This is a genomic window from Amycolatopsis sp. cmx-4-83 (genome assembly GCF_046548815.1).
GTDB lineage: Bacteria > Actinomycetota > Actinomycetes > Mycobacteriales > Pseudonocardiaceae > Amycolatopsis > Amycolatopsis pretoriensis_A.
This window is the reverse complement of sequence record NZ_JAEBEF010000019.1, coordinates 1-111,529: the sequence shown is the minus strand read 5'-3', so window position 1 is coordinate 111,529 and position 111,529 is coordinate 1. Positions and strand designations below refer to the sequence as shown.

General features: G+C 72.0%; 113 protein-coding genes (1 of these 113 cut by a window edge). 49 read left to right on the top strand and 64 right to left on the bottom strand.

Annotation, left to right across the window (positions count from 1 at the left end; translation table 11 throughout):
* Positions 1–166, top strand: partial view of an NIPSNAP family protein gene (locus ACLJQM_RS43420; protein ID WP_410636106.1) — the 3' end only. The gene continues 383 nt to the left of window position 1, outside the view; only the last 166 of its 549 coding nucleotides appear in the window; its start codon lies off the left edge, out of view; it ends in the stop codon at positions 164–166.
* Here the strand turns inward: ACLJQM_RS43420 and ACLJQM_RS43415 are convergent.
* The 3 genes from ACLJQM_RS43415 to ACLJQM_RS43405 are packed head-to-tail and all read right to left on the bottom strand — an operon-like array spanning position 152 to position 2,191.
* Positions 152–580: an NUDIX hydrolase gene (locus tag ACLJQM_RS43415; RefSeq protein WP_247012441.1), complete on the bottom strand. Its 429-nt coding sequence runs from the start codon at positions 578–580 to the stop codon at positions 152–154. The two genes, ACLJQM_RS43420 and ACLJQM_RS43415, sit on opposite strands and share 15 nt — an antisense overlap.
* 21 nt (positions 581–601) lie before the next feature.
* Entirely contained in the window at positions 602–1,495 is an 894-nt protein-coding gene (locus ACLJQM_RS43410; protein ID WP_410636105.1) for a transketolase family protein, read from the bottom strand.
* A gap of 3 nt (positions 1,496–1,498) precedes the next feature.
* Positions 1,499–2,191 (bottom strand): thiamine pyrophosphate-dependent enzyme, encoded by a 693-nt coding sequence (locus ACLJQM_RS43405; RefSeq protein ID WP_360766369.1) that lies wholly within the window; start codon positions 2,189–2,191, stop codon positions 1,499–1,501.
* 52 nt (positions 2,192–2,243) lie between these two features.
* On the opposite strand from ACLJQM_RS43405, the gene soxR reads away from it, so the two are divergent.
* A complete protein-coding gene (soxR, locus tag ACLJQM_RS43400) occupies positions 2,244–2,705 on the top strand; it encodes a redox-sensitive transcriptional activator SoxR (protein ID WP_247012447.1) in 462 nt (153 codons plus the stop codon).
* Positions 2,706–2,737: 32 nt separating this feature from the next.
* On the top strand, positions 2,738–3,286 hold the full coding sequence (locus ACLJQM_RS43395) for an RNA 2'-phosphotransferase (RefSeq protein WP_360766366.1): 549 nt from the start codon (positions 2,738–2,740) through the stop codon (positions 3,284–3,286).
* 394 nt (positions 3,287–3,680) lie between these two features.
* Here ACLJQM_RS43395 and ACLJQM_RS43390 read toward each other — a convergent pair whose 3' ends face one another.
* Positions 3,681–4,274, bottom strand: a complete 594-nt coding sequence (locus tag ACLJQM_RS43390; protein WP_360766363.1) for a TetR/AcrR family transcriptional regulator — start codon at positions 4,272–4,274, stop codon at positions 3,681–3,683.
* Between the two features lie 206 nt (positions 4,275–4,480).
* Here ACLJQM_RS43390 and ACLJQM_RS43385 point away from each other — a divergent pair, with 206 nt between their 5' ends.
* Entirely contained in the window at positions 4,481–6,667 is a 2,187-nt protein-coding gene (locus ACLJQM_RS43385) for an MMPL family transporter (RefSeq protein ID WP_360766360.1), read from the top strand.
* 139 nt (positions 6,668–6,806) lie between these two features.
* On the opposite strand, the gene ACLJQM_RS43380 is transcribed toward ACLJQM_RS43385, so the two are convergent.
* The 4 genes from ACLJQM_RS43380 to hisD are packed head-to-tail and all read right to left on the bottom strand — an operon-like array spanning position 6,807 to position 9,983.
* Positions 6,807–6,965 carry a hypothetical protein gene (locus ACLJQM_RS43380; protein ID WP_247012455.1) on the bottom strand — a complete coding sequence of 53 codons (159 nt, stop codon included), beginning with the start codon at positions 6,963–6,965 and terminating at the stop codon, positions 6,807–6,809.
* Entirely contained in the window at positions 6,962–7,561 is a 600-nt protein-coding gene (gene hisB, locus ACLJQM_RS43375; RefSeq protein WP_360766358.1) for an imidazoleglycerol-phosphate dehydratase HisB, read from the bottom strand. The genes ACLJQM_RS43380 and hisB overlap by 4 nt, the downstream gene beginning before the upstream one ends.
* Complete coding sequence (locus tag ACLJQM_RS43370; RefSeq protein ID WP_410636104.1) at positions 7,558–8,658, bottom strand: histidinol-phosphate transaminase; 1,101 nt, start codon at positions 8,656–8,658, stop codon at positions 7,558–7,560. The genes hisB and ACLJQM_RS43370 overlap by 4 nt, the downstream gene beginning before the upstream one ends.
* Positions 8,655–9,983, bottom strand: a complete 1,329-nt coding sequence (gene hisD, locus ACLJQM_RS43365; RefSeq protein ID WP_247012461.1) for a histidinol dehydrogenase — start codon at positions 9,981–9,983, stop codon at positions 8,655–8,657. Before hisD ends, ACLJQM_RS43370 begins: the two co-directional genes overlap by 4 nt.
* A gap of 84 nt (positions 9,984–10,067) precedes the next feature.
* On the opposite strand from hisD, the gene ACLJQM_RS43360 reads away from it, so the two are divergent.
* Positions 10,068–10,862: a carbon-nitrogen hydrolase family protein gene (locus ACLJQM_RS43360; RefSeq protein WP_247025235.1), complete on the top strand. Its 795-nt coding sequence runs from the start codon at positions 10,068–10,070 to the stop codon at positions 10,860–10,862.
* 80 nt (positions 10,863–10,942) lie between these two features.
* Here ACLJQM_RS43360 and ACLJQM_RS43355 read toward each other — a convergent pair whose 3' ends face one another.
* The 3 genes from ACLJQM_RS43355 to eccB are packed head-to-tail and all read right to left on the bottom strand — an operon-like array spanning position 10,943 to position 13,724.
* The gene (locus ACLJQM_RS43355) at positions 10,943–11,602 is read right to left on the bottom strand and encodes a response regulator transcription factor (protein ID WP_247012463.1); all 660 of its coding nucleotides are present in this window, start codon (positions 11,600–11,602) and stop codon (positions 10,943–10,945) included.
* Positions 11,599–12,291, bottom strand: a complete 693-nt coding sequence (locus tag ACLJQM_RS43350; protein ID WP_247012465.1) for a response regulator transcription factor — start codon at positions 12,289–12,291, stop codon at positions 11,599–11,601. Before ACLJQM_RS43350 ends, ACLJQM_RS43355 begins: the two co-directional genes overlap by 4 nt.
* An 11-nt stretch (positions 12,292–12,302) precedes the next feature.
* The gene (gene eccB / locus ACLJQM_RS43345) at positions 12,303–13,724 is read right to left on the bottom strand and encodes a type VII secretion protein EccB (protein ID WP_410636103.1); all 1,422 of its coding nucleotides are present in this window, start codon (positions 13,722–13,724) and stop codon (positions 12,303–12,305) included.
* A 138-nt stretch (positions 13,725–13,862) separates the two neighbouring features.
* Here eccB and ACLJQM_RS43340 point away from each other — a divergent pair, with 138 nt between their 5' ends.
* Positions 13,863–14,912 (top strand): type VII secretion protein EccE, encoded by a 1,050-nt coding sequence (locus ACLJQM_RS43340; protein ID WP_410636102.1) that lies wholly within the window; start codon positions 13,863–13,865, stop codon positions 14,910–14,912.
* A 4-nt stretch (positions 14,913–14,916) separates the two neighbouring features.
* Here ACLJQM_RS43340 and ACLJQM_RS43335 read toward each other — a convergent pair whose 3' ends face one another.
* Genes ACLJQM_RS43335 through ACLJQM_RS43305 form a run of 7 tightly spaced genes read right to left on the bottom strand, consistent with a single transcriptional unit; the run spans position 14,917 to position 21,847 of the window.
* A complete protein-coding gene (locus tag ACLJQM_RS43335; protein WP_410636101.1) occupies positions 14,917–16,413 on the bottom strand; it encodes a hypothetical protein in 1,497 nt (498 codons plus the stop codon).
* 48 nt (positions 16,414–16,461) lie between these two features.
* A complete protein-coding gene (gene eccD / locus ACLJQM_RS43330) occupies positions 16,462–17,832 on the bottom strand; it encodes a type VII secretion integral membrane protein EccD (RefSeq protein WP_410636100.1) in 1,371 nt (456 codons plus the stop codon).
* Positions 17,832–18,152, bottom strand: a complete 321-nt coding sequence (locus ACLJQM_RS43325; protein WP_360766339.1) for a YbaB/EbfC family nucleoid-associated protein — start codon at positions 18,150–18,152, stop codon at positions 17,832–17,834. Before ACLJQM_RS43325 ends, eccD begins: the two co-directional genes overlap by 1 nt.
* Positions 18,149–18,619: a hypothetical protein gene (locus tag ACLJQM_RS43320; RefSeq protein WP_360766336.1), complete on the bottom strand. Its 471-nt coding sequence runs from the start codon at positions 18,617–18,619 to the stop codon at positions 18,149–18,151. Before ACLJQM_RS43320 ends, ACLJQM_RS43325 begins: the two co-directional genes overlap by 4 nt.
* The gene (locus tag ACLJQM_RS43315; RefSeq protein WP_410636099.1) at positions 18,619–19,980 is read right to left on the bottom strand and encodes a WXG100 family type VII secretion target; all 1,362 of its coding nucleotides are present in this window, start codon (positions 19,978–19,980) and stop codon (positions 18,619–18,621) included. The genes ACLJQM_RS43320 and ACLJQM_RS43315 overlap by 1 nt, the downstream gene beginning before the upstream one ends.
* Positions 19,981–19,983: 3 nt before the next feature.
* Positions 19,984–21,042, bottom strand: coding sequence for a hypothetical protein (locus ACLJQM_RS43310; RefSeq protein ID WP_410636098.1), 1,059 nt, complete (start codon positions 21,040–21,042; stop codon positions 19,984–19,986).
* A 31-nt stretch (positions 21,043–21,073) separates the two neighbouring features.
* Positions 21,074–21,847 (bottom strand): WXG100 family type VII secretion target, encoded by a 774-nt coding sequence (locus ACLJQM_RS43305; RefSeq protein WP_360766328.1) that lies wholly within the window; start codon positions 21,845–21,847, stop codon positions 21,074–21,076.
* Positions 21,848–21,989: 142 nt separating this feature from the next.
* Between ACLJQM_RS43305 and eccCa the strand changes: the two genes are divergently transcribed.
* A complete protein-coding gene (eccCa, locus tag ACLJQM_RS43300; RefSeq protein ID WP_410636097.1) occupies positions 21,990–25,916 on the top strand; it encodes a type VII secretion protein EccCa in 3,927 nt (1,308 codons plus the stop codon).
* 1 nt (position 25,917) lies between these two features.
* Here the strand turns inward: eccCa and ACLJQM_RS43295 are convergent, their stop codons facing one another.
* The 3 genes from ACLJQM_RS43295 to ACLJQM_RS43285 all read right to left on the bottom strand — a co-directional run bounded on the left by ACLJQM_RS43295 (position 25,918) and on the right by ACLJQM_RS43285 (position 31,172).
* The gene (locus tag ACLJQM_RS43295; protein WP_360766322.1) at positions 25,918–26,541 is read right to left on the bottom strand and encodes a DUF4190 domain-containing protein; all 624 of its coding nucleotides are present in this window, start codon (positions 26,539–26,541) and stop codon (positions 25,918–25,920) included.
* 143 nt (positions 26,542–26,684) lie between these two features.
* A complete protein-coding gene (locus ACLJQM_RS43290) occupies positions 26,685–26,954 on the bottom strand; it encodes a hypothetical protein (protein WP_360766320.1) in 270 nt (89 codons plus the stop codon).
* 9 nt (positions 26,955–26,963) lie between these two features.
* Positions 26,964–31,172 (bottom strand): polymorphic toxin-type HINT domain-containing protein, encoded by a 4,209-nt coding sequence (locus tag ACLJQM_RS43285; protein WP_410636096.1) that lies wholly within the window; start codon positions 31,170–31,172, stop codon positions 26,964–26,966.
* A 277-nt stretch (positions 31,173–31,449) separates the two neighbouring features.
* Here ACLJQM_RS43285 and ACLJQM_RS43280 point away from each other — a divergent pair, with 277 nt between their 5' ends.
* The 4 genes from ACLJQM_RS43280 to ACLJQM_RS43265 all read left to right on the top strand — a co-directional run bounded on the left by ACLJQM_RS43280 (position 31,450) and on the right by ACLJQM_RS43265 (position 33,785).
* Positions 31,450–31,980, top strand: coding sequence for a hypothetical protein (locus ACLJQM_RS43280; RefSeq protein WP_247012488.1), 531 nt, complete (start codon positions 31,450–31,452; stop codon positions 31,978–31,980).
* A 119-nt stretch (positions 31,981–32,099) separates the two neighbouring features.
* Entirely contained in the window at positions 32,100–32,804 is a 705-nt protein-coding gene (locus tag ACLJQM_RS43275; RefSeq protein WP_410636095.1) for a S1 family peptidase, read from the top strand.
* A gap of 55 nt (positions 32,805–32,859) precedes the next feature.
* Positions 32,860–33,303 (top strand): YdeI/OmpD-associated family protein, encoded by a 444-nt coding sequence (locus tag ACLJQM_RS43270; protein WP_410636094.1) that lies wholly within the window; start codon positions 32,860–32,862, stop codon positions 33,301–33,303.
* A complete protein-coding gene (locus ACLJQM_RS43265) occupies positions 33,303–33,785 on the top strand; it encodes a nucleotidyltransferase domain-containing protein (protein WP_360766308.1) in 483 nt (160 codons plus the stop codon). The genes ACLJQM_RS43270 and ACLJQM_RS43265 overlap by 1 nt, the downstream gene beginning before the upstream one ends.
* Here the strand turns inward: ACLJQM_RS43265 and ACLJQM_RS43260 are convergent.
* Positions 33,782–35,194 carry a class I adenylate-forming enzyme family protein gene (locus ACLJQM_RS43260; RefSeq protein ID WP_410636093.1) on the bottom strand — a complete coding sequence of 471 codons (1,413 nt, stop codon included), beginning with the start codon at positions 35,192–35,194 and terminating at the stop codon, positions 33,782–33,784. The two genes, ACLJQM_RS43265 and ACLJQM_RS43260, sit on opposite strands and share 4 nt — an antisense overlap.
* Before the next feature lie 325 nt (positions 35,195–35,519).
* Here ACLJQM_RS43260 and ACLJQM_RS43255 point away from each other — a divergent pair, with 325 nt between their 5' ends.
* From ACLJQM_RS43255 to ACLJQM_RS43230, 6 genes are all read left to right on the top strand, one after another.
* Positions 35,520–35,864, top strand: coding sequence for a WXG100 family type VII secretion target (locus ACLJQM_RS43255; RefSeq protein ID WP_086856673.1), 345 nt, complete (start codon positions 35,520–35,522; stop codon positions 35,862–35,864).
* Between the two features lie 18 nt (positions 35,865–35,882).
* Positions 35,883–36,185, top strand: a complete 303-nt coding sequence (locus ACLJQM_RS43250; RefSeq protein WP_020644701.1) for a hypothetical protein — start codon at positions 35,883–35,885, stop codon at positions 36,183–36,185.
* Between the two features lie 102 nt (positions 36,186–36,287).
* Positions 36,288–36,674: a hypothetical protein gene (locus ACLJQM_RS43245; protein ID WP_247012496.1), complete on the top strand. Its 387-nt coding sequence runs from the start codon at positions 36,288–36,290 to the stop codon at positions 36,672–36,674.
* Positions 36,671–37,975 (top strand): WXG100 family type VII secretion target, encoded by a 1,305-nt coding sequence (locus ACLJQM_RS43240; RefSeq protein WP_360766302.1) that lies wholly within the window; start codon positions 36,671–36,673, stop codon positions 37,973–37,975. The genes ACLJQM_RS43245 and ACLJQM_RS43240 overlap by 4 nt, the downstream gene beginning before the upstream one ends.
* Before the next feature lie 75 nt (positions 37,976–38,050).
* Positions 38,051–39,391: an alpha/beta hydrolase gene (locus ACLJQM_RS43235; protein ID WP_410636092.1), complete on the top strand. Its 1,341-nt coding sequence runs from the start codon at positions 38,051–38,053 to the stop codon at positions 39,389–39,391.
* Positions 39,388–39,753, top strand: a complete 366-nt coding sequence (locus ACLJQM_RS43230) for a hypothetical protein (RefSeq protein ID WP_360766297.1) — start codon at positions 39,388–39,390, stop codon at positions 39,751–39,753. The genes ACLJQM_RS43235 and ACLJQM_RS43230 overlap by 4 nt, the downstream gene beginning before the upstream one ends.
* Positions 39,754–39,833: 80 nt before the next feature.
* On the opposite strand, the gene ACLJQM_RS43225 is transcribed toward ACLJQM_RS43230, so the two are convergent.
* From ACLJQM_RS43225 to nadA, 4 genes are all read right to left on the bottom strand, one after another.
* Positions 39,834–40,994, bottom strand: coding sequence for a S8 family serine peptidase (locus ACLJQM_RS43225; RefSeq protein ID WP_410636091.1), 1,161 nt, complete (start codon positions 40,992–40,994; stop codon positions 39,834–39,836).
* A 72-nt stretch (positions 40,995–41,066) separates the two neighbouring features.
* Positions 41,067–41,960 (bottom strand): carboxylating nicotinate-nucleotide diphosphorylase, encoded by an 894-nt coding sequence (gene nadC, locus ACLJQM_RS43220; RefSeq protein ID WP_410636090.1) that lies wholly within the window; start codon positions 41,958–41,960, stop codon positions 41,067–41,069.
* Complete coding sequence (locus tag ACLJQM_RS43215; protein WP_410636089.1) at positions 41,957–43,600, bottom strand: L-aspartate oxidase; 1,644 nt, start codon at positions 43,598–43,600, stop codon at positions 41,957–41,959. The genes nadC and ACLJQM_RS43215 overlap by 4 nt, the downstream gene beginning before the upstream one ends.
* Positions 43,597–44,610, bottom strand: a complete 1,014-nt coding sequence (gene nadA, locus ACLJQM_RS43210; RefSeq protein ID WP_247012510.1) for a quinolinate synthase NadA — start codon at positions 44,608–44,610, stop codon at positions 43,597–43,599. Before nadA ends, ACLJQM_RS43215 begins: the two co-directional genes overlap by 4 nt.
* A 111-nt stretch (positions 44,611–44,721) precedes the next feature.
* Between nadA and ACLJQM_RS43205 the strand changes: the two genes are divergently transcribed.
* Together ACLJQM_RS43205 and ACLJQM_RS43200 are read left to right on the top strand one after the other, a co-directional pair.
* Positions 44,722–45,354 carry an NUDIX hydrolase gene (locus ACLJQM_RS43205; protein ID WP_410636088.1) on the top strand — a complete coding sequence of 211 codons (633 nt, stop codon included), beginning with the start codon at positions 44,722–44,724 and terminating at the stop codon, positions 45,352–45,354.
* Positions 45,355–45,394: 40 nt separating this feature from the next.
* The gene (locus tag ACLJQM_RS43200) at positions 45,395–46,111 is read left to right on the top strand and encodes an LON peptidase substrate-binding domain-containing protein (RefSeq protein ID WP_410636087.1); all 717 of its coding nucleotides are present in this window, start codon (positions 45,395–45,397) and stop codon (positions 46,109–46,111) included.
* 6 nt (positions 46,112–46,117) lie between these two features.
* On the opposite strand, the gene ACLJQM_RS43195 is transcribed toward ACLJQM_RS43200, so the two are convergent.
* The 10 genes from ACLJQM_RS43195 to ACLJQM_RS43150 all read right to left on the bottom strand — a co-directional run bounded on the left by ACLJQM_RS43195 (position 46,118) and on the right by ACLJQM_RS43150 (position 57,873).
* A complete protein-coding gene (locus ACLJQM_RS43195) occupies positions 46,118–47,146 on the bottom strand; it encodes a M48 family metallopeptidase (protein ID WP_247012516.1) in 1,029 nt (342 codons plus the stop codon).
* 46 nt (positions 47,147–47,192) lie between these two features.
* Entirely contained in the window at positions 47,193–47,789 is a 597-nt protein-coding gene (locus ACLJQM_RS43190) for a DUF2567 domain-containing protein (RefSeq protein WP_247012519.1), read from the bottom strand.
* A gap of 123 nt (positions 47,790–47,912) precedes the next feature.
* Positions 47,913–48,119 (bottom strand): hypothetical protein, encoded by a 207-nt coding sequence (locus ACLJQM_RS43185; RefSeq protein WP_360766274.1) that lies wholly within the window; start codon positions 48,117–48,119, stop codon positions 47,913–47,915.
* The gene (gene bioB, locus ACLJQM_RS43180) at positions 48,106–49,119 is read right to left on the bottom strand and encodes a biotin synthase BioB (RefSeq protein ID WP_410636086.1); all 1,014 of its coding nucleotides are present in this window, start codon (positions 49,117–49,119) and stop codon (positions 48,106–48,108) included. Before bioB ends, ACLJQM_RS43185 begins: the two co-directional genes overlap by 14 nt.
* Positions 49,120–49,191: 72 nt before the next feature.
* Positions 49,192–49,914: a dethiobiotin synthase gene (bioD, locus tag ACLJQM_RS43175; RefSeq protein ID WP_360766272.1), complete on the bottom strand. Its 723-nt coding sequence runs from the start codon at positions 49,912–49,914 to the stop codon at positions 49,192–49,194.
* 179 nt (positions 49,915–50,093) lie between these two features.
* Entirely contained in the window at positions 50,094–52,271 is a 2,178-nt protein-coding gene (locus tag ACLJQM_RS43170) for a bifunctional SulP family inorganic anion transporter/carbonic anhydrase (RefSeq protein WP_360766269.1), read from the bottom strand.
* 217 nt (positions 52,272–52,488) lie between these two features.
* Entirely contained in the window at positions 52,489–54,720 is a 2,232-nt protein-coding gene (locus ACLJQM_RS43165) for a bifunctional SulP family inorganic anion transporter/carbonic anhydrase (RefSeq protein WP_247012527.1), read from the bottom strand.
* A 218-nt stretch (positions 54,721–54,938) separates the two neighbouring features.
* Positions 54,939–56,216, bottom strand: a complete 1,278-nt coding sequence (locus ACLJQM_RS43160) for an adenosylmethionine--8-amino-7-oxononanoate transaminase (protein ID WP_360766263.1) — start codon at positions 56,214–56,216, stop codon at positions 54,939–54,941.
* Positions 56,217–56,233: 17 nt separating this feature from the next.
* Positions 56,234–57,436: a cytochrome P450 family protein gene (locus ACLJQM_RS43155; RefSeq protein ID WP_247012531.1), complete on the bottom strand. Its 1,203-nt coding sequence runs from the start codon at positions 57,434–57,436 to the stop codon at positions 56,234–56,236.
* A 23-nt stretch (positions 57,437–57,459) separates the two neighbouring features.
* The gene (locus ACLJQM_RS43150) at positions 57,460–57,873 is read right to left on the bottom strand and encodes an SRPBCC family protein (RefSeq protein WP_247012533.1); all 414 of its coding nucleotides are present in this window, start codon (positions 57,871–57,873) and stop codon (positions 57,460–57,462) included.
* Positions 57,874–57,937: 64 nt separating this feature from the next.
* Here ACLJQM_RS43150 and ACLJQM_RS43145 point away from each other — a divergent pair, with 64 nt between their 5' ends.
* The gene (locus tag ACLJQM_RS43145; RefSeq protein ID WP_410636085.1) at positions 57,938–58,561 is read left to right on the top strand and encodes a uridine kinase; all 624 of its coding nucleotides are present in this window, start codon (positions 57,938–57,940) and stop codon (positions 58,559–58,561) included.
* Between the two features lie 3 nt (positions 58,562–58,564).
* On the opposite strand, the gene ACLJQM_RS43140 is transcribed toward ACLJQM_RS43145, so the two are convergent.
* The 4 genes from ACLJQM_RS43140 to ACLJQM_RS43125 all read right to left on the bottom strand — a co-directional run bounded on the left by ACLJQM_RS43140 (position 58,565) and on the right by ACLJQM_RS43125 (position 63,288).
* On the bottom strand, positions 58,565–59,722 hold the full coding sequence (locus ACLJQM_RS43140) for a glycosyltransferase family 4 protein (protein WP_410636084.1): 1,158 nt from the start codon (positions 59,720–59,722) through the stop codon (positions 58,565–58,567).
* A gap of 90 nt (positions 59,723–59,812) precedes the next feature.
* Positions 59,813–60,865: an NlpC/P60 family protein gene (locus tag ACLJQM_RS43135; RefSeq protein WP_410636083.1), complete on the bottom strand. Its 1,053-nt coding sequence runs from the start codon at positions 60,863–60,865 to the stop codon at positions 59,813–59,815.
* A 424-nt stretch (positions 60,866–61,289) separates the two neighbouring features.
* Positions 61,290–61,547 carry a hypothetical protein gene (locus tag ACLJQM_RS43130; RefSeq protein ID WP_247012537.1) on the bottom strand — a complete coding sequence of 86 codons (258 nt, stop codon included), beginning with the start codon at positions 61,545–61,547 and terminating at the stop codon, positions 61,290–61,292.
* A gap of 352 nt (positions 61,548–61,899) precedes the next feature.
* Positions 61,900–63,288 carry an NYN domain-containing protein gene (locus tag ACLJQM_RS43125; protein ID WP_410636082.1) on the bottom strand — a complete coding sequence of 463 codons (1,389 nt, stop codon included), beginning with the start codon at positions 63,286–63,288 and terminating at the stop codon, positions 61,900–61,902.
* A gap of 96 nt (positions 63,289–63,384) precedes the next feature.
* Here ACLJQM_RS43125 and ACLJQM_RS43120 point away from each other — a divergent pair, with 96 nt between their 5' ends.
* Positions 63,385–65,088 carry a DEDD exonuclease domain-containing protein gene (locus ACLJQM_RS43120; protein WP_410636081.1) on the top strand — a complete coding sequence of 568 codons (1,704 nt, stop codon included), beginning with the start codon at positions 63,385–63,387 and terminating at the stop codon, positions 65,086–65,088.
* A 151-nt stretch (positions 65,089–65,239) separates the two neighbouring features.
* On the opposite strand, the gene ACLJQM_RS43115 is transcribed toward ACLJQM_RS43120, so the two are convergent.
* Entirely contained in the window at positions 65,240–66,130 is an 891-nt protein-coding gene (locus ACLJQM_RS43115; RefSeq protein WP_410636080.1) for a MerR family transcriptional regulator, read from the bottom strand.
* A gap of 44 nt (positions 66,131–66,174) precedes the next feature.
* Here ACLJQM_RS43115 and ACLJQM_RS43110 point away from each other — a divergent pair, with 44 nt between their 5' ends.
* Both ACLJQM_RS43110 and ACLJQM_RS43105 read left to right on the top strand, forming a co-directional pair.
* Positions 66,175–66,912, top strand: coding sequence for a maleylpyruvate isomerase family mycothiol-dependent enzyme (locus ACLJQM_RS43110; protein ID WP_410636079.1), 738 nt, complete (start codon positions 66,175–66,177; stop codon positions 66,910–66,912).
* 58 nt (positions 66,913–66,970) lie between these two features.
* The gene (locus tag ACLJQM_RS43105; RefSeq protein ID WP_247012548.1) at positions 66,971–67,252 is read left to right on the top strand and encodes an Lrp/AsnC family transcriptional regulator; all 282 of its coding nucleotides are present in this window, start codon (positions 66,971–66,973) and stop codon (positions 67,250–67,252) included.
* Positions 67,253–67,261: 9 nt separating this feature from the next.
* Here the strand turns inward: ACLJQM_RS43105 and ACLJQM_RS43100 are convergent, their stop codons facing one another.
* The 5 genes from ACLJQM_RS43100 to ACLJQM_RS43080 form a co-directional block, all read right to left on the bottom strand.
* Positions 67,262–67,615 (bottom strand): VOC family protein, encoded by a 354-nt coding sequence (locus ACLJQM_RS43100; protein ID WP_247012550.1) that lies wholly within the window; start codon positions 67,613–67,615, stop codon positions 67,262–67,264.
* Between the two features lie 79 nt (positions 67,616–67,694).
* Entirely contained in the window at positions 67,695–69,380 is a 1,686-nt protein-coding gene (locus ACLJQM_RS43095; protein WP_247012552.1) for a cytochrome b, read from the bottom strand.
* Entirely contained in the window at positions 69,377–70,531 is a 1,155-nt protein-coding gene (locus ACLJQM_RS43090) for a ubiquinol-cytochrome c reductase iron-sulfur subunit (RefSeq protein WP_247012554.1), read from the bottom strand. Before ACLJQM_RS43090 ends, ACLJQM_RS43095 begins: the two co-directional genes overlap by 4 nt.
* Positions 70,528–71,346: a c-type cytochrome gene (locus tag ACLJQM_RS43085; RefSeq protein ID WP_125306905.1), complete on the bottom strand. Its 819-nt coding sequence runs from the start codon at positions 71,344–71,346 to the stop codon at positions 70,528–70,530. Before ACLJQM_RS43085 ends, ACLJQM_RS43090 begins: the two co-directional genes overlap by 4 nt.
* A gap of 61 nt (positions 71,347–71,407) precedes the next feature.
* Positions 71,408–72,034, bottom strand: coding sequence for a heme-copper oxidase subunit III (locus ACLJQM_RS43080; RefSeq protein ID WP_247025237.1), 627 nt, complete (start codon positions 72,032–72,034; stop codon positions 71,408–71,410).
* 95 nt (positions 72,035–72,129) lie between these two features.
* On the opposite strand from ACLJQM_RS43080, the gene ACLJQM_RS43075 reads away from it, so the two are divergent.
* The 3 genes from ACLJQM_RS43075 to trpD are packed head-to-tail and all read left to right on the top strand — an operon-like array spanning position 72,130 to position 74,043.
* Positions 72,130–72,543: a ribonuclease E inhibitor RraB gene (locus tag ACLJQM_RS43075; protein WP_247012556.1), complete on the top strand. Its 414-nt coding sequence runs from the start codon at positions 72,130–72,132 to the stop codon at positions 72,541–72,543.
* A 58-nt stretch (positions 72,544–72,601) separates the two neighbouring features.
* Positions 72,602–73,003 (top strand): hypothetical protein, encoded by a 402-nt coding sequence (locus tag ACLJQM_RS43070; protein WP_160695548.1) that lies wholly within the window; start codon positions 72,602–72,604, stop codon positions 73,001–73,003.
* 5 nt (positions 73,004–73,008) lie between these two features.
* Positions 73,009–74,043: an anthranilate phosphoribosyltransferase gene (trpD, locus tag ACLJQM_RS43065; RefSeq protein WP_410636078.1), complete on the top strand. Its 1,035-nt coding sequence runs from the start codon at positions 73,009–73,011 to the stop codon at positions 74,041–74,043.
* A gap of 478 nt (positions 74,044–74,521) precedes the next feature.
* Here trpD and ACLJQM_RS43060 read toward each other — a convergent pair whose 3' ends face one another.
* Positions 74,522–75,451, bottom strand: a complete 930-nt coding sequence (locus ACLJQM_RS43060) for a DMT family transporter (protein ID WP_410636077.1) — start codon at positions 75,449–75,451, stop codon at positions 74,522–74,524.
* 83 nt (positions 75,452–75,534) lie between these two features.
* Between ACLJQM_RS43060 and ACLJQM_RS43055 the strand changes: the two genes are divergently transcribed.
* Complete coding sequence (locus tag ACLJQM_RS43055) at positions 75,535–76,494, top strand: GlxA family transcriptional regulator (protein ID WP_410636076.1); 960 nt, start codon at positions 75,535–75,537, stop codon at positions 76,492–76,494.
* Positions 76,495–76,545: 51 nt separating this feature from the next.
* Here ACLJQM_RS43055 and ACLJQM_RS43050 read toward each other — a convergent pair whose 3' ends face one another.
* Both ACLJQM_RS43050 and coxB read right to left on the bottom strand, forming a co-directional pair.
* On the bottom strand, positions 76,546–76,965 hold the full coding sequence (locus ACLJQM_RS43050) for a cytochrome c oxidase subunit 4 (protein ID WP_247012564.1): 420 nt from the start codon (positions 76,963–76,965) through the stop codon (positions 76,546–76,548).
* Positions 76,966–76,996: 31 nt separating this feature from the next.
* A complete protein-coding gene (gene coxB / locus ACLJQM_RS43045) occupies positions 76,997–77,938 on the bottom strand; it encodes a cytochrome c oxidase subunit II (RefSeq protein ID WP_247012566.1) in 942 nt (313 codons plus the stop codon).
* 185 nt (positions 77,939–78,123) lie between these two features.
* Between coxB and asnB the strand changes: the two genes are divergently transcribed.
* The gene (asnB, locus tag ACLJQM_RS43040; protein ID WP_360784389.1) at positions 78,124–80,058 is read left to right on the top strand and encodes an asparagine synthase (glutamine-hydrolyzing); all 1,935 of its coding nucleotides are present in this window, start codon (positions 78,124–78,126) and stop codon (positions 80,056–80,058) included.
* A gap of 58 nt (positions 80,059–80,116) precedes the next feature.
* On the opposite strand, the gene ACLJQM_RS43035 is transcribed toward asnB, so the two are convergent.
* Positions 80,117–81,109, bottom strand: a complete 993-nt coding sequence (locus ACLJQM_RS43035) for a carbohydrate kinase family protein (RefSeq protein ID WP_360784386.1) — start codon at positions 81,107–81,109, stop codon at positions 80,117–80,119.
* A gap of 148 nt (positions 81,110–81,257) precedes the next feature.
* Here ACLJQM_RS43035 and ACLJQM_RS43030 point away from each other — a divergent pair, with 148 nt between their 5' ends.
* Positions 81,258–81,428: a hypothetical protein gene (locus ACLJQM_RS43030; protein ID WP_410636075.1), complete on the top strand. Its 171-nt coding sequence runs from the start codon at positions 81,258–81,260 to the stop codon at positions 81,426–81,428.
* 63 nt (positions 81,429–81,491) lie between these two features.
* On the opposite strand, the gene ACLJQM_RS43025 is transcribed toward ACLJQM_RS43030, so the two are convergent.
* Positions 81,492–81,869 carry a HesB/IscA family protein gene (locus tag ACLJQM_RS43025; RefSeq protein WP_360784380.1) on the bottom strand — a complete coding sequence of 126 codons (378 nt, stop codon included), beginning with the start codon at positions 81,867–81,869 and terminating at the stop codon, positions 81,492–81,494.
* 146 nt (positions 81,870–82,015) lie between these two features.
* Between ACLJQM_RS43025 and ACLJQM_RS43020 the strand changes: the two genes are divergently transcribed.
* Positions 82,016–82,663, top strand: coding sequence for a DUF3043 domain-containing protein (locus ACLJQM_RS43020; protein WP_247012576.1), 648 nt, complete (start codon positions 82,016–82,018; stop codon positions 82,661–82,663).
* Positions 82,664–83,043: 380 nt separating this feature from the next.
* Entirely contained in the window at positions 83,044–84,033 is a 990-nt protein-coding gene (locus ACLJQM_RS43015; RefSeq protein WP_247012578.1) for an aldo/keto reductase family protein, read from the top strand.
* On the opposite strand, the gene ACLJQM_RS43010 is transcribed toward ACLJQM_RS43015, so the two are convergent.
* The 3 genes from ACLJQM_RS43010 to ACLJQM_RS43000 are packed head-to-tail and all read right to left on the bottom strand — an operon-like array spanning position 84,030 to position 85,823.
* Complete coding sequence (locus tag ACLJQM_RS43010) at positions 84,030–84,242, bottom strand: hypothetical protein (protein ID WP_247012580.1); 213 nt, start codon at positions 84,240–84,242, stop codon at positions 84,030–84,032. The genes ACLJQM_RS43015 and ACLJQM_RS43010 overlap by 4 nt on opposite strands.
* Complete coding sequence (locus tag ACLJQM_RS43005; RefSeq protein ID WP_410636074.1) at positions 84,235–85,077, bottom strand: phosphoribosylaminoimidazolesuccinocarboxamide synthase; 843 nt, start codon at positions 85,075–85,077, stop codon at positions 84,235–84,237. The genes ACLJQM_RS43010 and ACLJQM_RS43005 overlap by 8 nt, the downstream gene beginning before the upstream one ends.
* Positions 85,074–85,823 carry a GntR family transcriptional regulator gene (locus ACLJQM_RS43000; RefSeq protein ID WP_247012584.1) on the bottom strand — a complete coding sequence of 250 codons (750 nt, stop codon included), beginning with the start codon at positions 85,821–85,823 and terminating at the stop codon, positions 85,074–85,076. The genes ACLJQM_RS43005 and ACLJQM_RS43000 overlap by 4 nt, the downstream gene beginning before the upstream one ends.
* Before the next feature lie 137 nt (positions 85,824–85,960).
* Between ACLJQM_RS43000 and ACLJQM_RS42995 the strand changes: the two genes are divergently transcribed.
* Positions 85,961–86,404 carry a hypothetical protein gene (locus tag ACLJQM_RS42995; protein ID WP_247012586.1) on the top strand — a complete coding sequence of 148 codons (444 nt, stop codon included), beginning with the start codon at positions 85,961–85,963 and terminating at the stop codon, positions 86,402–86,404.
* Here the strand turns inward: ACLJQM_RS42995 and ACLJQM_RS42990 are convergent.
* Positions 86,401–87,087: a 2-C-methyl-D-erythritol 4-phosphate cytidylyltransferase gene (locus tag ACLJQM_RS42990; RefSeq protein WP_410636073.1), complete on the bottom strand. Its 687-nt coding sequence runs from the start codon at positions 87,085–87,087 to the stop codon at positions 86,401–86,403. The genes ACLJQM_RS42995 and ACLJQM_RS42990 overlap by 4 nt on opposite strands.
* Before the next feature lie 86 nt (positions 87,088–87,173).
* Here ACLJQM_RS42990 and cobT point away from each other — a divergent pair, with 86 nt between their 5' ends.
* Positions 87,174–88,250, top strand: a complete 1,077-nt coding sequence (gene cobT / locus ACLJQM_RS42985) for a nicotinate-nucleotide--dimethylbenzimidazole phosphoribosyltransferase (protein ID WP_360784412.1) — start codon at positions 87,174–87,176, stop codon at positions 88,248–88,250.
* 54 nt (positions 88,251–88,304) lie between these two features.
* On the opposite strand, the gene ACLJQM_RS42980 is transcribed toward cobT, so the two are convergent.
* Positions 88,305–89,408 carry a branched-chain amino acid aminotransferase gene (locus tag ACLJQM_RS42980; RefSeq protein ID WP_247012590.1) on the bottom strand — a complete coding sequence of 368 codons (1,104 nt, stop codon included), beginning with the start codon at positions 89,406–89,408 and terminating at the stop codon, positions 88,305–88,307.
* A gap of 96 nt (positions 89,409–89,504) precedes the next feature.
* On the opposite strand from ACLJQM_RS42980, the gene ACLJQM_RS42975 reads away from it, so the two are divergent.
* Positions 89,505–89,807 (top strand): hypothetical protein, encoded by a 303-nt coding sequence (locus ACLJQM_RS42975; protein WP_247012592.1) that lies wholly within the window; start codon positions 89,505–89,507, stop codon positions 89,805–89,807.
* On the opposite strand, the gene ACLJQM_RS42970 is transcribed toward ACLJQM_RS42975, so the two are convergent.
* A complete protein-coding gene (locus ACLJQM_RS42970; protein WP_410636072.1) occupies positions 89,764–90,426 on the bottom strand; it encodes a DUF402 domain-containing protein in 663 nt (220 codons plus the stop codon). The genes ACLJQM_RS42975 and ACLJQM_RS42970 overlap by 44 nt on opposite strands.
* On the bottom strand, positions 90,419–91,264 hold the full coding sequence (locus tag ACLJQM_RS42965; protein WP_360784362.1) for a hypothetical protein: 846 nt from the start codon (positions 91,262–91,264) through the stop codon (positions 90,419–90,421). The genes ACLJQM_RS42970 and ACLJQM_RS42965 overlap by 8 nt, the downstream gene beginning before the upstream one ends.
* Before the next feature lie 110 nt (positions 91,265–91,374).
* On the opposite strand from ACLJQM_RS42965, the gene ACLJQM_RS42960 reads away from it, so the two are divergent.
* The 4 genes from ACLJQM_RS42960 to ACLJQM_RS42945 are packed head-to-tail and all read left to right on the top strand — an operon-like array spanning position 91,375 to position 94,746.
* Positions 91,375–92,874: a leucyl aminopeptidase gene (locus tag ACLJQM_RS42960; protein ID WP_410636070.1), complete on the top strand. Its 1,500-nt coding sequence runs from the start codon at positions 91,375–91,377 to the stop codon at positions 92,872–92,874.
* 22 nt (positions 92,875–92,896) lie between these two features.
* A complete protein-coding gene (locus ACLJQM_RS42955) occupies positions 92,897–93,238 on the top strand; it encodes a TAXI family TRAP transporter solute-binding subunit (RefSeq protein WP_410636068.1) in 342 nt (113 codons plus the stop codon).
* Positions 93,239–93,248: 10 nt separating this feature from the next.
* The gene (locus ACLJQM_RS42950) at positions 93,249–94,283 is read left to right on the top strand and encodes an SMI1/KNR4 family protein (RefSeq protein WP_410636066.1); all 1,035 of its coding nucleotides are present in this window, start codon (positions 93,249–93,251) and stop codon (positions 94,281–94,283) included.
* A gap of 10 nt (positions 94,284–94,293) precedes the next feature.
* The gene (locus tag ACLJQM_RS42945; RefSeq protein ID WP_410636064.1) at positions 94,294–94,746 is read left to right on the top strand and encodes a GNAT family N-acetyltransferase; all 453 of its coding nucleotides are present in this window, start codon (positions 94,294–94,296) and stop codon (positions 94,744–94,746) included.
* A 48-nt stretch (positions 94,747–94,794) separates the two neighbouring features.
* Here ACLJQM_RS42945 and ACLJQM_RS42940 read toward each other — a convergent pair whose 3' ends face one another.
* Positions 94,795–95,139: an oxidoreductase gene (locus ACLJQM_RS42940; protein ID WP_247012604.1), complete on the bottom strand. Its 345-nt coding sequence runs from the start codon at positions 95,137–95,139 to the stop codon at positions 94,795–94,797.
* 182 nt (positions 95,140–95,321) lie between these two features.
* On the opposite strand from ACLJQM_RS42940, the gene lpdA reads away from it, so the two are divergent.
* The 5 genes from lpdA (at position 95,322) to lipB (ending at position 100,843) form a co-directional block, all read left to right on the top strand.
* Positions 95,322–96,695 (top strand): dihydrolipoyl dehydrogenase, encoded by a 1,374-nt coding sequence (gene lpdA, locus ACLJQM_RS42935; protein ID WP_247012606.1) that lies wholly within the window; start codon positions 95,322–95,324, stop codon positions 96,693–96,695.
* A 55-nt stretch (positions 96,696–96,750) separates the two neighbouring features.
* A complete protein-coding gene (gene sucB / locus ACLJQM_RS42930) occupies positions 96,751–98,517 on the top strand; it encodes a 2-oxoglutarate dehydrogenase, E2 component, dihydrolipoamide succinyltransferase (protein WP_410636062.1) in 1,767 nt (588 codons plus the stop codon).
* A gap of 93 nt (positions 98,518–98,610) precedes the next feature.
* On the top strand, positions 98,611–99,483 hold the full coding sequence (locus tag ACLJQM_RS42925) for a TIGR01777 family oxidoreductase (protein ID WP_247012611.1): 873 nt from the start codon (positions 98,611–98,613) through the stop codon (positions 99,481–99,483).
* A complete protein-coding gene (locus ACLJQM_RS42920; RefSeq protein WP_247012613.1) occupies positions 99,480–100,103 on the top strand; it encodes a phosphatase PAP2 family protein in 624 nt (207 codons plus the stop codon). The genes ACLJQM_RS42925 and ACLJQM_RS42920 overlap by 4 nt, the downstream gene beginning before the upstream one ends.
* Positions 100,100–100,843, top strand: a complete 744-nt coding sequence (lipB, locus tag ACLJQM_RS42915) for a lipoyl(octanoyl) transferase LipB (protein WP_360784576.1) — start codon at positions 100,100–100,102, stop codon at positions 100,841–100,843. The genes ACLJQM_RS42920 and lipB overlap by 4 nt, the downstream gene beginning before the upstream one ends.
* Before the next feature lie 48 nt (positions 100,844–100,891).
* Here the strand turns inward: lipB and ACLJQM_RS42910 are convergent, their stop codons facing one another.
* Positions 100,892–101,827: an LLM class F420-dependent oxidoreductase gene (locus tag ACLJQM_RS42910; RefSeq protein ID WP_247012616.1), complete on the bottom strand. Its 936-nt coding sequence runs from the start codon at positions 101,825–101,827 to the stop codon at positions 100,892–100,894.
* Between the two features lie 4 nt (positions 101,828–101,831).
* Positions 101,832–102,458: a TetR/AcrR family transcriptional regulator gene (locus ACLJQM_RS42905; protein WP_247012618.1), complete on the bottom strand. Its 627-nt coding sequence runs from the start codon at positions 102,456–102,458 to the stop codon at positions 101,832–101,834.
* Between the two features lie 131 nt (positions 102,459–102,589).
* On the opposite strand from ACLJQM_RS42905, the gene ACLJQM_RS42900 reads away from it, so the two are divergent.
* From ACLJQM_RS42900 to ACLJQM_RS42885, 4 genes are all read left to right on the top strand, one after another.
* Entirely contained in the window at positions 102,590–103,111 is a 522-nt protein-coding gene (locus ACLJQM_RS42900; RefSeq protein ID WP_410636059.1) for a hypothetical protein, read from the top strand.
* Positions 103,112–103,183: 72 nt separating this feature from the next.
* Complete coding sequence (locus tag ACLJQM_RS42895; RefSeq protein WP_360784583.1) at positions 103,184–104,134, top strand: oxidoreductase; 951 nt, start codon at positions 103,184–103,186, stop codon at positions 104,132–104,134.
* A gap of 25 nt (positions 104,135–104,159) precedes the next feature.
* Entirely contained in the window at positions 104,160–105,161 is a 1,002-nt protein-coding gene (gene lipA, locus ACLJQM_RS42890) for a lipoyl synthase (protein WP_410636058.1), read from the top strand.
* Positions 105,162–105,206: 45 nt separating this feature from the next.
* A complete protein-coding gene (locus ACLJQM_RS42885) occupies positions 105,207–105,860 on the top strand; it encodes a DedA family protein (protein WP_410636057.1) in 654 nt (217 codons plus the stop codon).
* Positions 105,861–105,920: 60 nt separating this feature from the next.
* Here ACLJQM_RS42885 and ACLJQM_RS42880 read toward each other — a convergent pair whose 3' ends face one another.
* The 3 genes from ACLJQM_RS42880 to ACLJQM_RS42870 all read right to left on the bottom strand — a co-directional run bounded on the left by ACLJQM_RS42880 (position 105,921) and on the right by ACLJQM_RS42870 (position 108,296).
* The gene (locus tag ACLJQM_RS42880) at positions 105,921–106,670 is read right to left on the bottom strand and encodes a hypothetical protein (RefSeq protein ID WP_247012628.1); all 750 of its coding nucleotides are present in this window, start codon (positions 106,668–106,670) and stop codon (positions 105,921–105,923) included.
* Positions 106,671–106,673: 3 nt separating this feature from the next.
* Complete coding sequence (locus tag ACLJQM_RS42875; protein WP_247012630.1) at positions 106,674–107,237, bottom strand: papain-like cysteine protease family protein; 564 nt, start codon at positions 107,235–107,237, stop codon at positions 106,674–106,676.
* A gap of 99 nt (positions 107,238–107,336) precedes the next feature.
* Complete coding sequence (locus ACLJQM_RS42870) at positions 107,337–108,296, bottom strand: LysR family transcriptional regulator (RefSeq protein WP_247012632.1); 960 nt, start codon at positions 108,294–108,296, stop codon at positions 107,337–107,339.
* A 69-nt stretch (positions 108,297–108,365) separates the two neighbouring features.
* On the opposite strand from ACLJQM_RS42870, the gene ACLJQM_RS42865 reads away from it, so the two are divergent.
* Positions 108,366–109,235 carry a patatin-like phospholipase family protein gene (locus ACLJQM_RS42865; RefSeq protein WP_360784639.1) on the top strand — a complete coding sequence of 290 codons (870 nt, stop codon included), beginning with the start codon at positions 108,366–108,368 and terminating at the stop codon, positions 109,233–109,235.
* 103 nt (positions 109,236–109,338) lie between these two features.
* Positions 109,339–110,550, top strand: a complete 1,212-nt coding sequence (locus tag ACLJQM_RS42860; RefSeq protein WP_247012636.1) for an Ig-like domain-containing protein — start codon at positions 109,339–109,341, stop codon at positions 110,548–110,550.
* Positions 110,551–111,529 lie beyond the last annotated feature (979 nt).

Sequence of the window (111,529 nt, the reverse complement as noted above, 5' to 3'; positions counted from 1 at the left end):
ACCGGATTCCGCGTTCGCGGCGTTCGAGACCGAGCCGTCGGAGAACACCTTTCCGCAGTTGCCGGTCCGCGCGGACGGCCCGTTCTCGGTGTGGTTCAGCCGGACGCCGCTCGGTGCCGGCGTGGAGCTGGCGTTGGAGGCGACTTCGCGGTCACTGATCCGCTGAGAGGAGTTCGAGGAGCCCCATCGGGTAGAGGATCTTGCGGCCGTCACGGAAGTCCGCGAGGTCGACCCAGCGCGCGGTGGCGGGGTCGTCGAGGATCTTCATCTCTTCGCGTTCGTAGAAGGCGGGGTCGGTGAACTCGGCGGCGTAGAGGAAGGCGATCTCGTGGCCGGGCCTGCCCTGCCAGGTGAAGATGTTCTCGAGCACGCCGACCCGCTTGCCGACGAGGAGCTCGGCGCCGAGCTCCTCGACGAACTCCCGGCGAAGGGCGTCCTTGCCGCTTTCGCCGAACTCGATCCCGCCCCCGAGCGGCCGGCAGTACGTCTCGCCTTTGACGTCGTCGCGTCCTTCGAACACGAGCAGCGCGTCGCCGCGCCACACCAGCCCGAGCGCGAGCGGCCTGATCCGGAACCCCATGGGGCCACGCTAGCGGCCCCGCTACCCCTGGAGGAAATCTTTGATCGACAACGCCAGTGAGCCCACGTCGAGACCGTGGGCCAGGTCGTGGTCCGCGATGCCGCCGTAGGTCCGGACTTCGGTGTCCCGGCGGACACCGAGCGACCGCAACCGGTGCGGCACGTCGGAAAGAGCTTCCGCGACCCAGTGCGCGGACGTCCCGGCCAGGTACGGCTCGACCAGGACCACGTCCGGTGCGGCGGCCAGCGCGGCGGCGCGCAGGCCCGCGGCGTCGAACGGGCGGATCGTCGAGGCGTAGAGCACCGTGACGTCGAGGCCCGCCGTCGCGCGCAGGACGCGGTCCAGCACCGGGCCGACGGCCACCACGACGCCGCGTGCCCCCTCGCGCAGGCGCGTGAAGCCGACTCCGAGGTGTGGCGACGCGTTCTCCTGGGCCGAAAGGCGCAGGTAGATCCGGCCGTCACCGGGGATCGACTCGAGCAGCAGCCGGCGTGCCTCGTCCGGGTGGCCCGGTACGTGCACGGTCCAGCCCGGGAGCGAGTCGATGAGCGCGACGTCGCCCGGGGACTGGTGCGTGCGCCCTTCCGCGGCCATGTCGTAGGAGGCGCCGTAGGACACGAGGACGCCACCGGCCTCCTGGTGGGAGAAGTCGAGCTTGATCTGCTCGAACGCGCGCTCCACCAGGAACGACGGGAACGTGTGCACGATCGGCCGCAGCCCGGCGAGCGCCAGCCCGGCGCCCGCGCTGACCAGCAGCTGCTCGCGGATCCCGACGTTGATCACCCGGTCCGGGTGGCGCCGCGCGGCGCCCGCGAGCTGGGCGGCCGAGATGTCGGCGAGCACGACGGCGACGTCCGGGTCCGCGTCGAGGATCTCTTCGGTGGTGCTCAAAAACGCTTCGCGCATCGACGGCATGCGTCAGCCCTTCGGTTCGACGACGGCGACCACCGCGAGCGGGCGGCCGGGGTGGGCGGTGGTGAAGGCGTCGTACAGCGCGTCGTGGTCGCGGCCGGACACCTCACGGGTCTCCCAGCCTTCGACGGCGAAGCGCCGGGCGATCCCGCCCGGCCAGCCGCGCGAGGAGGACTGGTTGTCGATCACCACCGTGGTCAGGTTTTCCAGGCCGGCGCGCGCCGCGACGACGATCGCCTCGTGGTTCGAGCCTTCGTCGAGCTCGGCGTCGCCGACGAGCGTCACGACCTTCGACGCCGTCAGGCCGCGGGCCCGCAGGCCGAGCGCGGTGCCGAACGCGATCGGCAGGCCGTGGCCGAGGGATCCGCTGGAGATCTCGACACCGGGCACCCGCCGCCGGTCGGGGTGGTGGCCGAGCCGGGAGACGGGGTCGGACCAGGTCGGGAGCTCCGCCTCGGCGATGAAGCCCTTCGCGGTGAGCACGGCGTAGTACGCCATCGGGCCGTGTCCTTTGGACAGCAGGAAGCGGTCGCGGCCGGGCTCGCGGAAGTTTTCGGGCGTGACGTCGAGGACGCGATCGTAGAGCACCCACAGGACGTCCACAGTGGACTCCGCGGCGGCGCTGTGCTTGTCGTCGCCGGTCATCAGCGAGATCAGCCGTGGCAGATCGGCGTAACCCGGTTCGGTCGCAGTGGTCATGACCCGACGATGCAACCTCGACTAAACTCGAAGTCAAGGATAGCCTGAGCAGGTGACGAGGCTCGCTGAACATCTCAGCATCGGACAGGTGGCGGAACGCAGCGGGGTGCCGCACACGGCACTGCGGTTCTACGAGGAGAAGGGACTGATCAGCTCGGAGCGGTCGGCGGGCAACCAGCGCCGCTACCCGCGTTCGGTGCTGCGCCGGATCGCGTTCATCCGCGCCGCGCAACGGGTCGGGCTGTCCCTGGAGGACATCAGTGCGGCACTGGCGTCCCTGCCCGAAGACCACGCCCCGACGAAGGCCGACTGGGCGCGCCTGTCGCGCGACTGGCAGCACGAGCTCGACGCACGCATCGACGCCCTGCAACGCCTCCGCGACCGCCTGACGGGCTGCGTCGGCTGCGGCTGCCTGTCCCTGCGCAGCTGCGCGCTCTACAACAACGACGACGAGCTGTCCCGCCACGGCCCAGGCGCAAGCAAACTCCGCCCAGCGATCGAGGGCGGCATTTAACCGCTTACCCCCGGCGGGATCCTGGAAAGGAAATGAACGAAAAGCACCGAACCCGCATCTCGAAGCGACTCGCCCGCCACCTCCGCCACGACCCGGCAGCCCTCGGCCTCACCCTCTCCCCGGACGGCTGGGTGAGCGTCGAGACCCTTCTCGACGCCTTGCGCGCAAACGGTTTCGCGGTCACCCGTGCCCAACTCGACGAGGTCGTCGAGACGAACAACAAGCGCCGCTTCGCCTTCGACGAAACAGGCACCCGCATCCGCGCGAGCCAGGGCCACAGCATCACGGTGGACCTGGGCCTGCCCAACGCAACCCCGCCACCGGTCCTGTACCACGGAACGGTGTCGAAGTTCCTCGACGCAATCTTCCACGAGGGCCTCCGCCCGATGAACCGCCACGCGGTCCACCTGTCCGCAACGACGGACACGGCCCGCACAGTGGCGGCCCGCCACGGAAAGCCGGTAATCCTGCGGGTGGACGCGGCCACCATGGCGAACGCGGGCCACAAGTTCCAGGTAAGCGCCAACGGAGTCTGGCTCACGGCAGCGGTCCCACCGCAACACCTCACCCGCCTCGACTGAGCACGAGCCGACCGACCGCAAGTCGCCCACCCGCGCGCCGGCCGCACGCAAGTCGGCCGCCCGCGGGCAAGCCGCCCGGCCAGACGCAAGCCGCTGCCCCGTGCACCGGCCACATACAAGTCAGCCGCCGCCGCGCAGACCGCCGCCCCACAGATCGGCTGCCGCCGCACGAGCCGCCGCCCCCACCCAAGTGGACCGTCACCGCGCGAGCAGCCGGCCGCACACAAGTCGCGGCCCCGCGTACCGGTCACCGCCCAGACGCAAGTGCCCACCGCACCAGTCACCGGCCACAGGCAAGTCCCCCACCTCGCGTCCGGCCAGCCAGACACAAGTCGCCGCGCCGGCCGCCGCCCCACGCGAGTCGGCCGCCCAGGCGCACGAACCTTCGCTCAGCTCAAAGAGACGGCACCGCACCCGCTGTCCGGCGGCGCGGGCGCCCGAGCAACCTCCGGCCCACGTCCAGCAGCTCCGTGCGCAGCTCGTCGTCGCCCATGCGGGCCAGATCCGGGGACCCGCCCGCCATCGCGATGCCCGTCAACGTCACCATCGCGTTCACCCGCGCCGTCGCGTCCGGGTCCGGGCCCGCCAAAATGCCCAGCAGGGCCTGGCCGAAGCCCTCCATCCCGCCGTGGGCCGACTTCTCGATCGCGCGGATCAGGCCCGGGTCGCTCGAAAACAGCGCCACCAGCGCCCGGTGGCGGATCACCAGGTCGATGAACCCCTCCAGCAGCAAGTCCACCTGCGCGCCCCGGCGTTTCTGGGCCGCCGCTCGCAGCACCAGCTCGTCCAGGTCTCGCACGCCCGGCTCGGCGACCGCCTCGGTGATCTCCGCCTTCGTCTTGAAGTGGTAGTAGACCGCGGCCTTCGTGATCCCCAGTGCGTCGGCGATCATCTGCAGCGACGTGCCCTCGACCCCGTGTTCGCTGAACAAGCGCAGCGCGGTCTGCAGCAGTCGGGTCCGGGTGTCCTCGGCCGGGCCGGCGGTCATTCTTCCTCCTCAGCGAGCCGTCGGAGCGTACGTCACTCCCTGTCGATCGGCAAACTCGCTTACTAGCCGATCGGCTGGGATAAACCTTGCTGTTCGGCAAGTCACATACTTGCCGATCGGCTTGGACGCATCCTTGCCGATCGGCTAGCTTGGAGAGAGACCTGATGGAGTGAACCGAGCCCGTTCGGGCGAAACGGAGCTGACTCGTGGCGACCTTCCTGTACCGGCTCGGCCGGTTGTCCTTCCGACGGCGAGCGCTGGTCGCCGCCGTCTGGGCGGCCGTCCTCGTGGCGCTCGGGCTGGGTGCCCTGACGCTTTCGGGCCAGCTTTCGAACTCGGTGACGATCCCCGGCACCGAGTCGCAGCGGGCGATCGACCAGCTGACCGAGAAGTTTCCGCAGGCCAACGCCGGTGGCGCCACCGCGCGCGTCGTGATCGAGGCTCCGGCCGGGGCCACGGTGACCGACGCGAAGGGCAAGGCCGCCGTCGAGTCGCTCGTCACGCAGCTGAAGACGGCCCCGAAGGTCGCCGCCGTCGTGGACCCGTTCCAGGTGCAGTCGATCTCACCCGATCAGCGCGTCGCCTTGGCCCAGGTCAGTTACGGAGCGAAAGCGTACGAGCTGACCGAAGAGGACCGCCAGGCGCTGCAAGCCCCCGCGGACGCCGCCCGTGCCGCCGGGTTCACCGTCGAGTTCGGCGGGGACGCCGTGCAGGGCATCCCCGAGACCGGCGCCACGGAAGGCCTCGGTGTCGCGGTCGCCGCCGTCGTGCTGATCATCACCTTCGGCTCGCTCGTCGCGGCCGGCATCCCGCTGCTCACCGCGCTGATCGGCGTAGGCACCGGGATGGGCGGCATCTTCCTCGCGTCCGGTTTCCTCGAGCTGAACTCGAACACGCCGATCCTCGCGCTGATGATCGGGCTGGCCGTCGGCATCGACTACGCGCTGTTCATCGTCTCGCGCTACCGGCACGAACTGGGTCTCGGCCGAGAACCGGAGGAAGCCGCCGGGCGCGCGGTCGGCACCGCCGGCTCGGCCGTCGTGTTCGCCGGGCTCACCGTCATCATCGCGCTGGCCGGCCTGACCGTCGTCGGGATCCCGTTCCTCGGCCAGATGGGCGTCGCCGCCGCGGTGACCGTCGCGGTCTCCGTGCTCATCGCGCTGACGCTGCTGCCCGCGGTGCTCGGGTTCGCCGGCGCCCGCGTCGCCGGCAACCGCATCCGGCTGCGCCGCAAGGCGGTCGAACCGACGCACGGTGAGCGCTGGGCGCGGTTCGTGGCCCGCCACCGGATCCCGGTGCTGCTCGTCGCGCTGGCCGGGATGGCCGTCGTCGCGCTGCCCGCGCTGAGCATGCAGCTCGGCCTGCCCAACGACAGCACCGCCGCGCCCGAGTCGACGCAGAAGAAGGCGTACGACATCGCGAGCCGCAGCTTCGGCGAGGGCTCCAACGGCCCGCTGCTGGTCGTCGTCGACACCCGCGCGAGCACCAACCGCCAGGCCGCACTCGGCCAGGCCGCCGCCGACATCCAGAAGCTGCCCGACGTCGCCGCCGTGACGCCGCCGCGCGTCAACCAGACCGGCGACACCGCGCTGCTGACGGTGATCCCGAAGAGCGGCCCGAGCAGTACGCAGACCGAGGACCTGGTCGCCGCCATCCGCGCCGGATCGGGCGTCCTGGAGAACGCGACCGGCGCGAAGCTCGCCGTCACCGGCCAGACCGCGGCGAACATCGACGTCTCGGAGAAGCTGTCGGACGCGATGCTGCCGTACCTCGCGCTGATCGTCGGGCTGGCGTTCGTGCTGCTGATGCTGGTGTTCCGCTCGGTCGTGGTGCCGCTGAAGGCGACGATCGGCTTCCTCGGCTCGGTCGCGGCGACGTTCGGCGCGGTGGTCGCGGTGTTCCAGTGGGGCTGGCTGACCGACCTGCTCGGCGTCGCGTCGACCGGCCCGATCATGAGCATGCTGCCGATCCTGCTGATCGGCGTCCTGTTCGGGCTCGCGATGGACTACCAGGTGTTCCTGGTGACGCGGATGCGCGAGGAGCACGTCCACGGCGCGGAACCGCAGGAGGCCATGGTGACCGGCTTCCGCCACGGTGCGCGGGTGGTCGTCGCGGCCGCGCTGATCATGATCAGCGTGTTCGCCGGCTTCATCCTGGCCGAATCGTCACTGATCCAGTCGATCGGCTTCGCGCTGGCGTTCGGCGTGCTGGTGGACGCGTTCGTGGTCCGCATGACCCTGGTCCCGGCGGTGATGTCCCTGCTCGGCCGCGGCGCGTGGTGGCTGCCGAAGTGGCTCGACCGCATCCTGCCGGACGTCGACGTCGAGGGCGAGAAGCTCACGAAGCACTTGGACGAGCCGGAAGAGCGCGAACTGGTCGGCGCGAGCCGCTGAGCGGAGCCTCCCCCAGCCCGGCCGTGATGTGGCGCCCACATCACGGCCGGGCTCTTTTCCGGTTGCCGACCGATGGCTCCTGTTCGGCGGATGTGTCTCAGGCCCTCGCCCGCGTCACCAACGTCATGACCCGCAACAGCTAGCTGGACAACCAGAAGATCGCGCCGCCGACAGCCAGCAGGGCTGCGATGCCCAGCACCACCGCGATGAACTTCGCCGTCTTCCACGTCGAATACACGCCGCCCACCAGAAATCCGCCGAGGGCCAGCAAAAGGACGCCGACGACGCTGCTGTTCACAGAACGCCCTTCGTGGAGGGGATGCCGCCCGCGCGGGGGTCCGGCTCGGTGGCCGTGCGCAGGGCTCGGGCCACCGCCTTGTACTCCGCCTCCGCGATGTGGTGCGGGTCGCGGCCGTGGATCACCCGCACGTGCAACGCGATCTGCGCGTGGAACGCCAGCGAGTCGAACACATGCCGCGTCAGCACGAACGGGTAGTTGCCGCCGATCGTGAACGTGTTGAACTGCTCAGGCTCGCCGACGTGCACGCAGTACGGGCGGCCCGAGACGTCGATCGCCGCGTGGGCCAGGGTTTCGTCCATCGGGATCCACGCGTCGCCGAAGCGGCGGATGCCGCTCTTGTCGCCCAGGGCCTGGCGGATCGCCTGGCCGAGGACGATCGCCGTGTCCTCCACCGTGTGGTGGGCGTCGATGTGGACGTCGCCGGTCGCCTCGACCTTGAGGTCCAGGGAGCCGTGGACGCCGAACGCCGTCAGCATGTGGTCGTAGAACGGCACGCCGGTCGAGATGTCGACCTCGCCCGTGCCGTCGAGGTCCAGCTGCACGAAGATCGAGGACTCCTTGGTGGTCCGCTCGACCTTGCCGATGCGCGTCATCGGGAAACTTCCTTACTCGCCTCGAGGAAGGCGTCGTTCTCTTCCGGGGTGCCGATGCTCACGCGCAGGTGCCCCTCGATGCCGGGGTCGCGGATCAGCACGCCCGCGTCCAGGTAGGCCCGCCACGCGGCGCCCGGGTCGGGGAAGTGTCCGAAGAGGACGAAGTTCGCGTCGCTCGGGACCGGCTCGAAACCGAGGCCCGCCAGCGCTTCCACGACGCGGTCGCGTTCCGCGGACAGCTTGTGCACGCTGCCCAGCGTGGCGTCGGCGTGGCGCAGTGCCGCGCGCGCCGCCGCCTGCGTCAGCCGCGAGAGGTGGTAGGGCAGGCGCACCAGCTGCAGCGCGTCGACGACGGCGGGCGCGGCGGCCAGGTAACCCAGGCGGCCGCCGGCGAAGGCGAACGCCTTGCTCATCGTGCGCGACACGATGAGCTGGGCCGGGTAGTCGCCCAGCAGCTCCACCGCGCTCGCCCGCGAGGAGAACTCCGCGTACGCCTCGTCGACGACCACGATGCCGGTCGCCGCCTCGATCACCACGCGCAGCTCGCCCTTCGGGATCGAGCCGCCGGTCGGGTTGTTCGGGCTGGTGACGAACACGATGTCCGGCCGCCGCTCGCGGATGAGCCGCGCGGCCGCCGCCGTGTCCAGCGTGAAGTCGGGGCGGCGCGGGGCCGGGACCCACTCGGTGCGGGTGCCCGAGGCGATGATCGGGTGCATCGAGTACGACGGTTCGAAGCCGAGCGCGGTGCGCCCGGGACCGCCGAAGGCCTGCAGGATCTGCTGTAGCACCTCGTTGGACCCGTTGGCGGCCCAGACGTTCGCCTCCGACAGCACGACCCGCGTCGACACGCTCAGGTAGTCGGCCAGGTCCTGGCGCAGCGCCAGCGCGTCGCGGTCCGGGTAGCGGTGCAGCTCGGCCGCTTCCGCACGGACCGCCTCGACGACGTCCGCGACCAGCTCGGGCGGCGGCGGGTACGGGTTTTCGTTGGTGTTGAGCCGGACCGGGACGTCCAGCTGCGGCGCGCCGTACGGGGACTTGCCGCGCAGGTCCTCGCGCAGCGGCAGTGCGGCCAGGGTGATCTCGTCGCCGAGCGTCATCGGGCCTCCTCCCCCGCGAACCGGGCGGTGACGGCTTCGCCGTGCGCGGGCAGGTCCTCGGCGTTCGCCAGCGCGACGACGCGGCCGGCGACCTCGCGCAGCGCGTCCTCGGAGTAGTCCACGACGTGGATGCCCTTGAGGAAGCTCTGCACCGACAGGCCCGAGGAGTGACGGGCGAACCCGCCGGTGGGCAGCACGTGGTTGGACCCGGCGCAGTAGTCGCCGAGCGAAACCGGGGCGTACGCGCCGACGAAGATCGCGCCCGCGTTGCGGACCCGGGCCGCGACCGCGCGCGCGTCCGCCGTCTGGATCTCCAGGTGCTCCGCGGCGTAGGCGTCGACGACCCGCAGGCCGTCGTCCACAGTGGACACCAGGATGACGCCGGACTGCTTGCCGCCCAGCGCTTCGGCGACCCGCTCGCTGTGCTTGGTCGCGGCGACGCGGCTGGCCAGGTCCTTGTCGACGGCGTCGGCCAGCTCGGCCGACGTCGTCACCAGGACGCTCGCCGCGAGGGGGTCGTGCTCGGCCTGGCTGACCAGGTCGGCGGCGACGTGCACCGGGTCGGCCGTCTCGTCGGCGAGGATGGCGATCTCGGTCGGCCCGGCCTCGGCGTCGATGCCGATCAGGCCGCGCAGCAGCCGCTTCGCCGCGGTCAGGTAGATGTTGCCCGGCCCGGTGACGGTGTCGACCGGGGCGAGCTCGGCGCCGTCGGTGTCCGTGCCGCCGTACGCCATCAGCGCCACGGCCTGCGCGCCGCCCGCCGCCCACACCTCGTCGACGCCGAGCAGCTCGGCCGCGGCGAGGATGGTCGGGTGCGGGAGGCCGTCGAACGCGGCCTGCGGCGGCGAGCACACGACCAGGGAGCCGACGCCTGCGATCTGCGCCGGGACGACGTTCATCACCACGGTGGACGGGTACACGGCCAGGCCACCCGGGGCGTACAGCCCGACGCGCTCGACCGGCACCCACTTCTCGGTGACCGTGCCGCCCTCGACGACGGTGGTCGTGACGTCGGTGCGGCGCTGCTCGGCGTGCACCTTGCGGGCGCGGGTGATCGACTCCTCCAGCGCCGCGCGCACGGCCGGGTCCAGCTCGGCCAGCGCCCGCGTCAAGCGCTCGCGCGGCACCCGCACGGACGCGGGGCGCACGCCGTCGAACCTCTCGGTGTATTCGAGGACGGCTTCGACACCGCGGTCGCGGACCGCCTCGACCACCGGGCGCACGTGGTGCAGCGCCGCGTCCACGTCGTATTCGGCGCGTGGGAGCGTCGCGCGCAGTTCGGCGGCGGTCGGGACCTGCCCGCGCAGGTCGGTGCGGTTCAACATGCCCTCCAGGGTACGAGGTCACACTGGAGCACTCGTCGGCGATACTCCCCGGTGACGGCGGATCCCAGCATGCAGGAGGCAGCGGTGGCGCGAATCGCGTTGTGCCAGGTCAACTCGGGTGACGATCCGGAGGCGAACCTGAAACTCGTTCGCTCCGGGGTGGAAGCCGCGGTGGCGGGCGGCGCGCGGATCGTCGTGTTCCCCGAGGCGACGATGGCGCGCTTCGGCCGTCCGCTGGAGCCGGTCGCCGAGCCGCTCGACGGGCCGTGGGCCTCGGCGGTGGCCGCCGTCGCCGCCGAGTACGACGTGGTCGTCGTGGCCGGGATGTTCACGCCGGCGGACGAGGGCCGGGTCCGCAACACGCTGCTGATCACCGGCGGCGGCCACCACCGCGGCTACGACAAAATCCACCTCTACGACGCGTTCGGGTTCGCCGAGTCCGACACGGTCGCCCCCGGTGCCTCGGCGACCACGTTCGAGCTGGACGGCGTGGTCTACGGCGTCGCGACCTGCTACGACGTGCGCTTCCCGGAGCTGTTCCGCGCCCTGGCCGACGACGGCGCCGACGTCGTCCTGCTGCCGGCGTCGTGGGGCGCGGGCGAGGGCAAGCGCGACCAGTGGGAGGTGCTGGTGCGGGCGCGGGCCCTGGATTCGGGCTGCTGGGTGCTGGGCTGCGGCCAGGCCGACCCGGCGGCGACCGGGACCGCGGTGAACCCGAAGGCACCGACCGGGATCGGCTTCTCGACGGTCTCCGACGGCTTCGGCCGCGTGGTCGCCCAGGCGGGCGCGGCGCCGGAGACGCTGCTGGTGGACGTCGACCCGGCCGTGTCGGCCAAGGCCCGCACCGCGACGGGAGCCCTGGCCAACCGCCGCCTCTGAACCGCAAAGCCGCACTTTCACGTGAAAGTGATCCGGAGCGCGCACTCCGGGTCACTTTCACGTGAAAGTGCGGGGTTCTGTCAGCGGAGCAGGCCTTCGCGGATGGCGACCCGCACGAAGCCCGCGCGGCGTCGTTCGCCGGTCTTGTCGCGGATGCGGTCCAGGTAGGACCGGACCGTCCGGACGCTGATGTTGAGGATCTCCGCGACGTCGACGTCCCGCTCCCCGGCCGCCACCAGCCGGAGCACCTGCTTTTCGCGTTCCGACAGCACGATCTTCGGGCCCGCGTGCCGGTCTTCGCTGTCCTGGATGATCATCCCGGCCAGCGTCGGCGACACGTACGCGTTGTCGTCGGCGATGGTGCGGATCGCGCGCAGCAGCTCGTCGCCGTCGACGTCCTTGGACAGGAAGCCCTTCGCGCCCGCCTGCATCGCGCCGAGCACCTCCGGCTGTTCCGCGTGCGCGGACACCACCAGCACCTTGTGCCCCATCTGTCCCACTTCCAGGACCGCGGCCGCGTCCTGGACGCCCCTCAGCTTCAGGTCCAGGACGACGACGCTGCCCGCCGGCTGGTCCTGGACCGCGAACCGGGCCACCGAGTCGGCGACCGCGCCGAGCTCGATGTCCGCGGCCTCGGTGAGCACGCGGGTCAGCGCGTACCGGTAGAGCGGGTGGTCCTCGATCACGCCCACGTGGATCCGCCGCGGGGGCGGGGCCGGGGTCTCTTCCTCGTCGCTCATTTGCGGCCGCCGCGCCGGGGGCCCGCGCCGCCGATCAGGCCGCGCCGGATGGCTTCCTTCACCAGGCCCGGCCGCCGCCGCTCCCCCGTCTTGTCGCGGATGCGGTCGAGGTAGCCCCGCACGGTCCGGACGCCGATGCCGAGGATCAGCGCGATGTCGACGTCCCGCTCCCCCGCCGCCACCAGCCGCAGCACCTGTTCCTCGCGCGGCGACAGCTCGACGTCCGCCGAGACGGCCGGGCGGTCCGCGTTGTCCTTCATGATCATCCCCGCGACCACCGCCGAGACGTACGCGCCGCCGCCGGCGACCGTCTTGATCGCGATCAGCAGCTCGTCGGCGTCGACGTCCTTGGACAGGAAGCCGCGCGCCCCCGCCGCGATCGCGCCCAGCACGACTTCCGGCTCCGCCTGGGCGGAAACCACGAGCACGTGGTGCCCGAGCTCGCACACCTCCAGCACCGCCGCGGCGCCCGCCACGCCGGGCAGCCCGAGGTCGAGCAGGACGACGCTGCCCGGTGGCTGCCGGTGCACGTGGAACCGCGCCACCGAGTCGACCACCGCGCCGAGCTCGACGAAGTCGGCCTCGGCCAGCACGCGCTCGACGGAGACGCGGTACAGCGGATGGTCCTCGATGACCGCGACGCGGACCCGCCCATGGTCCACGTCGCCGGTCGAACGCTCTTCTGTCATTTGCACGACTTTCACCCCGTTCCACCCGACGGAGCCGGCCGCCCGGCCGTGGCCGGGTCCAGCGCGGGGCCCGTCGGCACCAATGCCAGCAAACTACCTGCGACCGGTGACTTCGCCACTCCTCCGTAACCGAGCGAGGACAGCGCCTGCGCGCTCACCACCGGGTACTTCCGGCCCGTGTCGGTCACCAGGTAGGTGGTGGCCGAGCCGGCTTCGACGACGACGGCTCCCCCCGACGGAGGTACGAACACCTCGTCCGCCACCCTTGCTTCGGTCCGGGTGGCGACCTGGATTGCCTTGGCACCAGGGGAAAGCGGGAATTCGGCCGAAACGAGCAACCGGCTGCCCTGAACGCACAGGGAAACCGAGCCGCCGGTGATCGGCGCCTTGCCGGGGATGCGGTCGGGGTAGGCCGCCGGGTCGGCGCCGCCGGCGCGGGGCGCGGCGACCTTGGCCACCGCGGCGACGTCGGCCGCGCGGACCTCCACCGGCGCCGGCGGTCCGGTGTAGGCGGCGGCGTTGGCCTCCGTCGTCACCAGGAGGCTCGCTTCGGTCTGCCCGACCGGCTCGAGACCGTCGCGGCGGACGAGGTAGTACGAAGTCGCGGCGCCGGGCGCGGCCATCGCGTCGACGACGGCGAGCACCTCGCCGACGCGGGTCTCGCGGCCGCCCAGCGCGGGGCCCCGGTCACCGGCCCCGTCGACCGGCAGCGCGGCGAGGTCGCGCCCGGCCGGGACGGTGTCGATCCACCGCGAGGACACCGCGATCGTCGGGTAACTGTCGAACTGCAGCGCGGTCGCGGCTTCGTCGCTGAGCTTGTAGCGCCGCCCGCCGGCGAGGAGGAAGCGGTCGCCTTGCGGCAGCCGGACGATCACGCCCTGGTCGCGCGGCAGTTCGACGCCGGACGCGGGCGGGGCCAGCAGGACGGCGGTGCGCGGTTCTTCCGACGCGGGCGCGTCCTGGCTGGTGCGGCTGCAGCTCGTCCAGGCGGCGTTCACGAGGGCGCCGGCCGCGGGCAGCGAGTCGGGCGCGCCCGGGATGCCGATCTGGGTGCCGCGGCCCGCCTTGCCGAGGTTCTCCGGCGACACGCTCACGGTCGCCTCACCGGTGCCGCCGGCCAGCAGCCGCGCGGACGCGTAGTTGAGCACCGGGTGCAGCACGCCGTCGGCGCCGAGGACGAACCGCGCACCGGTGCCCTCTTCGACGATCACCTTGCCGCCGGCGAGCCAGTCCTTGCCGCCCGAGGGGTTCAGCAGGCCGATGATCCCGAAGACGGCGGTGACGAGCAGCGCGGCCACGAGCCCCAGCACGGTGGCGAGCACGAGCCGGCGGCTGGGCGAGACGGGGTGGTTGGCGTCGGCGGCGACGAGCGCGGAAACGAGCCTGCGGCGGAGGAACTGGTACGCCTGGATCTGGTCCCGCTGCGTCCACACGCTGTTGTGCCCCCGCTGTGCGTCGTCCCTCCGAGAGGCCGATGCTAAGCACCCTCCCGCGCGGCGGCGAGGGTAATTTTTACGCCCACGCGACATCTGGGGAGGCAGTAGCGTCGGGTTCCGGGGAAAGGGGAGCCCGTGTCCGTCGAAACCGCCGGCGCCGTCCGCCCGGCACCGTCCCGGCCCGCCTCCGCCGCGCTGCCCTGGCTGCTGCCGATCCGGCCGCTGCAGGCCGCGGTGTGGGAGCTCGCGGCCATCGCCGTCCTGCTCGCCTGGCTGGTCGACGGCGTCACGCAGCCGGTGCGGATCGTCGTCAGCGTGGTCGCCGGGCTCGTCGTGCTGCTGACGTCGGTGCGGTTCGCCGGCCGGCACCCGGCGGGCTGGGCCCTGACGTGGACGGCGTTCCGGCTCCGGCGCCACGACACCCGCCGCGACAGCCCGGACCCGCTGCTGTCGGTGGCCGGGCCGGTGAAGGTCCGCCAGCACGTCGACCGCGCGGGCAACCGCTTCGGCGTCGCGGAGATCGACGGCAGCTGGAGCGCGCTGGTGCGGCTGACGCCGGGCACGGGAGCGCCGGGCGCGCTGGCCGACGTCCTGCGCGAGGCGTACCGGCGCACGGACGTCCCGCTGGCTTCGGCGCAGCTGCTGACGTGGGCCATCCCGCGTGGCGAGCAGGTGCTGCGCGTCCGCTGGCTGGCGGTCCGCTACCGCCCGGACCAGGCCCCGATCGCGGCACTGGCCCGCGGCGGCGGCGACCTCGGCGCGCTGCGGAGCACGGCGTCGGCGGCGCTGAGCCTGATGGGCGCGCTGGCCGAGGCGGGGTACCAGAGCACGGTGCTGGAGGCCGGGGAGCTGGCGAAGGAGCTGCGGGTGGCGCTGGGCGTCCAGGGCCCCGCGTCCGGCGCACCCGAGAGCTGGAAGGCGTGGACGTGGGGTGGCGGCGCACCGCAGATGTGCTTCGCGCCCCGGTCCGCCCGGATGCAGGACTTCGCGGTCCCGGGCGCGGCGTTCACGGCGACGTCGTACACGCTGACCCGGACCGCTGGTGGGCGTGAGAAGGCGGAAGTGACGATCCGGGTGGGGGCGCGGCCGGGTGCGCCGGTCCCGGTCCCGCCCGCGGCAGTCCCGTTGCACGGCCGGCACGGTGCCGGGGTTCGCCGGACACTGCCGCTCGCACTGGACAGCTGAAAGTTCAGCGCTCGCCCAGTAGCGCGGTCTGGAGGCGGACCACGAAGTCGTCTGCCTCTGCCCGCTTCACGGGATCCGCCAGCCAGCTGCACAGCATCGCTCGACGGAGAACGTGTTGCGGCACTGCCAGGCTGTCCGCCGCAAACGGAATCCACTTGTTGTGCGGCAAGAAGCGGATCTGATCGAATACCATCTCCACTTCCGCCTGGCTTTTTCCCAACAAAGTACTCAATTCATCGACTCGATCGACACAAGCGGACAGCAGCTCCGACTCGGGCCCCGCCAAGCCTGGCAGACACAGGGTCCGGCCATCCGACGAGGTCGTTTTTCCCTGCTGGTCGGCGTCCAGCACTGCGGCAATACCCACTCGCCTGATCTTGGACAAGTCCTTGACGATCCGCGCTGCGGCGGTCGCACCGCCAACGGCGACGATCTCGCTCGTGGCGATGAGACCAGGAGCGAGAATTGCCAGCAATGCGTCGATAAAACCTGCGGCTTCGTCGTCCTCCACGAACACGATGCCGCGCAACTCAGGGCGTTCGTTGCGGTAGAGCGCGACCTGGTCGTCACGCTCGGGCTTCACCACCCGGATACCGGAAGCCGTCAGCGTCAGGACGCGAATCAGCTCAGGTGGGACCCTGGCGAGAATATCGCGTGAATTGGTAGCCAGCACGGCCTGCACGTCATTGGCAAGCGCCAACCGAGCCAGTTCGGCGACCAACGGCCCCTGTCCACGCGCAGCCAGGCCACGTTCCGGCTCGTCGATGAGCAAGACGTCGTCGGAACACGGAGAACGGAAGGCCCCCAGACAATGATGCACCCACAACTCGGCATAGCTCATCGTCTTATTTTGCACAGCGCGGCCTCCACGCGAAGCTTCGACCACAAACATATGCTCCGCACAGGCGGGACTCGACCGCAACTTCTCCAATGGTATAGGCGACCGATCACACCAAGTCGTATCCCACATTCGATGATCGGTGTAATCCAGACCAAGGATGCGAACGATCCCCTCACGATCCCTTGCCGTCGTCTTCATTTCGACCGAATCGAAGTTATAAAGATCCTCTCGGTGGCGAATTGCATCGCCAGACCGGATCCAAATGTTGTGCATTCGCAGCATGGACTCCGGCCGCAGAATGTGCGCGAACGGAGCGATCTCGACCTGAGGATCCCATCTCGTGCCGACTTCCTCCGTGAACGAAGCTGCTCTCACGATCGGCACGCCGTCCGACGTGGCACGCAGAACGAACCTACCGGGTTGCTCGGTAACGACGGGTGGGGAATCATCACTCGACCAGTAGTTGCAGGTCAGCTCTTCCAGCAACCTGAGCAGGAAGGATTTGCCCGTTCCGTGCAGTCCGCAGAGGACCGTGAACGCACCGAATTCGATCTCCTGATCAGCGAATACCGACGATCCTGTCACCGTCAAGGAGTCGACGCGGCGACTGACCTTCGCGTCGGCAAGCCGCCGCCACACTTTCTGCTCATCGGAAACCACCGGTGCAACTCTGCACCGCGGCAAACCGGAGAGCAAACCGTTTCGTACTCAGCCTCGGACGGCCTCGTAAACCCCCGCGATCATGCCCACGAACGGGACCAGCGACAGCAGCACCAGGAACTCGGACACGTCCAGCAGCCGCGACCAGTACGGCGAACGCAGCCCCCGCGCCACCCGCGTCGCGTAGACCAGGCACACCACCGCGGCCAGCACGACCGCGCAGCCCGCCGCGAAAACCACCGTGCGGTTGCCCGACGCCACCAGCCACACACCGGCACACACCAGGCTCAGGATCCCGAAACCGACGAGCACCAGCCGCTGCGAACGACCGGCGTACGACCGGGACCGCAGGATCCACGCCACGCCCAGCACCGCCGCCAGGCCGGCTTCCCACGGGCCGTGCGAAGACAGCACGATGGAAGAAGCCAGCACCACCAAGCCGAGTGCGATGAGCAGGCCCGTCAGCACCGCTTGGGCGCGGGACGTCCGGCCGATCATCTCCGTGCCGAGCGACGGCTGTTCGTCCGCGCGGAACGCCTCCATGTCGTCCGGGACGCGGGGCAGCGGCAGCCGCGCCAGGCGCAGGGACAGCATCGGGGCCACCGCTGCCAGCGCCGTGCACAGCACCGCTGCCACCGAAGCCGCCGAAGCGGGTGAGACGCCGGCCAGCAGGACCACGCCCGTCGTCACCGCGCCGACGCCCGCCGCGCCGGTGATCGCCACGAACCACGGGAGGCGGTCGGCCACCGAGACCGCCGCCAGGACGCCGTATACCGTCACCGCCGCCAAGCCCGCTGCCAGCGGGCCCGCCGACAGCGAGAACAGCGGGTGCGGCGGCAGCACCGACATCCCCGCCAGCAACGCGACCCCGACGCCCGCGACCGCGCCCGCGGCACCGGCCTCGGCGTCGCCGTAAGCGCGGCTGAGCGCGCCGCCGCCGAGCAGCAGGACCAACGCCAGCAGCCCGGTGCCGACGGGCGCCAGGACGCTGCCGGACGCCGCCGACTGCACCAGGAGACCGCCCGCCAGCAGCAGCACCACCGCGGCCACCAGACCGGACCGGCGGGCCACCGACGGGCTCCAGCCGCCGGAGGTGTCGGCGACGCTCGCGATCGAATCGACGACGTCGTCGAACAGCAGCGGACCCCGCGGGCGTTCCCGCGGGGTCAGGTGGAGCACTTCGCCGTCCCGGATCTGGGCGGCCGCGACGCTCAAGCCGAGGGCCAGTGGTGCCCCGCCGAGCCGGGAGAGCACCCAGCCGGGGTGCTCCGCCGACGCCTGCCCGGCCGCCCCGGCCAGGCGGACCAGCTGGGGCACCAGCTCGGCGAACGTCGACTGCTGCGGCAGCGCGACGTCCACGCGGGCCCTCGGCGTGACCACCGTGACCCGGCGGGTCGTGCCCGTGAGCGACGCCGTCATCAGATGTCTTTCGCGGCCGAGATCACCGGGGCGAACTTGGCGTTCGACGCCTCGGCGAGCTTCTGCAGCCCGGCGTTCACCGCCTCGAGGACGATCTCCGAGAGGTTGCGGGCGTCGTACTCGCGGATCGCGCGGGGGTCGATGTCGATCGAGGTGAACCGGCCGTCGCCGCGGAGGGTGACGGTGACCTCGTTCTGGCGCGAGTGCGCCTTGACCTCCATCGCCTCGACCGTGCGCTGGATCCGCTGGACCTCTTCGGTCTGCTTGCGCACCTGCGCGAGCAGCTCGTCCATGTCCGGCACCGCGTACGGATCGGTCACTGTGCTTTCCCTTCGTGCTGGCGGACGCGGACGCTGCCCACGAACCGCTGGAAACCGGGTGAGAGCCGCCGCGCGGTAGCGGGCGCGGCCGTGCAGGCGAGCTCGAGCACCAGCCGGTCCGCCGGCACCGCGCCGGGAACCGTCAGGTGCACCTGGGTCTGGATCAGCTCGTCGCCTTCGCCGGTGCGCAGGCGCAGCAGCTGCATGACGCCGGGCGCGGCCGGGTCGCCGACGTCGCGCCGGCTCAGCACTTCGAGCCCGGCCAGCGTGCGGGAAAGCCGTTCGACGGCTTCGGCGGCGATGGCGTCGATCGACGCGTCGTCCGGCCGCTGCTGCACGCTGACCGTGATGTTCGGCGTGAACTCCTCGCCCGGCACCGGGTGCACGGCGACGAAGACCGCGCCCGAGCCGCCCGGGTCGACGGCGGTCCAGCCGTCCGGGATGACGAAGTCGAGGGGAAGCGTCATCACAGCCCCACGTACGAAACGGCGTCGTCCCAAGCGGAGCCGACCGCGTTGGCGGCGTCGTTGGCGGCGGTCCCGACGTAGTCAGCGGCCGCGCCGCCGTACTCGGTGATCGTGTGGCCGAGCTTCGGCAGGTCGATGTCGATCTTCGCGCCGACACCGAGCCCGAGGCCGAGCGCCGCGCCCGCCTTGAAGTTCACCTTGATGTGCCCGGCGTCGTAAACGGCCTGGGCGTCGAGCTGCGCGCCGAGGCCGTACTGCAGCGTGCCGTTCGCGCCGACGCCGACACCGGCGACGTCCGCGGCGACCTCGCCCTCGACCTTCCCGCCCACGAAGGCGTTCGCGTGCGCGCCGACGCCGTGCGCGCCGATCGTGCCGGACGCGCTGACCTCGCCGCCGGCGAACACCGTGCCCTTGGCGTGGGCTTCGGCGACGCCCCACTCCTTCTTGGCCTCGGCCTCGCCGTGCACCGCCGCGAGTTCCGCGTGCCCGGACGCGCCGACGTCCCAGCCCTTCGACGTGACCTTCCCGTCGTACTCCGGGGAAAACCCGTCCTGCTCGTGCTGGAACTTGTAGTAGGTGATCTCGGTGTTGCGGCCGATCTTGTTCTTGAGGCCCTCGGCTTCCGGCTGCCCGAACGGCGTGTCCGCCTTCTTCGGCGCGCGGCTGCCTTCGAGGCCGTCCCAGGTGAGCTTCTTCCAGCCCGAGTTGCCGAACCACGACGGCACGGTCCGCGGCCGCTTCCGGCCGTCGAGCGGTTCGCCGTTGAGCCAGTGCAGCGGGCCGCGCGCCCACTTGCCCAGCTCGTGCTCCAGCCGTCCGACGCCTTCGGGCGGGAACAGCCCGGCGAGCGCGTCGGAGAACTCGTCGACGACCTGGCGGGCGGCCTGCACGCTCTGTTCGCCGAGCTGCCGGGCGGCCTGGATGAACGCGCCGACCGAGCCGGAGTTCACCGCGCGCGCCTGGGCGGTCAGCTGCTGGGCGTACTGGTCGAACTGCGCGAGCACCGAGTCCACGGCGGCTTTCGCCGACTGGACGAGCTGCGACGCGGTGGCAAGCCGTTTCGCCTGGTCGTCCAGTTTCGTGGCGGCGTCGGTGAGTTCTTCGCCGAGTTTTCCCGCCGCCGTCGCGAACGCGGTGTAGGCGTCGCCGTCCCAGTCCGCGTGCAGCGTCTTCGCGGACTCGTCGACTTCGCGGGCCTTGCCCGAGACCGTCGAAGCCTGGGTGGCGACCCGCTGCGACGCGGCGCTCAGCGCCCCAGGATCACCGGTGACGCGCCTCTGGCACTCGACGAGCACGCGCCGGTACCCGGACAGCACGGAGCTGACCACCCCCGACGCGTCGACGACCCCCGAGGACCACATGGGCTAGTTCCCGGCCGCGTCGTAGCCGACGTGCTGGCTGAAGTGCTTGCCGTTGTAGTCCAGGTCGATGTCGAGGTCGAAGTCCTGGCCGCCCGGAGCCTCCACAGTGGACTCCCCGGTGGTGAGGTTGGTGTGGATGACGACCTCGTCGGCGCTGTGCACCGGCGCCGCCGGCTGCGTCACCGGCGCGGGCTGCGTGACCGGCGACGGCTGGACCGGCACGGTCGCGCCGTGCTGCGCCGGGTCGACGGCGATCCAGCTGTTCGCCGGGTTCAGCGGGGTGCCGTTGCCGGTCACCGCCGCGCCGCCACTGGAACCGCCGCCGGTGGCGAGTGCGGGCGGGGTGTAGTCAGTGAACGAGGGCTGCTGCGGGATCCCCCCGCCGCTCCCGCCCGCCACCGCCTGCTGCCCGGCCGAGCTTGCCACCGGCGGCGGGGACTGGGGCGCCGTCACGGGGGTGTTCCCGATCGACGGCGTCGTCGCGCCCGCACTGCCGGAGTCGTGGTGGAAGAGCTTCTCGATCTCGCCGATGACCTGCGCGAGCGTGGTGATCTGCTGCGCGAGGTCGACCGCGCCGAGGGCCTTGAGCAGCGCGCCGATCGCGGTGATGAACGCCCGCAGCGACGCGCTCGTCGCGGTCGACAAAGCGACCGCCGCGCCGTAGGTCCACGGGTTCGACATCAGCGAGGCGACCGTCGGGTTCACCGCGGCCACGACCGAGCGGTACGCCTGCTGCGCCGTCTTGACCAGCGTGCCGGACACGCCGAGCAGCTCGGCGCCCTTCTGCACGACGTTGATGATCGTCTCGAGCTGCTTCAAGGAGTCGGAGATCTTCTTCAGCGCCGACTCGCTCGCCGCGCCGGACCAGATCTTGCCGAGCTGGTCGGCGGCCTTGGTGAGCTCGGAGTACATGCTCAGGAACTGCTCGGCCTTCTTGACCAGGTCGACCACGTGCTTGGCGATCTGCTCCGGCTGGCCGGTGACGATCTGCGGCAGGATGGTGATCGGCCCGCCCGAAGACGCGGTCGCGTCCATCGCGCTGGAGTTCGGGAAAGTCAGCATCGGACCTCACAGAGTCTCGGGGTGCGGAGGGTCAGACGACGGAGGCGGGCCGGTACACGCTGACCCTCGCCAGCCCGCTGATCCGGGCGTCGAGGAGCCCGTGGTTGTACAGGCGGCCGCCGTCGCCGGCGACGCCGATGACCGGCTGGCGGTCGGAGAACAGCAGTGGTTCGACCACCACGACGTCCCCGCTGTGCACGCCGCCGGGAACGTCGGAGAAGGTGCGGGCCGTGCCCGCGTAGACCTCGATCAGCCCGACCCGCGCCTGGTTGTCGGCGTCGCCGGCGAGCCAGTCGTTGAAGTCGGCGACCCCGTGGAACCGGGCGTCGGTGATCGGGTGGTCACCGAGCCCGCCGAGCCGCGCGTCCCCCAGGTAGCGCAGCACGTTCCCGACCGACGACGGCTCGCCGTGGGCACCCGCGCTGTCGTTGATGGCGAGGGTGGCGAGCTCCGACGCGTGCGAGTTGCCCCAGATCGACGAGGACGGCGCCGTGCTCCCGTCGTGCCCGCCGCCGTAGCCGGCCGCGGCGTCCTGGTCGGCCGCCTGGTAGGCGTCCGCGCTGGCCTTGACCAGCCCGTTGATCTGCTGCAGCAGCTGCAGGAGCGTCCGGACGGCGGTGATCTGGCTGGAGTGCAGGGCGGCGTTCGCGGCGGCGACGGCGCTGCCGAAGGTCGCGAACGACATCGGCTGCACGACCAGGCGTTCCAGATCGGCCACGGCGTTGATGCCGTGGGCCAGGATGCCCCCGACGTTGCCCACGGCGGAGCGCATCGCCTCGGGCTCAGCCCGGTACTCGCCGGCCATGGGTCTCCTTCCGGATGGCTTGTCCGGCTGAGCGTAAGTTCGTCCCCGGAAGCGGGCGGACGGCAAAAGTACCCACCGCGGCGTGGCGGTAAGTGGCCAAAATACCGGTCAGAGCCACCCCGATCCGCTGGAGCATTGCTACATGAGCCTCACGCCCGAGCGTCCTTCCGAGATCGTGCTGCAGTCGCCGCCGATGCTCCCGAAGAGCTCGTCCGGCGGGATGGTGCAGCTCATGATGTTCCTGCCGATGATGCTCGGCATGGGCGCGATGTCGTTCGTCTACATCGGACGTGACGGCGGGGTGATGACCTACATCTTCGGCGCGCTGTTCATCTGCGCCATGGGCGGCATGGTCGTGATGTCGCTCGGGCGCGGCGGGATGGCGAAGAAAGCGCAGATCAACGACGAGCGCCGCGACTACCAGCGCTACCTCTCCGGGCTGCGCGCCCAGGTCCGCGACATCGCCGACGGGCAGCGCGCGGCCATGGTCGCCGTCCAGCCCGACCCGGCCGACCTGTGGGCCTACGTCGAGTCCGGGAAGCTGTGGGACCGGCGGCCCACCGACTCGCAGTTCGCGCAGGTGCGCGCGGGCACCGGGCCGCAGCGGCTGGCGACGCCGTTGAAGGCCCCGCAGACCGTGCCGCTGGAAGACCTGGACCCGGTGTGCTCCACCAGCCTCAAGCACTTCATCCGCACCTACTCGACGGTGGACGGCCTTCCGGTGGCGTTGTCGCTGCGGTCCTTCGCCGCGGTGACCCTCGCCGGACGGCGCCCGGACGTGCTCGGCCTGACCCGGGCGCTGCTGTGCCAGCTCGTCGCGTTCCACTCCCCCGGTGACCTGCGCGTCGCGATCTGCGTGTCCCCGGACCGGCAGCACGACTGGGAATGGGCGAAGTGGCTGCCGCACGCGACGGCGGCCGGCGCGACCGACGCCGTCGGCTCCCGGCGCCTGGCCGCGGACTCGGCGGCGGGACTGGCGGAGCTGCTCGGCGCGGACCTCGGCGAGCGCCCCGCGTTCAGCCGCCGCGCGGCGAGCCAGCTCGACCTGCCGCACCTCGTCGTGGTGGTCGACGGCGGCAACGCGCACGGCGAACCGCGGCTGATCGGCGAAGACGGCCGGCTCGGCGTCACCGTGCTCGAAGTCGGGCAGGAGCACCCGCGGACGTACTCGACCGAGCGGCTGCTGAGCCTGCACACCACGCCCGACTCGCTCGGCATGGTCGTCGGCGACGCCACCGAGCAGCGGCTCGGCTTCCTCGGCCGCCCTGACATCCTCGACCGCGGCGCCGCCGAAGCGCTGGCCCGGATGCTGACGCCGTTGCACACCCCGGCCGCGGTCGTCGGCGAGAAGCCGATGTCGTCGACCTTCGGGCTGTCGGGCCTGCTCGGCATCGGCGACCCGCGCGACACCGACACGGCGGTGACGTGGGCACCGCGCGCGGCCCGCGACCGGCTGCGGATCCCGCTGGGCGTCAACCCGGACGGCCGCCCGGTGGAGCTGGACCTCAAGGAGTCGGCCGAGGGCGGGATGGGCCCGCACGGCCTGGTCATCGGCGCGACCGGGTCGGGCAAGAGCGAGCTGCTGCGGACGCTGGTGACGGCGCTGGCGGTGATGCACTCGTCGGAGACGCTGAACCTGGCGCTGATCGACTTCAAGGGCGGTGCGACCTTCGCCGGGATGACCGGCCTGCCGCACACCTGCGCGGTCATCACCAACCTGTCCGACGACCTCGCGCTGGTCGACCGCATGGCCGACGCGCTGAACGGCGAGCTGCTGCGGCGTCAGGAACTGCTGCACGCGGCCGGGAACTACGCGTCCGTGCGGGACTACGAGAAGGCGCGCGCGGACGGCGTCCCGCTGGACCCGCTGCCGTCGCTGCTGGTCATCATCGACGAGTTCAGCGAATTGCTCTCCGCCCGGCCGGAGTTCATCGACCTGTTCGTCGCGATCGGCCGGCTCGGGCGCTCGCTCGGCATTCACCTGCTGCTGGCTTCGCAGCGGCTGGAGGAGGGCCGGCTGCGCGGGCTCGATTCCCACCTGTCGTACCGGGTCGGGCTGCGGACGTTCTCCGCCGCGGAAAGCCGCGCGGTGCTGGGCGTCGCCGACGCCTACCACCTGCCGCCGGTGCCGGGGTCGGCGTACCTGAAGGCCGACACCGACACGCTGATCCGGCTCAAGGCCGCGTACGTCTCCGGGGAGCTGCCGCCGCGCAGCACGGTCGTGCGCGAAGACGGCCAGGAGCTCGGCGTGCTGCCGTTTTCGCTGGCCCCGGTGGAGATCCCGGTGACGACCGAGATCGAGGACGCGCCGAAGGCCGACGGCACCGGCGAGACGATCATCCACGCGATGCTGTCCCGGCTGGAGGGCCGCGGGCCGTCCGCGCACCAGATCTGGCTGCCGCCGCTGAACGAGCCGCCGACGCTGGACCAGCTGCTGCCGCCGCTGGGCGAGGACGCCGCGCGCGGCCTGTGCCCGCTGGGCTGGGGCGGCAACGGGAAGCTCACGATCCCGGTCGCGCTGGTGGACAAGCCGTTCGAGCAGCGCCGCGACATGATGTGGGCCGACTTCTCCGGTGCGGGCGGGCACGCGCTGATCGTCGGTGCCCCGCAGACCGGCAAGTCGACGCTGATGAAGGACATCGCGGGCGTGCTCGCGCTGACCCACACCCCCGCCGAGGTCCAGTTCTTCGTCCTCGACATGGGTGGCGGCGCGCTCGCCCCGATCGCCGGGCTGCCGCACACCTCCGGCTACGCCACCCGCCGCGACGCGCAGCGCTGCCGCCGGGTCGTCGCCGAGCTGACGACGTTGCTCGAACAACGCGAGGAGTTCTTCGCCGCCAACGGGATCGAGTCGATCACGACGTTCCGGCAGCGCCGCGCGGAGTTCACCGAGAGCACCGACGGCCGCGAGTTCGGCGACGTGTTCCTGTTCGTGGACAACTGGACCACGATCCGCCAGGAGTACGAGCAGCTGGAGGAGCAGATCACCGGGCTGGCCGCGCGCGGCCTCGGGTTCGGCATCCACGTGATCGTCTCGCTCAACCAGTGGATCGGCGTCCGCGCCCAGCTGCGCGACGCGATCGGCACGCGCTTCGAGCTGCGCCTCGGCGACCCGATGGACTCCTCCATCGACCGCAAGGTGGCGGTCAACGTCCCGGCCGACCGCCCGGGCCGCGGCATCACGGCGGAGAAGCTGCACTTCCTGGCGGCGCTCCCCCGCATCGACTCGGACCAGCGCCCGGAGACGATCGGCTCGGGCGGCGTCGACCTCACGCGCCGGATTTCCGAGGCGTGGAAGGGCCCGCGCGCCCCGCAGGTCCGGCTGTTGCCGCCGGAGGTCCCGCTGGACACGCTGCCGGCGGCCCCGTCCCGCCAGGTCACGCTGGGCATCGCGGAATCGACGTTGCGCCCGGTGTACCTGGACTTCGCGGCGGACCCGCACTTCGTGGCCTTCGGCGACGTGGAGTCGGGCAAGAGTTCGCTGCTGCGGGCGATCGCCCACGGCATCACGTCGGCCTACACCCCGGAGGAAGCGGCGATCATCGTCGCGGACTACCGGCGCGGGTTGCTCGGCGCGGTCCCGGAGCCGCACCTGCTGGGGTACGCGGGCGCGGAGGGCAAGCTGACGGACCTGATCGGCGAATGCGCGACGGCGATGCGCAACCGCCTGCCGGGCCCGTCGGTGACGCCGGAGCAGCTGCGCAACCGCTCGTGGTGGCGCGGACCGGAGCTGTTCGTGCTGGTGGACGACTACGAGCTGGTCGCCACGGTCGGGCGCAACCCGCTGCAGCCGCTGCTGGAGTTCCTGCCGCAGGCCCGCGACATCGGCCTGCACGTGATCATCGTCCGCGGCTCCGGCGGCGCCGGCCGGGCGCTGTTCGAGCCGGTGCTGCAGCGCCTGCGGGAACTGGGTTCGCCGGGCCTGATCATGTCGGGCACCAAGGACGAAGGCGCGCTGCTGGCCGACGTCAAGCCGTCACCGCAACCGCCCGGCCGCGGAACGCTGGTGTCACGCCGGCACGGGACGGGGCTGGTCCAGGTGGCGTGGACCAAGCCGGCGGAGAGCTGATTCACCGCGCGGGCGCGGTCATCTCCGTGGCGAAGCGGTAGTAGCAGACCGCGAGGTGCTTGCCCTTGTTCCAGCTGTCGGCGGTCGGCGTGACGACCTGGACGCGCACGTCCGGCAGCTGCCGGGCGTCGGCCTCGCAGCGGGCCAGGGAGCGCTGGTAGACGTCGAGGATGTCGGGCATCGGGCCTTCGCCGAGCGGAAGCACCTCGAACGCCTCACCGGTGTGCCCCTCGGTGCACGACCGCCGCAGGACGTCGGAGGCCCCGGACGCGGGCGGCGCCCAGAAGCAGTCCCCGGCGGCGAGGTCGAACCCGTGCACGGCCCCTTCGGGCAGCCCGCCCTGTGCGGCTCGCTGCTGCCACCAGGCGGTCCCGGTGCTGATCTTGTACCCGAGGAACCCCATCCACCCGGCGAAGGCGACCATCCCGCAGATCACGAGGACGAGGCCGCGCTGCCGCTGCTTCCGGATCCGCACCAGCGCGACGACGGCGAAGACCGGGGCGAGCAGGCCACCCATGAGCCCGGAGACGAGCGTGGCAACCGCGTACCGGCTGACGGGCTGACGGCGGAGTTCGCTCCGCATGAGCTCGTCGAAGAGCTCAGGATCGTGCTGTGGCGCTGCCATGGTTCCCCCTCGTGCCGGAGCACGAAGACTCTAACCACCCGGCCGGCGCCGGCCTCACCGCCCGGTCAGGCGGCGAGCACCTCCCGCGCAAGGGAGTCTTCGCCGCCATGAGCGTCGAGCCCTCCTCGGAGACTCGGAGTGGCTCACGCCGGACCGAGCTCCCAGCCGGCCAGCAGCAGCCGCCACCGTTCGTTGATCACCCCGTGCTCCGCGATCGGGTTCATCTCGGGGTCGAAGTACTCGAGGATGTCCCTGCTCTTGGTGAAGGGGATCCCGGCTTCCTCCTGCAGGGCCAGCAGGAACCGGCCGGGTGGGAGCTTTCCCCCCGCGCGCCTCTTCAGGTGTTCGAGGAGGTCGAGGAACGGAGTCCCCGCGACGACCATGGCACGTAGTTCGGACTCTTCACCCGGCACGGCGTTCTCCTACGGGCGCGAAAACTCAGGCTCGACATTGGTGTAATGACCGTATTCACCCCTGAGCTTGCTCTGATCCACCTTGGCGACGGTCAGACCGTACTTGGCGCACTGCCGGCCGGTGAAGGTGTTGGCCGCCGCCTGTTCGTACGTCATGCCGTTCCTGAGGTTCAGGTTGAACTCGTCGAGGTTGCTCGGCATCGCGGGCACCCACTTCCCGCTGAACACCCGGACGTTCTCCGGGCCGAAGGACCTCATCACCTGGGCGAACATGGCTGAGCCGCTCGGCGACAACGCCCCCTTTTCGATGGACATCGTCAGGACGCCGTCGGTCAGGTCGGCCATGATGTGGCCGCCGTCGTCCCCGTAGAAGCGCACGAGCGAGTTGCACGCCGGGTTGTTGGTGTTGTGCACCAGTACGGGCGTGTTCCCGGCCAGCACGTAGTAGGTGTGGACCGCGTTGACGGTCAGGTTGTACGTCCGTTCGGCACCGGGGTGACGACGCTCGGCCAGAACCGTCGCCCGGCCGGCCTCCGGGGTGTCGAGCAGGTCTCCTGGTCGCAGGTCCGCCGCCGCGGACCAGACGCCCGCCGACGCGTTCCGGTAAAGGTGCTTCGCGGTGGATTCGATCGTCCGGGGACCGTCGGGTGTGCCGACTGCCAGGTCGACGAAGTCGTGATCGTCGTCGGTGACGTGCACGGCCTCGACCAGGTGCTGCTGGCGCCGCGGATCGCCTGGTTCCTCGTTGGCGACGTGGTCGCCGACCGCGATGTGCTCGATCGGTTCGGTGTGCCCGTCGGCCATCAGCACCCGGGTGCCCGCCGCGAAGCTGTTGCCGGTGCACAACGGGAACCGGTTCTCGTACTCCCGTGCGATCCGGGCCAGCTCGGCGCCCTGGAGATCCGCCTGGATCGCCATTTCCGACACCTTGCCGAGCTCCGCCGCGGCTTCCGCGGCCGCGGCGTTGAACAGCCCGTCACCGCGGGCCAGCGCCTCCGCCATCATCGCCGAAAGCTCCCGGGCCCCGGTCAGCCCGAGTTCCGTTTCGGCGTTGCCGAGGAACGAAGCCAGATCGCACTCGGGGCACATCAGCGCGAGCAGCCCCGCGAGCACGAGGCCGGTCACCGACTGCCCGAGCGCCGAATCGCCGTACGGCGCGGGGCCGGGCATGAACTCGGCGTTGAGCAGGTTGCGGGGGTCGAGGCAGTTGCCCAGCTCGACGGTGCCGGGGTCGTTCAGCTGACGGCACAGCTGCTGCAGGTGGCCGAGGATGCGCTGCTGTTCGGCCGGGGTGCCGCTGAACAGCTTGATGCAGTCGTCGGTGTTCAGCGACTGCGCCACCCAGGCGGCCCGGTTGTTGCAGTCCCACGTCCGCTGGTTGATCGCGTTCTGCTTCTCCAGCTTGGCTTTGTCGGCGACGCCCTGCCAAGCCTCCTTCGCCAGTGCGGCGGCCTGTTGCGCGCTTTTGCCCGCGTCGATCGCGGCGCCGTAGGCGATGTTGGCCGAGACTGCCGCGTCCGATGCGTAACCGGCGGCGTCGTACGCCGACTGCTGCGCCCAAGCCGCCGAAGCGCTCGCCTTGTCCGCGGAGACCGCCGCGGCCTTCGCGGCCGCCGCCGCCGTGTTCGCCGACGCCTGGGCCTGCTGCGCCGACTCCGCGGCCCGGTTGGCCGCGTCCCGCGCCTGGTTCGCGTAGGTCGCGGCTTGGGCGGCCGCGGCCGACGCCTGATCGGCGTAGTTCTGCGCGTCCTGCGCCGCGTTGCGCGCGCGGGCGGCCGCGGCCTGGGCGTCGTTCGCGTCGTGCGTCGCGGTCGCGGCGGCCGTCGCGGCCTGGGCGAGCAGGCCGTCGATCGCCGCGTTGTGCGTCGCGGTGTTCTGGTCCCGCCGGGCGGCGGTGAACTGGCCGACCGTCAGGAACTCGTGCCGCAGCGTCGGCGGCCCGTCGATCGCCGCCTGCGCCGCCGCCACGACCTCGCGGGCACCCGCCGCCTTCGCCGCCGACATGACCTGGTTGACCTTGAGGTCCTCGTCGGTGCTCAGCGCGGTGTACTGCCCGGCCTCGAGGAACGCGCGCAGGGCCTGATCGGTGTTCTGGTCCAGCGCCCGCTGCGCCTGCTGCACCACGACCGTCCGGCCCGCCGTGCGCGCGGCGGCCATCAGCTGGTTGACCAGCAGCGAATCATCGGTGAAGCGGCCCGGGTAGTCGCGGCTGCGCAGGAAGTCCCGGACGGCGGTGTCCGAACCGGCCAGTGCGGTCGCCGCCGCGGCCTTGAACCCGTCGGTGGCCGCCTCGCTCAGGTCGGCGAGGACGACGCGGTCGTCCTGCCCCGCGGCGGCCGCGAGACCGGTGGTGACGAAGTCGACGACCTGATCGTCCGAACCGGCCAGCGCGGCGGTCGACGCGGCCTGCGTCCACGGGCCGCCGGTGACGGCGAGATCGAGCGCGACCTTGCGCGCGTCGGTCAGCACCGTGGCCCGGCCGGTACCGGCCGCCTGTGCCTCGGCGATCAGCCGGCTCGTCTCCGCGCTCCAGGTGCTCGCCTGGTCAACGTCCCGCCGCGGCGGGAGCGCGCGGTTCGCGTACTCGTCCAGCGCCGCCTTCGCCGCGTCGTCGGCCTGCTGGCCGGCCAGTGCGATGCGGTCGTCGTCCGCCTTGCGCGCGTCCTGGGCGATCCGGGTGGCCTGGTTGGACGCGTTGACGGCCGCGGTCGCCGCGGCCGTCGCGGCGTTCGCGTGCTGGGTCGCCTGCTCCGCCGCGTTCGCCGCGTTGCCCGCGTGCGCGGCGGCGTCCAGCGCCGCCACTTCCGCGTTGTGCGCGTCCGTGGCGGCGGCGTCGGCGGCCGTGGCGGCCTCGCCCGCGGCCTGGGACGCCTGATGCGCCCACGCCTGGGACGCGTTCGCGGCCGCGGCCGCGCGGTCGGCCTGCACGCGGGCTCGCGCCGCGGCGGCCTTGGCTTGCCGCGCGTCCGCGCCGGCGGCGGCGGAGCTGGTGGCCGCGTCCGTCGCGGCGTCGGCCGCGATCCGGGACTGCGCGGCGGCGTCCTTGGCCAGACCGCCCGCGGTTTCCGCTTGCTGGGAAACGGTTCTCGCGCTCTGCGCCGCATCCCGGGCCGCCGCCGCGCTCAAGGACGCGTCGTGGGCGATTTGGGCGGCCTCGCGGGCGGCCGCGGCCTTGTCCCGGTCACCGATCGCCAACGCCGCCGCGTCGTACGCCCGGGAAGCCGCCCGGCCCGCTTGGGAGGCCGCCGTAGCGGCCCGCGACGCGGCGACCGCGGCGGTGTGCGCCGCGTTGGACGCCGCGTTCGCCGCGCCCACCGCCTGCCGCGCGGTCGCCGCGGCCTGGTCGGCGGCATAGGCCGCGCGGGAAGCCGCGGCCGCGGCCTGCTCGACGTGCCCCTGCGCCGCCGCGGCGGCGTCCTTCGCGGCCTGAGCCGCCTTCTGCGCCGCGGCCGCCTCGGTCACCGCGAGATCGGACTGCCGCTTCGCCACGTCGGTTTCGCTCGCGGCCTGCACCGACGCGGCCTTCGCCGTCGCGGTCAGCTGCGCGATCGAGTCCGTCTCCGCGTCGCGCGCCTGGGCGACGGGCAGATCGATGGCCAGGAACTGGTTGAGCGCGTCGACGGAGTTGGCGTCCAGCGCCTGCTGCGCGACCTTCTTCACCTCGGGACCGCCGGCCGCCATGATCTGGTTGACCTTGAGGTCCTGGTCGACCCGGAACGGCGCCTGCCAGCCGCTGTCCAGGAACGCCCGGAGCGCGTCTTCCGCGTTGGCGTCGAGCGCCTTCTGCGCGGCCTTCCTGACCTGCGGTCCTCCCGCGGCCATCACCTGGTTGACGTGCAGGTCGAGATCCGTGCCGTGCGGGGTGATCCAGCCGGTGTCCAGGAAGGTGTCGAGCGCGGCGTCGCTGTTGGCGTCCAATGCCTGCTGGGCCGCGTTCCGCGTCGCCGGGCCGCCGTTCGCCATCACCTGGTTGACCTTGACGTCCAGGTCGATGGACGTGTCGACGTCCTTCTGCGTGGTGAGGAACCGCGTGATGTCGGCGTCCGTGCCGGCCAGCGCGGCGGCCGCGTCCCGTTTCGTCGCCGGGCCACCGAACTGCCACAGCCGCAGGACTTTCGCGCGATCGCCGCTCGAGGACGCGGCCGCCGTCGCGGCGGCCCGGGGTGCGGCCTGCGCTTGCGGAACAAGCGATGCACCGCCCGCCAGCGAAACCGTCAAAACCGTTATCAGGGCAGCACGAAATCGCCGTCTCGCCGCACGCATTTCAGGTTTCCCCCCTGTTTAACCCGCCCTCACGAACAGAGCCGCCGGCCCCATTCGCCCGCTGGGGACATTAACGGGCCGGGCAGGTGCCATCAACGGCCAAATGGTCGTGATCGACATCACAACGACCGCTCTGACCTTGATGCCTTAGCCTCACCACGCCCCACCTTCCGACGAAATAATGTCGGATTTGGGGCGAAAGTCTGCTTGTTTAATCGAAGAGGGGGAAATCATGCGCGCGCTCAACCGGACAATTCTGGTTATCGCCGCCGCCGGTATCGCCGGAACGGCCGGGGTGCTCACCGCACAGGGGTCCGAGATCGCGGCGAGCGACCAGCCGCCGTCGGTGGTCGAGGACTACAGCTACCCCGGTGCGGCGGCGCTCCTCGCCACCGACCACGTCCAGCTGATCAGCGGTGACGGGCACATCGTGTACACGCCCTGCCCCACCGGGCAGGACACCGTCGGCGTCATCCAGGTGAAGACGACCGAAGCCGTCGGCCAGTCGCTCAACGGCCGGGTCTGCTTCAAGGTCCTGGGCACGGGCGGCGAGCTGACCATGAAGATCCCGGCCGTGTACGCCATCCGCTCCGACGGCCTGTCCGCGGGACAGGGGCACAAGCTCAAGGCGTCGCTGACCACCGACGCCGGGGTCCACTCGAGCGTCGACGTCCCGTCCGACGGCATCACCCAGGTCGGCGTGGGCGCGGACCCGAACGGCGACCCGACGACGCTGCTGGAACTGGTCGCCACGGCCCCCTGAGCACCGTCGGCGACTTACCGACTTCGGTAGGTACCCGGGAACCTCCCACGAACTTACGTTTGTGCTCGTCGCCCGGTTTCGGGGCCGACATCCGGATCACCTGGCCGAAGGGCATTTTCATGCGAATGTCGAGGGCTGTTGCCGCGGTGGGTGCTGCCGCCGCGGCGCTGAGCGTGGTCTCAGCGGGGGTTGCGGACGCCCAGCAGGACATCATCGGCGGGAGCACCGTCTCCTCCGCGCCGTGGGGCGCCCAGATCTACTGGAACAACGTCACCACCTACGGCGGCTTCGAGTGCTCGGGGACGATCATCGCCCCGCAGTGGGTGCTCACCGCGCGGCACTGCCTGAACTCGCCGGGCATGCACGTCAAGGTCGGCAACGTGACGCTCCAGCAGGGCACGAACGCCAATGTCGACCAGCAGAAGGCGTCCCCGAACGGGGACATCGCGCTGCTGCACCTGACCACGGCGGTCAACACCACGTTCATGAAGCTCGGCACGGGCAACCCGCCGACCGGCGCCACCAACCAGATCTACGGCTGGGGCCGCACGCAGGGCACCAGCCCGCCCTCGAGCACGCTCAAGACCGCCAACGTCCGCGTCACCGGCACGAGTTCCGACGCGTTCGGCGGCACGGCCATCGCCAGCCAGGGCGTCAACGGCTCGGCGTGGCACGGCGACTCGGGCGGCCCGCAGCTCTACAACGGCGCCCAGGTCGGGGTGTGCTCCACGGGCAACAACTCCGGTTCGAACCCGCAGGGCACGCAGAACTACGCGAGCATCGCGTCGAGCCGCAGCTGGATCCGCACCACGGCCGGCGTCTGACCCGCCCGGACCGGCCTCTCCGCCCGGGAGGCCGGTCCGAGGCATACTCGCCGTCATGGAGTTCCGCACCGAAGTGCTGCTCGGCGGCAAGACCGCGACCGGCCTGCCGATACCCGACGACGTCGTCGAGGCGCTCGGCGCCGGCAAGAAGCCCGCGGTCACGGTGACGCTCGGCGGCCACACCTACCGCACGACGGTCGCCAGCCGCGGCGGGCGGTTCCTGGTCCCGCTCAGCGCGGAGAACCGCGAGAAGGCCGGCGTCGCGGCGGCCGACGAGGTGACGGTCGGGATCGCCCTCGACACCGCCCCGCGCGAACTGGAGATCCCGCCGGACCTGGCGGCCGCGCTGGCGGCGGACGACACCGCGCGGGCACGGTTCGAGAGCCTTTCCTACAGCGCGAAGCAGCGGTTCGTGCTGCCGATCGGCCAGGCGAAGACCGAAGAGACCCGGCAGCGGCGCGTGGCCAAGGTGATCACGGACCTGCGCGCCGGGAAGTGATGGACTCGCGCACGGTGCTGCGCGTGCTCGGCGCCGCCGCCCCGAACGCGGTGTGGCTCGCGGGCGGCTGGGGCATCGACGCGCTCCTCGGCCGGCAGACCCGCGAACACCGCGACCTCGACCTGCTGCACCGGCTGGACGAGGAAGAAGCCGTCGTGGCAGCGCTCGCGGCCTCGGGCTACCGCGAGACCCTCGACCTGCGCCCGGTCCGGTTCGTGCTGTCCGGCGGCGGCACCGAGCTGGACCTGCACCCGCTCGTCTTCGCCGGGGACGGCTCGGCCACGCAGGAGGCCGACGACGAGGGCGCCGTCTTCCGCTACCCCGCGGACTGCTTCGTCACCGGGCACGTCGACGGCGTCGAAGTGCCGTGCGTCTCGGTCGCCCAGCAGATCTTCTTCCACCAGGGGTACGAGCCGCGCCCGCACGACCTCGCGGACATGCGCCACCTCCGCGAGACCTTCGGCGTCGACACCCACTTCTAGTCCACAACGGACCGCCGTAGCGCGGACTTGTCCGGTTTCCCCGACGGTGCGACAGGAACCGCGCCGACGAAACTGAACCGCGCCGGCACCGCCGCCTCACCCAGCTCCGCCGCCACGCCCTTGCGCACCTCCGCCAGGTCCGGCTCGCGGCCCGGCACCGGGACCACGAACGCGTGTGCCGCCTCGCCCGTCCGCGGGTCCGGGACCGCCACCACGTACGCCTGGTCGACGTCCGGGTGCGCCGCGATCGCCCGCTCGATCGGGCCGGTGTAGTGGATGATCGCGTTCACGATCACCACGTCCCGCGCCCGGCCGGACAGGTGGAGGTAGCCCGACGAATCCAGGTGCCCGAGGTCCTGCGTGCGCACCCAGCCGTCGCGCAGCACCGACGCCGTCGTATCGGGATCGCGCCAATAGCCCGAAAACGCCGACGGTGTGCGCACCCAGATCTCGTCGCGGACGTCGATTTGCACCGTGTCGCAAGCCTTCCCGACCGAGCCGATCCCCTCGTCGGCGCGGCAGATCGTCAGCATCCCGGTCTCGGTCTGCCCGTACGCGTGGTGCATCGCCGGCCCGATCCGCTCGGCCGCCTCGGCCAGTTTGTGCGGTGGTACCGGGGATCCCGCGACGATCAGCGCCCGCAAATCGCCGAGGTCGACCGGCTCCTCGCGCAGGACGTCGAGGATCTGGTGCAGCCGCGGCACGGTCGTCAGCGCCGCGGTGATCCGCAGGCGCGGGAGCACCGCGGGGAAGTCCGGCAGTCCTTCGGGGATCACCGCCGTGCCGCCCGACATCAGCGACACCCCCAGCTGCTCGACCATCACCGCGCTGGCCAGGGAGCCGAACAGCAGGTACCGGCCGAAGCACGCGCCCAGCCGTTCGTGGGCCGTGCCGGGCAGCGGTTTCCGCCAGACGCGGCCCTCGGTCAGGGCGCGGTAGCTGTAGGCCACGCCCTTCGGGACGCCCGTGCTGCCGCTGGTGAACACCACCGTCGCGATGTCCTCGAGCCGCGCGCCCGGCAGCGGCTCCTCGTACGCGCCCAGCAACGCGGACCCGATCCGCAGCACCGGTACCCCGGCGTCGACCGGGTCCGCCGAGTCGTCCACGACCAGCGCCGAGACGTCGGCGAGGACGTGCCGCAGCTGCGCCTCCGGCAGCCCCGGCCGGACCGCGACCGCGCGGCCGCCGAGCACGTGCACCGCGATCAGCGCGGCGAACCCCTCCGCGGTGACGGCGGTGGCGATGCCGACCCCGTCGCCGGCGCCGAGCCCGGCCGCCCGCAGGCCCGCGGTGAACCGGCCGATCAGCTCCCGCAGCTCTCCGCGTGACGTGACGCGGGAGCCGTGTTCGAACGCGGGAACCTCCGGAGCGCGCTCCAGCTCGTCCAGCAGAGCCTGCGGGTGGACCATCTCGACCGCCTTTCGCCCGGGGGTCCCGGTCTACCGGGCGGATCTCAGAATTTCGGCAGAAGATCCGCCGGTCACCGTTGACGAGCGTGCGATCATCGGACGGCGGGCCGAGCGGCGGCACCGCACCCGGCGTCGCGCCGGGCACTGGGTCGCGCCCCCGAATCCCCGCGGAACGCCCCCCGCCGGTCCCCTGTGGGTAGAAGTGCCGTCACCGCGACCGGCAGTTGTGCCGTTTGACCACACTGGCCTCTTTTCTAGCGTGACTTTCACACCGCGCGGACCACCGCGCCAGGGGAATTCGCTTCAGGAAGGAGGTGGCCCGTCGATGTCCAGTCCGGGATTCCAGGCAGATTCCGCTGCCATGACGCGCGCCGTCCAGGGTTTCGAGGAAACCGCGACGAACGCCAAGTCCACGATGGCCAGCTTGGAGTCCGAGCTGACCGAGGCCCTGCGCAACTACAAGGGTGACCAGGCTGTCGCGTTCTGGGACCTGCAGCGCCGGCTCCAGGAGAAGATGACCGTGGCCGTGAAGGAGCTCGACACCATGTCGCAGCTCGTCCACACCAGCCACCAGAACTACGGCCGCGGCGACGCCGACGTCCACCAGAGCTTCCAGGGGGTCGGCAACTCCCTCGAGGGCTCGGGCGTGATCCCCCGCCTCAACCCCTGACCCGAGAGGACGCCCACCATGGCCGACGTCGTCGAAATCAACTTCGCCGCGCTGCAGCACAGCTCGGCATCCCTGGCCGCCAAGGCCAAGGCGCTCACCTCGCAGCTGGAGCAGCTGCACCAGAACCTCCAGCCGATCACCGCGACCTGGTACGCCTCCGGCAGCTCCGCCGGTGACGCGGCCCGCCAGTCGGAGACCCGGCTGCGTCAGGCCACCGCGGACATCGTCGCGATCATCGCGCAGTTCGGCGGCAAGGTCGGCGAGGCCCACGACCTCCAGCAGTCGCTGGAGAACCGCAACCAGGGGCTGTTCGCGGGCTGATCCGCGCCCAGACGTCGGTCGGCCGGTGCGGGAAACCCCCCGCTCGCACCGGCCGACCGGCTTTCCCCATGTCCGCAAGTCGCGCCCAGAGAGCCGGGACCGATGCCAGACCAGTCGTACTACGTCCACCTGGAATCGCTGAAGGACTTCGTGCGGGAGCTGGAAACCCAGATCCACGCGATGTCGAAACCGAACGACTTCCTGCTCACCCTCGGCTCGGAGCCGCTGTTGTTCGGCGAGTTCGGGGAAGCCGGGTCGCTGGCCGACGCGCACCACGCGGCCGTCTCGGAGATGCAGGGCCTGCTCGACCAGGTCCGCAGCGCGATCGGCTTCGCGCAGGACGTGACCACCACGGTGGCCGACGGCTACCAGAACGCCGACCAGGCGGTCGCCGGGGACCTGCACCACTCGGGTGCCGTCACCAACCTGCTCGATCCGGTGCTCGGGCTGCTGGGCCTCGGTGACTCGGACGGGAGCCGCAAGGGATGACCAAGAACACCGCGCACACGAACTTCGCCGCGTACAGCCACCAGCAGCTCTACGCGATGCTCCAGGCCGGCGACCCGAACAGCGCGCGCCACGCCGCCGACAAGTGGAAGTCCGCCGCGCTGCACCTGCACGAGCAGTCCCACAACCTCAACTCGGAGCTCGCCGAGTTCAAGGACCAGTGGACCGGTGGCGCGGCCGACCAGTACCAGCACATGATCGTCGACCTCGCGAACGGCATCGCCAAGGTGGCGCAGACCGCCGAGGCGATGAACGTGATGCTCGGCGACGCCGCCGACGCGCTCGTGAAGGCCAAGAAGGAGATGCCGCCGCCGGTTTCGGTGCCGGACGTCTCCCCCGCCGACGTCGCGCTCGCGGTGAACCCGCCGCTGCTGCCGCCGGACGCTTCCCCCGCCGTCGTGCAGGCCGCGGCGCAGCAGCGCCAGCAGGCCATCTCGAACGTCGAGGCCCAGCAGTCCGCGGCCAACGCCGCCGGGTCGGCGCACGGCAAGGCGATCGTCGTCATGACCGAACTGGCCGGCGAGTACTCCGTGGCCGAGGAGTCGATCCCGGCTTCGCCGAACGCCGTGCAGACGCCCACCGCCCCGCCCGCCGGCGGCGGCGGTGCGGGCAGCGCCGGTTCGCCCGGGCTGGTCGGCAACGGCGTCACCGACCCCGGCGTGGTGGTCACCCCCGGCGACGGGCACCCGCTGCCCTCGACCGGCACGCCGCAGCCGGGTACCACCGTGCCGACGTCGAACCCGCTGTTCGGTGACATGTTCACCGCCGGGCTCGCCGCGGCCTCGGCCGCCGCGTTCGGCCGGTTCGGCTCGATCATGCCCAAGGTGCCGTCCTGGGCCACCGGCAAGGACCCGAAGGACAACAAGGACGAGGCGCCCGGCACCAAGCTCGGCGGCGGCGGGGCCGGCGTCGAAGGCGGCGCCGGGGGCGGCATCCCGATCGGCGGGGGCGACGCGCCGTCGATCGGCGGCGGCATCCCCGGCGGGTCCGGGATCGGCGGCGGTGGCGCCGACGCCCCGGCCGCGCACTCCGGCCTGGCCGGCGACGGCGGCACGGGCAACGCGCTCAGCGGCCTCGCGGGCGGCGCGGCCGGTGCCGTGGGCGCGGCGGCGGCCAAGAGCGCGATGCCGATGATGCCCATGATGCCGATGGGCATGGGCGGTGGCGGCGACATGGGCTCCGGCCGCCGGATCCCGGCGTGGCTGGTCGAAACGGAGAACGTCTGGGGCCAGTCCGCCCCGGTCGCGCCCCCGGTGATCGGCGAAGAGCCCGAAGCGTACTGACCCGGTCGTGAGTGTTCAGGGCGGTTCCCACCGCCCTGAACACTCACGGCCTCTGCTGCGGAACGGAGGCGGGCCGTGACGGCTGCCGGCTATCGTGTGGTCCCCGCCCGCCTCGACACCGCGGCCGGCGAGTTCGGCTCACGCGCGGACGCGCTGGGCACCGCGCAGAAGGCGGTCGCGGGGGAAAAGGTCCCCGCCGCCGCGTTCGGCCAGGTCAGCGAGTCCGCGGCCGCGGCCAAGACGTTCGAGAAGACGATGACGGAGCTGGGCGAGAAGCTTGGCGAGCACGTCGCCCGCGCCAAGAAGCTCCAAAGTGGACTGACCGAGTCGGCCGCCGGCTACCGCCGCACCGACGCGCAGATCGCCGCGATGTACCGGGCGCTGCTGCCCGAAGACCCGCTGCCGAAGGCCGGGAACCCCGCCGGGATCGGCGGTTCCGCCGACACCGGCGCGTGGGCGCACGCGATCGAGGAGAACCGCACCAAGGTCTCGGACGCGCTGACGGCCGAGCGCACCAAGCTCGCCGGGCTGACCGACGCCGACGAGGTCAAGCGCTCGCAGGCGCGGATCAAGCTCTACGAAGACATCCTCGCGAACAACCGGCAGATCCTGAAGTTCGACCCGTCGGGCAACGGCCGGATCGCCGAGCTGGTCGGGCACATCGAGCCGGGGACGCGGAACGTCGGGTTGTTCGTCCCCGGCGTCAACACGCAGATGTCCAACTTCGACGCCTACGCCGGTCTCGGGCGCAGCCTGGTGGCCGCGGACCCGGCCGGGCGCACCGCGATGGTCGTCTGGGCCGACGGGGTGTTCCCGCAGAACCCGGTCGTGCAGGGCCCGGACGCGAGCTACGCGCAGACGATGGCTCCCGATCTCAAGCACTTCGCCGACGACCTGCGCGGCGAGATCTCGAGCCACGCCGGCTCCGACGTCACGCTGACCGCGATCGGGCACAGCTACGGCGGCGCCACGGTCGGGCTGGCCGAGACGCACGGCCTCGACGTCGACCGCGTCCTGCACGTCGAGTCGGCGGGCATGGGCCACGGCGTGTGGTCGCCGTCGGACCTGCCGGCGAGCCAGGCGGGCGTGCAGCGCTACTCGATGACGGCGCCGCTCGACCCGATCGAGATCGCCCAGGGCAACGCGTGGGGCCTGGAGTGGACCGGCATCGGCCACGGCGCGGACCCGGACACCTTCCCCGGCGTCACCGAACTGGAGACCGGCCGGGACGCGGAGGGCGGCCAGCTGTGGGGCCTGTCCTCGCACAGTGACGTGCTGAAGCCGGGTTCGGAGTCGTGGACGAACATGTACCGCGTGATCACCAGCGGCCCGGTCACCCCGAACGGCACCTTCGACCCGAATGGCATCCTCGAACACGGCGTCGAGTTCCTGAACGACGGAGGGGTGCTGCGATGAGCCCGGAACTGGAGCGGCTGGCCGTCGAGCTGACCGACGTGATCGACAGCGTCGCGGAGGTCTTCGGCGACAGCGCGGACCGCACGGTGGACGGCGAGCTCGACTGCGACCCGACCCGGCCGGGCCGGCTGCTGTGCTGGCAGTACGGCGTCCGGCTCGAACACCCCGGCGAGCCGGAACGCCGCCTGGCCGAGGTCGTCCTGCCCACGCTGGCGGAGCGCGGCTGGCAGGCGCACGACCGCAGCACCCCGCGCGAGCTGATCGCGCGGTTCAGCCGGGAGGGCGCGGACTTCACGGTCCACGTGGCCCGGGCGAGCCACGCGGTGGCGATCATCGGCTCGACCCGCCCGGTCCCCGCCTGACGCTGCGGCCCAGGACGTCATGAACGACCCGTTCACCTCGCCAGACGCCGTGAAAGGGTCGTTCATGACGTACGCGCGCCCTACGGCGTGAAGCGGGACGGCCGCCAGCCGCGACGCCGGGCTCGCCGGACCGCCGCCACCGTGACGCCCGCCGCCGCCGCCAAAGCCACCCCGGCCAAGGCGATCGTGCCCGCCGGCACGTCCGACGGGTGCTGGGCCGGGGCCGCCGCCGGGACCACGTCGGGTTCGGTGGCCGCCGGGGCGGCCGAACCGGGCGGGGCGATGTCCGCGGGCAGCGTCGACGAGACCGCCGCGTACGCGTCCAGCACTCCCCACCCCAGCCGCGGGTCGTGGCCGCCCGAAGCCGGGCGGTGGGCCGTGAGTGTGAGGCGCGTGGCGACCTGGTCGCCGGTCAGGTCCGGGTGGTACGCCCGGACCAGGGCCGCGACCCCCGCGACGTACGCCGCCGCCAGGCCCGGGTCGGTCACCGGCCAGCGGTGCGCGATCGCGCCGCCCGCGCCGGCCGACGTGCTGACCAGCTCCGCGCCCGGTGCCGCGACGCCGACGTAGTCGCCCGCCTCGGTCTGCACCGGCTCGCCCGCTTGGTTCACCGAACCGACGCCCAGCACCCCGGACGTCGCCGTCGGGTAGGTGCGCGCGCCCTGCTGGGTCGCCGACGCCGCCGAGACGACCACCGCGCCCTCGGACCGCGCGCGGGAAACCGCGCCGGACAGCGCCGGGCTGTCGAACGCCGCCGGGACGGCGATCAGGATGACGCCCGCGTGCCGGTCGAGCGCCGTGTCGATCGCGCCGGCCAGCGCGCCCGGGTCGCCGCCGTCGCGCGACGAGCTGTCGGTGTAGCGGATCGGGAGCAGGCGCGTGCCCGGCGCGACACCGGCGAACGTCGTCGACGGATCCGGTTGCGCGCCGACGATCCCGGCCGCGATCGTGCCGCGGCCGTCGCAGTCGGCGGACTCGGTGCCCGCGCCGCCTTCGAGCTGGCCGGGCGCGAACTGGCGGTTCTGCCCGTCGACGCCGGTGCCGATCACGGCGACCAGCTGGCCGTCACCCCGTGTCAGCGGCCAGATCCGCGCCGGGTCGATCTGGCGCTGGCCCCACGGGACGGCGCCGGAATACGTGCCGGACGGGTTCGCGCACTGCGCTTGCGGGGCCGCGGCCGCCACGGCGGGCGAGCCGACCGCCACCAGGCCCGCGACCGCGAGCGCCGCCGGTATCCGCACCCGAACCCCCGAACCGAAAGACGGTGGCGGAAAAGGACTTCCGCCACCGCCAGTCTACCCGGGAACCCGCGCTCAGCGAAGGTCCATGCCGAGATCCAACGCGGGTGAAGAGTGCGTCAGCCCGCCCACCGACAGGTAGTCCACACCGGACCGGGCATAGGCTTTACCACGGTCGATGGTGAGCCCACCAGAGGATTCCAGCCGCGTCTTCGGGGAAACCTCGTCGCGGCGCGCGACCGCGAGCCGGCACCGCTCCGGCGTGAAGTTGTCCAGCAGCACCTCGTCCGCCGCCGCGGCCAGCGCCTCCTCGAGCTGTTCGAGCGTGTCGACCTCGACCTCGCACGGCAGTTCCGGCGCGTGCGCGCGGGCCGCGGCCAGCGCCGCCGTCACCGAACCCGCGGCGACGACGTGGTTGTCCTTGATCAGCACCGCGTCGCCGAGGCCCAGCCGGTGGTTCACCCCGCCACCGCAGCGGACGGCGTACTTCTGCAGCAGCCGCAGCCCCGGCAACGTCTTGCGGGAGTCCCGGATCGCGCACCCGGTACCGTCCACTTCGGACACCCAGGCGGCGGTCGCGGTGGCGACGCCGGAGAGGTGGCAGAGCAGGTTCAGCGCCGTGCGCTCGGCGGTGAGCAGCCCGCGCACCGGGCCGGCGAGGACCAGCGCGGGCTCCCCCGCGACCAGCCGGTCGCCGTCCTCGCGCCGGGCGAGCACCTCGTAGCCGTCGCCGAGCACCATGTCGAACACGGCCAGCGCCACCGGCAGCCCGGCGACCACGCCGTCGACGCGCGGGGTCAGCTCCGCCACCGCGGTCGCGGACGCGGGCACCGTCGACGCGGTCGTCGCGTCCGGCCCGTACCGCAGGTCTTCGCCCAGCGCGGTGGTGACCACCCGCTTGACGTCTTCGACGTCGAGACCCGAGGCGGCGATCAGGCGCAGGACCGGTTCGGAGATCGGGAACGTCATGCCACGCCCTCCAGGCGGATCGGGTCGGCCAGCACCGGCTGGCCGGACGGGCTGAGCCGGATGAGCTGGCTGCGCCGCCAGTTCTCGTCCGGGTCCGGGAAGTCGGACCGCACGTGGCAGCCGCGCGACTCGGTGCGCCGGACGGCCGCGGCGAGCAACGCCTGCGCCACCACGGTCAGCGCCGCGTCTTCGACCGCCGCGTGCGTCCACAACGGACTGTCCTGGGTGGACAGGTCGAGCACGGACCCCGCGGCCGCGAGCCCGTCGGCGTCGCGGCCGATCGCTGCGTACCGGCTCATCACCCGCTGCAGCGCGTCGCGCTCGGCGGCGGGCGCGGTGGTCCACGACGGCAGCCGCCCGCGCGCCGGGTCGGCCAGCAGCCCGGCCGCGAGGTCCGCCGCGACGGCCTCCGCGACGCGCTGCCCGACGACCAGGCCTTCGAGCAAGCTGTTGGAGGCCAGCCGGTTCGCGCCGTGCAGGCCGGTCCGCGCCACCTCGCCCGCGGCGTACAGGCCGGGCACCGACGAACGTCCATCCACTGTGGTCACCACGCCGCCGCACGAGAAGTGCGCCGCCGGGGTCACCGGGATCGGGTCGACGGCGGGGTCCAGCCCGAGCGCCCGGCAGGCCCCGAACACCGTCGGGAACCGGGTCGCGAACCCGGCGATCGAGGTCGCGTCGAGGAAGACGTGGTCGTCGACGCCGCCGGGCGCCGTCGTCATCCGCCGCGTGATCGCCGCCGAGACGACGTCGCGCGGGGCGAGGTCGCCGAGCGGGTGCACGCCGCGCATCACCGGCAGGCCGGCGCCGTCGACCAGGGTCGCGCCCTCGCCGCGGACCGCCTCGGTGACCAGCGGGCAGCGCCCGCGCGCGCCCGGGGTGTAGAGGACGGTCGGGTGGAACTGGACGAACTCGATGTCCGCCACCGCCGCCCCGGCCCGCAGCGCGAGCGCGAGGCCGTCGCCGGTGGCGATCTCCGGGTTCGACGTCGCCTGGTAGAGCTGCCCGATCCCGCCGCTGGCCAGCAGCACGGCCGACGCGCGGACCACCCCCGGCACCCCGTTGCGGTCGAGCACCGTGACCCCGGCGACCCGCCCGCCCGGCGTGCGCAGGGCGTCGACGGCGAGGTGGTGCTCCAGCACCGGCACCCGCGCCTCCCCCGCTCGCGCGACCAGGGCGCGTTCGACTTCGGCGCCGGTCGCGTCGCCGCCGGCGTGGATCACGCGGAACGCGCTGTGCCCGCCCTCGCGGGTCCGCGCGAGCAGGCCGGTGGCGGCGGCGTCGAACTCCGCGCCGTCCGCCCGCAGCCGGGCGATCGCGGCCGGGCCGCCGTCGAGGATCGAGCGGGCCGCGGCCTCGTCGACCAGGCCGGCGCCCGCGGCGAAGGTGTCCTCCGCGTGCTTGGCGACCGAGTCGTCGAGGTCGTGCTCGTTCTCCAGGACCACGGCGACGCCGCCCTGCGCCCAGCGCGTGTTGCCGTCCGTGACCGCCGACTTGGTGACCACCAGGACGTGCAGCCCGAGCGCCTGCGCCCGCAGCGCCGCGGTCAGCCCGGCGACGCCGCTGCCGACCACGACCAGATCCGCGCGGGCCTCCCAAACCGGAGTTTTCGCCTGGGGGTCATTAACCGGCGGCGTCATTCGCCGCCGCCCGGCTGCCCGATCTCGATCATCCGCTGCACCGACGCCTTCGCGCGGGCCGCCGTTTCGAGGTCGACGTGGACCTCGTCGAGGCCCTCACGCAGGCAGCGCAGCAGCGCGGCGGGGGTGATCATCTTCATGTACCGGCAGGACGCGCGGTCGTTCACCGCGCGGAAGTCGATGCCCGGCGCGGCCTTGCGCAGCTGGTGGATCATGCCGATCTCGGTGGCCACCAGCACCGTCTTGGCCTTCGTGTCGCGGGCCTCGTGGACCATGTCGCCGGTGGAGAGGATCTTGACCCGCTCCGGCGCCACAGCACCCTCGCCCGCCAGGTAGAGCGCCGAGGTCGCGCAGCCGCACTCGGGGTGGATGAACAGGTCCGCCTCCGGGTCCTCGGCCGCCCGCTCGGCCAGCTCCGCGCCGTTGATCCCGGCGTGGACGTGGCACTCCCCGGCCCAGATGTGCATGTTCTCCCGGCCGGTCACGCGCTTGACGTGGGCACCGAGGAACTGGTCCGGCAGGAAGAGGACTTCCTGGTCAGCGGGGATGGACGCGACGACGTCGACCGCGTTCGAGGACGTGCAGCAGATGTCCGTTTCGGCCTTCACCTCGGCCGTGGTGTTGACGTAGGAGACGACCACCGCGCCCGGGTGCTCGGCCTTCCAGGCGCGCAGTTCGGCGCCGGTGATGGAGTCGGCGAGCGAGCAGCCGGCCCGCGCGTCGGGGATCAGGACGGTCTTCTCGGGGGCGAGGATCTTCGCGGTCTCGGCCATGAAGTGCACGCCGCAGAAGACGATGGTGGACGCGTCGCTGCTCGCCGCGATGCGGCTGAGCGCGAGGGAGTCGCCGGTGTGGTCGGCGATGTCCTGGATCTCGGGGACCTGGTAGTTGTGCGCGAGCAGGACCGCATCGCGCTGCTTCGCCAGGCGCCGCACCTCCTCCGCCCAGGCCGCGTTCGCCTCGACCCCGCCGAACGGGGTGAGGCCTTCCGGAACCAACGTGGTGGTCATGTGGCCCTCCTGGACCGATCGCGGGTTTTCGCCTTACAATCGAAAACCGTGCGAAGTCATCTTAACACCCAAGCCCCCCTCGCCCACGAGGTTTTGGGAGCGGTCCTTCAAGTGCGCTCGGACACACTGCGGGTCCTCCTGTGGCGCCGCGCGCTCGACCCGCACCTCGGCCGCTGCTCGCTGCCGGGCGGCCGGCTGCGGCCCGACGAGGACGTCGAGACGTCCGTCCGGCGGCAGCTCAAGGAGAAGGTCGACGTCCGCCAGCTGAAGCACGTCGAGCAGCTCGCGGTGTTCAGCGACCCGCACCGGGTGCCCGGCCCGCGCGTGGTGGCGACGGCGTTCCTCGCGCTGGTCCCCTCCGACGTCGACCCCGAAGTGCCCGAGGACACCGAGTGGCACGACGTCGCGAAGCTGCCGCGCACGGCGTTCGACCACGAGTCGATCGTGCTGCGCGCCCGCGACCGGCTGCGTTCGAAGCTCTCCTACACCAACCTCGGGTTCGCGCTGGCCCCCGACGAGTTCACGATTTCCGCGCTGCGCGGCCTGTATTCGGCGGCGCTCGGCTACCGCGTCTCCGCGACCAACCTGCAGCGGGTGCTGTCGCGGCGAGGATTGCTGGTTCCCACAGGTCACACGGCCCCGCCCGGGCGCGCGGGCGGGCGTCCGGCGGCCCTCTTCTCGTTCGCCGGCAAGGGCATGCAGATCACGGACCCGTTCGCCGTGTTCAGACCGCCCAGCCGGTGACCATCCTGCGGGAGCAGCGTTCTCCCCTTACGGTTGACCCGTGACCGAGCCGGAATCGGAAAGCGACGCGACGACGACCTTGCTGCCGTTGTTCCCCTTGCAGACCGTTCTGCTGCCCGGCACCAAGCTCCCGTTGCACATCTTCGAACCGCGCTACCGGCAGCTGACGACGGACCTCGTGAGCGGCACGGTCCCGGGCCGGGAGTTCGGCGTCGTCGCGCTCCGCTCGTCGCTGACCCGCGAGGTACGTGGTCTGGACCAGCTGTACGAGGTCGGCTGCAGCACGATCCTGCGCGAGGCGAAACGCCTCCCGGACGGCCGCTTCGACGTCGTCACCCAGGCCCAGCGCCGCTTCCGCCTGACCGACCTCGACTGCACGTCGGCGCCGTACCTGATCGCGTCGGTGGAGTGGCTCGACGACGAGCCGGTGGCCCCGTCCGGCGGCATGGCCGAGCGCCTGGCGACGGTCGCCCGCGCGGCCCACCAGCGCTACTGCGAAACGGCGTGGCGCAGCGACGACTGGACCAGCCCGGAGCCGGACACGACGCTCGAGGAGCTGGCCTACGTGCTGGCCGCGGACTGCCTGCTACCGCTGGAAGACCGTCAGCGCCTGCTGGAGGAACGCCACCCGCTGCGCCGGCTCCGCATCGCGTGCCGCCTGCTGACGCGGGAGACGGGCTTCCTGAACACACTCGGCGCGGTGCCGCTGCCGCCGGGCGAACTCACCGATCTGAGCCGCCCGGCCAGCCTCAACTGACGCGGCTCAGGAACCGTTGCCGTTCCCGAACTTGTTCCACACCTTGCCCGCCGCGCCCGAGACCGCCTCGCCGGCGTCGCTGAACGCCTTCGTCAGCGGGTCGGCCGAGGAGTTCCACGACTCCTTGTACGACTGGGCGGCCGCCTTGAGGTCGTCCTTCCAGTCCGACGCCGGCTTGTCGTCGTCGCGGCGCGGGTAGTCGCCGGCCAGGATCGCGCGGTACTCCGGCGAAGCCGCCCACCGCTGCAGCTGCGCCGCGCGGACCACCGCGAACGGGTGCGACTCCGTCTCGACGAACTTGAGCTTGAGGAAGCTGTCGCGGAGGTCTTCGACCGACTCGTACTCCGCCGCCTGCTGCAGGAACGACGGGATGTCGATGCGCGACGGGTCGATGCCGCCCGCGATCTGGATCTGGGCGCGCAACGCCGCCGTCGGGTCCTGCCCGCACAGCAGGCCGGCGCGGTCGCACGACAGCTCGGCCTTGCGGAACCACTCGCGCAGCGCCGCGATGACCGCCCGGATGCCGAGCGCGCTCACCGGCGTCCACGACATCGACAGCTGCAGCGCGACCAGGCGCACCATGATCGTGCGGTACACCGCGTGCCCGGACAGCACGTGCCCCATCTCGTGCCCGAGCACGAACCGCAGCGAATCGGGGCTCATCAGCTCGACGAGCCCGGTGCTGAGCCGGATGAACGGCTCGTCCATGCCGACCGTCTCGGCCCGCGCCCGCGGATCCTGGAAGACGAACACGTTCGGCACCGACGGCAGGTCGAGCGTCTCGGCGCACTCGTGGCGCAGCCGCTCGAGCTCCGGGTACTGCTTCGGCCCGACGCGGATCGACGACGCGAGCGCCATCAGCCGCTCGCCGCGTTCGTTGTAGAACCCCGAGATGGCCTTGACGACCTGAGCGAACCCGGGCACCGCGCGCAGCGTGGCGAGCGCGCCGCGGTCCACCGGGTGCTCGTACGCGCGCGAGCTGATGCCCGGGAACCGGACGGCGTCTCTCCGCGAAACTTCGATGTCTTCGGTCACTGCCGATACCCCCTGTGAGTGAGGGCACCAGAGTAGGGCAAACCGCTCAGCCCAGGCGGCGGCCCAGGTCGTCGCGTCCGTTCCAGGTGGCCAGCAGGCTGTAGGCGATCGACACGCCGAGCGGGCCGGTCAGCAGCACCCACCACGACTCCAGCCGCGGCGCCAGCTCGATCACCGAGCCGAGCGCGGGTGGATCGGTGATGGCGTAGTGGCTGTTCGCCCACGTGACGCCGAGCAGCATGGCGAGCACGCCCGCGAGCGCCACGCCGAGCACGGCGGCCAGGAAGACGACCGGGCCGCGGCGTTCGCGCAGCAGCCAGCTGACGACGCCCACGACGATCCCGAGCCCGAGCGTCATCAGCCCGAACACCGCGAGGTCGTCGAACCGGTGCCAGCTCTCCAGCTCCAGCGCGCCTTGGGAGCCGTCGGCGGCGATGATGCGGACGCGCTCGGGCGGCGCGAGCCGGGACCACGCGAAGGCGAGCGGGAAGCTCAGCAGGCCCACCGTGCTGAACACGCTCACCGCGGGCAGCAGGTCGGCCTTGACGACCACCCGCGGCCGCCGCTCCCGGAACAGCACGGGCACCGACCACGGCCCGGCCACGGCCGACGGCCGGTGCGCGGGCCCCGACGTCTCACTCACCCGGACTCCCTCCTGCAACTGCACCAACCGGGGCTGCGCCCCGGGCCGGGGGCTCCGCCACCCGGAGCCCCCGAAAAGCGTGCGTGTTGCGACCGAGGGTAACCGGTCAGCGTGCAACCACCGTCAGCCGCCGGCCGTGTCGCCGTGCCTGCTGCACTTCGCCGTCCAGCCGAGCGGGCTCACCTGGACCACCAGCCGCCGCGCGCAGAACGTGCAGTAGCGCGGCGGTTCCAGCACCGTGCGGGGGTTGTGGCACGCCGGGTGGTCCGCCCCGCCCGGCGACTCCTGTCCACAGTGGACGCAAAAGGCCGGGGCGTCAGAGGCTGTCACTGAGCGCCTTGATGGGCATCTTGAGCTCGTCGAGCATCTCGAGGTCCGCCGAAGCCGGCCGCCCGAGGTTGGTCAGGTAGTTGCCGACGATGATCGCGTTGACGCCGCCGAGCATGCCCTGCTCCGCGCCGAGGTCGCCGAGCGTCAGCTCACGGCCGCCGGCGAAGCGCAGCATCGTGCGCGGCATCGCGAGCCGGAACGCCGCCACCGTCCGCAGGGCGTCCTTGCCCTCGACGATCTCGTAGTTCTCGTACGGCGTGCCGGGCTGCGGGATGAGGAAGTTCATCGGCACCTCGTGCGGGTTCAGCTCGGCCAGCTGCACCGCGAACTCCGCGCGCTGCTCGACCGTCTCCCCCATGCCGATGATGCCGCCGCAGCAGACCTCCATGCCCGCCTCGGCCACCATCCGCAGCGTGTCCCAGCGCTCCTCCCACGTGTGCGTGGTGACCACCGCGGGGAAGTGCGAGCGCGCCGTCTCGAGGTTGTGGTTGTAGCGGTGCACGCCCATCTCGACGAGCTCGTCGACCTGCTCCTGGGTGAGCATGCCGAGCGAGCAGGCGATCTGGATGTCGTTGCCGTCCTCGCGGATGGCCTTCACGCCTTCGCCGACCTGCGAAAGCAGCCGCTTGTCCGGGCCGCGGACAGCGGCGACGATGCAGAACTCCGTCGCGCCGGTCTCGGCGGTCTGCCGGGCGGCCTTGACCAGGTTCGGGATGTCGAGCCACGCCGAGCGCACCGGCGTCGGGAAGCGGCCGGACTGCGAGCAGAAGTGGCAGTCCTCCGGGCAGCCGCCGGTCTTCAGGCTGATGATGCCTTCGACCTCCACCTCGGGCCCGCACCAGCGCATCCGCACTTCGTGCGCGAGCGCGAGCAGGTCGGGCAGCCGGTCGTCGGGCAGCCGCAGCACCTCGAGGACCTCGGCTTCCCCCAGGCCGGCGCCGGTTTCGAGGACGAGTTCACGGGCGTGGGCGAGGACGTCGGTGTCCGGAACTGCGGTCAAGGCGTCTCCTTGGTCGTGACGGAAGCGTCCCTCATCGTGCCTGACGGGCCCCTCGGGCGACAGCGACGCAGGTCACTTCCCCGCCGAAGCGCACCCGGCGAACAGCTCGGGGTCGAACTCGCCGCCGAACCACGGCGAGAGCCCGCCCCTGGCCGCGGTGAGGAACTCGTCCCGTGACGCTTCGCCGAGCCCTTCGGGCAGCACGCCGAGCAGCGGCGCCCCGGCCGCCACCGGCAGGTCTTCGAGGTTGGACAGCGCCGCGAGGTCCGGCTCGGCCGGCCAGGAGCCGATGATCACACCGGCGACGGTCAGGCCGCGCTTGGTGGCGACTTCGGCGGTGAGCGCGGTCGCGTTGAGCGTGCCGAGCCCGGCTTCGGCCACGACGATGACGAGCGAGCCGAGCGACCAGGCGACGTCGGCGAGGCTGGCCCCGGTGGCGTCGAAGCGCACCAGCAGGCCGCCCGCGCCTTCGATCAGGGTGAGGTCGTGCCCGGTGTCCAGCTCCGACGCCGCCCGCGCGATCTCCCCGGGATCGAGCGTCGGCAGGCCACTGCGGCGCGCGGCGGCCTCGGGTGACAGCGGGTCCGGGTAGCGGCGCAGTTCGAGGGTCGTGACGTCGCCGGCCAGCCGCCGGACGTCGGCGAGGTCACCGGGTTCGTCGGGCCGCACCCCGGTCTGCGCCGGTTTCAGCACCGCGACCCGCTGCCCACCGTCCGCCGCCAGGGCGGCGATCGCCGCCGTGGTGATCGTCTTGCCGACCCCGGTCCCGGTCCCCGTCATCACCAGCATGGTCACGGACCATCAACTTAGTGACCCGGGGTCGGGGTGCGCACACGCGGGCCGTGCTCGGGCGCTCACAGCGCCGGGCCGCGACGTCGTGAAAGGGTCGTTCACGTCGTCCGACGCCATGAACGACCCTTTCACCGGACCGGTGCCCGGGCCGTGCCCGGGTGGGCACGGCCCGCGTGCGGGGGTCAGGCTCCCGGCACCGCCACCGGCGCCCCGGCCGGCCGGAACGTCCGCTCCTTCGCGTCGAACAGGTGGACCTGCGCCGTCCCGACCGCGAAGTACATCCCGGTCAGCTGCAGCTTCCCGGCGCCCTCGGCCGCGGCCACCGACGGGTACTCGCGCAGGTGTTCCAGCTGCTGGAGCACGTTGTGCAGGGCCAGCCGGTCGCCTTCGCGCTCCGGGACCGCGCCGTCCAGCGTGGCCGAGCCGAGGCGGTGGGCGCTCGGCTCCGCGTGGCGGAGCCAGACCGACAGCGGGCCCGGCGGCGGACCGTCGGCGAGCGCCGCCATCGCCCCGCAACCCGAGTGGCCGCACACGACGATCTCTTCGACGCCCAGCACACCGACCGCGTACTCGATCGACGCGTTCATCGACGGGTCGGCCTGCCCGGCCGGGACGAGGTTGCCGATGTTGCGGATGGTGAACAGGTCGCCCGGGCCGCTGGTGGTGATCAGGTTCGGCACGATCCGGGAGTCGCCGCAGGTGATGAACAGCGTGCGCGGGCGCTGGCCGTCCGCGAGCCCGGACAGCGTGTCCTTGAGCAGCGGCGCGGCCCGGCGGTGGAACTCGGTGGCGCCGTTGCGGGTCTGCTGCGTCGGGATGCCTTCGGTGGCCTGCCACGCCGACCAGGGCGCGAGCCAGCGCGGCACCGCCCGGCTGGCGTGCAGCCGCGACCGCGTCGGGCGGCCCGCCTTGCCCTCGCCGAACCACGGGTGGCCGACCTCGTCGACCTCGACCGTGCCGCCGGCGTTCTCGTGCGCCTGCTGCCAGGTCGTGAGGCTTTCGAACGCGGCGTGGTCGAGGTAGTCGACGACCAGTTCGAGCCGCACCGGCACGCCGGCCGGGATGGTCCCGAGCACCTTCGACAGCCGCGGCACCGACAGGAACGTCAGGACACCTTCGACGACGACGCGCCAGGCGTCGCCTTCCTGTTCGACGTGGATGCCCGACCAGAGCGTCCGGCGCAGCATCAGGACCAGGGCCAGCCCGATGCCGGCGAGCACGCCGGTGAGCAGGTCGAACACCACGACGCCGGCCAGCGTCAGCAGGTACACGGGCAGGTCGCCGTGCGCGAGGACGGTCCTGATGTGGCCGGGGTTGACCAGCTTCGCGCCGACGTGCACCAGCAGCCCGGCCAGCGCGGCCAGCGGGATGCTCTGGATCAGCCCGGCGAGCAGGACGACGAACAGCAGCACCCAGACGCCGTGCAGCACCGCCGACGCGCGGGTCTTGGCCCCGGCGGTGACGTTGGTGGAGCTGCGGACGATGACGCCGGTGACCGGCAGGCCGCCGAGCGCGCCGGAGAGCATGTTGGCCGCGCCCTGGCCGACCAGCTCGCGGTCGAGGTTGGCGCGCCGCCCGGTGTGCATCTTGTCCACCGCCACGGCCGAAAGCAGGCTTTCGACGCTGGCGATCAGCGCGATCGTGACGACGGCGAGGGCGAACCCGCCCCACCCGCCGTCGGGCAGCTGCGGGACGAGGTGGACGTCCAGCAAGTCGCCGGGGAGCTCGACGCGGGGCAGCGTCATGCCGAGCACGACCGACACGACGGTGGCGGCCGCGATCGCGGCGAGCGGCCCCGGCACCTTGCGGACGGCGGCGGGCAGCTTCGGCCAGACGAGCAGGATGGCGATGGTGAGCAGGCCGATCACGGCGGCGGAGTCGTGGTGGGCGACGATCTGGCCGGGCAGCTCGGCGATGTTCTCCACCGCCGAGCTCTGCGCCTTGCCGCCGAGGACGACGTGGAGCTGGCCGAGCACGATCGTGACGCCGATGCCGGCCAGCATGCCGTGCACGATCGCCGGCGAGATGGCCAGCGCGGCGCGCGCGATGCGGCTCAGCCCGAGCAGGATCTGGCACGCGCCGGCGGCGACGGTGATCGCGCAGGTGACGACCCACCCGAACGTCTGGATGGTTTCGGCCATGACGACGGTCAGGCCGGCGGCGGGCCCGCTCACTTGCAGCGCGGAGCCGCCGAGCGCGCCGGCGACGACGCCACCGACGACGGCGGCGACGAGCCCGGCGGCGACCGGCGCGCCCGAAGCGAGGGCGATGCCCAGGGACAGGGGTACTGCGACGAGGAAGACGACCAGTGAGGCCGGCAGGTCGTGGCGGAGCACGGCGAGGGGTCTCATGATCGCCATGCAACCGGAAAACGAGTGAAATGTCCGCTATGCACCACTCGATCGGGTGAATAAATGGCGGTATTTAGCTCGAATGTCACATACCGGACAAGTCGTTAACAAGCCGTTCACAAGCACGGGCCTGTCAGGTGACAGTTGAATTCCGTACTACACAAGGGTTTCACGGCCTCGGATGTGACGCCGGCCGGGCCCGGCGCCACACCGAGGGCCGTCCGGGTCAGTGCTCCAGCGCACCCGCCGGGACGAAGCCGCGGGCCGCGTCGTCCAAAAGGGACACTTGCGCCGCGCCGACGTCGAAGTACATGCCGGTGAGCCGGAGCGCGCCGCGCTCGAGGGCGGCCGCCACCACCGGGTAGGCGCGCAGGATCTCCAGCTGCTGCACCACGTTCTGCAGCGCGAGCTGGTCGGCCTCGGCGGCCGGCCGCTCCCCGCCGAGCAGCAACGGCGCTTCGCGGCTTCGGCGTCGCAACGTCGCTTCGCCGTGGCGGAGCCAGCTGCCGAGCTGCTCGAGCCCGGCCGGGGCCTGGCCGAGCAGCGCCTTCATCGCGCCGCAGCCGGAATGGCCGCACACCACGATCTCGGCCACGCCCAGCACGCCGACCGCGTACTCGATCGCCGCGCCGACCGACGAGTCGTCGCCGTCCGGCGGGGGCACCAGGTTGCCGATGTTCCGGACGGTGAACAGGTCGCCCGGCCCGCTGGTGGTGATCAGGTTGGGCACGATCCGCGCGTCGCCGCAGGTGATGAACAGCGTGTGCGGCTGCTGGCCGTGCGCCAGGCCGCTCCACGTGTCGCGCAGCAGCGGCGCGGTGCGGCGCTGGAACTCCGAAGCGCCGCGGCAGAGCAGCGAGCTCGCCGTGCGCTGGGCGGGCAGCACGACGTGCTCGGCCTGCCACTCCGACCACGGCGCGAGCCACCGCGGCACGACCCGCGCGGCGACGCTGCGGCGCACGGTCGGCGCGTCCGAGCTCCCGCGCGCGAACCACGGGTGCCCGATCTCGTCGACCGTCACCGCCCCGGCGTGCGCCTGCTGCCAGCCGCGCAGGCAGTCGAACGCGGCGTGGTCGAGGTAGTCGACGAGCAGCTCCAGCCGGACTTCGGCGTGCGGCGGCACCTCGGCGAGCACCCGGGTCAGCCGCGGCACGGACAGGAACGTCAGCGCGCCTTCGACGACGACGCGGTGGCGTTCGCCGTCCTTCTCGACGTGGATCCCGGAGAAGAGCATCCGCCGCAGCATCATCGCGAGCGCGAGCAGGATCCCCGCCGCGACGCCGGTGAGCAGGTTGACGGCCACCGCGCCGGCGAGCGTGACGACGTACACCGGCAGGTCGCCGTGGCGGCGGACTTCCTTGAGCCCGTTGAGGTTCACGAGCTTCGCCCCGACGTACACCAGCAGCGCGGCGAGCGCGGCCAGCGGGATCAGCCGCAGCACCCCGGTGAGCGCCAGGCAGGCCGCGAGGATCCAGACGCAGTGCAGGATCGCCGACAGCCGGGTGCGCGCGCCCGCCTCGTAGTTGGTCATGCTGCGCACGATGACGCCGGTGACCGGGAACCCGCCGAGCGCGCCGGCGGCGACGTTCGCCGCGCCCTGGCCGATGAGCTCGCGGTCGAGGTCGGTGCGCGGGCCGCCGCGGAGCTTGTCGACCGAGACGGCGGACAGCAGGCTCTCCAGGCCGGCGATGAGCGCGATGGTAAGCGCGGCGAGCGCGAACCCGCCCCAGCCGCCCTCCGGCAGCCGCGGCACGACGTGCAGCGCGGGCAGCCCGGCCGGGAGGTCGACGCGGGGCAGCGACATGCCGGTCAGGACGGACAGCCCGGTGGCGAGCGTGACGGCGGCCAGCGGCGCGGGCACCCGGCGGACGACCGAGGGCAGCCGCGGCCAGGCGACCAGCACGGCGAGGGTGACGACCCCGATCAGCACGGCCTGGTCGTGGTGCGCGGCGATCTGCCGCGGCAGCGCGACGACGTTGGCGAGCGCGGAGCCCTGCGCCGTCCCGCCGAGCACGACGTGCAGCTGCCCGAGCACGAGCGTGACCCCGATGCCCGCGAGCAGCCCGTGCACGATGGCGGGCGAGACGGCGAGCGCGGCCCGGGCGAGCCGGGTCAGCCCGAAGAGGATCTGGAGCAGCCCGGCGGCGACGGTGATCGCGCAGGTGACGGGCCAGCCGTGGGTGGCGATCGTGTCGGCCAGCACCACGGTGAGGGCGGCGGACGGCCCGCTGACCTGCAGCGGCGACCCGCCGAAGAGGCTCGCGACCAGCCCGCCGACGACGGCGGAGACGAGGCCGGAGAGCAGCGGCGCCCCGGCGGCGAAGGCCACGCCGAGGGACAGGGGGACGGCGACGAGGAAGACGACGATCGACGCGAGGAGGTCGTGCTTGAGGTTCTCCCGGTGGTGGGGGTGCTTCGGGGGGCCGGTGTCGTGTTCGCCACGAACGATCTCGATCATGGGGGCAGGATCGCCGAAACCAGGCGAAATGTCTGCTACGCAAGCATTTCTCGCGTTTGCTCCGGTACGGATCGGTTCGCGCCGGCGGATCTTTCAGGCGAACCGCGTCCCGGCAACCTCCGCCGATCGCGTGGTGTCGATCTTGCTCCGGCACGCAGCGCGACGATGAGGGACCTTCGGGTCTCGCTGTGGGCGTGGTCACACCCGATGTGCTGAAATCACGCCTTTTCGGCGACCGCGAGCATCGCGCGGGTGATCACGGCCAGGTCGTCGTCCGTCGAAACGTACGGCGGCATCGCGTAGACGAGGTCCCGGAACGGCCGCAGCCAAGCGCCGTGCCCGGTGACCACCTCGGTCGCCACCGCCATGTCGACCGGGTGGTCCAGCTGCAGCACGCCGATGCCGCCGAGGACCCGGACGTCGGTGACCGACGGGAGGTCGCGCGCCGGGGCGAGTCCGTCCAGGAGGCCCTTCTCCAAGCGGGTGACGTCGTGGCGCCAGCCGCCGTCGGCGAGCAGGCCGAGCGAGGCGTTCGCGACCGCCGACGCCAGCGGGTTGCCCATGAACGTCGGGCCGTGCGCGAGCACCGGGAGCGCGCCGCGCGAAATGCCCGCCGCCACCTCCGGGGTGCACAGGGTTGCCGCCATGCTCAGGTAGCCGCCGGTCAGGGCCTTGCCCACGCACAGGACGTCGGGCGTCACGCCCGCGTGCTCCGCGGCGAAGAGCGTGCCGGTGCGGCCGAAGCCGGTCGCGATCTCGTCGAAGATCAGCAGCACGTCGTGCGCTTCGGTCAGTTCCCGCAGCGCGCGCAGGTAGGCGGGGTGGTGGAAGCGCATGCCGCCGGCGCCCTGCACGACCGGTTCGACGATCACCGCCGCGAGTTCCCCGGCGTGCGCGGCGATCGCCTCGGCCAGGATGTCCACATAGGACTGATCCGGCGGCGCGTCGAACCCGGACGGCGGCGCGGGCACGAAGACCTGCTCCGGCAGCACCCCGCGCCACAGCGAGTGCATGCCGCCGTCGGGGTCGCACACGCTCATCGGCGTGAACGTGTCGCCGTGGTAGCCGCCGCGCCAGGTGAGCAGCCGGCGCTTCTCCGGCAGCCCGCGCGAACGCTGGTACTGCAGGCACATCTTCGCGGCGACCTCGACCGACACCGACCCGGAGTCGCAGAGGAAGACGTGCTCCAGCCCGTCCGGGGTCAGGTCGACGAGGGTCTTCGCCAGGGTGATCGCGGGTTCGTGCGTCAGGCCGCCGAACATGACGTGGCTCATCCGCCCGGCCTGCGCGGTGAGCGCGGCGTCGAGCACCGGGTGCCGGTAGCCGTGGATGGCCGACCACCACGACGACATCCCGTCGACGAGCTCGCGGCCGTCGGCCAGCTTGAGCCGCACCCCGCTCGCCTCGGTCACCAGCAGCGACGGCACCTTCGCCGGCATCGGCGCGTACGGGTGCCACACGTGCTGGGCGTCCAAGGCGAGCAGGTCGGTGTCCATCAGCCGACCTTACGACGTCACTTCAGCCGGACCGGCAACGCCTCCAACCCGTGCACCAGCGAGCTCGGCCGGTACACCAGCTCGTCCGGCTTCGCGTCCAGCGCCAGCTCCGGGAACCGGGCGATCAGCCCGCCCAGCGCGATCTCCGCTTCCAGGCGGGCCAGCGGCGCGCCCACGCAGTAGTGGATGCCGTGCCCGAAGGCCAGGTGCCCGCCCGCCGCGCGCGTGATGTCCAGGCGGTCCGGCTCCGGGTAGCGCTCGGCGTCCCGGTTCGCTCCCAGCAGCGAGACGAGCACGAACTCGCCTTCCGGGATCGTCACGCCGCCCACCTCGACCGGCTCGGCGGTGAACCGCAGTGTCGCCAGGTGGATCGGGCCGTCGAAGCGCAGCAGCTCCTCGACGGCGTTGGGCAGCAGCTCCGGCTCGGCGCGCAGCCGGGCCAGCTGCGCCGGCTCGCGCAGCAGCGCCAGCACGCCGTTGGCGATCAGGTTGACCGTGGTCTCGTGGCCGGCGACCAGCAGCAGGAACGCCATCGAGACGAGCTCGGGCTCGGACAGCGAGTCCCCGTCGTCGGTCGCGTGCACCAGGTCCGACAGCAGGTCCTCGGCCGGCTCGGCGCGCTTCTGCGCGATCAGGTCGGTGAGGTAGCCGAACATGTTCTGCCCGGCGGCCTGCATCTCCTCCGGTTGCGAGGCGCTCAGCAGCGTCTTCGACCACGCGGCGAACTCCGTGCGGTCCTGCGCGCGCACGCCGAGCAGCTCGCAGATCACCGTGATCGGCAGCGGCGCGGCGAAGGCCGGCAGCAGGTCGGCCCGCTCCTGCCCGGCCAGGGCGTCGAGCAGCTCCGAAGTGATCTCCTCCACCCGCGGCCGCAGCCGGGCGATGGTCCGCGCCGTGAAGGCCTTGTTCACCAGCTTGCGCAGCCGCGTGTGGTCCGGCGGGTCGGAGTTGAGCATGTGGAAGCCGAGATCCGCACCCACCCCGGCCTGGGTCGCCTGGCCCGAGGGCAGCTTCGCCTCGAACAGTTCGCGGGCGCGCGCGCTGTTCTTGTGCAGCCGCGGATCCGCCAGCAGCGCCCTCGCCTGCGCGAAGTCCGTCACTATGTAGCAGTCCAGGCCGCGCGGCATCCGGGTCCGGCGCACCGGCCCGCCCGCGCGCAGCAGCTCCGCGAACAGGTGCGCGTCCTGCGCGAAGTCCTCGGCCACCTCGAAAGTCGTCATCCCGCTCCCCCGTGCAGTCCGCTTCAGCGCTCGGCGAGTGCCGCCACCACGCGCTCGGTCACGTCCTGCCAGTATGCCCGCTGTTGCTCGCGTTCTTCCGCGTCCGCGAGCCATTCTTGGTGGAACCGCAGCGTGGTCTTGGCGCCCGCGCCGCTCAGCCGCACCTGGACGGTCGAGTCGTGGTCCCAGTCGCCCGGACGCCACGTGAGCCGCACGCGGTCGTTCTCGGCGTAGCCGCGGATCTCGCCGACCGTGCCGTTCGCCGTTTCGTACTCCGCGCCCGGTTCGCGCGGCAGTTCCACGCCGGGACCGAGCCAGATCGCGACGCCGTCCCGGCTGACCAGGAACTCCCAGACCGTCTCCGCCGTGTACGGCAGCGTCCGCGAAACCCCGATGTTCCACCCGACATCGGCCGTTTTCCCCACTGAGGAAGTCATGTCCGCATCCTCCCACCGGGGTACGACAAAACCGGCCGGTGGCCCGGGTGCAGGATCAGTGCTCGTGCGCTACCGCCCCATCTCCCCGGCCGTGCTGGCCGAAGAACTGACCGAACGCATCGACGCGCTCACCGGGCGTCCGCGGTTCGCGGTCGCCGTCGACGGCGCGGCGGGTGCGACGGAAACCACGGAACTCGCCGACGCCCTGGTCGACCCGCTGCGCCTGCGCGGGCGCGCCGCCCTGCGCGTGTCCGCGAAAGACTTCCTGCGTCCCGCGTCGCTGCGCTACGAGCACGGCCGCACGAACCCCGACGCCCGCTACACCGACTGGCTCGACCTCGGCGCCCTCCGCCGTGAAGTGCTCGACCCGCTGGGCGACGGCGGTTCCGGCGAGGTGCTGCCGTCACTGTGGGACGCCGGGCGCGACCGCGCGACCCGGGCGGAGCGGGTGCCCGTCCCCGAAGGCGGCGTCGTGCTCCTCGACGGCGAACTGCTGCTCGGCGCCGGCCTGGCCTTCGACCTGGCCGTGCACCTGTGGCTCTCCCCCGCCGCGCTGCACCGCCGCGTCCTCCAGGAGTGGGCGGTCCCGGCTTACGAACGCTACGAGGAAGAAGTGGACCCGAGCTCGCTCGCCGACGTCGTCGTGCGCGTCGACGACCCGCGGCACCCGGCGCTCTACACGCCGTGAAGCTCAGCGGACGACGGCCACCGGATCGCCGTCGAGCAGGCCGGACAGCCGCCCGGCCATGGTGTCCCACCGCCAGTTCTCGGTGACCCAGGCCCGGCCCGCCTCGCCCATCCGGCGCGCCCGCACCGGGTCGGCCAGGAGGCTGGCCACGGTCTCGGCGAGCTGACCGGTGTCGCGGCCTTCGACGACGTGCCCGGTGACCTCGTCGAGCACCGTTTCCGGGGCCCCGCCGGAGTTGCCGGCCACGACCGGCAGCCCGGTCGCCGACGCCTCCAGGTAGACGATGCCGAGCCCTTCGACGTCGAGCCCCTTGCCGCGGGTGCGGGCGGGCATCGCGAAGACGTCGCCGGCCGCGTAGTGGGCGGGCAGCTCGGACCACGGCACCGAGCCGGTGAGCACGACGTCGCGCTCCAGGCCGAGCCCGGTGACCAGCTGGCCGAGCTTCTTGCGGTACGGCCCGCCGCCGACGATCAGCAGCGCCGCGTCCGGCACGCGTTCGCGGATCAGCGGCAGCGCGCGGATCAGCTGGTCCTGGCCCTTGCGCGGGACAAGCCGCGACACGCAGACGACGGTCGGCCGGCCGGAAAGGCCGTGCCGCGCGCGGATTTCCGCGCGGCCGGCGGGATCCGGCCGGTACAGCCCGGTGTCCACACCGGACGGCAGCAGCTCCAGCCCGGCCATCGGGCCGAACGCGGCGGCGAACCGGCCGCGCGTGTACCGGCTGACGTAGGTGACGGCGTCCACGGTGTCGCCGATGCGGCGCAACGCCTGCCGCGACGCCGGGAGCATGGACCAGCCGACTTCGTGGCCGTGCGTCGACGCCACGATCCGCCGCGCACCCGCTTGGCGCAGCGAGTGCCCCAGCAGCGCCAGCGGAGCCGCGGCGCCGAACCAGACGGCTTCGCAGTCCCGCGCCCGCATGATCTGCTTCGCGCGGCGGAGCACGTCCGGCGTCGGCAGCATCAGCGACGTCGGGTGCCGCACGACCTCGAACGGCGCTTCGGCGTCGAACTCCTCGTGCGACCCCGTCCGAGACTCCCACGAAGGTGCGTAGACGACCAGGTCGTCCGACGGCAGCCGGGTGGCGAGGGAGTTCAGGTAGTTCTGGATCCCCCCGGGCCGCGGCGGGAAGTCGTTGGTCACGAGCAGGGTCTTGAGCACGTCCCAGAGGCTAGCGGCCGCCTCGGCCGGCACAGCCGAAAGGGCGGCACCGCGTGTGCGGTACCGCCCTTTCGACAGCTGCGCTCGGAATCACGACGTGGGGCGGCGTGCTCCCGCGTACTGGCTCTGCAGCGGCGAAATCTTCACGACGTCGCCGGTGTCGGGCGCGTGCACCATCTTGCCGTCGCCGATGTACATGCCGACGTGCGAGACGGGCGAGTAGTAGAACACGAGGTCGCCCGGCTGGAGCTGGTCGCGCGGCACCGCGGCGCCGAACGTGGACTGCTCGCGGCTCGAGCGGGGCAGCTTGATCCCGGCCTTGCCGTAAGCCCACAGCATCAGGCCCGAGCAGTCGAACGAGCTGGGACCGGTGTCGCCCCAGCCGTAGGGGCTGCCGAGCTTGCTCAGCGCCGCGTTGACCGCGGTCTGGGCGGCCGCGGTGGGCGCCTGGACGTTCGGCGCCGTGCCGCCCTTGTCGCCCTGCAGGGCCTTGTCGGCCGCGCTGAGGCTCTTGTTGGCGGCCTTGAGCTGGTTGATCTGGTCGTTCAGCGTCTTCTGCTTGGCCTGGATGTCCTGCGTCAGCTTCGCCGCGGCGTCACGGGCGTCCGTCGCGCGCTTCGCCGCGTCGGTCGCCTTGGCGGTGGCGTCGTTGGCCTGCTGGACGGCGCCGGTGAGGTTGCCCATCGCGCCGTTCTTCTCGGTCGCGATCACCTCGAGCGCCGAGGAGCGGTCGAGGAAGTCCTGCGTGGACGTGCCGGCCAGCAGCGCGGACAGCTTGTTGAGCTGGACCCCGCTGGTGAACGACGCGCCGGCGAACTTGTCGACCTCGGTCTGGTACTTCTTCTGGTTCGCGGACGCCTGGGCGGCCTGGTCCTTCGCCGCGTTGACGTCGTTGGAGGCCTTGTCGAGCTCACCCTGCTTGGCCTTCAGGTCGTCCTGGGCCTTGAGCAGGTCTTCGTTGAGCTTTTCGGCCTGTGCCGCGAGGTCGCGGTACTGGGCGAGGGCGTCCGAACCGGTGGGCGGAGCCTGGAGGACGGGGACGGGGGCGGCGATGGCCGTCGGCTGGGCCACGGTGACGAGGGTGATCACCGAAGCCGCGGCGAGGGCACCTGACACCACGCGCCTGACTGGATGCGACTGCACGGTCGCGCGGGTCTCCTTTGGTCTCGGCCGCCGTCGGGGACCGGGGCACGAAGAGGCCGGGGAGTCCTCTTCGCCGCTCGTCCCCACCGCTTCGGGGCTGCTTCATCCGCAACTGGTGAAGCAAGCGGTGGTGGTTCCGGTTCCCAGCTTCCCGACAAAGCTGCGTCCGGCGGCGATCTCGCGTCGCCGCCTACATCGACGGCCGGGGGCCACGAGATCTCGGACAGGTTACGAAAAGTCCGCCACGACGTCCACCACCCGTCGGCCAAAAACTCTCCGTAGCGCCCGGAAACACCATCGGACCAGCTATGGAGAAAACATGTGATGGGCGTTACACGCTGGGGATATTCCCGCAGCCTGTTCGGTCACCGACCGTTCACCTGATCCGATCGACCATTCGGCGCGCCGACACGAAACGGGCGCGTCAGGCGGTGCGCAAAGCCGCTCCCTCCACCAAGCGCAGCCGCGGCACCATCCCCGCTTCGGCGAGTGCGTCGACGGCGCGGCGCTCGTCGGCGTCCCACACGACGGCGGGCGGCGCGCCGAGCAGCACGCTGATCACGCAGTCGTGGCAGGAGATGCCGCGCACGACGCAGCGATCGCAGTCCACCACGAGGTTCTCGATGTCCTCGACGGATATGTGCGAGACGTCCACTTCGGACAGGTCAGGGGTGTCGTTCACGTGGTCCTCCTCACGTCGGTTCCGACTTGAGGAGGACGGTACGGGGCACCCCCGACAGTTTCGGGCGAGCAAGCCCACGCCCCCGGGTCGGCCGCGGCGCGCGAGACGTCATGAACGACCCTTTCACCGCGTCCGACGCGGTGAACGACCCGTCCATGACATCCCGGGCCGCGCGATCGGGTGAAGAGGTGGTGGCGGGCAGGTTCGGCGGCCGGCATGCAGATACGCCCGGGCTCGCGCCACCAGACCCAGCACGTCGCACCGGTCACGCCCTCCGGCTCGACCTGAGCCGAAGGACCGACCGGCCCGTTCGCCCCGACCCCGGTCCGGGATCGGGTGAAGGGTCGGCCGGTCAGACCCGGGACAGGCGGCTGACCAGCACCGACGAGGGTGTCGGGTGGGCGCCGCCGCCGCGGACCGAGTCCGCCACCGCGCGGTCGGACGTCGCGACCACCATCGGCCGGCCCGCGGGCTCGGTCGCGACGATGTTGCGGATCACGTCGTCGGCCAGCACGCCGCGGTCGGAGAACAGCACCCGCACCCCGCGCGGCACCGACGCGGGGACCGACAGCACGCCGGCGCCGTCGAAGACCACGGTGACCTCGGCGGACGTGCGGGCGGCCAGCGCCTGGAGCTGGTGGATCAGCCGGTCGCGCTGGTCGGCGAGGGCCAGTTCCGGGTAGCCGGTCTTCGTGACGTTGTAGCCGTCGACGATCAGGTGGACGTTGGGCAGCGCGAGGTAGCGGTCCAACGTGGACACGTCGGCGATCTTGCCGCCCTGCCCGGTGCCGGACCGGGTGCCGCGCACCATGTCCGCGGGGCGGGCGCCGCGGGCGCCGATGGCGAGTTCGCGCCGCAGGCCGTTGACGGCGCCGTCGATCGTGTCGATGAGCAGCCCCAGCCGCACCTCGTCGGCCTGCCGGGCCTCGCGGGCGGACTGGCGCGCTATCTCGGCGTCGGCGGCCGCGCGTTCGGCGCGGGCACGTTCCCCGGCGACGCGCTGGCGTTCGCGGTCGAGCTGCGCGGTCAGCGCGGCGATCTCGTCGGCGCGGGCGGCGGAACCGCGGTCGGCCTCGGCGGCCGCCGCTTCGGCCGCGTCACGGGCCTGGCGCAGCTGGACGCCTTGCTCGCGAAGGCGTTTCAGGAGCTTCTCGACTTCGCCTTCGCGCTCGCCCCGGGCGCTTTCGGCGGTCTGCCGGGCCTCGGCGAGCTCCGCGCGGACCTGGCCGAGTTCGGCTTCGAGCCGCTGGTTGCGGGCCAGCGCGGCGTCGCGTTCGGCGCGCAGGGCGTTCTCTTCGGCGTTCTTGGCGACCAGCCGCACGCGCCCGGCGGCGCCGGACTCCCCGAGCAGGACGGCCGCGGCCGCCGCGGCGACCGAGTCGGTGGCATTGGGGTCGAGCGCGTCGGTGCGGTGTTCGCGCAACCACTCGATGACGGCGGTGCGGAACTGCGAGGACTCGCCCAGTGAGGCCAGCAGGGCGGCCCCGCCGAGCTTGGCGCGCTTGGCGGGGGCGAACTTGGCGACCGGCCGCAGCTGGCGCGGCACGTCGGTGCCGGGGAGCTTGGCGACGGCGGCCGCGGCGAGCTCGGCGATGCGGTCCCGGACGGGCTCGGGCAGCACCGGCCAGGTGGCGGGTTCCGGCCGGTCAGCGGCCTCTTCAGCCGGTTCCGGACGCGAGGCGACACCCGAGGGACCGGCGGGGTCCCCTGGCGGCTCCGGCACGAGCGGCTGCGGGTGCATTGGTCCAGGGTAGGCCCCGCCCCCGCATCCCGCGCCGCGCGGCACACGGACCGGCCGCGCGCGGAAACTGTCGGTGGTCGGCCCTACAGTCCGACCATGCGTTCGATCCAGGCACAACTCGCGTTCGACGAGCTCGGAACCCCGTTGCGGGAAACGACTTTCGTGGTCTTCGACCTGGAAACCACGGGAGCCGGGCCGGGCGCGTCCGAAATCACCGAAATCGGCGCGGTGAAGGTGCGCGCGGGCGAGGTGCTCGGCGAGTTCGCGACCCTGGTCAACCCGGGCAAGACCATCCCGCCGCAGATCGTCTCGCTGACGGGCATCACCCAGCTGATGGTGTACGACGCCCCGCCGATCGAGGAGGTGCTGCCGGCGTTCCTGGAGTTCATCGGCGGCTCGGTGCTGGTGGCGCACAACTCGGGCTTCGACACCTCGCACATGCGGGCCGCCTGCGAGGCGCACGGGTACGTGTGGCCGAAGCTGACGGTGGTGTGCACCGCGCGGCTGGCCCGCCGGGTCGTGCCGCGCGACGAGGTGGGGCGCTACAACCTGACGGCGCTGGCGTTGCTGTTCGGCGCCCGGACCCGCCCGACGCACCGCGCGCTGGACGACGCGCGGGCCACGGTCGACGTCCTGCACGGCCTGCTGGAGCGCGTCGGCAACCTGGGCGTCCATTCGCTCGAGGAGCTGATGGGCTACCTCCCGGAGGTGACGGTCGCCCAGCGCGCGAAACGGCACCTGGCGGCGGACCTGCCGGCCGCGCCGGGGGTCTACCTGTTCAAGGGCCCGAAGGAGGAGGTCCTGTACGTCGGCACGGCGAAGGACCTGCGGCGGCGGGTGCGGACGTACTTCACGGGTTCGGAGAACCGCAGCCGGATCCGCGAGATGGTCGCGCTGGCCGAGCGCGTCGACCACGTCGTGTGCGCGCACGCGCTGGAGGCGGAGGTGCGCGAGCTGCGGCTGATCGCGGCGCACCGGCCCGCGTACAACCGCCGGTCGAAGAACCGCCACCAGGGCTGGTGGATCGGGCTGACGGACGAGGCCTTCCCCCGCCTGTCGGTGGTCCGCCTGCCGCGCCCGGGCGTGCTGGGCCCGTTCCGCAACCAGGCGGACGCCCGCGCGACGGCGGACACCCTGGCCGGCGCGTCCGGCCTGCGCACGTGCACGCAGCGGATCTCACCCCGCTCCCCGAACGGCACCCCGTGCGTCCTGGCGGAGCTGGGCCGCTGCGGCGCCCCCTGCGCGGGACGGCAGAGCGTCGAGGCGTACGAGCCGTTGGTGGCGTCGGCGTCCGGCCTGATCGCGGGCCTGGACGGCCGCCCCCTGCACACCGCGGCGGAGCACGTGGAGCGGCTGGCGGCCGGTGAGCACTACGAACAGGCGGCCCGCCATCGCGACGAGCTGGCGGCCTTGATCCGGGCGCTGGGGAGGGCGCACCGGCAGGGATCGCTGGCCTCGATCGGCGAGCTGATCGCGGCGGGCCCGGACGGCGCGGGCGGCTGGGAACTGGCGGTGATCCGCTACGGACGCCTGGCGTCGGCGGGAGTCGCCCCGCGAGGGGTGCCGCCGATGCCGGTGGTCGAGGTTCTGGTGGCTTCGGCGGAGACGGTGCTGCCGGAACCGGGGCCCCTGCACGGCGCGCCGCCGGAGGAGGTCGGGGTGTTGCTGCGGTGGCTGGCTCGCCCGGGTGTCCGGTTGGTGAGGACGACGAGGCCGTGGGCGGAGCCGGCGGCGGTCGCGGGGTGGCGGGGGTGGCTCGACCTGGTGACGGAGGCGCATTCACTGGAGCACGTGAGTTGACGGGGCGGTCGCGGGGCCAACCGCAGCGGCGGGTGCCACTGCTCCCGGGCGCAAGCAGGCCGGCGTGCCGTCACCCCCGAGCGGGCACCTCGCCATCGGGCGCCACTGAAGCCGCAGGGCGACCGCGCGGTCCGTCTCGGCCCCCGCACCCTCACCCCACCGATCTGTCCAGCGCATCGAGCAGCCAGGTGTGCGCAACCCCCATCGGCGCCGCCTCCCCCGTGACCTCCCCCGCCAGCTGCCAGTACCGCCGCAGCCGGGGCGACCGGTCCACCGCCGTCCGCCGGTTCAGCGCGCGGCGGAACTCCAGGCTGTCCGCCCTCCGGTGCGCCGTCGCGTGAGCCGCCACGAACCGGTCCAGCGCCGCCCCGGACGCGGGTGGCCGCCCGGCCACCACCGCATCGGCCGCCAGTCCGCACGCCTCCCCCACCTCGGCGTGCAGCACCCCCAGATCCGCGATCCGCTCGTGCGCCACCAGCGTGCTCGCCCGCAGCCCCACGGCCAGCTCCCGGTCGGCCGCCAGCACGACCAGCTCCGCATACGCGACCACCTGCGCGGTCGTCGGGGAATCCGGCGGCAGCGGCGCACTGAGGTCCAGGAACATCCGGGCCGTGTCCGGCGGGATCGGGCCCGCGGTCATCGGCTCCCACAGCCGCACCAGCGCGGCACGCGCCCCCTCGCCGTCCTGGACCGCCGAGAGCAGGTCCAGCCGGGACGGGGCCTCCTCCACCGCCCGCAGCACCGAACGCCGCCAGGAGAGGGTTGCCAGCTCGCGGTCCAGTGCCGTCCGCTCGGCCGCCACCGCGTCGTCCAGGGAGCGGTCGCCCGCGAGGACGCCGGTGATCGACCGCAGGCCCAGCCCGAGGCCGCGCAGCCGGCGCACCAGGTTCAGCCGGTCGACCGCCCCCGCCTCGAACCGGCGGTGGCCGCCCACACTGCGGGCCGGCTCCAGCAGGCCCTCGTCGCAGTAGAACCGGATCGTGCGGACCGGGACCCCCGTCCGGCGGGCCAGGTCGCCGATGCCCAGTGTGTCCTCGGTCACCTTCGGTCGAACCTCCAGCCGGGTGGAATTCCTACGGTACGGCCATGGACACCACCAGACTCGCCGAAGGCCTCCACGACCACACCGCCGGGTTCGCCGGGGCGGTGACCGGCGCCGACCCCGAAGCCCGGGTCCCCACCTGCCCCGAATGGCCGCTGCGGGTGCTCGTCGGGCACATCGGCCAGGCCCACCGCTGGGCCGCGGGCATCGTCCGCTCCGGGCCCTCCCCCGTCCCCGACCCGTTCGACGCCGACCCCGGCTCGCCCGAGAAGTGGTCCGACTGGCTGCTCCAGGGCGCCGCCGACCTCGAAGACGCCGTCCTGGCCGCCGGCGAGACGCCGGTGTGGACGTTCTTCGGCCCCGGACCCGCCCGGTTCTGGCTGCGGCGGATGGCGCACGACACCACCGTCCACCACGCCGACGCCGCGTTCGCCACCGGCGCCGCCTTCGAGGTCGCCCCCGACCTCGCCGCCGACGCCATCAGCGAGTGGCTGGACGTCCTGTCCGACCCCGTGACGCCGACCCTCAACCCCGCCTTCGCCGAGCTCCGCGGCACCGGCCAGACCCTGTGGGTCGCCCCGGACGACGGCCCCGGCTGGCTCGTCACCCGCACCCCGGACGGCGTCCGCTGGGCCCCCGGCGGCGACGCGGCCGACGCGACCCTCGCCGGGCCCGTCCAGGACCTCCTGCTCGTCCTCACCCGCCGGCTCCCCGCGGACCGCGTGCGCCGCACCGGCGACCGCGCCCTGGCCGAGCACTGGCTGGCGCACACGGCGGCGTAGCGAGGCGGCTCACTAGGATCACCGGCGACACCCGCAGCCGAGTCTTGGAGGACCCCAGGTGATCACCGCGATCGTGTTGATCCAGGTTGAGGCGGACGCGATCCCGGACGCGGCCCAGGCGATCGCCGACATCGACGGTGTCGGCGAGGTCTACTCGTGCGCCGGGGACGTCGACCTCATCGCCACCGTCCAGGTGTCCGCGCACGAGGAGCTGGCCGACCTCATCCCCGGCCGGATCGGGAAGGTGCCGGGCGTGCTGGACACCGTCACGCACATCGCGTTCCGGTCGTACTCCCGCACCGACACCGAGTCGGCCTTCTCGATCGGCGTCGAAGACTGACCGGCGGGGTCAGGCCGGCTGCCAGAGCTCGACGCGGTTCCCGGCGGGGTCGGTGACCCAGCCGAAGCGGCCGATGCCGTCCATGTCCTGGACCTCTTCGGCGACGTCGGCGCCCTTGGCGCGCAGCTGCGCGAGCATCGCGTCGAGGTCGCGGACCCGGAAGTTGAGCATGACCTGCTGCGACGGCGACCCGAAGTAGTCCGTCCCGGCCTCGAACGGCGCGAAGACCGTCGGCCCCGGCTGCTGCTGCCACGAGCCGTGCTCGTCGGCGTCGAGGCCCAGGAAGTCCCGGTACCAGGCCCCCAGGGCGGCCGGGTCCGCCGCGCGGAAGAAGTAACCACCGATGCCGAGCACACGTTCCATGCCGCGCATCGTGCCAGCCCGGAAACACCGATGGCCACCGCCGGCGAACCGGCGGTGGCCATCGGGCTGATCTGCGGTGCTAGTGGTCCGACCGCTTGGCGGCCGAGGCCGCTTCGGCGGAGTCGAACTCACCGTGCTGGCCGTTCTCGTCCGCGGAGTGGCCGTTGCCGTGCCCGTTGCCGTGGGCCCGCTCCAGCGCGGCGGTCTCCTCGGCGGGGTCCGGCGACCAGAGCGTGCCCGGGACGGCGTGCCCGGCCGAGCCCAGCTTGTTCATCTTCTTCGGCACGGACGCGCCCTGGTACTCGAGCGGGATCGCGTGGCCGTGGCTGTCCACGCCGGCGAGCGGCTGGTGGATCTCGATGAACTCACCGTGCGGCAGCCGCTTGATGATGCCCGTCTCGACGCCGTGCTCCAGCACCTCGCGGTCGGCCCGCTGCAGGCCCAGGCAGAGCCGGTAGGTGAGGTAGTAGGCGACCGGCGGCACGAGCAGGACGCCGATGCGGCCCGCCCACGTCGTCGCGTTCAGGGAGATGTCGAACTGGTCGGCGATGATGTCGTTGAAGCCCGACAGCTCGATCACCATGAAGAAGCCCAGCGCCATCGCGCCCAGCGCCGTGCGGACCGGGACGTCCCGGGGCCGCTGGAGCAGGTTGTGGTGCGCGGTGTCCTTGGACAGCCTCCGCTCGATGAACGGGTAGCCCAGGAACAGGCCGAACAGGATCGGCATGCCGATCGCGCCGGGGAAGAACACCGCCGGGATCGTGTAGTTCCCGAGGTAGACCTCCCACGCGGGCCAGATCCGGAGCATGCCGTCCGCCCAGGCCATGTACCAGTCGGGCTGCGAGCCCGCCGACACCTGCGCCGGGTTGTACGGGCCGAAGTTCCACACCGGGTTGATCTGGAACAGCCCCGACATCAACGCCAGCACCCCGATGACCAGGGTGAAGAACGCCCCGCCCTTGAGCGCGAAGTACGGCATGATCCGCACCCCGACCACGTTGGTCTCCTTGCGGCGCACGCCGGGGAACTGGGTGTGCTTCTGGTACCAGACCAGCGCCAGGTGCGCCCCGACCAGCGCCAGCATGATGCCCGGCAGCAGCAGGATGTGCAGCGTGTACAACCGCGGGATGATCTGGTCGCCCGGGAACTCACCACCGAAGAGCGCCCAGTGGATCCAGGTCCCCATCACCGGCACCGACAGCACGATCCCCGACAGCGTCGCCCGGATACCGGTACCCGAAAGCAGGTCGTCGGGCAGGGAGTAGCCGAAGAAACCCTCGAAGCACCCCAGGATCAGCAGCAGCCCGCCGATCACCCAGTTCGCCTCACGCGGGCGCCGGAACGCACCGGTGAAGAAGATCCGCAGCATGTGCACGGCCATCGACGCCACGAAGATCAGCGCCGCCCAGTGGTGCAGCTGCCGCATGAACAGCCCACCGCGGACGTCGAAGGAGATGTCCAGCGTCGTGCGGAACGCCTGCGACATCTCCAGGCCCTGCATGTTCGTGAAGCTGCCGTGGTAGACGACCTCCTGCATGGAGGGGTCGAAGAACAGCGTCAGGTACACACCGGTGAGCAGCAGGATGATGAAGCTGTAGAGCGCGATCTCGCCGAGCAGGAACGACCAGTGCGTCGGGAACACCTTGTTCAGCTGGTGCCGCAGGCCCTTGGCCGCGTGGTACCGCTGGTCGGCGTTGTTCGCGGCGTCGCCCAGCGCCTTCTCGACCGGGCTCGACCCCTTGGTCGGCGTGGTGAGTGAACTCATGACTTACGCTCCCAAAAGGCCGGACCGATGGCCTCGATGAAGTCGCCTCGCGCGATCAAGTATCCCTCTTCGTCCACCGTGATCGGTAGCTGGGCCAGCGGACGCGTCGCCGGGCCGAAAATCGGCTTGGCGTAGTGCAGCGCGTCGAACTGCGACTGGTGGCAGGGGCACAGGATGCGGTTGGTGCGCTGCTCGTACAGGGAGGTCGGGCAGCCGACGTGGCTGCAGATCTTCGTGTACGCGTACAGGTCGCCGAAGTTGAAGTCCTCCTGGCCGGCGCGCTTGACGACCTTGGCGGCGTCGGTCGGGCGCAGGCGGATGAGCATGACCGGGTTGTCGACGCGGGTCAGCGCCGCGGCCAGCAGCTCCGGCTTGCCCTTCTCGGACTCGCGGTACGGGAAGACCGTCTCCATCGCGCCGGCGTCGAGGTCCTCGGCCTTGACCAGGCTGGCCTCTTCGCCCTCTTCCAGCGGCTTGCCGGTGTTGCGGCGCAGGTAGACCTTCTCGCCGGGGAAGTTCGGCTGCCAGCCGGTGTGCCACAGCGACTCGCGGGTCTCGCTGTCCTTCCACGGGTTCTTGATGAAGGACGCCAGCGGCAGCGCCGCGGCCGCGAGGCCCAGCGTGCCGGCCCCGGCGATCGCCGAGCGCTTGATCAGCGACCGGCGGGCGATGGTGCTGCGGTTCCCGGCGTCGGCCAGGTGCGCGAGGAACGTCTGGCGGTCGACCTCGGCCGACCCCTTGCCCTCGCCGTCACCGCGCTGCTGCACCGCGACCTCGGCGGGCACGAACTTCTTCGTGTACAGGATCACGCCGATGCCGAGGCCGAGGATGGCCAGGCCGAGCGTGATGCCGAGCATCGGCGTGTACAGGCTGTACCAGAAGTGGCCGCTCTCGTTGTCCGGCGACTCGTACTTCCACGGCCACCAGATCAGCGAGACGACGAACCCCAGCCCGGCCAGCGCGGACAGGGCGAACCAGAACGCCACCAGGCGCTCGGCGCGCTTCTCCGCGCGGGTGCCCTCCACGGGCCACGGGGTCGGGTATTCGACGATTTCGACGCCGTCGAGCGCCCCGCCCAGCTTGACCAGCTGGTCCCGGTCCATCTCAGCCAGCTCCGCCTCCGTCGGCGGCTTAGGCCCCTCGGCACTCATGCCTTCGATCCAATCCACAACGTCACGCCGATCAGCGCGGCGATCCCGACGATGAAGGCGATGACGCCCTCGGAAGCGGGGCCGACCCCGCCGAGGCCGTTACCACCCGGGTCATTGTTGCCGTCGGACACCGACTTCACGTAGGCGACGATGTCCTTCTTCTCCTCCGGCGACAGCTGCCGGTCGGAGAACTTCGGCATGTTCTGGGGGCCGGTGAGCATGGCCGTGTAGATCTGCTCTTCGCTGGCCGGGTCCAGGTTCGGCGCGTACTTGCCCGCCGACAGCGCGCCGCCGCGGCCGGTGAAGTTGTGGCACGAAGCGCAGTTGAGGCGGAACAGCTCGCCACCGCGGGCCGGGTCGGAGCCGCGCAGGGCCTCGCCCTTCTCGGCCGGGCGCTGGACGCCGCCGCCGTGCGCCTGGATGTAGGCGCCGACCGCGTCGATCTCGGCCTCGGTCAGCTTCGGCGGCTTCCGCTCGACCTGCGCCTCCTGGCGCGCGGCGGGCATGCGGCCCGAAGAAGTCTGGAAGTACACCGCGGCGTCGCCGATGCCGATCAGGCTCGGCCCGCGGTCCTGCACGCCCTCGAGGTTCGCGCCGTGGCACGCGATGCAGGTGTTGTTGTAGACCTGCTCGCCGAGGCGCAGCTGCGCCGGCGTGCCCTGTGCCTGCGCGGTCTGCGGCTCCGGGGCGAACACGGCGTACAGGGCGCCGGCGCCCACCAGCGCGATACCGAGCGCGAGCAGGCCGGCGAACCGCCTCCGCAGCTTCGACCGCGCGCGGTAGCGGCGCTCCGACGATTTGGTGCTGGTGGTCATCTTGCGGCAACCCTTGCTGTCAGTTCAGGCCGATGGTGAAGGTGGTGGCGGCTGGGCGGACCTACGGAAGGAGGTAGATCACACCGAACAGGCCGACCCACACGATGTCGACGAAGTGCCAGTAGTAGGACACGACGATCGCCGACGTGGCCTGGGCGGGCGTGAACTTGCTCAGTTTCGTGCGGATGAGCAGGTACACGAAGGCGATGAGCCCGCCGATGACGTGCAGGCCGTGGAACCCGGTGGCGAGGTAGAAGACCGTGCCGAACGGGCCGGACGGGATCGTCATCCCCTCTTCGACCAGGTTGTGGTACTCGTTGGCCTGGCCGCCGACGAAGATCGCGCCCATGATCAACGTGATGATGTACCAGCGGCGCAGCCCGTAGACGTCGCCGCGCTCGGCGGCGAACACCCCGAACTGGCAGGTCAGCGAGGACAGCACGAGGATCACCGTGAACGGGATCGCGTACGCCACGTTGAGGTGGAACTCCTCGCCGTGCAGGCGCGGCGGCCAGGTCTCCCCGACCGGGTTCTGCGCCTTGACGGTGAAGAACATCGCGAACAGTCCGGCGAAGAACATCAGCTCGCTGGACAGCCACACGATGGTGCCGACACTGACCATGTTCGGCCGGTTCAGCGAGTGGACCCGCTGACTGATGGTGGGAGCTGCCGTTGTCACGCGTCGCATTATGTCCTCTCGCACCACCGCTCCGCCGGGTGGGTCCACGGCGAGCCGTCTGCGTTACCGATCACACGGGATGCCCGGGAAGGTGAGAGCTACTCATGGGTTTGGTGAACCGCCTGCTCAACCTGGTCAAGAGGCGCGAAACGCCTGTTCTCGGGCCCGACGACCCCGGCCTGGAGATCGTCGCGGAGGCCTTCGACCCGGTCGTCGCGGACTCCGCCGTGCTCGCGGGTTCACCCGGTTGGGTCAGCACCGCACCGGCCGTCCTGCGGCACCACCTGCTGCTCCCGCCGGACCGGGTCGCCGAAGCGGCGTCGATCCTCGCCCAGGACGGCTACGACCTGCGGGAACAGGCTCCAGCGGGCGAGCTGGTGCGGGTGCACGCGGTGCGCGTCCAGGTGCTCGACGCGCTCCACTGCGCCCAGGAACGGTCCCGGATGGCGGGTCTCGCACAACGTCTGGGCGGCGACGCGCTGGGCTGGGACGCGCTCCAGCCGGAGCCGACCGCGTGATGTCGGTCTCGGCCGATACGATCGCCGGGAAGGCTTTGACGAGACGGAGGCGTGCGCAATGGGCGAGTCGATGCGGGTCCTGGTGTTCAGCCACAAGGCGGAGGTGCGCGAGGCGATCGTGAACGCGGTCGGGCGCCGTCCGGCGGCGGACCTGGCGCGCGTGGACTACGTCGAAGCGGCCGGCATCGCCGACGTGCTGTCCGAGGTGGACGCGGGCAACGTCGACCTGGCCATCCTCGACGGCGAGGCGCAGCCGACCGGCGGCATCGGCCTCTGCCGCCAGCTCAAGGCCGAGATCACCGACTGTCCGCCGATCGTGGTCTCGGTGCGGCGCAAGGACGACCGGTGGCTGGCGACCTGGTCGCAGGCGGACGCCGTGCTGGTGCACCCGCTGGACCCGCTGACCGCCGCGGAGACCGTCGCCGACGTGCTGCGACGGGTCCCCGTCGTGAACGGCTGAGCCCGGTGAGCACCCCGGTCCCCCGCACCTGGCCACCCCTGCTCAAGCAGCTCGTCGCGGGCATCGACCTCTCCGCCGAAGACACGGCGTGGGCGATGGACCAGATCATGAGCGGGGCCGCGAGCCCGGCCCGGATCGCCGGGTTCGCGGTGGCGCTGCGCGCCAAGGGCGAGACGCCCGAGGAGATCGCCGGCATGGCGGCCGCGATGCTGGCGCACGCCCGGCGGGTCGAGCTGGACCGCCCGGCGGTCGACATCGTCGGCACCGGCGGCGACGGCTCGAACTCGGTGAACATCTCGACGATGGCGACGATCGTCACGGCGGCCGCCGGCGCACCGGTGGCCAAGCACGGCAACCGCAGCGCGTCGTCGAAGTCCGGCGCGGCCGACGTCCTCGAGGCGCTCGGCGTGCGGATCAGCCTGCCCCCGGAGGACGTGCGGCGCAGCCTCACCGAGGTCGGCATCGGGTTCTTCCTGGCATCGGCGTTCCACCCGGCCCTGCGCCACGCCGGCCCGGTCCGCAGCGAGCTCGGCATCCCGACGACGTTCAACCTCCTGGGCCCCCTGACCAACCCGGCCCAGCCGGGCGCCGCGGTGATCGGCTGCGCGTACCAGGACAAGACGCAAGTGCTGGCCGAGACGTTCGCCCGCCGCGGCACAACGGCCCTGATCGTCCGCGGCGACGACGGCCTCGACGAGATCACCACGACGACGACGTCGACGGTCTGGGTGGTGACGGGCGGCACGGTGACCGAGCGCTCCCTGGACCCGGCCGACCTGGGCATCCCCCGAGCGACGGCGGACGACCTGCGCGGCGGCGACGCGGCGGCGAACGCGGAGGTGGTCCGCGAGCTGGTGGGCGGCAAGCCGGGCCCGGTCCGCGACGCGGTCCTGATCAACGCGGCCGCCGCGCTGGCGGCGTTCACGGGCTTCTCGGAGTCCTTGGAGGACGATCTGCGGGCCGGTCTGGTGCGGGCCGCGGAGGCGATCGATTCGGGCGCCGCGGCGACGATGCTGGACCGCTGGATCGCGTTCAGCTGACCCCACCGCCTGCTGGCCGGCGAGCGGCGGCCGGGGTGCCGGCACCGGGAGACCGCCGAGCCGGGGCTCCGCCGCCTGCCGGGATGGGCGATGCCGCCGGTGGCCGCTGAGCGGGCGGCGCGTCCGGCACCACCCGCCCGCACCGCCTCCCGGCGCCCGCTCACCCGCGAGCGGTGGGCTCGGGCACCGCCCGCTCCCGCCCCTCCGCAGCGGCAGACCGCCACGTTGGGGTGCCGGCACGCCCACCGCACCCGGCCGGCTCGAACGGGCTGAGGTGCCGCGCTCCCACGAATCGGATCGCAGATGCGCCGCCGGGCCGCCTCAACGCCCCCTCGCGGCGGCCGTAGACCCCGGTGCCGGCAGCGGGAGACCGCCGAGCCGGAGCTCCGCCGCCTGCCGGGATGGGCGATGCCGCCGGTGGCCGCTGAGCGGGCGGCGCGTCCGGCACCACCCGCCCGCACCGCCTCCCGGCGCCCGCTCACCCGCGAGCGGTGGGCTCGGGCACCGCCCGCTCCCGCCCCTCCTCCTCCGTAGCGGCAGCGGCAGACCGCCGGCCCCGTTGCGGTGCCAGTGCCGCCGCCAGGACCGCCAGCATGCCCACCGCCTCCGGCCAGCTCGGGCGGTGGCCGTAGAACGCGATGTCCACCAGGACCGCCACCACCGGGTACAGGTAGGACAGCAGCGCCACCGTCGTGGTCGGGAGCTTGCCGATGCTCGCGTACATCAGCACGTACATCAGTGCCGTGTGGACGGTCCCGAGCAGGACCAGCCACAGCAGCCCCGAAGTCGTCGTCGGCAGCGGCGTGATCAGCAGCAGGGGCGCCAGCACCAGCGCGCCCACCGTCGTCTGCACCGCGGCCAGCAGGTGCGGGCGGATGTGCTTCAGCTGCTTCGCCACAAAGGACGCTCCGGCGTAGAGCACCGCCGCGCCGAGTGCGAGGCCGATTCCCGCCAGCTGCACGGGTTTCCCGTCCTCGCCGTGGGCGGACAGGGAGATCACCGCCACCCCGCCGAACGCGACGGCGGCCCGGGCCAGGTGGCTCTTCGCGACCTTCTCGCCGAGGAACGCGGCCGCCAGGCCGACCAGGATCAGCGGCTGCGTGTGGTAGACGACCGTGCTGACCGAGATCGACGACAGCGCGTACGAGGCGAACAGCAGCACCCAGTTGCCGACCAGGAAGAGCCCGCCCAGCACGGCCAGGCCGAGGTCGCGGCGGGACGGCCGCCACGACTGCAGCCAGCCGCGGGAGAGGCACCACAGCACCAGCAGCGCACCGCCCACGAAGCAGCGGGCGAACGCCACGGCGGGGGCGGCCGCGCCGCTTTCGAGGACGACCGCGCCGATCGTGCCGGACATCGCCATCGCCGCGGACCACTGGAGGAGCGGGCGGGTTTCCGAATTCGTCATACCGATCAGGTTCGTCCTGCCGGCAGCCGCCGACCAGTGTCAGAGATGACAACGACCGCAAACCTTGTGACAGACTGGGCGGCATGGACGTCAACCGGGTCGCGGTGGTGCTCGCCGACCGCGTTTCGCCGTTCGAGCTGGGCGTCGCGTGCGAGGTCTTCGGCACCGACCGCAGCGCCGACGGCATCGAGGGCTGGGACTTCGGCGTCTGCTCGCCGGGCGGGGACGCGGTCGCCAGCTGGTCCGGGTTCGGCCTCGCCGGCCTGCGTGACCTCGACTACGCGGCGGCGGCGGACCTGCTCCTCGTCCCGACGTGCGCACCCCGGACGGCGCCGCCGCCGGAACCGGTCCTGGACGTCCTGCGGGACGCCGCCGGCCGCGGGGCGTGGGTCGCCGGGTTCTGCGCGGGCGTCTTCACGCTGGGCTACGCGGGCCTGCTGGACGGCCGCCGCTGCACGGTCCACTGGGTGTACGAGACGGAGTTCCGCGCGCGCTTCCCGGCGGCCGACGTCGACCCGCAGGCGCTGTACGCCGACGACGGTGGCGTCCTGACCAGCGCGGGCACGGTCGCGGCGGTCGACCTGTGCCTGCACCTGGTCCGCCGGCTGCGCGGGGTCGCGGCGGCCACGACGCTGGCGCGCCGGATGGTCGCGGCCCCGCACCGCGCGGGCGGGCAGGCCCAGTTCGTCCAGGCCCCGGTCCCGGCCTCGGCGGCGGCCGGCGACGCCGTGGTCGCGGAAGCCCTGGAATGGGTCGAGCGGCGGCTGGACCAGCCGTTCACGGTGGCGGAGCTGGCCCGCCGCAGCGGGCTCGGAGAACGGACGTTCCTGCGCCGCTTCTCGGCCGCCACGGGCACGACACCGCACCGGTGGCTGACGGAACGGCGCCTGGACCGCGCCCAGGCCCTGCTGGAGGAGGGCGGGCTGTCGGTGGAGGACATCGCGACGGCCTGCGGCTACGCGTCGGCGGCCGCGTTGCGGCACCAGTTCACGCGGCTGCGCGGCACGAGCCCGTCGTCGTACCGGACGGCGTTCCGGGGCTGAAAACGAAACCGGCCGCCACGCGAGTGCGTGACGGCCGGTTCCGGGAAGAGCTCAGTCGTGCGAAGGACCCGTGTGGTACTCGAACACCAGCCCGCCGATGGTGATGAGCAGCGCGACGAGCGCGATCACCAGCAGCCAGATGTGGAAGAACGCCAGCGCCAGCGCCGCGAGGGCCGCCGTGGCTGCCATCGCGACCGGCCAGTAGCTGCCCGGGCTGAAGAAGCCCAGCTCGCCGGCACCGTCGCTGATCTCGGCGTCTTCGCGGTCTTCCGGCCGCGGCTCGATGCGGCGGGCGACGAACTGCATGTAGCTGCCCGCGAGGAACGCCAGGCCGCCGGTCAGGAACAGCGAGACGATGCCCACCGGCTCCGGGCCGTGGGTCGCGGCCGCCGCGGTCCACACCCAGTACACCGCCGCCATGAACACGGCGAAGGTCGCCACGATGAAGAAGATGCGGGCTTCGGCCTTCATGGGTCTTCCCTACTCCTGTTGTCGCCGGGCGTCAGTTGGACGCGGTGCGGGCCGTGCGGTCGGTGTTGAACGGCTGGGTCGTGACCGCGTGCGGGGTGCACAGCTCGCCGCAGTTCATCTTCGCCAGCGCCTCGGCCGCGGTGAACGACTGACCGGTCGCCGGGTTCGTCTGCTTGCGCAGCCCGATGTACTGGTCGTACTTGTCCGCCGACAGCGCGCGGACCTCGAAGTTCATCACCGAGTGGTAGGTGCCGCACAGCTCCGCGCACCGGCCGACGAAGGAGCCCTCGCGGTCGATCTTGTTCTGGAAGGAGCTGTCCTGGTTGTTCTTCTCCGGGTTCGGCATGACGTCCCGCTTGAAGTGGAACTCCGGGACCCAGAAGGAGTGGATGACGTCGGTGGAGACCAGGTCGTACTGGATGGTCTTGCCGACCGGCAGCACCAGGAGCGGGATCTCGCCGGACGAACCGACGGTGCTCACCTGCTGGCCGTCCGCCCGCTTCGCGGACTCGTCCTCGTACTTGAACTCCCAGTTCCACTGGAACGCCACGACCTGGACCTTGACGTCCGGGTTCGGGATCTTGTCCAGGACCTTCGACTCCGTCGTCGCGGTGAAGAAGAACAGGACGCAGACCATGATCGTCGGCACGACGACCGTGAACAGCTCGAGCGGGATGTTGTACTGGAACTGCCGGGGCAGCTCCTCCGGCTCGCCGTCGACCGTCTTCTTCTTGCGGTGGAACGTCGCGGTCCAGAAGATCAGGGCCCACACGATGACACCGACGACCAGCGCCGCGACCACGGTCCAGGTCCAGAGGTTCCGCATCTGGTTCGCCTGCTCGGTGACACCGACCGGCCAGCCGAACCGCAGGATCTCGTCGCCGGAGCAGCCCGTCGCGGTCAGCGCGACCAGCACGGCCAGCGCGGCGACGCGCACGGTCCGCTTCCCCAGGGTGCGCTCGGGTTGTCCCACTGCGCCTCGCCCTTTCACCCAGAGCCTCCTACGACAGATCTTCGTGACAGGCGGAGCCTAGCCGAGTTGACCGACTCCGCTGACCAAGGGGTAACCGTCGACGCCCGTATTACTCGCCACGGCCTGCCCGGCATACTGGGCTCTTCCCCAGCCCGGTGAAGAACTCCGAAGGTGTGTGAGTACCCGTGTGCGGCCTGCTTGGACTGATCTGCGCGACCGAGACCGGCGCGGCCAACGCGCGTGACGCCGTCGGAGCGGCCATGCGCTGCCAGCGCCACCGCGGCCCCGACGAGCAGGACACGTGGGCCGACGCGGAGGTCGTCTACGGCTTCAACCGGCTCGCGTTCATCGACGTCGAGCACGCGCACCAGCCGCTGGTCTGGGGGCCGCCGGAGGCGCCCGGCCGGTACACGATGAACTTCAACGGCGAGATCTACAACTACCGTGAGCTGCGCGAAGAGCTCGCCGCGCAGCACGGCGCGAAGTTCGAGACCGAAGGCGACGGCGAGGCCATCGTCGCCGGCTTCCACTACCTCGGCGCCGACTGGGTCAAGCGCCTGCGCGGCATGTTCGCCTTCATGATCTGGGACTCGCAGGAGAAGCGCGTCTTCGGCGCCCGCGACCCGTTCGGCATCAAGCCGCTGTTCTACTCGGCCGGCCCCGGCGGGGTGGCGTTCTCCAGCGAGAAGAAGAGCCTGCTGGAGCTGTCGGACGTCCTCGGCGTGGCCCAGGAGCTGGACCGGAAGGCCCTGCAGCACTACCTGGTCCTGCAGTACGTGCCCGAGCCCGAGTCGCTGCACACCGCGATCCGCCGCGTCGAGTCCGGCACGTCGTTCGAGGTGGCCCCCGGCGGTGAGGTGAAGTTCACCCGCTACTTCCACCCGCAGTTCAGCGCGAAGCCGGTGAACACGCAGGCCGAGGCCGAGGAGCTGCACCAGCGCATCGCCGATGTGATGCGCGACTCGGTCGGCAAGCACATGATTTCGGACCCCGACGTCACCGTCGGCGCGTTCCTCTCCGGCGGCATCGACTCCACGGCCACCGCCACGCTGGCCAAGGAGCACAACCCGAACCTGATCGCGTTCACCACCGGGTTCGAGCGCGAGGGCTATTCCGAGGTCGACGTCGCCGCCGAGTCCGCCGCCGCGATCGGCGTGAAGCACGTGGTCCGGACGGTCACGGCGGACGAGATGATGGAGGTGCTGCCGCTCATCGTCTGGTACCTCGACGACCCGGTGGCCGACCCCGCGCTGGTCCCGCTGTGGTTCATCGCCCGCGAAGCCCGCAAGCACGTCAAGGCGGTGCTTTCGGGCGAGGGCGCGGACGAGCTGTTCGGCGGCTACACGATCTACAACGAGCCGATCTCGCTGGCGCCGTTCGAGAAGATCCCGGGCGGCATGCGCAAGCTCATCGGCAAGGTGTCGACGAAGATCCCGGAAGGCACCCGCGGCAAGGACCTGCTCCGCCGCGGCGCGCTGCCGCTGGAGGACCGCTACTACGGCAACGCCCGCAACTTCCGCGACGACCAGCTGCGCAACGTCCTTCGCACGTACCAGGAAGGCGTGGGCTTCAAGGACGTCACGGCGCCCTGGTACGACGTCTCGCGCGGCTGGGACCCGGTGGCCCGCATGCAGCACGTCGACCTCTACACGTGGCTGCGCGGCGACATCCTGGTCAAGGCCGACAAGGTGACGATGGCGAACTCGCTGGAGCTGCGGGTGCCGTTCCTCGACGCCGAGGTGTTCAAGGTCGCGGCGTCCATCCCGCTGGACCAGAAGCTGGCCCACGGCACCACGAAGTACGCGCTGCGCCAGGCACTGGCCAAGATCATCCCGGCCCACGTGCTGAACCGCCGCAAGCTCGGCTTCCCGGTCCCGATCCGGCTGTGGCTGCGCAACGAGATGTACGACTGGGCTCGCGGGATCATCAACGATTCCCGGACCGAGGAGCTGCTGGACAAGAAGGCGATCCTGGCGCTGCTGGAGGAGCACAAGGCGGGCCAGCTCGACCGCAGCCGCCAGCTGTGGGCGCTGATCGTGTTCATGCTGTGGCACGGCATCTTCGTCGAGCACCGCATCAAGCCCGAGGTCCCGGAGCCGGTCTACCCGGTCAAGCTCTGAGTTTTCCGACGGAGAAGGCCCCGCACCGGATCGGTGCGGGGCCTTCTCCGTTCCGGGCTCAGGCCGCGGGCAGGACCGCGGAGATCTCGTCCGCCGCGTCCGGGCCGAAGGCCTCGCCGATGCGGGCCAGGGCGTCCGCGCGGTCGAACGTCCACTCCTGGGTACCGATCGTCTCCAGGACCAGGACCGCGATCAGCGAGCCGAGCTGGGCCGCGCGCTCGACGTTCAACCCGCCGTCGAGGCCGGCCAGGAAGCCCGCGCGGAAGCCGTCGCCGACGCCCGTCGGGTCGGCCTTCGCACGCTCCGGGACCGCGCCGATCTGCAGGGCGGTGCCGTCCTTGCCGACGATCTCGACGCCCTTCTCGCCCAGCGTCGTGATCCGCATGCCGACCTGCGCGAGGACGTCGGCCTCGGTCCAGCCGGTCTTCTGGAGCAGCAGCTCCCACTCGTAGTCGTTGCTGAACAGGTACTTCGCGCCGGCGACGAAGTCTCGGGCCTGCTCGCCGCTCATGCGGGCCAGCTGCTGCGACGGGTCGACGGCGAAGGCGTACCCGCGCTGGCGGCACTCCTCCGCGTGGCGGACCATGCCCTCCGGGTCGTCCGGGCTGATCAGCACCAGGCTGAGCTCCCCGGCGCGCTCGGCGATCGGCTGCAGCTCGATGTTGCGGGACTCGGCCATCGCACCCGCGTAGAACGTCGCGATCTGGCAGAGGTCCTCGTCGGTGGTGCAGACGAACCGCGCGGTGTGCGCGACCTCCGAGACGTGCACGCCGGAGGTGTCGACACCGTGGCGCTCCAGCCAGGAGCGGTAGTCGGCGAAGTCGGCGCCGACGGCGCCCACGAGGACCGGCTGCACGCCGAGCACCCCGAGCCCGAAAGCGATGTTGGCGCCGATACCGCCGCGCCGGACCACGAGGTCGTCGGCGAGGAAGCTCAGGGAAACCCGGTGCAGCTGCTCCGCGACCAGCTGCTCCGCGAACCTGCCCGGGAAGTGCATGAGGTGGTCGGTCGCGATACTGCCGGACACCGCGATCCTGGCCCTGTCTGCCACCGGCTGCTCCTTTGTGTTCGACCTCACGGCAAAAGGCGCGAAGTTACCCCCGGGTCATGACCCATCCGGGTAGTTCGCGCGCGCCCACCCGACACTACCGGCTGGTACTCCTTCTCCAGTCGAATCGCGATCAATACCGTGAAGAATCGTGAACGTCGCCACCGAACCCGAGACCCTGTCCGAGCTGATCGCCGACTGCGCCCTCATCCCCGAGACGCTGCAGGCCGAGCGCCTGCCGCGGCCCCGCGTCACGGCCAAGCCGTGGCGGGTCGACGAGGCGTGCCACGCCCAGGTGGCCGAGCTCGACGCGTACGTGTAAGCCCGCAGGAACGAAGAAGGCCCCGCCCTCCTTGCGGAGGACGGGGCCTTTCTCACGCTTCGCTCAGTGGAACGAGTCGCCACAAGCGCAGGAACCGGTCGCGTTCGGGTTGTCGATCGTGAAGCCCTGCTTCTCGATCGTGTCCACGAAGTCGATGACGGCTTCCGACACGTACGGGGCGCTCATCCGGTCCACGGCGACCTGGAGGCCGTCGAAGTCGCGGAACAGGTCGCCGTCGAGCTTGCGCTCGTCGAAGAACAGCTGGTAGCGCAGGCCCGCGCAGCCACCGGGCTGGACGGCGATGCGCAGGTGCATGTCGTCGCGGCCCTCCTGCTCGAGCAGGGCCCTCGCCTTGGAAGCCGCGGCGTCGGTCAGCGTGACGCCGTGGGTCTCTTCGGCGGTCTCGGCCTGCGTCGCGCCGGCGTGCTCAGCGGTCGTCATGGCACTCCCTCTAAGTTCGAACTCACTGCGGATACTCCTCGTGCTGACGTCTTCAACACCCGGAGCGTCCGATCTGTTCCCCCACCATGGTCGCACATCGATCGACCTGGTGAACGGCGGCGTGACGCCTGCAATACCCTGGTGAGGTGAGGTTCCTGCGCCGAAGCACCACAGACACCGCCGCCGACGAGCCGGAGTCGGCGGACGCCGTCGACGTCGCGGGCAAGTCGTTCACGCCCGGTAAGGGCAAGGCCACGCCCAAGCGTCGAGACGCGGAGGCGAAGAAGCGCGGCCCGGTGGCGCCACCGCCGACCACCATGCGTGAGGCGATGAAGCGCAACAAGGAACTGCGCAAGTCGAACCCGCAGACGAAGGACGACCGCCGCGCGGCCGCCAAGCTCCGCCGCGACCGCATGATGGCGGGTGACGACAAGTACCTGCTCCCGCGCGACCGCGGGCCGGTCAAGGCGTACGTCCGCGACCTGGTCGACACCCGGCGCAACCTGCTGGGCCTGTTCATGCCGCTGGCGATCGTGGTGTTCCTGGCCCTGCTGGTGCCGCTGCCCCAGGTCCAGTCGTACATCACGCTGCTGTGCACGGCGATGCTGCTGGTGATGGCGATCGAGGGCTTCGTCAACGGCCGCAAGATCGCGAAGCTGGTGCGGGAGAAGTTCCCGAAGGAGACGGTCAACGGCCGTTCGATCGGCTGGTACGCGTTCGTCCGGGCTTCCCAGATCCGGCGCCTGCGGGTGCCCAAGCCGCGGCTGAAGCCGGGGGACGCGATCCCGAACTGAGCAGGCTTCGAGAAGCCGGGTCGAGCGGTGCGCGACCCGGCTTCTTGCTGTCCACGACCGGTCCGAGGCTCGCGGGAACCGACGGATCCGCTGCCACGAAGGCCATGAACGACCTGTTCACCTCGCCGGCACCGGGCGTCGGGGTCTCGCAGCGCTGAAGGTCCCCTTCGCGCACCCCGGCGCGGCCGAACCAGCCCCCGCCCCGGACCACAGCGCCTCCGCAAAGGCCATGAACGACCTGTTCACCTCGCCAGGCGTCAGGAACGACTCGTTCATGACGTCCACGACCCAGCCCGCACGTAGTCGCCAGGGAGCGGACGAGGCTGGAGTCACTCCAGGGTCGTTAGCAAAGCAAACGATTACCGCCTAAGCTCGGCACCATGGAGTTTCGTCGTCTCGGCCGCAGCGGCCTCAACGTCAGTGAGATCTCGTACGGGAACTGGCTCACCCACGGTTCCCAGGTCGAGGAAGACCAGGCCCACGCCTGCATCAAGGCCGCGCTCGACGCCGGCATCACCACCTTCGACACCGCCGACGTCTACGCCAACACCGCCGCCGAATCGGTGCTCGGCCGCGGTCTCAAGGGGCAGCGGCGGGAAAGCCTGGAGATCTTCACCAAGGTCTTCTGGCCCACCGGTCCCAAGGGCCCCAACGACAAGGGCCTGTCCCGCAAGCACATCATGGAGTCGGCGAACGCGTCCCTGCAGCGGCTGGGCACCGACTACGTCGACCTCTACCAGGCGCACCGCTTCGACCGGACCGTCCCGCTCGAAGAGACCATGCTCGCCTTCGCCGACCTCGTCCGCCAGGGCAAGGTGCTCTACGTCGGCGTCTCCGAGTGGACCGCCGAGCAGATCAGCCGCGGTGCCGCCCTCGCGCGCGAGCTGAAGATCCCCTTCGTCTCCAACCAGCCGCAGTACAACATGCTCTGGCGCGTCATCGAGGACCAGGTCATCCCCGCCTCCGAGCGCGAAGGCCTCAGCCAGATCGTCTGGTCGCCGATCGCGCAGGGCGTCCTGACCGGCAAGTACAAGCCCGGCGCCGACTACCCCGCCGGCTCGCGGGCCACCGACGAGAAGGGCGGCGCCAACATGGTCGCCCGCTTCCTCGACGAGAACGTCCTCAAGCGCGTGGCCGAGCTCGAGCCGCTCGCGAAGCAGGCCGACCTGTCCCTCGCGCAGCTCGCCGTCGCGTGGGTGCTGCAGAACCCGAACGTCGCCTCGGCGATCATCGGGGCTTCGCGGCCGGAGCAGGTGCACGAGAACGTCAAGGCCGCCGGCAAGAAGCTCGACGCCGACCTGCTGAGCGCCATCGACGACGTCCTCGGCGACGTCGTCGAGCGCGACGCGAGCCTGACGAAGAGCCCCTAGTCCTGGTTGATCCGGCCCTGGATCGGCACCCCGAGGTCGAACGCGTCCTCGGGGGCCATCCGGGGCTCCAGGCCGAACCCGCGCAGGAGGCGGCTGGCGCCCGCCAGCCGGTCGCCGCCTCGCCCGGGCACCCGCGACGGCGCGACGCCGTGCGAGACCAGCAGCGTCTCGACCTCGTCGATCAGCCGGTACGGGTCGAACTCACCCACGAGCCCAGGTCTTCCCGGTGATCCGCTCGTAGACCTCGGTGTAGCGCTGCCGCGTCTGCTCGACGATCTCCGCCGGGATCTCCGGCCCGGGGTCGGTCTGGTCCCAGCCCGTCGTCATCGACCAGTCGCGCACGAACTGCTTGTCGAAGGCGTGCTGCGGGCGGCCCGGCTCCCACTCGTCGGCGGGCCAGAACCGCGAGGAGTCCGACGTCAGGACCTCGTCGCCGAGGGTCAGCGTGCCGTCGGCGTCGAAGCCGAACTCCAGCTTCGTGTCGGCGATGATGACGCCGTGGGCGGCGGCGTGCTCCGCGCCCTTCGTGTAGATCTCCAGCGTCAGCTCGCAAAGCCGCTTCGCGGTGTCCTCGCCGATGTCGTTCAAAACTTCGTCGAAGGTCATGAACTCGTCGTGCCCGGTGTCGGACTCCTTGGTCGTCGGCGTGAAGATCGGCTCCGGCAGCTTGTCGCCCTCGACCAGGCCCGGCGGCAGCGCGACGCCCGAGATCTTGCCGTCGCGCCGGTATTCCCGCAGGCCCAGGCCCGCGAGGTAACCGCGGGCGATGCACTCGACCTTGACCATCTTCAGCGGCTTGCAGCGCATCGCGCGCCCGGCGAACTCCGCCGGCACGTCGGTGGTGGACACGACGTGGTTCGGCACGACCGCGGCCATCTTGTCGAACCACCACGCGGAGAGCTGGTTGAGCAGCTTGCCCTTGTCCGGGATCAGCGTCGGCAGCGCCACGTCGTAGACCGAGACCCGGTCGGACGCGACCAGCAGGATGTCCCCGCCGTCGAGCTCGTACAGGTCGCGGACCTTGCCCGCGTGGATCTTCTTCATTCGCCGTCCTCAGTCGTGTACTCGTAGAAAACCCAGTGGTCGGGCAAGGCGGCGGACTCACCGTACTCGACGACCGTCCCGTCGGCCGCCAGGAAGGTGCTCCGGCCGAGCAGCACCGCCGCCCCTTCGGGCAGCCCCAGTTCGCGGGCTTCCTCGCCGCTCGCCTGGCCCGCCGCGTGCCGTTCCTGCGTCGTCACGATCCTGGTGCCCAGCCGCGCGGCCGCGTAGGCGGAGGTGCCCTCGACGATCCGCTCGGCGACCAGCAGCGCCGGCGCCTTGGCCGACAGCGTGCCGTCGAACCACGACGTCGACGTCGACAGCGGCCGCGAATCCGGCCCGTACGTGGTGCGCTGCCGCCGGACCGCCGGGGCGCCCTCTTCCAGGCCCAGCGCGGCCGCGGCGCGCTCGGACGCGGGCTCGAGCCCGGCCGCGCGGATCACCGCGTAGTGACCGGGCGGGTAGATCCGCCCGGTGCGCCCGGCGGCGGCCGAGCGGTCGCGGGCCGTGCGGTGCAGGCCGCCGCGGTCGACGACCGTGCCGACGCCGCGCACGGGCCGCACCAGGCCCTGCGAACGCAGGGTGGCGAGCACCTTGGTGGCCGTCGCCATGGCGACGGCCCACGTGCGCGCGATTTCGCGGGCGGACGGCACGGCGTCGCCCTCCTGCAGCCGGCCGGACAGGATGTCGTCACGGATCCGGCCCGCGATCTGCAGGTACGGCGGCTCTGGACGGTCGAGGGTGGGCACGGCAGCTCCTCACGGGGACTAACGCACAAGTGTTCTAGCACGCCAGGGTGTCGGAGACAAAGCCCTGATCAGAACCACCCAGGTGTACTAGTACACGCGCTGGACTGCGCTCTAGTACGCAAGTTACCCTCGAAAGTGTGTCCCCGCCCACACCTCACACCGGATCCAGCGGCCAGGGCCTCGAGGAACTCCTCGAGGAGCTCCGGCGCCGCAAATGGGTGCTGCACCTGTTCGGCGGCCGAGAGGCGCCGGAGGTCTACGCGGCCGTGCACCGCTGGCCGACCTGCGCGGACGTCATCATCCTCCGCGACGAACACCGGGCCAGCGCCTACCGGGTGCCGACCTTCCCGGGCACGGACGTGTTCAGCCCGCGGGTCGTCACCTGGCAGTACCACGCCACCCCGGTGTGGACGCTGCGCGCGGTGCTCACCCTGGCGGAGCCCGGCACCCCGGGCGCGCCGCTGCAGGCACTGCGCCCGCAGCCCGACTGCGGCGTCCCGCCGGACCTGCGGCAGGACGTCACCATCCGGCCCACGAGCACCACGGAAGGGGAAGACGGCGGGCCACCCGCCTGCGCTTAGCGGGCGAGCAGCCGCTCCGCGACCACCAGGTCGTGGGGGTACGTGATCTTGAGGTTCTCGGGCGCACCCGGGACCCACCGGATCGGCAGGGAGGAGAACCGCTCCATGCACGAGGAAGTGTCCGTACCCACGAAGCCTTCGCGCGCGGCCTGTTCGTAGGCCTCGAGCAGCGGTCCGGCCCGGAAGCCTTGAGGCGTCTGGACGCGGATCGCGCCGGGCACCTGGGCGACCAGGTGCCCGGCATCCACCCCGACGACGTCGTCCGCGGCCAGGCCCGGCACAGCCCCCCCGTCCTCGCGTGTCCGGGCCAGCACCGCATCGACCAAGTCTGGGTGGACCAGCGGCCGGGCCGCGTCGTGCAGCAGCACGGCGTCGACCCGGCCGCCCGCTATCCGCGGGGCGAGGTGGCGCAGCGCGTTGAGTTCCGACGCCTGGCGCGTGTCCCCGCCGTGCACGACCTCTACTTCGCCGGCGAACTCCGCGAGGACCTCGTCCGCGAGTTCCCGGTCCTGCGGCCGGATGACCAGCACCAGCACGCCGATGCCCGGCACGCGCGCGAACGCGTCCAGCGACCAGGCCACCACCCGGCGCCCGGCCAGCGGCAGGTAGACCTTGTTCAGCTTCGCGCCGACGCGGGTGCCCGCGCCGCTGGCCAGCACCACCGCGGCCGCCGTCGTCTCCACGAGCCGCGAGACTACCGGTGCCGGTGCACCGGTAGGTTGGCCACAGCGTTGTCACGAGCGCTGCCGTGGATGAGAAAGGGCCTGGTGTGGAGCCGGAAAACATCGAGTTCCCCGAGATCACCCCGCCCGACGACCACGCCCGTTCGGACGCGATCGCCCTGCACGACCGGCTGGTCAAGCCGGCCGGTTCGCTGGGCAGGCTCGAAGAGCTGGGCGTGTGGATCGCCGCGTGCCAGGGGCAGTCGCCGCCGCGGCCGTTCACCCGGCCCCGCGTCGTCGTGTTCGCCGGTGACCACGGCATCGCCGCGAGGGGCGTCTCGGCCTACCCCGCCGAGGTCACCGCGCAGCTGCTCGGCACGATGCTGACCGGCGGCGCCGCGATCAACGTGCTGGCCGCCGCCGCGGGCGCGAGCGTCCGCGTGGTCGACCTGGCGGTGGACACCGAAGCGCCGGCGACCCGGTCGATCGGCGAGTTCAAGGTCCGCCGCGGTTCGGGCTCCATCGACGTCGAGGACGCCCTGACCGCCGACGAGGTCGAGGCCGCCGTCCGCGCCGGGATCGCGATCGCCGACGCCGAGGTCGACGGCGGCGCGGACCTGCTCATCCCGGGCGACCTCGGGATCGGCAACAGCACGCCGGCGTCGGTGCTCGTCGCGGCCCTGACCGGCACCGAGCCGGTCGCGGTGGTCGGGCGCGGCTCCGGCATCGACGACGACGCCTGGATGCGCAAGGCGACCGCGGTCCGCGACGCCCTGCGCCGCGCCCGCGTGGTCCTCGCCAACCCGATCGACCTGCTGCGCACGACGGCGGGTGCGGACATCGCCGCCATGGCGGGCTTCCTGGCCCAGGCCGCGGTCCGCCGGACGCCGGTGGTCCTCGACGGGCTCGTCGCGTGCGCCGCGGCCCTCGTCGCCGAAGACCTCGCGCCCGGCGCGCGCCGCTGGTGGGTGGCCGGGCAGCGGACCGCCGAACCCGCCCACTCGCTGGCCCTGGAGCACCTGGACCTGGGCCCGCTGCTGGAACTGGACGTCCGCCTCGGCGAAGGCACCGGCGCGGTGACGGCGTTGCCGCTGCTGATGATGGCCGCCCGCGTCCTCGCCGAAACCGCGACGCACGAGCAGGCCGGCGTCTCCGGCCCGGTCATCCCCGCCACCGCGACCTGAAACGCCATGAGGGGCACCTTCAGTCCGTGAAGGTGCCCCTCATGGCGCAGTGGCTCAGCCGAGCTGGACCATCCAGTCGTCGGTGTCGGGGCGGGTGCCCTCCTGGATGCCGGTCAGCTCCTCGCGCAGCTTCATGGTGAGGGTGCCGGGCTGCCCGTCGGCGATGGTGAACTCGCCGTTGGCGTGCTTCACGTGACCGACCGGGGTGATGACCGCCGCCGTGCCGCAGGCGAACGTCTCGGTCAGCTCGCCCGAGGCCGCCGCCTTCTCCCACTCTTCGGTGGAGATGCGGCGCTCTTCGATCTTGTAGCCGAGCCGCGAAGCCAGCTGCAGCAACGACTTCCGCGTGACGCCCGGCAGCAGCGAGCCGGTCAGCTCCGGCGTGACCAGCCGGGCGTTCTCACCGGAACCGAAGACGAAGAACAGGTTCATCCCGCCCATCTCCTCGACCCAGCGCCGCTCGACCGCGTCGAGCCAGACCACCTGGTCACAGCCCTTCTCCACGGCCTGGGCCTGCGCGACGAACGAAGCCGCGTAGTTGCCCGCGCACTTCGCCGCGCCGGTGCCGCCGGGGGCCGCGCGCACGTACTCCGTCGACAGCCAGACGCTCACCGGCTTCACGCCGCCGGAGAAGTACGACCCGGCCGGGGACGCGATGACCGTGTACACGTAGTCGGCGGCCGGGCTGTTGACGCCCAGGCCGGTCGACGTCGAGATCATGAACGGCCGCAGGTACAGCGAGTCGCCCTGGCGGGTGGGCACCCACCGGCTGTCGACGGCGATGAGCTCGCGCAGCGAGTCGACGAAGAGGTCTTCGGGCAGCTGCGGCATCGCGAGCCGCTCGGCCGACTGCCGGAACCGCGCGGCGTTGGCGTCCGGGCGGAACGAGGAGATCGAGCCGTCCGGCTGGCGGTAGGCCTTGAGGCCTTCGAAGATCGCCTGGCCGTAGTGCAGCACCGACGTCGCCGGGTCGAGCGTGAAGGGGGCGTACGGGCCGACCTGGGCGTCGTGCCAGCCCTCGGCCTTCGACCACTTCACGGTGACCATGTGGTCGGTGAAATAGGTGCCGAAACCAGGAGCGCCGAGTACCTCCGCGACACGGTCCGCGCTCGCAGGACTCGGGTGCGGGACGTGGGCGAACTGCGTCGTGGTCGTCATGGCTAGACGATACCCTTTGGTCGGACGCACGTTAGTCGGATGTCCATGTGTTCCGGGTCCCCCGCGCGCTCCGCGGGCTCGCTCTAGTATGGCGTTGTGACCTACCACTCCACGCAGCCGGTGCCCCGGCCCAAGACCGGCGGGGCCGACGTCAAGACGTTCGTCACCGCGGTGCTGCTGACGTTCGGCGTCGGCCTGCTCGGCATGGTCGGCTGGGCGGTGCTCAGCAGCGGCTTCGGCGGGTTCCTCGGCCTCGTCGCGGGCGTCTTCGGCATCGTCTGGTGGCGGAGCATCCACGGCAAGACCGTGTTCCCGAAGGTGGTCCCGACGAAGTCGGTGGTCATCCTCGCCGTCATCAACGCCGTGCTGGCGCTGATCCTTCTCCTGACCGCGGGCTGAGTTCCGCCGGCAGCTCCGGCGCCGGCCAGCCCTCTTCCGGGCGGAAATCGGTGTCGGTCCCGTCGAACGGGTAGGCGCCGCGTTCGGCCAGCGCGCCGATCCGCTCGCCCTCGACGCGCAGCCGGTCGAACTGCTCGAGCGTCAGGCGGCCGACCTCGAGCGCGGCCTCGGCCTCGTCTTCGTCGTCCCAGCGCCAGCTGCCGTCGCGCTCGACGACGACGTCGAGCACGCCGTCGATCCGGTCGACCGCGCCCGCCGTGCGGCCCAGCGGGATCTCCAGGTTGACGTACCAGTTCTTGAACCGGCCTTCGAGGTCGAAGAACCACCAGACCGACGACCACTCGTCCTCGGGGATCCGGCGCAGCGTCGACGCGCCGTGCCAGAAGTCGGCGACCGGCACCCGCGGGACGCGGAACCGCTGGTCCAGCGGGGCGTCCCGCATCAGCCGGCCGTCGGCGAGCCTGCTGCCCACGATCGAGGTGCCCGCCGGGATCCAGCCACGCAGCACGCGGCCGTCGTCTTCCAGCACGCGCAGCGGGTGGACCTGGCCGATCGAGCCGTCCGGGCGGTGGAACCGTTCGACCACCGTCTGCCCCGGCCGCCAGCGTCGATCAGTCACGCGCTCCACTGTACCGGCGCGCGCGCACGCCCAGTAGCAGCTCGATCACGGTCACCAGTCCCGCGGCGACGAGCACCGGCAGCACCGGCAGGAAGTACGCGGCCGCCGCGGCGACGGCCAGGCCGGCCAGCCCGGGCAGCCCCGCCCGCGTCCGGACCACGGTCCCCGCGGCCAGGGCCGGCACGACCGTGGCGACCACGGCGAAGGCGGTGAGCAGCGGCTGCAGCGCGTCCGCGTCGGCGGCCGAGAGCAGGTCGCGCAGCGAGGTGAGCGACAGCCCGAGCCGGACGGCGCCGAGCTGGTAGAGCGCGGCGAAGGCGGCCAGGACGGCGACCCCGCCGAGCAGCAGCACACGCACGCCCGCGTGCTCACGGCCGCCGGGCCGCAGGAAGGGCAGCGCGAGCACGGCGGCGACGAGGACACCCGCGAAGTCCGGTGGCCGGAGGGCGTCGGACGTCCCCACCGGCGTGACGGCCACGCACACCACGAGGAGCACCAGTCCCGCGGCGAGCAGCAGCCCGCCGGTGATCCGTACGACGATCGTCGGGACCTTCAGCCCGGCGAACCCCGCGCCGGCGACCACGACGACGAAGGCCGCCGCGGCGAGTTCGCGGTGCGCCGGGAAGACGTAGGCCCCGAACGCGATCGCGTAGACGGTCACCTCGGCGAGCCTCGCGACCGCCACGACGACCCGGTCGACCTGGGCATCCCCCGGCTCCGGCACCCGCGCCGACACCCCGGCGGCGACCGCCGCGAGCACCAGCCCGGCGAGCAGCCACCAGCCCGCGCCCGCCGCCCCCGCCGCCAGCAGCACCAGCAGCCCGCCACCCAGCCGCACGCGGTCCTCCCTCTCCCTCTGTTCACCCCGGCTTCCGTCGTCATTAGCATGGCTCACGATCCCGGCCGGGCCGGTGCCCGGTACCACCGAGAACGCGCGAGGAGCCAGAAGTGACCGTGCCTAAGCTCGCCCTGTCCGACAACACCGGGGAGGCACTGGCCAAGACGCGCGCCGACGTGGTCGTCATCGGCACCCTGCAGGGCGAGGACGGCCCGGTGCTCGCCGCCGGTGCCGCCGCCGTCGACGCCGCCTTCGACGGCCGCCTCGCCGACCTGCTGGCCACCCTCGGCGCGAGCGGCAAGGCCAAAGAGGTCGTCAAGGTCCCGACGCTGGGCAAGCTCCCGGCCGCCGTCGTGCTCGCCGTCGGCCTCGGCAAGCCGGGCGACGCCGTCACCCCCGAGCAGGTCCGCCGCGCCGCGGGTGCCGCCGGCCGCGCGCTGGCCGGCACCGACCGCGCGCTCGTCACGCTGTCCGAGCTCGACCTGCAGGCCGCCGTCGAGGGCACGATCCTCGGCTCGTACGTCTTCACCGCGTACCGCAGCGAGAAGGGTGACGCGCCGGTCGCTAAGGTCGACTTCGCGAGCCCGGCCGACGGCACCGCCCGCGAGCACAAGGCGACGCTGAAGGCCGCGACCTCCATCGCCGAGGCCGTCCTCACCGCCCGCGACCTGATCAACACCCCGCCGAACGACCTCTACCCGGCCTCCTTCGCCGACCGCGCGAAGAAGCTGGCCGAGGACAACGGCCTCGAGTTCGAGGTCCTCGACGAGAAGGCCCTGAAGCGCAAGGGCTTCGGCGGCATCCTCGGCGTCGGCGGCGGCTCGTCCCGCCAGCCGCGCCTGGTGCGCATCGGCTACAAGCCGGCCAAGGCCGCCAAGAAGGTCGCGCTGGTCGGCAAGGGCATCACGTTCGACTCCGGCGGCATCTCGCTCAAGCCCGCCGCGAACATGGACCACATGACGTCGGACATGTCCGGCGCCGCCGGCGTGCTCGCGGCCGTGGTGCTGGCCGCGAAGCTGAAGTACCCGCTCGAGGTCGTCGCCCACATCCCGCTGGCGGAGAACCTGCCGTCGGGGACGTCCTACCGCCCGGGCGACGTGCTGACGATGTACGGCGGCAAGACCGTCGAGGTGCTCAACACCGACGCCGAGGGCCGCCTGGTCCTGGTCGACGCGATGGTCCGCGCGGCCGAGGAGAACCCGGACTACCTGATCGAGACCTCGACGCTGACCGGCGCCCAGGTCGTCGCGCTCGGCAACCGAACCGCCGGCGTGATGGGTTCGGAGGACTTCCGCGACCGCGTCGCCGGGATCATGCAGGCCACCGGCGAAAACGGCTGGGCCATGCCGCTGCCGGAGGAACTGCGCGCCGACCTCGACTCGCGCCTGGCCGACCTGGCCAACGTGACCGGCCACCGCTGGGGCGGCATGCTCGCGGCCGGCATCTTCCTGCGCGAGTTCGTCGCCGACGGCCTCGACTGGGTCCACATCGACATCGCGGGCCCGTCGTTCAACACGGGTTCCCCGTGGGGCTACACCGGCAAGGGCGGCACGGGCGTCCCGGTCCGGTCGATCGCCGCGATCCTGGCCGACATCGCCGCCAACGGCTGAGTTCCGGCACCGCCGGTCGTGAGTGTTCAGGCGGGTTCTAACCCGCCTGAACACTCCCGCCGAGCTCGACGTCACGCCGCTGCTGCCGAAGCTGAAGGCGGTCAACCCGGTCTACGACCAGGCCGTGCTCCCGGCGAAGACGTACGCGCAGCCGTCGGACGTGCCGACGGTCGTGGTGCCGAACCTGCTGCTGGTCCGCGAGGACTTCCCCGCGGGTAACGCGTGCGCGATCACGAAGCTGCTCTTCGACAAGCAGGCGGAGCTGGCGAAGGTGCACCCGGCGGCGAAGGAAATCACCAGGCAGCTGGCCACGCGGACCGATCCGGTCCCGCTGCACCCGGGCGCGAAGCAGGCCCTCGGCTAGGGTCGGGCCGGTGGATGCCGGTGAGTACCTCGAGGCGGCGGTCCGCGACGTCCTGACCGCGACCGAAGCCGGCGTCGACGACCGGATCGGCTACGCGGCTCTGCTGCTCGCGGTCACCGGCGCGCTCGACGAGGCCGACCGGCTGGTGGAGCAGTGGCTGGCCCGCACGGAACGGCCGGTGAGCGCGCTGGCGCCGGACCCGGTGCGCGCCCGCGCGTGGGCGATGCTCTTCGAGGCCCGGGGTGGGCGTCCGGCGTGGGCCGAGGGCCTGCCGCCGCTGGACCTCGACGCCGAAGAGCGCGCGCACGCGGTTTCGCTGCGCCGCGCGGTCTCCGACCTGGAAGGTGTGCTGCCGCCGGGCCCGATCGCGGAGGTGGTCAAGCAGGTGGCCCCGGCCCGCCCGGACCGCGTCCGCACGGCACTGGCCGACGGCGACCTCGCGCGGTGGGCGTCGCTGGCCGGGCCCCGCCCGGACGTGGCGACCCTCGCGGCGACGCGGGCCCTCGCCCCGGCGCTGGTGGCGGGCGCGGACCCGCTCGGGCTGCGCGACTGGGCCCCGGCGTGCGCGGGTGCGCTGGTCGCGGCCCTGCACGAGCGCTACCCGCCGGAGCTCGGCAGCTGGCCGGAGCTGATCGCGGAGATCGTGCGCCTGCGCGGGCACGGCGCGGGCTCGCTCCCGCGCGGCGGCGTCACGCCGGAACCGCGGCCCGGCCCGCTCCTGCGCGACCGGCCCGTTCTCCCTCCCCCGGCATCCGAGGCGGCGATCCGCTCGGCGGAGCTGCGCCTCGGCGTCGAACTGCCACCCGACCACCGCGACTTCCTCCGCACCTGCGACGGCCTGCCCGCGGACGTGGTCTTCCCCCGCCTGCTCGGCACCGCGGACCTGCGCACCGAGAACGGCGTCGTGGTCCTGGCCGAACCGGCGGTCCTCCTGCTCTCGGCCAGGCACGTGGTCGAGGTCGACCCGGTCCTCGGCACCACCGTCCACGAGTCGTTCCGCGCGGCGCTGCTCCAGCACGCCACCCTGCTCGCCCAGGCCAGCTAGGTTGGGCCCGGTGACCACCCTCACCGCGGAGACGATCACCCCGGCCAACGTCGCCGCCGCGTGCCAGCTGGCCGTCGAGCCGCACCAGCGCGTCTTCGTCGCGCCGGTCGCCGTTTCGCTCGCCGAGGCCTACACCCAGCCCGAGGTCGCCTGGCCGCGGCTGATCCTCGACGACGGCGAACCGGTGGCGTTCGTGATGGGCGGCTTCGACCCGAACGCGGAACTCGACTTCTTCCGCTGCGGGATCTGGCGCCTCAACGTCGGGGCCGGCGTCCAGGGCCGCGGGTACGGCCGGTTCGGCGTCGAAACCGTGCTCGAGGAAGCCCGCCGGCGCGGCAACACCACCGCCACGGTGCTGTGGATCCCGGCCGAGGGCGGCCCGGAGGACTTCTACCTCAAGCTGGGCTTCCGCCCGACCGGCCAGACCTTCAACGGCGAGGTCGTCGGCCGGATCGAGCTCTAGGAGTGGGGGTCCGCGCGGCCGGCCCGGTCCTGACCCGGGACAGCGCGGCTAGACCTGCCCGCGTTTCTTGCGCTCGGTGTACTCGCGCATCCGCTTCGGGTAGCCGACCCGCGCGACCTCGTAGACCGGGATGGACCGGCGGTGGCCGAACTGCTGGGCGGCCTCCAGGCTGCCGATCCGGCGCCGGGTCCACTCGCCGTCGTGGGCGATCAACACCACAGTGGTCTCCGTGACATTGGTCCGAGGCTCCACGTAGGCCTCCACGCCCTGCCTCGAGGCCACCCAATCCTCGAGGTGCCGGGTGTCTTCCGAGCTGGCTTTCCGCAGCGTGCCGGCCCGTTGCCCACCCTTGGCCCGCCTGCGCAGCGAGTCGAAGAGCCCCACAACGACCACCTCTCCTCCCGAGACTTGCACCACTCATTATCCCGATGTCCGCGTGTGGTCGGCGTCGCACACCCGGCTAGGTCGCAGCCCCGTCCGGCGTAGTGACAAGATGGCGGGTGTCGCGCGCGCGGTTATACCGCGCACGGGCGACGACAGAGCACCACCCCACTGCTTGCCGAGGAGTTATACAAGTGACCGACACCTCCGCCGACCTCGTGATCCTGGGAGGCGGATCGGGCGGCTACGCCGCGGCGTTCCGCGCGGCCGAGCTGGGCCTTTCCGTCACGTTGATCGAGAAGGACAAGCTGGGCGGGACGTGCCTCCACCGGGGCTGCATCCCGACCAAGGCCCTGCTGCACGCCGCCGAGGTCGCCGACGAAACCCGCGAAGCCGAGGCGGTCGGCGTCAAGGCCGTCTTCGAGGGCATCGACATCGCCGGGGTCAACAAGTACAAGGACGGGATCGTCTCCCGGCTGTACAAGGGCCTGCAGGGCTTGGCCAAGGCGCACAAGGTGAACCTCGTCGAGGGCAGCGGCACGTTCGTCGGCGGCACGACCGTCGAGGTGGACGGCACCCGCTACACCGGCAAGAACGTCATCCTCGCCACCGGCTCGTACTCGCGCACGCTGCCCGGCCTGGAGCTCGGCGGCCGCATCATCGCCAGCGAGCAGGCCCTGTCCCTCGACTACGTCCCCAAGAAGGTCGTGGTGCTGGGCGGCGGCGTCATCGGGGTCGAGTTCGCCAGCGTCTGGGCGTCCTTCGGCGTCGACGTCACCATCGTCGAGGCCCTGCCGCGGCTGGTCCCGAACGAGGACGAGTTCGCGTCCAAGCAGCTCGAGCGCGCGTTCCGCCGCCGCAAGATCGCCTTCAAGACGGGCGTGCGGTTCACCGGCGCGAAGCAGGACGACAACGGCGTGGCCGTTTCGCTGGAGTCCGGCGAGACCATCGAGGCCGACCTGCTGCTGGTCGCCGTCGGCCGCGGGCCGAACTCGGCCGGCCACGGCTACGAGGAGGCCGGCGTCAAGATCGAGCGCGGCTTCGTCCTCACCGACGACCGCCTGCGCACCAACCTGCCGAACGTCTACGCCGTCGGCGACATCGTCCCCGGCCTGCAGCTCGCCCACCGCGGCTTCCAGCAGGGCATCTTCGTCGCCGAGGAGATCGCCGGGCAGAACCCGCGCGTGATCGACGAGAGCGGCATCCCGCGGGTCACCTACTCCCACCCGGAGGTCGCGTCGGTCGGGCTGACCGAGTCCCAGGCCAAGGACAAGTACGGCGCCGACGTCACGACGTTCACCTACGACCTCGGCGGCAACGGCAAGAGCCAGATCCTCAAGACCTCCGGCGGGGTCAAGCTCGTCAAGGCCCCGGACGGCCCGGTCGTCGGCGTGCACATGGTGGGCGACCGCGTCGGCGAGCTGATCGGCGAAGCGCAGCTGATCTACAGCTGGGAGGCCTTCCCGGAGGACGTCGCACCCCTCATCCACGCCCACCCGACCCAGACCGAGGCCCTCGGTGAAGCGTTCCTCGCCCTCGCGGGGAAGCCGCTGCACGTGCACAGCTGACGTCCCACCAGCAGAATCCAGACCACGCAGAACTTGGAAGAGGAGTCAGCGAACGATGGCCTACTCCGTCACATTGCCGGAGCTCGGGGAGAGCGTCACCGAAGGCACCGTCACCCGGTGGCTTAAGCAGGAGGGCGACACCGTCGAGGTCGACGAGCCGTTGCTCGAGATCTCGACCGACAAGGTCGACACCGAGGTGCCCTCCCCGGTGGCGGGCACGGTCGTGAAGATCAGCGCCGCCGAAGACGAGACCGTCGAGGTCGGCGCCGAGCTCGCCGTCATCGACGACGGGTCCGGCGGCGTGCCCGAGTCTTCCTCCGCCCCGGCGCAGGAGGAGCAGAAGTCCGAGCCCGAACCGGAGCCCGAGCCCGAGCCGCAGGCCCAGGACAGCGCCCCGAGCAAGCCGGACACCGCGCCGGCCGCCGGTGGTGAAGGCACCGAGGTGAAGCTGCCCGAGCTGGGCGAAAGCGTCACCGAGGGCACCGTCACGCGCTGGCTGAAGGCGGTCGGTGACTCGGTCGAGGTCGACGAGCCGCTGCTCGAGATCTCCACCGACAAGGTCGACACCGAGGTCCCGTCCCCGGTGGCCGGCACGGTGCTGGAGATCCGCGCGGGCGAGGACGAGACCGTCGAGGTCGGCGGCGTCCTGGCCGTCATCGGTGACGCGAACGCGGCGCCGAAGGCCGAGGCCAAGCCCGAACCGAAGCCCGAGCCGAAGCCCGAGCCGAAGCCGGAACCCAAGCCGGAGCCGAAGCCCGAGCCGGTCCAGGAGAGCAAGCCGGAACCGAAGCCGGAGCCGCAGCCCGCGCCCGCGGCGAAGGCGGCCGAGGCGGCTCCCGCCGCCGCGGCGAAGGACGGCTCGGCGGACGGCCCGTACGTCACGCCGCTGGTCCGCAAGCTGGCGACCGAGCACGGCATCGACCTCGCGTCGCTGACCGGCAGCGGTGTCGGCGGCCGGATCCGCAAGCAGGACGTCCTGGCCGCGGCCGAGGAGAAGCAGAAGGCGGCCGCTCCGGCGCCCGCCGCCGCCCCGGCGGCCGCTGCCCCGTCGGCGCCGGCCGCGCGTCCCGCGGCCCCGGTGTCGCCGGAGCTCGCCGCGCTGCGCGGCACGGTCCAGAAGGCCAGCCGGATCCGCCAGATCACGGCCACCAAGACCCGCGAGTCGCTGCAGATCGCCGCGCAGCTCACGCAGGTCCAGGAGGTCGACGTCACGAAGATCGCCAAGCTGCGCCAGCGCGCGAAGGCGGCCTTCAAGGAGCGCGAGGGCGTCAACCTGACGTTCCTGCCGTTCTTCGCGAAGGCCACGGTCGAGGCGCTCAAGCAGCACCCGAACGTCAACGCGTCCTACAACGAGGACACGAAGGAGATCACCTACCACGGCGCCGTGCACCTGGGCATCGCGGTGGACACCGAGCGCGGCCTGCTCTCGGTCGTGATCCACGACGCGGGCGAGCTGAGCCTGGCCGGGCTCGCGCACCGGATCGCCGACCTGGCGGGCCGGGCGCGTTCGGGCCAGATCAAGCCGGACGAGCTGTCGGGCGGCACGTTCTCGATCACGAACATCGGCAGCGTCGGCGCGCTGTTCGACACGCCGATCATCGTGCAGCCGCAGTCGGGCATCCTCGGCACGGGCGCGGTCGTCAAGCGCCCGGTCGTGGTCGCCGACGCCGACGGCAACGACACGATCGCCGTCCGCTCGATGGCGTACCTGCCGCTGACCTACGACCACCGCCTGGTGGACGGGGCCGACGCGGGCCGCTTCCTGACGACGATCAAGCAGCGCCTGGAAGAGGGCAACTTCGAGGGCGAACTCGGCCTCTGAGTCACCGCTGACGAAGGCCGCCACGGAATGTCCGTGGCGGCCTTCGCCGTGTCCGGGAGTGCGGTGGCGCAGCGGATGCGCAACGATCGGAGCATGCGAGTACTGATCGCCGGAGCGAGCGGCCTGATCGGGTCGGCGCTGGGCGAGCGCCTGCTGAGCGAAGGCCACGAGGTCCGCCGCCTGGTGCGGCGGGAAGCGCGCGGGGGCGGTGAATTCCGCTGGGACCCGCCGTCCGGCACCATCGCCGGCGGCGCGTTCGAGGGCGTCGACGCCGTCGTCAACCTGGGCGGGAAGCCGCTTTTCCCCGGGCGGTGGAGCGCGATGCGCAAGCAGCAGCTCACCGACAGCCGCGTCGAGCCGACCGAGGTGCTCGCCGAAGCCGTGGCCGAACACGGGGTCGGTGTGTTCGTCAACGCGTCCGCCGTCGGCTACTACGGCAATCCCGGATCGTCCACTGTGGACGAAACCGCACCCCGCGGCGGCGGTTTCCTCGCCGAGCTCTGCGAAGCGTGGGAAGCGGCGACGTCGGGGGCCGGCGACGCGCGGGTGGTGACCATCCGGACCGGGCTGGTGCTGTCGGCGAAGGGCGGGCTGTACGGCACGCTGCGGCCGCTCTTCCAGCTCTGCCTGGGCGGGCGGCTCGGCGACGGCCGCCAGTACATGCCGTGGATCGCCCTCGAAGACGAAGTCGGCGCGATCGTCCACGTCCTGACCCACGACGTCTCGGGCCCGGTGAACCTGACCGGGCCGGCCCCGGTGACCAACGCCGAGTTCACCCGCGCGGTCGGCCGCGCGCTGCACCGCCCGGCGCCGTTCCGGGTGCCCGGCTTCGCGCTGAAGGCCGTGCTCGGCCAGGCCGGCGAGGAAATGGCGCTGTTCGGGCAGCGGGCCGTCCCGGCCGTGCTGGAGCGGTCCGGCTACGAGTTCCGGCACCCGACCCTGGACAGGGCGCTCGCCGCGGCATGAGCGTCCCGCTCAAGCGATGGCTCGTCATCGGCTTCGCGCTGGTGGCGGCCTTCGTCGTGCTCGGGCTCTCGGTGGCGCGGCACCCGCTGACCCTCGACGCCCAGGTCGCGAACGCCCTCCACGGCGTCTACACGCAGCCGCTCGGGCGGGTGGCGCAGATCGGCAGCGACGTCCTCGGCCCGGTGCTCCCGTTCGTCCTCGGCACGGCGCTGCTGGCGCTGGCGTTGCGGCAGCGGCAGCACACGGGGTTGTGCGTGCGGCTCGCCGTCGTCCTGGTGCTGTGCCGGCTGACCAGCGTCGTGTTCAAGCCGGTGTTCCTGCGCGAACGCCCGCGCGACTACCCGGACCTGAGCTACCCGAGCGGGCACGTGACGTCGGTGGCGAGCACCGGGTTCGTGCTCGTCCTGCTGTGCGCGTGGCTGTGGCCGCGGCTGGTCCGCCGGGTCCTGGTGGCGGCCGCCGTCGCCACCGTGCTGTGCGCCGCGTGCCGGGTCGTGCTGGGCGTGCACTGGGTGTCGGACACGATCGGCGCAGTGCTGGCCGTGACCGGTGTCGGCCTGCTCTCAGCGTGCGCCTTGCGGCTGCTTCCCCCGGGTGACGGGCGTAGCCTCGACGGGTGAGTTCTTCCCGCACCTCCTGCCGCGCCAGCACCGAACCCGTCGACGTCCGGGAGCTCGGCACGATCGACTACACCGAAGCCTGGGAGCTCCAGCGGAGCCGGCTCGCCGAGCGCGCCGACGGCACCGCGCCGGACACGATGTTCCTGCTGCAGCACCCTTCGGTGTACACCGCGGGCAAGCGCACGGAGCCGGCCGACCGCCCCACCGACGGCACCCCGGTGATCGACGTCGACCGCGGCGGCAAGATCACCTGGCACGGCCCCGGCCAGCTGGTCGGCTACCCGATCGTGAAGCTCGCCGACCCGATCGACGTCGTCCACTACGTGCGGCGGCTGGAAGAGGCCCTGATCCACGTGTGCGACCAGCTCGGCGTGGCCAGCGGCCGCGTGGAAGGCCGCAGCGGCGTCTGGATCCCGGCCGACGACCGCGGGATCGAGCGCAAGATCGCGGCGATCGGCATCCGCGTCCAGCGCGGCGTGACGATGCACGGCTTCGAGCTGAACTGCAACGCCGACCTGGCGGCGTTCGACAGCATCGTCCCCTGCGGCATCCGCGACGCGGGTGTGACGTCGCTGTCCTACGAGCTCCAGCGCGACGTCACGGTCGAGGCGGTGCTCCCCCTGGCCCGCGACGCCGTGCTGGCGGCGCTGGAAGGCGAGCTGCCGGTGAGCGAGGACCGCTGGCTCCCCCGCCCCGAGGCCCCGCAGGCCCCCGGCGTCACCTTCGCCCTGCAGAACTGACGAACGCCGTGAGGGGCACCACGGAGGTGCCCCTCACGGCGTTGCGCGTCAGTCCAGCTGCGGTGCGACCTCGGCCGCGATCAGCTCGATCTGGTCCAGGTCCCGCATGTCCAGCAGCTGCAGGTAGAGCCGGGTGACCCCGGTCTTCTCCCGCCACTGCCCGATCCGGTCGACGACCTCGGCGGGCGAGCCGGCCAGGCCGTTCGCGCGCAGCTCGGAGACGTCCCGCCCGATGGCCGACGCCCGGCGCGCGACCTCCTCCTCGGTCCGGCCGACGCCGATGACCAGCGCCACCGACCGCAGGATCTCCTTGGGGTCGCGGCCGATCTCCCGTGCCGCGTCCTCGACCCGGGCGAACTGCGCGGCCGCGGTTTCGGCGTCGGCGAAGGGCAGGTTGAACTCGTCGGCGAACCGCGCGGCCAGCGCCGGGGTGCGCTTCTTGCCGCCACCGCCGATGATCACCGGCGGGGCGGGCTGCTGCGCCGGCTTCGGAAGCGCGGGCGAGTCCGTCAGCGTGTAGTACTGCCCGGCGAAGGAGTAGGTCGAGCCCACCGGCGTCTTCCACAGGCCGGTGACGATCTCGAGCTGCTCGGCGTACCGGTCGAAGCGCTCCTTCAGCGGCGGCAGCGTCAGGCCGTACGCCTCGTGCTCGGCGTCGTACCAGCCGGAGCCAAGCCCGAACTCGACGCGTCCGCCGGACATCTGGTCGACCTGCGCGACCGCGATGGCGAGCGGCCCGGGGTACCGGAACGTCGCCGCGGTGACGAGCGTGCCGAGCCGGATCCGGTTCGTCTCGCGGGCCAGGCCGGCCAGGGTGATCCAGGCGTCGGTCGGGCCGGGCAGGCCGTCGGCCGAGCCCATCCTCAGGTAGTGGTCGCTGCGGAAGAAAGCGTCGTAGCCGGCCGCTTCGGCGGCCTTCGCGGCCCGCAGCTGGTCGTCGTAGCTGGCCCCTTGCTGGGGCTCGGTGAAGATCCTCAAGTCCACGACGTCAGCCTAACGACGGGGAGACCTCCGCGCCGTCCTGCTCGGTCCGCCGCAGCCGGACCAGCATGCGGACGATCACGTCCTCGATCTCGGCCCCGACCCGCTTCGGGTCCGGCGAGCTGGCGATCTCGGTCGCCGCGCTGGACAGCGCACCGAACAGCAGCCGCGCGGTGACCTCCACCGGCACCGGCTCGACCTCGCCCGCGTCGATCAGCGACTGCAGGCCCGAGCGGACCAGCCCGAAGCTGCACCGCTCCTCGGCCTCGCGCCAGCGTTCCCAGCCCATCACGACCGGCGCCTCGTGGATGGCGATCCGCTGGTAGGCGGGGTCGAGGCAGCTGCGGATGAACGCGTTGAGCCCGCCCAGCGCCCGCTCCCACGGCGAGCCCTCGCCGGTCATGATCTTGTCGAGCCGGTCGTAGACGAGGCTCTCGACCTGGTCGAACGCGGCTTCGAACAGCGCCTGCTTGCCGCTGAAGTGGTGGTACAGGGCTCCCTTGGTGACCCGGGCGCGTTTGGCGATCTCGTCGAGCGAGGTACCCGCGTAGCCGCGTTTGGTGAACAGTTCGACCGCGCTGTCGACCAGCGCCGACCGCGTCGACTCGGAGTAGTCGAGTCGTCTGGACCTCATTGTCGCCACCTTCACAACTTTACGCCCGGAGGATCTCTCCATACTCATGGTATGTTCGCCGGGTCAGGTCCGTACCGGGAGTATGCCGCAGACCCGCGGTATGACCCGGACCACGGAAGGGGAGCCACACCATGAGCTGGACAGACTTCTACCGGCGTCAGGAAATCCTCGAAGCCGCCGTCCGCCTGGCCGCCCGGAACCCGGGCGCGCCGCTGCCACTCGAGGAAGTACCGGGTGCCGAAGAGCACTTCGGCACCGAAGAGAACGTCCTCACCGCCCTGCAGTACCAGTGGACGCGCACGCTCGGCGGCCGGCTGCGCGCCGAAGTCGCCGACCCGGACGAAGCCGACGGCCTCGGCGACCACGTCGACGCCGTCACCCGCGCCTGGCGCACCGCCGTCGACGAGCACGCCGACCTGCGCGCGGTCCTCGACGGCGCGTACGAGCGGTACGCGTCGCTGCGCCGCATGCACGAGGGCGAGCTGCGGATGCTCGCCGTCACGGCCGGGCTGGCCGACCCGCGTGAGCCGGCCGGGGAGATCGTCAAGGTGGGCCACGCGCTCGAGGCGTTGCTGCGCACGAGCCGCGAGGAGCCGGCCCGGCGTCGCCCGGTGATGGGACACCTTCGCCGTCTGCTCGCGCCGAGTGCGTAACAATCCGGCCAGCGGCGCGCAGCGCCTCCGTTGAGGGCGGCGGCGGGGGCATGGATGGAGTAGAGAACACGCATGACATCGCGGTGGAGCGAAACCGACATCGCCGACCAGACCGGCCGGACCGTCGTGGTCACGGGGGCGAACTCCGGTCTCGGTCTGCGCACCGCCGAGGTGCTCGCGGGCAAGGGGGCCCGCGTGTTCCTCGCCTGCCGTTCGCCCGAACGCGGCGCGAAGGCACTCGAACGAGTCCGCGCGGCCGCCGCGGGCGCCGAACCCGAGCTCATCCCACTGGACCTGAGCGAGCTCGCTTCGGTGCGCGCGGCCGCCGCCGCGGTCCGTGAACGAACCGGCGACGCGCTCGACGTCCTGGTCGCCAACGCCGGCGTGATGGCGACCGCCCGCGGCCGCACCGCCGACGGCTTCGAGCTGCAGTTCGGCACGAACCACCTCGGCCACGCGGCGCTGACGTGGCTGCTGCTGCCCGCCCTGCGCGGCGGCACGCACGCCCGCGTCGTGACGCTGTCGAGCCTCGCCGCGACCGGCGCCCGCATCGACCTCGAAGACCCCAACGGCGAGCACCGCCGCTACAACCCGGCGACCGCGTACGGGCAGTCGAAGCTCTCCAACCAGGTGTTCGCCCTGGAGCTCGACCGCCGCCTGCGCAAGTCCGGCGACGACGTCCTCAGCGTCGCCGCCCACCCGGGCTACACGGCGACCGGCCTCGGCAGCGGCATGGCCCGCTCGTACTCCAACGCCGTGGTCCGCGGCGTCATCGCGGGCGGCCACCGCATCGGCGAGGCCCTGTTCGCCCAGAACGTCCGCCAGGGTGCCCTCCCCCAGCTGTACGCGGCCACGGCGGACGGCGTCGAAGGCGGCGACTACATCGCCCCGGGCGGCCTCGGCGGCATGCGCGGGCACCCGGTCAAAGTACGTCCCCTGACCCCGGCGCTGAGCGAGTCGCTGGGGGCCGCGTTGTGGGACGTCACGGCGGAGCTGACCGGCGTCACCCCCGACCCCGCTTAGCCCGGACGGGCGTACGGTTGGAGGCGTGAGTGCTGCGCCTGAAGGCCGGAAGCTGCTGCGTCTCGAGGTACGCAACAGTGAGACGCCGATCGAGAAGAAGCCGCCGTGGATCAAGACGCGGGTGCGGATGGGGCCGGAGTTCACCGAACTCAAGGGCCTGGTGCGCCGTGAGGGTTTGCACACGGTGTGTGAAGAGGCTGGTTGTCCCAACATTTACGAGTGCTGGGAAGACCGGGAGGCCACGTTCCTGATCGGTGGGGACCAGTGCACCCGGCGGTGTGACTTCTGTCAGATCGACACGGGTAAGCCCGCTGCGCTGGACCGGACTGAGCCGCGGAAGGTCGCGGAGTCGGTGCAGGCGATGGGTTTGCGGTATTCGACGGTCACCGGTGTCGCGCGTGATGACCTTCCTGATGGTGGTGCGTGGCTGTACGCGGAGACGGTCCGGCAGATCCACGACTTGAATCCGGGTACGGGTGTCGAGTTGCTGATCCCGGACTTCAACGCCGACCCCGCGCAGCTGGCCGAGGTGTTCGGGTCGCGGCCAGAAGTGCTGGCGCACAACGTGGAGACCGTGCCGCGGATCTTCAAGCGGATCCGTCCGGGCTTCCGCTACGCGCGGTCCCTGGAAGTCATCACGAAGGCGCGTGAGGCGGGTTTGGTGACGAAGTCGAACCTGATCCTGGGCATGGGGGAGACGCCGGATGAGGTGGCTCCGGCGATGCAGGACCTGGTCGACGCGGGGTGCGAGATCCTGACGATCACGCAGTACCTGCGTCCCTCCCCGCGCCACCACCCCGTCGACCGCTGGGTGAAGCCCGAAGAGTTCGTCGACCACTCTCGCGCTGCCGAAGCGATGGGCTTCGCCGGTGTCATGGCCGGCCCCCTGGTGCGCTCGTCGTACCGCGCGGGACGGCTCTACGCCCAGACGAAGGCGCACCGCGGCGAGGAACTGCCGGAGAACCTGGCCCACCTGGCCACCGAAGGCCCGGCCGCGCAGGAAGCGGCGTCGCTGCTGGCCCGGTGACGCACGTCACCCCACCATCCTTAAAGGATCGGTAAAGTGGCGGGCATGGCCCTGGTTTCGGACCTCCTCAGCTGGTTGCAAGGACTCCCGGAACCGGGGCTCGTCGCCGCCACCGGCGGCCTGGTGTTCGCCGAGTGCACGATCGGCCTGGGCTTCCTGGCCCCCGGCGAATCCGGCCTGCTGATCGCGGCGACGACGGCGAACACGGTGGCCCGTTTCCTGGCTCTGTGGGCGGTGGTCACGGTCTGCGCGACGGCGGGCGACGCACTCGGCTTCTTCATCGGCCGCCGCTTCGGGCCCCGCCTGCGCGAGACGAAGCTGATCCGCAAGTACGGCCTCGAAGCCTGGGACAAGGCCACCGGAGTCCTGGAGCGCCGTGGGACGTGGGCGGTCTTCTTCGCCCGCTTCCTGCCGGTGATCAGAACCCTGACCCCGGCGGCGGCGGGCACATCCGGCCTCCCGTTCCGCAAGTTCCTCCCCGCCGCGGCGGCGGGTGCGTTCTGCTGGTCCCTGGCCCACATCAGCATCGGCGCGGCCCTGGGCGAAGCGGCGAAGCGCATCGAGGGCGCCCTCAACACAGGTGGCCTGATCGCGGTGGGCGTCCTGGCGGCGGTGGCGGTGTTCTTCCTGCTGCGCCTGAAGAAGCGCAAGGCGCTGGCAGCACCGGCCCCGGACCGCGAGCCCGAGCGCGTGCCCTGACCCAAGCGACCGGCGGCCAGAGGGTGCGGCGCGGGCGAACCGGGCCGCACCCTCCCGGCGTCAGCGGCGGGCGCGTGCCGCCTTGCCGGTGGCCCAGCCGATCAGGCCGAGCGCCAGCAGCGCCCCACCGGCGGCGAACGGCCAGGAACCCGCACCCGGCGCGGGAGCCGGCGACGCGGCGGCGAGGTCGTACCCGCCGAGCTTGCCCTGGTCGCGGTACGCCGACCCGGGCAGCTTGTCGCCGTACAAGCGGTGCACCAGCTGCTGGTACGCCGCCACCGCGACACCCTCACCGACCCGCTGGCGGGCCGGGTCGTTCAGCGGCAGCACCCGGCCGTCGCGCACCCGGTACCACGCGTTGACCTGCGGCTCGGTGAACACCAGGTCCCCGTGCGCCTGCGCCGGGAACGTCAGTTCCTCGGTGCCGGTCGTGAAGTTGGTCGCGGTCCACCCGGCGGCGTCGCGCGTCACCCACACGGTGGCCTGCCGCCCGGTCGACGCCTGCGCCTTCACCGCGTAGTACGCGAACGAGGCCGGTTTCGCCCCGGGCTGACCGGCGACGAACGCCGGATCCAGCGAGTAGACGCTCTGCGGTTCACCGCCGACCTGGGGCGCCTGCGCGACGTCGGCGCGCGCGACCCCGGCCCGCCGGTCGAGCTGGCCGAAGAACGCCGACAGCTGCGCGTCCGCCGACTTGACCGCGGCGGCGACCTCGCCGGACGGCGGCGTCGAAGCCGATGCCGTGCCGCCGAAACCCAGTACCAGCGCCGTCCCCGCGAAGAGCGTGACGAGTCCACGGAAGAGGTTCACGCCTCACGCCCCGATCCGGTAGAGGGACTGCGCCCACTGGAACTGCCCGTTGCGGACGTAGCTGGTGTGCGCCATCGCGCTGTAGCGCTGGCTGCTCGGCCACGGGTCGCCGTAGTAGACGAGCCCGCTGGCGTCGTAGCCGTAGATGACCTGGGCGTGCCCGCCGCCCGCGGTCCAGTAGATGCCGGTCTCGATCGGCCGGCGGGCGGTGATTTCGCTCTGCACCGACGCGAAGCTCAGCGCGCCGGTCACCGTGCCGGGCCGCAGCCCGAGCGCCTGGTAGCCGCGCTGCACGTAGGTCAGCTCGCCGGCCTGGTTGGGGCACTGCGAGCCGGCCGGGTAGCCGCGTGAGTAGTCGCAGAAGGTGTTCTGGCTGGTGCTCGTGCCGTAGCCGAGGAACCGTGCGATGGTCAGGCCGCTGGCGGCCCAGCACCACTGGTTCTGCTCCTGGACCAGCTGGCTGATGGACAACGTCGTCGCTTCGGTGGTCGCGCTCGCGGGCGGGGAGAGCAGGCCGGTGAGGGCCACGCACAGCGCGCCGAGCGCCATTGCTCGTCTGAAGTGCATTCGTTGCTCCTTGTCGGCAACAGGTGGGGACTTCGTGAGCTTCTCCCGTTGCCGCGCCGGGCAGTAATCCCAGCGGGGATAACACCGGCGTTATGCCGCCTATCGGGCCGAGACGAGCCGTTCGCCCGGATTCCGGCCGCACCAGCGCGCGAAGTGCGGGTTCCGGTGCAGCGACGCCTGGTGCGCGACCTCCGCGCAGCGGAACACCTCGTCGGTCGACGGCGTGCGGGCGTCGTCCTCGCGCGTCGCGAACAACAGCGTCGTCCACAGCGGGTCGCCCGCCAGCGGCAGCGCGAGCAGCCCGTGCGGGGGTGCCGAAGCCGCTTGCGCGAGGCAGACCGCGCCCTGCGCGATCAGCGTGCCCGCCGTCCCGGCTTCGGACGTGAAGTGCCGCACCCGCGGCGTGAAGCCGGCGGCCGTGCAGGCCTGCGCGAACCGCACGCGCACGCAGTTTTCGTGCGGTGGCGGCAGGATCCAGTCGCAGCCGGCCAGGTCGGCCAGGTCGACGACGCCGTCGCGGATCGCCGGGTGCCCCTGCGCGATCCCGACGAAGATCGGCTCGGTCGCGAGCGTCCGCACGGCCAGCCCGGCGAAGTGGTGCGCCTCGGTGCCGTCGAACTGCTCCAGCAGCGCGACGTCGACGCGGCCGGTCGAGAGCAGCTTCAGCAGGGTCAGCGACGCCGGTTCGGCGTACGTCTGGACGTCGAGGTCCAGCTCCCCCAGCTCCTCGATGAACCGGCCGATGACGAGCAGCGGGACGTAGCCGATCCGCAGGGTTTCGGGCTCGCTCCCGCCGTGGCGCCGCGCGGAGGCGACGAGGGCCTGCATGTCCGAGAGCAGCGCGTCGGCGCGGGCGAGGACGAACCGGCCGAGCTCGGTGGGCCGCACGCCACTGGGCCCGCGGACGAACAGGTCGCCGCCGAGGATCCGTTCGATCCGCTTGAGCTGCGCGGTGAGCGCGGGCTGGCTGACGCCGAGGACGGTGGCGGCGCGGCTCACGCTCCCGCCGTCCGCGACGGCGCGGACGGCTCTGAGATGGCGCAGCTCCAGCTCGGCCACCCCAGCAGGTTAACGCCGCCTTCACGCCCGGCACGACCTGCGAAAGTCGGGCTTACTACATTCGGCGGTATGAGTCTCGCGGATCTTCCCCGGCCGGTCGGCTTCGTCCTCGGCGGTGGCGGCAGCCTCGGCGCCATGCAGGTCGGCATGCTGCGCGCGCTGACCGAAGCCGGGGCCACGCCGGACCTCGTGACGGGCACGTCGGTCGGCTCGCTGAACGCCGCGGTCCTGGCGCGCTCCGGCGGCGACGCGCTGGCCGCGTTGCACGGCATCTGGGCGCACATGACCCGCGCGGAGGCGTTCCCCGGCGGCGTGCTGAGCCGCGTCCGGACGCTGACGCAGAGCAAAACGCACCTGTTCCCCAATTCCGGCCTGGCGGGGATCGTCGCCGACCACCTCGGCGCCGAAACGCGGTTCGAGGACCTGGCGCTGCCGCTCGGCGTCGTCACGACCCAGGTCGACACGGCCGAGCCGCTGCTGATCCGCTCCGGGCGGCTGCTCGAGCCGCTGCTGGCGAGCTGCGCGATCCCGGGGATCTTCCCGCCGGTGGAGCACGACGGGCGGCTCCTCTACGACGGCGGCCTCGTCGCGAACGTGCCGATGCGGCAGGCGCTGACCATGGGGGCGAAGTCGTTGGTGGTGCTGGATTGCGCGTTCCCGGGCAAGATGCCCGAAGCGCCGCGGACGTTCGCCGAGGTGATCATGTTCACCGCGATGATCAGCATGCGCAACCAGGCCGTGCTGGAAGCGCCGGTGGCGGCGCAGCAGGTGCCCGTGGTCTACGTGCCGGGGCCGGCCCCCGTACGTGTGAACCCGCTCGACTTCGGGCACACGGAAGCACTGGCGGAACAGGCGTACCAGGCGGCGCGCGAGTACCTCGACGGGCTCGCGGTGAACGGCCCGGGACTCTACGGCGCCCCGGGCCTCGTCGTCGAGTGATCCGCGTCACGCCGATGCACCGATCCGCCGGGAAGAACGTCATCGCTATCGCGTAGTTTTGATGACGAATGCCCGCCGATCCCGATTCCAAAAAAGAGACAATATGCTCCCCAAGAAGATTTTACTTTCGGTGGCCGGAATCCTCGCCGGGGCACTGCTGGTTTCCGCCTGTTCGTCCGGTGACGACGGCGGCACCCCCGCCGGCGGAGCACCGGCGTCGGGTTCCGCTTCGGCGTCCGAGACCCCGGTCGCGGTGACGTTCGAGCCCGCGGGCGGTACCGGGGTGAACCCGGCGACCCCGATCGTCGTCAAGGCGGCCAACGGGAAGCTCCTCGACGTCACGGTGACCAACGCCGCCAAGGCGAAGGCGGTCGCCGGCAAGCTCGCCGACGACGGCTCGAGCTGGACGTCCACCGAGCCGCTCGGCTACGGCTCGACGTACAAGATCGTCGCGCACGCCCAAGGCGCCAACGGGAAGCCGATCGAGCAGGACAACCAGATCAGCACGATCGCGCCGAAGAAGCAGGCGAACGCCAACCTGATCCCGGCCCCGGCCGCGGTGGCGAGCACGGGCGTCGGCGTCGGCCAGCCGATCGTGTTCAGCTTCGGCAAGATCGCCGTCAAGAACAAGGCGGCGGTGGAGAAGGCCCTGACGGTCGAGTCGACGCCGAAGCAGGACGGCGGCTGGTACTGGATCGACGACTCGAACGTCCACTACCGCCCCAAGGAGTACTGGAAGGCCGGCACGACCTTGAAGGTCTCGGCGAAGATCTACGGCGTCGATTTCGGCGGCGGCGTGTTCGGCGCGGAAGACCGCACGGAAACGTACAAGGTGCACGATTCCTGGATCGCGAAGGCGGACGGGAACACCGAGCAGATGCAGATCTTCCACAACGGCGCGATGGTCAAGTCGATGCCGATCTCGATGGGCAAGGACGCGACGCCCACCCATTTGGGCGCGCACGTCATTTCGGACAAGCAGGCCAATTACACGATGGACTCCTGCACGTACGGCGTCTGCCCGCCGGACCCGAAGGCGTACCGCTCCAGCGAGAAGTGGTCGGAGCGGATCTCCAACGACGGCGAGTTCGTCCACGAGAACCCGAACAGCGTGGGCCAGCAGGGCAGTTCGAACGTGTCGCACGGCTGCATCAACCTGAACGGCGCGAACGCCCAGTGGTTCTTCCAGAACATGGGCCTGGGCGACGTCGTGGAGGTGACCAACTCGGGCGGCCCGCAGCTCCCGGTGTGGGACCTGTACGGCGACTGGACGAAGTCTTGGGCCGACTGGCAGGCCGGGTCGGCGGTGAAGTAGGGGTTCGAAGTAGCGGTTGATCGGTGGGAAGGGCCGGGGCTCGGTGGAGCTCCGGCCCTTTTTTGTGCTTGTTTTCGAGCGCTCGGGCGGGTGCTTCTCGGAGCGGCTGGGCTGGTCCGTTGGGCGGGGCTTGACCGGGTGCGGGCGGCCGGCTCCCGCTGGACTTTCCCGGGACGAGTGGATGCGGCTTGCGGGTGCGGCACGAATGGACCGTTCGCGCCCTTGCCGGGCACGAGTGGGCCGCTCGCAACCTGCGCTGGCACGACTGGGCCGCTCGCGCTGCTCTCCTGGGCGGCGAACGGTCCATTCACAGCGGTGCCGTCGGGTGCAAGTCGGCCGGTCGCCGCGTTGCCGGGCGCGAGTGGGCCGCTCGCCGCGCTTGGGCCCGCGTGGGCCATTCGCGCAGCCCTGAGGGTGGCGAATGGTCCGGTCGCCGCGTTGCCGTTGGGTGCAAGTCGGCCGGTCGCCGCGATGTCGGGCACGAGTGGTCCGCTGGCGGCATTGTCGGGCCAAGTCGGCCCTTCGCCGCGTTACCGGTGCGAGTGGGTCGTTCGCTGCGTTGCCGTCGGACGCCAAGGGCCAATTGCCGCGACGGCCGGCGCCAGTGGGCCGTTCGTGGCCTTGCCAGGCGCTGGTCGGCCGGTCGTCGCGTTGCCGGGTACGAACGGTCCGTTCGCTGCGTTGCCGGCCGGTGCGCACGGGCCGCTCGTGGCCTTGTTCGGCGCGAGTGGGCCGTTCGTGCTGTGCTGCTTGCCCACGGGCCATGGGCGGCCGCGGCGGGAGTCGGGTTGTTTCGGTGGCCACCTGCGGGGTGCGAGTGGTCCCTTCGTGCCGGCCGGCCGGGTGCGGCTGGTGTCGCGGGCATGAAAAAAGCCCCGGGAGAACCAAAACTGGTCCTCTACCGGGGCTCTTCCCAAGTAAGTTCGGCGGTGTCCTACTCTCCCACAACCCTTCGGTTGCAGTACCATCGGCGCTGTCA

Coding starts and splice junctions, on each gene's coding strand:
- ACLJQM_RS43415 (WP_247012441.1), bottom strand. CDS start 580: ATGGGGTTCCGGATCAGGCCGCTCGCGCTCGGGCTGGTGTGGCGCGGC.
- ACLJQM_RS43410 (WP_410636105.1), bottom strand. CDS start 1,495: ATGCCGTCGATGCGCGAAGCGTTTTTGAGCACCACCGAAGAGATCCTC.
- ACLJQM_RS43405 (WP_360766369.1), bottom strand. CDS start 2,191: ATGACCACTGCGACCGAACCGGGTTACGCCGATCTGCCACGGCTGATC.
- ACLJQM_RS43395 (WP_360766366.1), top strand. CDS start 2,738: ATGAACGAAAAGCACCGAACCCGCATCTCGAAGCGACTCGCCCGCCAC.
- ACLJQM_RS43390 (WP_360766363.1), bottom strand. CDS start 4,274: ATGACCGCCGGCCCGGCCGAGGACACCCGGACCCGACTGCTGCAGACC.
- hisB (WP_360766358.1), bottom strand. CDS start 7,561: ATGACGCGCATCGGCAAGGTCGAGCGGACCACCAAGGAGTCCTCGATC.
- ACLJQM_RS43370 (WP_410636104.1), bottom strand. CDS start 8,658: ATGACGCTCGGCGACGAGATCACCCTGGCCGCACTGCCGCTGCGCGAG.
- hisD (WP_247012461.1), bottom strand. CDS start 9,983: ATGTTGAACCGCACCGACCTGCGCGGGCAGGTCCCGACCGCCGCCGAA.
- ACLJQM_RS43355 (WP_247012463.1), bottom strand. CDS start 11,602: ATGAGCGACGAGGAAGAGACCCCGGCCCCGCCCCCGCGGCGGATCCAC.
- ACLJQM_RS43350 (WP_247012465.1), bottom strand. CDS start 12,291: ATGACAGAAGAGCGTTCGACCGGCGACGTGGACCATGGGCGGGTCCGC.
- eccD (WP_410636100.1), bottom strand. CDS start 17,832: ATGACGGCGTCGCTCACGGGCACGACCCGCCGGGTCACGGTGGTCACG.
- ACLJQM_RS43320 (WP_360766336.1), bottom strand. CDS start 18,619: ATGACGCTTCCCCTCGACTTCGTCATCCCGGACGGCTGGACCGCCGTC.
- ACLJQM_RS43315 (WP_410636099.1), bottom strand. CDS start 19,980: ATGTGGTCCTCGGGGGTCGTCGACGCGTCGGGGGTGGTCAGCTCCGTG.
- ACLJQM_RS43310 (WP_410636098.1), bottom strand. CDS start 21,042: ATGCTGACTTTCCCGAACTCCAGCGCGATGGACGCGACCGCGTCTTCG.
- ACLJQM_RS43305 (WP_360766328.1), bottom strand. CDS start 21,847: ATGGCCGGCGAGTACCGGGCTGAGCCCGAGGCGATGCGCTCCGCCGTG.
- eccCa (WP_410636097.1), top strand. CDS start 21,990: ATGAGCCTCACGCCCGAGCGTCCTTCCGAGATCGTGCTGCAGTCGCCG.
- ACLJQM_RS43295 (WP_360766322.1), bottom strand. CDS start 26,541: ATGGCAGCGCCACAGCACGATCCTGAGCTCTTCGACGAGCTCATGCGG.
- ACLJQM_RS43280 (WP_247012488.1), top strand. CDS start 31,450: ATGCGCGCGCTCAACCGGACAATTCTGGTTATCGCCGCCGCCGGTATC.
- ACLJQM_RS43275 (WP_410636095.1), top strand. CDS start 32,100: ATGCGAATGTCGAGGGCTGTTGCCGCGGTGGGTGCTGCCGCCGCGGCG.
- ACLJQM_RS43270 (WP_410636094.1), top strand. CDS start 32,860: ATGGAGTTCCGCACCGAAGTGCTGCTCGGCGGCAAGACCGCGACCGGC.
- ACLJQM_RS43265 (WP_360766308.1), top strand. CDS start 33,303: ATGGACTCGCGCACGGTGCTGCGCGTGCTCGGCGCCGCCGCCCCGAAC.
- ACLJQM_RS43260 (WP_410636093.1), bottom strand. CDS start 35,194: ATGGTCCACCCGCAGGCTCTGCTGGACGAGCTGGAGCGCGCTCCGGAG.
- ACLJQM_RS43255 (WP_086856673.1), top strand. CDS start 35,520: ATGTCCAGTCCGGGATTCCAGGCAGATTCCGCTGCCATGACGCGCGCC.
- ACLJQM_RS43250 (WP_020644701.1), top strand. CDS start 35,883: ATGGCCGACGTCGTCGAAATCAACTTCGCCGCGCTGCAGCACAGCTCG.
- ACLJQM_RS43245 (WP_247012496.1), top strand. CDS start 36,288: ATGCCAGACCAGTCGTACTACGTCCACCTGGAATCGCTGAAGGACTTC.
- ACLJQM_RS43240 (WP_360766302.1), top strand. CDS start 36,671: ATGACCAAGAACACCGCGCACACGAACTTCGCCGCGTACAGCCACCAG.
- ACLJQM_RS43230 (WP_360766297.1), top strand. CDS start 39,388: ATGAGCCCGGAACTGGAGCGGCTGGCCGTCGAGCTGACCGACGTGATC.
- nadC (WP_410636090.1), bottom strand. CDS start 41,960: ATGACGTTCCCGATCTCCGAACCGGTCCTGCGCCTGATCGCCGCCTCG.
- ACLJQM_RS43215 (WP_410636089.1), bottom strand. CDS start 43,600: ATGACGCCGCCGGTTAATGACCCCCAGGCGAAAACTCCGGTTTGGGAG.
- nadA (WP_247012510.1), bottom strand. CDS start 44,610: ATGACCACCACGTTGGTTCCGGAAGGCCTCACCCCGTTCGGCGGGGTC.
- ACLJQM_RS43170 (WP_360766269.1), bottom strand. CDS start 52,271: ATGGCGATCATGAGACCCCTCGCCGTGCTCCGCCACGACCTGCCGGCC.
- ACLJQM_RS43165 (WP_247012527.1), bottom strand. CDS start 54,720: ATGATCGAGATCGTTCGTGGCGAACACGACACCGGCCCCCCGAAGCAC.
- ACLJQM_RS43160 (WP_360766263.1), bottom strand. CDS start 56,216: ATGGACACCGACCTGCTCGCCTTGGACGCCCAGCACGTGTGGCACCCG.
- ACLJQM_RS43155 (WP_247012531.1), bottom strand. CDS start 57,436: ATGACGACTTTCGAGGTGGCCGAGGACTTCGCGCAGGACGCGCACCTG.
- ACLJQM_RS43150 (WP_247012533.1), bottom strand. CDS start 57,873: ATGACTTCCTCAGTGGGGAAAACGGCCGATGTCGGGTGGAACATCGGG.
- ACLJQM_RS43125 (WP_410636082.1), bottom strand. CDS start 63,288: ATGCACCCGCAGCCGCTCGTGCCGGAGCCGCCAGGGGACCCCGCCGGT.
- ACLJQM_RS43120 (WP_410636081.1), top strand. CDS start 63,385: ATGCGTTCGATCCAGGCACAACTCGCGTTCGACGAGCTCGGAACCCCG.
- ACLJQM_RS43110 (WP_410636079.1), top strand. CDS start 66,175: ATGGACACCACCAGACTCGCCGAAGGCCTCCACGACCACACCGCCGGG.
- ACLJQM_RS43100 (WP_247012550.1), bottom strand. CDS start 67,615: ATGGAACGTGTGCTCGGCATCGGTGGTTACTTCTTCCGCGCGGCGGAC.
- ACLJQM_RS43095 (WP_247012552.1), bottom strand. CDS start 69,380: ATGAGTTCACTCACCACGCCGACCAAGGGGTCGAGCCCGGTCGAGAAG.
- ACLJQM_RS43090 (WP_247012554.1), bottom strand. CDS start 70,531: ATGAGTGCCGAGGGGCCTAAGCCGCCGACGGAGGCGGAGCTGGCTGAG.
- ACLJQM_RS43085 (WP_125306905.1), bottom strand. CDS start 71,346: ATGACCACCAGCACCAAATCGTCGGAGCGCCGCTACCGCGCGCGGTCG.
- ACLJQM_RS43080 (WP_247025237.1), bottom strand. CDS start 72,034: ATGCGACGCGTGACAACGGCAGCTCCCACCATCAGTCAGCGGGTCCAC.
- ACLJQM_RS43075 (WP_247012556.1), top strand. CDS start 72,130: ATGGGTTTGGTGAACCGCCTGCTCAACCTGGTCAAGAGGCGCGAAACG.
- ACLJQM_RS43070 (WP_160695548.1), top strand. CDS start 72,602: ATGGGCGAGTCGATGCGGGTCCTGGTGTTCAGCCACAAGGCGGAGGTG.
- ACLJQM_RS43060 (WP_410636077.1), bottom strand. CDS start 75,451: ATGACGAATTCGGAAACCCGCCCGCTCCTCCAGTGGTCCGCGGCGATG.
- ACLJQM_RS43055 (WP_410636076.1), top strand. CDS start 75,535: ATGGACGTCAACCGGGTCGCGGTGGTGCTCGCCGACCGCGTTTCGCCG.
- ACLJQM_RS43050 (WP_247012564.1), bottom strand. CDS start 76,965: ATGAAGGCCGAAGCCCGCATCTTCTTCATCGTGGCGACCTTCGCCGTG.
- ACLJQM_RS43025 (WP_360784380.1), bottom strand. CDS start 81,869: ATGACGACCGCTGAGCACGCCGGCGCGACGCAGGCCGAGACCGCCGAA.
- ACLJQM_RS43015 (WP_247012578.1), top strand. CDS start 83,044: ATGGAGTTTCGTCGTCTCGGCCGCAGCGGCCTCAACGTCAGTGAGATC.
- ACLJQM_RS43005 (WP_410636074.1), bottom strand. CDS start 85,077: ATGAAGAAGATCCACGCGGGCAAGGTCCGCGACCTGTACGAGCTCGAC.
- ACLJQM_RS42980 (WP_247012590.1), bottom strand. CDS start 89,408: ATGACGACCACGACGCAGTTCGCCCACGTCCCGCACCCGAGTCCTGCG.
- sucB (WP_410636062.1), top strand. CDS start 96,751: ATGGCCTACTCCGTCACATTGCCGGAGCTCGGGGAGAGCGTCACCGAA.
- ACLJQM_RS42925 (WP_247012611.1), top strand. CDS start 98,611: ATGCGAGTACTGATCGCCGGAGCGAGCGGCCTGATCGGGTCGGCGCTG.
- ACLJQM_RS42920 (WP_247012613.1), top strand. CDS start 99,480: ATGAGCGTCCCGCTCAAGCGATGGCTCGTCATCGGCTTCGCGCTGGTG.
- ACLJQM_RS42905 (WP_247012618.1), bottom strand. CDS start 102,458: ATGAGGTCCAGACGACTCGACTACTCCGAGTCGACGCGGTCGGCGCTG.
- ACLJQM_RS42900 (WP_410636059.1), top strand. CDS start 102,590: ATGAGCTGGACAGACTTCTACCGGCGTCAGGAAATCCTCGAAGCCGCC.
- ACLJQM_RS42895 (WP_360784583.1), top strand. CDS start 103,184: ATGACATCGCGGTGGAGCGAAACCGACATCGCCGACCAGACCGGCCGG.
- ACLJQM_RS42885 (WP_410636057.1), top strand. CDS start 105,207: ATGGCCCTGGTTTCGGACCTCCTCAGCTGGTTGCAAGGACTCCCGGAA.
- ACLJQM_RS42875 (WP_247012630.1), bottom strand. CDS start 107,237: ATGCACTTCAGACGAGCAATGGCGCTCGGCGCGCTGTGCGTGGCCCTC.
- ACLJQM_RS42865 (WP_360784639.1), top strand. CDS start 108,366: ATGAGTCTCGCGGATCTTCCCCGGCCGGTCGGCTTCGTCCTCGGCGGT.
- ACLJQM_RS42860 (WP_247012636.1), top strand. CDS start 109,339: ATGCTCCCCAAGAAGATTTTACTTTCGGTGGCCGGAATCCTCGCCGGG.